The sequence below is a fragment of the Butyrivibrio sp. AC2005 genome (genome assembly GCF_000424145.1).
Classification (GTDB): Bacteria; Bacillota; Clostridia; order Lachnospirales; family Lachnospiraceae; genus Butyrivibrio.
On the sequence record NZ_AUJI01000030.1, the window covers coordinates 1 to 84523 of the forward strand.

The 84523-nt window shown below is 40.4% G+C and carries 93 protein-coding genes, 2 pseudogenes and 1 riboswitch; of the genes and pseudogenes, 13 read left to right on the forward strand and 82 right to left on the reverse strand.

Annotation, left to right across the window (positions count from 1 at the left end):
• Positions 1–763: 763 nt before the first annotated feature.
• The 20 genes from G602_RS0108760 to G602_RS29755 form a co-directional block, all read right to left on the reverse strand.
• Positions 764–1429: a hypothetical protein gene (locus tag G602_RS0108760; RefSeq protein WP_026658674.1), complete on the reverse strand. Its 666-nt coding sequence runs from the start codon at positions 1427–1429 to the stop codon at positions 764–766.
• A gap of 19 nt (positions 1430–1448) precedes the next feature.
• Positions 1449–1772 carry a WXG100 family type VII secretion target gene (locus G602_RS0108765; protein ID WP_026658675.1) on the reverse strand — a complete coding sequence of 108 codons (324 nt, stop codon included), beginning with the start codon at positions 1770–1772 and terminating at the stop codon, positions 1449–1451.
• 28 nt (positions 1773–1800) lie between these two features.
• Positions 1801–2109: a WXG100 family type VII secretion target gene (locus G602_RS0108770; protein ID WP_026658676.1), complete on the reverse strand. Its 309-nt coding sequence runs from the start codon at positions 2107–2109 to the stop codon at positions 1801–1803.
• A 15-nt stretch (positions 2110–2124) separates the two neighbouring features.
• Positions 2125–2415: a WXG100 family type VII secretion target gene (locus G602_RS0108775; protein WP_026658677.1), complete on the reverse strand. Its 291-nt coding sequence runs from the start codon at positions 2413–2415 to the stop codon at positions 2125–2127.
• Positions 2416–2437: 22 nt separating this feature from the next.
• A complete protein-coding gene (locus G602_RS0108780; RefSeq protein WP_026658678.1) occupies positions 2438–2761 on the reverse strand; it encodes a WXG100 family type VII secretion target in 324 nt (107 codons plus the stop codon).
• Between the two features lie 18 nt (positions 2762–2779).
• Complete coding sequence (locus G602_RS0108785; protein WP_026658679.1) at positions 2780–3082, reverse strand: WXG100 family type VII secretion target; 303 nt, start codon at positions 3080–3082, stop codon at positions 2780–2782.
• A 12-nt stretch (positions 3083–3094) separates the two neighbouring features.
• A complete protein-coding gene (locus G602_RS0108790; RefSeq protein ID WP_026658680.1) occupies positions 3095–3349 on the reverse strand; it encodes a ubiquitin-like domain-containing protein in 255 nt (84 codons plus the stop codon).
• A gap of 13 nt (positions 3350–3362) precedes the next feature.
• Positions 3363–7958 (reverse strand): type VII secretion protein EssC, encoded by a 4596-nt coding sequence (essC, locus tag G602_RS0108795; protein WP_026658682.1) that lies wholly within the window; start codon positions 7956–7958, stop codon positions 3363–3365.
• An 18-nt stretch (positions 7959–7976) separates the two neighbouring features.
• Positions 7977–9296 (reverse strand): hypothetical protein, encoded by a 1320-nt coding sequence (locus G602_RS0108800; RefSeq protein ID WP_026658683.1) that lies wholly within the window; start codon positions 9294–9296, stop codon positions 7977–7979.
• The gene (locus G602_RS0108805; RefSeq protein ID WP_026658684.1) at positions 9289–10707 is read right to left on the reverse strand and encodes a hypothetical protein; all 1419 of its coding nucleotides are present in this window, start codon (positions 10705–10707) and stop codon (positions 9289–9291) included. Before G602_RS0108805 ends, G602_RS0108800 begins: the two co-directional genes overlap by 8 nt.
• A gap of 17 nt (positions 10708–10724) precedes the next feature.
• The gene (locus G602_RS25890; RefSeq protein WP_044931624.1) at positions 10725–10976 is read right to left on the reverse strand and encodes a DUF2442 domain-containing protein; all 252 of its coding nucleotides are present in this window, start codon (positions 10974–10976) and stop codon (positions 10725–10727) included.
• Positions 10977–11132: 156 nt separating this feature from the next.
• Complete coding sequence (locus tag G602_RS0108815; RefSeq protein WP_026658685.1) at positions 11133–13631, reverse strand: helix-turn-helix transcriptional regulator; 2499 nt, start codon at positions 13629–13631, stop codon at positions 11133–11135.
• Between the two features lie 155 nt (positions 13632–13786).
• On the reverse strand, positions 13787–14554 hold the full coding sequence (locus G602_RS0108820; protein ID WP_026658686.1) for a ZIP family metal transporter: 768 nt from the start codon (positions 14552–14554) through the stop codon (positions 13787–13789).
• Positions 14555–14618: 64 nt separating this feature from the next.
• Positions 14619–15893 carry a hypothetical protein gene (locus G602_RS0108825; RefSeq protein WP_026658688.1) on the reverse strand — a complete coding sequence of 425 codons (1275 nt, stop codon included), beginning with the start codon at positions 15891–15893 and terminating at the stop codon, positions 14619–14621.
• A 26-nt stretch (positions 15894–15919) separates the two neighbouring features.
• Positions 15920–17299 (reverse strand): TrpB-like pyridoxal phosphate-dependent enzyme, encoded by a 1380-nt coding sequence (locus tag G602_RS0108830; RefSeq protein ID WP_026658689.1) that lies wholly within the window; start codon positions 17297–17299, stop codon positions 15920–15922.
• A gap of 297 nt (positions 17300–17596) precedes the next feature.
• Complete coding sequence (locus G602_RS0108840) at positions 17597–18214, reverse strand: hypothetical protein (RefSeq protein ID WP_026497807.1); 618 nt, start codon at positions 18212–18214, stop codon at positions 17597–17599.
• Positions 18215–18430: 216 nt separating this feature from the next.
• Positions 18431–18841, reverse strand: a complete 411-nt coding sequence (locus G602_RS0108845) for a peptide deformylase (RefSeq protein WP_026658690.1) — start codon at positions 18839–18841, stop codon at positions 18431–18433.
• Between the two features lie 94 nt (positions 18842–18935).
• Positions 18936–19244 carry a hypothetical protein gene (locus G602_RS0108850; protein WP_026658691.1) on the reverse strand — a complete coding sequence of 103 codons (309 nt, stop codon included), beginning with the start codon at positions 19242–19244 and terminating at the stop codon, positions 18936–18938.
• On the reverse strand, positions 19198–20208 hold the full coding sequence (locus tag G602_RS25895) for a DMT family transporter (RefSeq protein WP_242835546.1): 1011 nt from the start codon (positions 20206–20208) through the stop codon (positions 19198–19200). The genes G602_RS0108850 and G602_RS25895 overlap by 47 nt, the downstream gene beginning before the upstream one ends.
• Before the next feature lie 118 nt (positions 20209–20326).
• On the reverse strand, positions 20327–20482 hold the full coding sequence (locus G602_RS29755; RefSeq protein ID WP_081675927.1) for a DUF1963 domain-containing protein: 156 nt from the start codon (positions 20480–20482) through the stop codon (positions 20327–20329).
• Between the two features lie 247 nt (positions 20483–20729).
• Between G602_RS29755 and G602_RS0108865 the strand changes: the two genes are divergently transcribed.
• Entirely contained in the window at positions 20730–22037 is a 1308-nt protein-coding gene (locus tag G602_RS0108865) for an ATP-binding protein (RefSeq protein ID WP_026658692.1), read from the forward strand.
• Between the two features lie 273 nt (positions 22038–22310).
• Here the strand turns inward: G602_RS0108865 and G602_RS0108870 are convergent, their stop codons facing one another.
• From G602_RS0108870 to G602_RS0108920, 12 genes are all read right to left on the reverse strand, one after another.
• Positions 22311–22700 carry a glyoxalase/bleomycin resistance/dioxygenase family protein gene (locus G602_RS0108870; RefSeq protein WP_026658693.1) on the reverse strand — a complete coding sequence of 130 codons (390 nt, stop codon included), beginning with the start codon at positions 22698–22700 and terminating at the stop codon, positions 22311–22313.
• A gap of 346 nt (positions 22701–23046) precedes the next feature.
• On the reverse strand, positions 23047–23292 hold the full coding sequence (locus G602_RS32025) for an ADP-ribosylglycohydrolase family protein (RefSeq protein ID WP_155829761.1): 246 nt from the start codon (positions 23290–23292) through the stop codon (positions 23047–23049).
• 11 nt (positions 23293–23303) lie between these two features.
• Entirely contained in the window at positions 23304–24476 is a 1173-nt protein-coding gene (locus G602_RS0108875) for a glycoside hydrolase family 130 protein (RefSeq protein ID WP_026658695.1), read from the reverse strand.
• Positions 24466–25635, reverse strand: a complete 1170-nt coding sequence (locus G602_RS0108880) for an AGE family epimerase/isomerase (protein WP_026658696.1) — start codon at positions 25633–25635, stop codon at positions 24466–24468. The genes G602_RS0108875 and G602_RS0108880 overlap by 11 nt, the downstream gene beginning before the upstream one ends.
• Positions 25635–26501 (reverse strand): carbohydrate ABC transporter permease, encoded by an 867-nt coding sequence (locus G602_RS0108885; RefSeq protein ID WP_044931652.1) that lies wholly within the window; start codon positions 26499–26501, stop codon positions 25635–25637. The genes G602_RS0108880 and G602_RS0108885 overlap by 1 nt, the downstream gene beginning before the upstream one ends.
• Before the next feature lie 20 nt (positions 26502–26521).
• Complete coding sequence (locus tag G602_RS25900; protein ID WP_044931627.1) at positions 26522–27475, reverse strand: carbohydrate ABC transporter permease; 954 nt, start codon at positions 27473–27475, stop codon at positions 26522–26524.
• 95 nt (positions 27476–27570) lie between these two features.
• Positions 27571–29085: an ABC transporter substrate-binding protein gene (locus G602_RS0108895; RefSeq protein ID WP_026658698.1), complete on the reverse strand. Its 1515-nt coding sequence runs from the start codon at positions 29083–29085 to the stop codon at positions 27571–27573.
• 209 nt (positions 29086–29294) lie between these two features.
• On the reverse strand, positions 29295–31607 hold the full coding sequence (locus G602_RS28820) for a diguanylate cyclase domain-containing protein (protein ID WP_026658699.1): 2313 nt from the start codon (positions 31605–31607) through the stop codon (positions 29295–29297).
• 156 nt (positions 31608–31763) lie between these two features.
• Positions 31764–32807 carry a LacI family DNA-binding transcriptional regulator gene (locus G602_RS0108905; RefSeq protein WP_049945144.1) on the reverse strand — a complete coding sequence of 348 codons (1044 nt, stop codon included), beginning with the start codon at positions 32805–32807 and terminating at the stop codon, positions 31764–31766.
• The gene (locus G602_RS0108910) at positions 32804–33832 is read right to left on the reverse strand and encodes a LacI family DNA-binding transcriptional regulator (RefSeq protein WP_026658701.1); all 1029 of its coding nucleotides are present in this window, start codon (positions 33830–33832) and stop codon (positions 32804–32806) included. Before G602_RS0108910 ends, G602_RS0108905 begins: the two co-directional genes overlap by 4 nt.
• A 96-nt stretch (positions 33833–33928) precedes the next feature.
• The gene (locus tag G602_RS0108915) at positions 33929–35020 is read right to left on the reverse strand and encodes an SGNH/GDSL hydrolase family protein (protein ID WP_026658703.1); all 1092 of its coding nucleotides are present in this window, start codon (positions 35018–35020) and stop codon (positions 33929–33931) included.
• 55 nt (positions 35021–35075) lie between these two features.
• Positions 35076–36062, reverse strand: coding sequence for a glycosyl hydrolase (locus G602_RS0108920; RefSeq protein ID WP_026658704.1), 987 nt, complete (start codon positions 36060–36062; stop codon positions 35076–35078).
• Between the two features lie 350 nt (positions 36063–36412).
• On the opposite strand from G602_RS0108920, the pseudogene G602_RS25910 reads away from it, so the two are divergent.
• Positions 36413–36841, forward strand: a pseudogene (locus G602_RS25910) (nucleoside phosphorylase); the annotation flags it as partial.
• A 102-nt stretch (positions 36842–36943) separates the two neighbouring features.
• On the opposite strand, the gene G602_RS0108930 reads toward G602_RS25910, so the two are convergent.
• The 4 genes from G602_RS0108930 to G602_RS0108945 all read right to left on the reverse strand — a co-directional run bounded on the left by G602_RS0108930 (position 36944) and on the right by G602_RS0108945 (position 39296).
• Entirely contained in the window at positions 36944–37720 is a 777-nt protein-coding gene (locus G602_RS0108930) for a class I SAM-dependent methyltransferase (protein WP_044931630.1), read from the reverse strand.
• A gap of 27 nt (positions 37721–37747) precedes the next feature.
• Positions 37748–38116 carry a TIGR04076 family protein gene (locus G602_RS0108935; protein ID WP_026658706.1) on the reverse strand — a complete coding sequence of 123 codons (369 nt, stop codon included), beginning with the start codon at positions 38114–38116 and terminating at the stop codon, positions 37748–37750.
• Positions 38117–38790: 674 nt separating this feature from the next.
• Positions 38791–38982 carry a hypothetical protein gene (locus G602_RS0108940; protein ID WP_026658707.1) on the reverse strand — a complete coding sequence of 64 codons (192 nt, stop codon included), beginning with the start codon at positions 38980–38982 and terminating at the stop codon, positions 38791–38793.
• Complete coding sequence (locus G602_RS0108945; protein ID WP_026658708.1) at positions 38979–39296, reverse strand: hypothetical protein; 318 nt, start codon at positions 39294–39296, stop codon at positions 38979–38981. Before G602_RS0108945 ends, G602_RS0108940 begins: the two co-directional genes overlap by 4 nt.
• 212 nt (positions 39297–39508) lie before the next feature.
• Here G602_RS0108945 and G602_RS0108950 point away from each other — a divergent pair, with 212 nt between their 5' ends.
• Both G602_RS0108950 and G602_RS0108955 read left to right on the forward strand, forming a co-directional pair.
• The gene (locus G602_RS0108950; RefSeq protein ID WP_196808626.1) at positions 39509–39961 is read left to right on the forward strand and encodes a PaaI family thioesterase; all 453 of its coding nucleotides are present in this window, start codon (positions 39509–39511) and stop codon (positions 39959–39961) included.
• 738 nt (positions 39962–40699) lie between these two features.
• Positions 40700–41071, forward strand: a complete 372-nt coding sequence (locus G602_RS0108955) for a VOC family protein (RefSeq protein WP_026658711.1) — start codon at positions 40700–40702, stop codon at positions 41069–41071.
• Here the strand turns inward: G602_RS0108955 and G602_RS25915 are convergent.
• From G602_RS25915 to G602_RS0108970, 3 genes and pseudogenes are all read right to left on the reverse strand, one after another.
• A pseudogene (locus G602_RS25915) lies at positions 41061–41714 on the reverse strand (ABC transporter ATP-binding protein); the annotation flags it as partial. The gene G602_RS0108955 and the pseudogene G602_RS25915 sit on opposite strands and share 11 nt — an antisense overlap.
• A 202-nt stretch (positions 41715–41916) precedes the next feature.
• Entirely contained in the window at positions 41917–42510 is a 594-nt protein-coding gene (locus G602_RS0108965; RefSeq protein WP_026658712.1) for a TetR/AcrR family transcriptional regulator, read from the reverse strand.
• A gap of 73 nt (positions 42511–42583) precedes the next feature.
• Complete coding sequence (locus G602_RS0108970) at positions 42584–43084, reverse strand: DUF2798 domain-containing protein (RefSeq protein WP_026658713.1); 501 nt, start codon at positions 43082–43084, stop codon at positions 42584–42586.
• Between the two features lie 246 nt (positions 43085–43330).
• On the opposite strand from G602_RS0108970, the gene G602_RS0108975 reads away from it, so the two are divergent.
• A complete protein-coding gene (locus G602_RS0108975; protein ID WP_026658714.1) occupies positions 43331–43972 on the forward strand; it encodes a trimeric intracellular cation channel family protein in 642 nt (213 codons plus the stop codon).
• A gap of 189 nt (positions 43973–44161) precedes the next feature.
• Here G602_RS0108975 and G602_RS0108980 read toward each other — a convergent pair whose 3' ends face one another.
• The 10 genes from G602_RS0108980 to G602_RS0109025 all read right to left on the reverse strand — a co-directional run bounded on the left by G602_RS0108980 (position 44162) and on the right by G602_RS0109025 (position 50641).
• Positions 44162–45259 carry a radical SAM protein gene (locus G602_RS0108980; protein WP_026658715.1) on the reverse strand — a complete coding sequence of 366 codons (1098 nt, stop codon included), beginning with the start codon at positions 45257–45259 and terminating at the stop codon, positions 44162–44164.
• Positions 45260–45726: 467 nt separating this feature from the next.
• The gene (locus tag G602_RS25920; protein WP_081675932.1) at positions 45727–46398 is read right to left on the reverse strand and encodes a helix-turn-helix domain-containing protein; all 672 of its coding nucleotides are present in this window, start codon (positions 46396–46398) and stop codon (positions 45727–45729) included.
• A 148-nt stretch (positions 46399–46546) separates the two neighbouring features.
• Positions 46547–47215, reverse strand: a complete 669-nt coding sequence (locus tag G602_RS0108990) for a nitroreductase family protein (protein WP_026658716.1) — start codon at positions 47213–47215, stop codon at positions 46547–46549.
• An 11-nt stretch (positions 47216–47226) separates the two neighbouring features.
• Positions 47227–47760, reverse strand: a complete 534-nt coding sequence (locus G602_RS0108995) for a flavin reductase (RefSeq protein ID WP_026658718.1) — start codon at positions 47758–47760, stop codon at positions 47227–47229.
• 196 nt (positions 47761–47956) lie between these two features.
• Positions 47957–48199, reverse strand: coding sequence for a DapH/DapD/GlmU-related protein (locus tag G602_RS31405; RefSeq protein ID WP_044931633.1), 243 nt, complete (start codon positions 48197–48199; stop codon positions 47957–47959).
• A 20-nt stretch (positions 48200–48219) separates the two neighbouring features.
• A complete protein-coding gene (locus G602_RS0109005; RefSeq protein ID WP_026658719.1) occupies positions 48220–48591 on the reverse strand; it encodes an LptM family lipoprotein in 372 nt (123 codons plus the stop codon).
• 39 nt (positions 48592–48630) lie between these two features.
• Positions 48631–49473 (reverse strand): aldo/keto reductase, encoded by an 843-nt coding sequence (locus tag G602_RS0109010; RefSeq protein ID WP_026658720.1) that lies wholly within the window; start codon positions 49471–49473, stop codon positions 48631–48633.
• Between the two features lie 18 nt (positions 49474–49491).
• Positions 49492–49860, reverse strand: coding sequence for a nuclear transport factor 2 family protein (locus G602_RS0109015; protein WP_026525303.1), 369 nt, complete (start codon positions 49858–49860; stop codon positions 49492–49494).
• Positions 49857–50069: a hypothetical protein gene (locus tag G602_RS29760; RefSeq protein ID WP_242835548.1), complete on the reverse strand. Its 213-nt coding sequence runs from the start codon at positions 50067–50069 to the stop codon at positions 49857–49859. Before G602_RS29760 ends, G602_RS0109015 begins: the two co-directional genes overlap by 4 nt.
• A gap of 50 nt (positions 50070–50119) precedes the next feature.
• The gene (locus G602_RS0109025; protein WP_026658722.1) at positions 50120–50641 is read right to left on the reverse strand and encodes a flavodoxin; all 522 of its coding nucleotides are present in this window, start codon (positions 50639–50641) and stop codon (positions 50120–50122) included.
• Positions 50642–50878: 237 nt separating this feature from the next.
• Here G602_RS0109025 and G602_RS0109030 point away from each other — a divergent pair, with 237 nt between their 5' ends.
• Entirely contained in the window at positions 50879–51766 is an 888-nt protein-coding gene (locus G602_RS0109030) for a LysR family transcriptional regulator (RefSeq protein WP_026658724.1), read from the forward strand.
• On the opposite strand, the gene G602_RS0109035 is transcribed toward G602_RS0109030, so the two are convergent.
• Genes G602_RS0109035 through G602_RS0109050 form a run of 4 tightly spaced genes read right to left on the reverse strand, consistent with a single transcriptional unit; the run spans position 51763 to position 59219 of the window.
• Entirely contained in the window at positions 51763–54135 is a 2373-nt protein-coding gene (locus tag G602_RS0109035; protein ID WP_026658725.1) for a glycoside hydrolase family 2 TIM barrel-domain containing protein, read from the reverse strand. The genes G602_RS0109030 and G602_RS0109035 overlap by 4 nt on opposite strands.
• Positions 54136–54146: 11 nt before the next feature.
• Positions 54147–55478 carry an MFS transporter gene (locus G602_RS25930; RefSeq protein WP_044931636.1) on the reverse strand — a complete coding sequence of 444 codons (1332 nt, stop codon included), beginning with the start codon at positions 55476–55478 and terminating at the stop codon, positions 54147–54149.
• Positions 55479–55516: 38 nt separating this feature from the next.
• The gene (locus G602_RS28825) at positions 55517–56617 is read right to left on the reverse strand and encodes a hypothetical protein (protein ID WP_049945146.1); all 1101 of its coding nucleotides are present in this window, start codon (positions 56615–56617) and stop codon (positions 55517–55519) included.
• Entirely contained in the window at positions 56610–59219 is a 2610-nt protein-coding gene (locus G602_RS0109050; RefSeq protein ID WP_026658726.1) for a glycoside hydrolase family 3 protein, read from the reverse strand. Before G602_RS0109050 ends, G602_RS28825 begins: the two co-directional genes overlap by 8 nt.
• 154 nt (positions 59220–59373) lie before the next feature.
• Between G602_RS0109050 and G602_RS25940 the strand changes: the two genes are divergently transcribed.
• Positions 59374–60471: an AraC family transcriptional regulator gene (locus G602_RS25940; protein ID WP_049945147.1), complete on the forward strand. Its 1098-nt coding sequence runs from the start codon at positions 59374–59376 to the stop codon at positions 60469–60471.
• A gap of 6 nt (positions 60472–60477) precedes the next feature.
• Here G602_RS25940 and G602_RS0109060 read toward each other — a convergent pair whose 3' ends face one another.
• The 12 genes from G602_RS0109060 to G602_RS0109115 form a co-directional block, all read right to left on the reverse strand.
• Positions 60478–60843 carry a Na+/H+ antiporter NhaC family protein gene (locus G602_RS0109060; RefSeq protein WP_242835550.1) on the reverse strand — a complete coding sequence of 122 codons (366 nt, stop codon included), beginning with the start codon at positions 60841–60843 and terminating at the stop codon, positions 60478–60480.
• Positions 60844–60979: 136 nt separating this feature from the next.
• A complete protein-coding gene (locus G602_RS0109065) occupies positions 60980–61501 on the reverse strand; it encodes a DUF4256 domain-containing protein (protein WP_024865548.1) in 522 nt (173 codons plus the stop codon).
• A 51-nt stretch (positions 61502–61552) separates the two neighbouring features.
• On the reverse strand, positions 61553–62335 hold the full coding sequence (locus tag G602_RS0109070) for a PhzF family phenazine biosynthesis protein (RefSeq protein ID WP_026658729.1): 783 nt from the start codon (positions 62333–62335) through the stop codon (positions 61553–61555).
• 32 nt (positions 62336–62367) lie between these two features.
• Positions 62368–62781 carry an EamA family transporter gene (locus tag G602_RS0109075; RefSeq protein WP_026658730.1) on the reverse strand — a complete coding sequence of 138 codons (414 nt, stop codon included), beginning with the start codon at positions 62779–62781 and terminating at the stop codon, positions 62368–62370.
• Positions 62782–62862: 81 nt separating this feature from the next.
• Positions 62863–63339: a pyridoxamine 5'-phosphate oxidase family protein gene (locus G602_RS0109080; RefSeq protein WP_026658732.1), complete on the reverse strand. Its 477-nt coding sequence runs from the start codon at positions 63337–63339 to the stop codon at positions 62863–62865.
• 8 nt (positions 63340–63347) lie between these two features.
• A complete protein-coding gene (locus tag G602_RS0109085) occupies positions 63348–63668 on the reverse strand; it encodes a DMT family transporter (protein WP_026658733.1) in 321 nt (106 codons plus the stop codon).
• A gap of 710 nt (positions 63669–64378) precedes the next feature.
• On the reverse strand, positions 64379–64774 hold the full coding sequence (locus tag G602_RS0109090; RefSeq protein ID WP_026658734.1) for a GNAT family N-acetyltransferase: 396 nt from the start codon (positions 64772–64774) through the stop codon (positions 64379–64381).
• 77 nt (positions 64775–64851) lie between these two features.
• Positions 64852–65283, reverse strand: a complete 432-nt coding sequence (locus G602_RS0109095) for a helix-turn-helix domain-containing protein (RefSeq protein ID WP_026658735.1) — start codon at positions 65281–65283, stop codon at positions 64852–64854.
• Positions 65280–66356 (reverse strand): acyltransferase family protein, encoded by a 1077-nt coding sequence (locus G602_RS0109100; RefSeq protein WP_026658737.1) that lies wholly within the window; start codon positions 66354–66356, stop codon positions 65280–65282. Before G602_RS0109100 ends, G602_RS0109095 begins: the two co-directional genes overlap by 4 nt.
• A gap of 102 nt (positions 66357–66458) precedes the next feature.
• The gene (locus G602_RS0109105; protein WP_026658738.1) at positions 66459–66866 is read right to left on the reverse strand and encodes a C-GCAxxG-C-C family protein; all 408 of its coding nucleotides are present in this window, start codon (positions 66864–66866) and stop codon (positions 66459–66461) included.
• 5 nt (positions 66867–66871) lie between these two features.
• The gene (locus tag G602_RS0109110; protein WP_026658739.1) at positions 66872–67462 is read right to left on the reverse strand and encodes a membrane protein; all 591 of its coding nucleotides are present in this window, start codon (positions 67460–67462) and stop codon (positions 66872–66874) included.
• 1 nt (position 67463) lies between these two features.
• Positions 67464–67649, reverse strand: coding sequence for a 4Fe-4S binding protein (locus G602_RS0109115; protein ID WP_026658740.1), 186 nt, complete (start codon positions 67647–67649; stop codon positions 67464–67466).
• Between the two features lie 134 nt (positions 67650–67783).
• Here G602_RS0109115 and G602_RS0109120 point away from each other — a divergent pair, with 134 nt between their 5' ends.
• The gene (locus tag G602_RS0109120; protein ID WP_026658741.1) at positions 67784–68128 is read left to right on the forward strand and encodes a winged helix-turn-helix transcriptional regulator; all 345 of its coding nucleotides are present in this window, start codon (positions 67784–67786) and stop codon (positions 68126–68128) included.
• A 72-nt stretch (positions 68129–68200) separates the two neighbouring features.
• Here G602_RS0109120 and G602_RS0109125 read toward each other — a convergent pair whose 3' ends face one another.
• From G602_RS0109125 to G602_RS0109150, 6 genes are all read right to left on the reverse strand, one after another.
• A complete protein-coding gene (locus tag G602_RS0109125; RefSeq protein ID WP_330369109.1) occupies positions 68201–68641 on the reverse strand; it encodes a GNAT family N-acetyltransferase in 441 nt (146 codons plus the stop codon).
• Positions 68642–68770: 129 nt separating this feature from the next.
• A complete protein-coding gene (locus tag G602_RS0109130; RefSeq protein ID WP_026658744.1) occupies positions 68771–69283 on the reverse strand; it encodes a nitroreductase family protein in 513 nt (170 codons plus the stop codon).
• Between the two features lie 27 nt (positions 69284–69310).
• Complete coding sequence (locus G602_RS0109135) at positions 69311–69850, reverse strand: glutathione peroxidase (RefSeq protein WP_026658745.1); 540 nt, start codon at positions 69848–69850, stop codon at positions 69311–69313.
• 177 nt (positions 69851–70027) lie between these two features.
• The gene (locus G602_RS25945; protein WP_196808628.1) at positions 70028–70534 is read right to left on the reverse strand and encodes a flavodoxin domain-containing protein; all 507 of its coding nucleotides are present in this window, start codon (positions 70532–70534) and stop codon (positions 70028–70030) included.
• Positions 70518–71099: a GNAT family N-acetyltransferase gene (locus G602_RS0109145; RefSeq protein WP_026658746.1), complete on the reverse strand. Its 582-nt coding sequence runs from the start codon at positions 71097–71099 to the stop codon at positions 70518–70520. The genes G602_RS25945 and G602_RS0109145 overlap by 17 nt, the downstream gene beginning before the upstream one ends.
• Before the next feature lie 720 nt (positions 71100–71819).
• Positions 71820–72278 (reverse strand): GNAT family N-acetyltransferase, encoded by a 459-nt coding sequence (locus tag G602_RS0109150; protein ID WP_026658747.1) that lies wholly within the window; start codon positions 72276–72278, stop codon positions 71820–71822.
• A gap of 160 nt (positions 72279–72438) precedes the next feature.
• Between G602_RS0109150 and G602_RS0109155 the strand changes: the two genes are divergently transcribed.
• Positions 72439–72705: a hypothetical protein gene (locus G602_RS0109155; protein WP_026658748.1), complete on the forward strand. Its 267-nt coding sequence runs from the start codon at positions 72439–72441 to the stop codon at positions 72703–72705.
• Positions 72706–72727: 22 nt separating this feature from the next.
• On the opposite strand, the gene G602_RS25950 is transcribed toward G602_RS0109155, so the two are convergent.
• The 7 genes from G602_RS25950 to G602_RS30280 all read right to left on the reverse strand — a co-directional run bounded on the left by G602_RS25950 (position 72728) and on the right by G602_RS30280 (position 79503).
• Positions 72728–74293 carry a S10 family peptidase gene (locus G602_RS25950; RefSeq protein WP_196808630.1) on the reverse strand — a complete coding sequence of 522 codons (1566 nt, stop codon included), beginning with the start codon at positions 74291–74293 and terminating at the stop codon, positions 72728–72730.
• Between the two features lie 25 nt (positions 74294–74318).
• Entirely contained in the window at positions 74319–75200 is an 882-nt protein-coding gene (locus G602_RS0109165; protein ID WP_026658749.1) for a mechanosensitive ion channel family protein, read from the reverse strand.
• A gap of 182 nt (positions 75201–75382) precedes the next feature.
• On the reverse strand, positions 75383–76159 hold the full coding sequence (locus tag G602_RS0109170; protein ID WP_026658751.1) for a formate/nitrite transporter family protein: 777 nt from the start codon (positions 76157–76159) through the stop codon (positions 75383–75385).
• 258 nt (positions 76160–76417) lie between these two features.
• The gene (locus G602_RS0109175) at positions 76418–78460 is read right to left on the reverse strand and encodes a beta-galactosidase (RefSeq protein WP_044931647.1); all 2043 of its coding nucleotides are present in this window, start codon (positions 78458–78460) and stop codon (positions 76418–76420) included.
• 33 nt (positions 78461–78493) lie between these two features.
• Positions 78494–78844 carry a LacI family DNA-binding transcriptional regulator gene (locus G602_RS0109180; RefSeq protein WP_026658753.1) on the reverse strand — a complete coding sequence of 117 codons (351 nt, stop codon included), beginning with the start codon at positions 78842–78844 and terminating at the stop codon, positions 78494–78496.
• A 328-nt stretch (positions 78845–79172) separates the two neighbouring features.
• Positions 79173–79340 carry a hypothetical protein gene (locus tag G602_RS30275; RefSeq protein ID WP_155829757.1) on the reverse strand — a complete coding sequence of 56 codons (168 nt, stop codon included), beginning with the start codon at positions 79338–79340 and terminating at the stop codon, positions 79173–79175.
• A gap of 16 nt (positions 79341–79356) precedes the next feature.
• Entirely contained in the window at positions 79357–79503 is a 147-nt protein-coding gene (locus G602_RS30280) for a hypothetical protein (protein ID WP_155829759.1), read from the reverse strand.
• Positions 79504–79687: 184 nt separating this feature from the next.
• Here G602_RS30280 and G602_RS0109195 point away from each other — a divergent pair, with 184 nt between their 5' ends.
• Together G602_RS0109195 and G602_RS0109200 are read left to right on the forward strand one after the other, a co-directional pair.
• Positions 79688–79984 (forward strand): type II toxin-antitoxin system RelB/DinJ family antitoxin, encoded by a 297-nt coding sequence (locus tag G602_RS0109195; protein WP_026658754.1) that lies wholly within the window; start codon positions 79688–79690, stop codon positions 79982–79984.
• Positions 79974–80288: a type II toxin-antitoxin system RelE/ParE family toxin gene (locus G602_RS0109200; RefSeq protein ID WP_026658755.1), complete on the forward strand. Its 315-nt coding sequence runs from the start codon at positions 79974–79976 to the stop codon at positions 80286–80288. Before G602_RS0109195 ends, G602_RS0109200 begins: the two co-directional genes overlap by 11 nt.
• A 64-nt stretch (positions 80289–80352) precedes the next feature.
• Here the strand turns inward: G602_RS0109200 and msrA are convergent, their stop codons facing one another.
• Both msrA and G602_RS0109210 read right to left on the reverse strand, forming a co-directional pair.
• Entirely contained in the window at positions 80353–80847 is a 495-nt protein-coding gene (gene msrA / locus G602_RS0109205; protein ID WP_026658756.1) for a peptide-methionine (S)-S-oxide reductase MsrA, read from the reverse strand.
• 6 nt (positions 80848–80853) lie between these two features.
• Complete coding sequence (locus G602_RS0109210) at positions 80854–81423, reverse strand: hypothetical protein (protein WP_026658758.1); 570 nt, start codon at positions 81421–81423, stop codon at positions 80854–80856.
• A gap of 710 nt (positions 81424–82133) precedes the next feature.
• A riboswitch (molybdenum cofactor riboswitch) is annotated at positions 82134–82272 on the forward strand.
• Here G602_RS0109210 and G602_RS0109215 point away from each other — a divergent pair.
• Complete coding sequence (locus tag G602_RS0109215) at positions 82263–82838, forward strand: hypothetical protein (RefSeq protein WP_026658759.1); 576 nt, start codon at positions 82263–82265, stop codon at positions 82836–82838. Its footprint overlaps the riboswitch before it by 10 nt.
• A complete protein-coding gene (locus tag G602_RS0109220) occupies positions 82835–83305 on the forward strand; it encodes a hypothetical protein (RefSeq protein WP_026658760.1) in 471 nt (156 codons plus the stop codon). Before G602_RS0109215 ends, G602_RS0109220 begins: the two co-directional genes overlap by 4 nt.
• 69 nt (positions 83306–83374) lie before the next feature.
• On the opposite strand, the gene G602_RS0109225 is transcribed toward G602_RS0109220, so the two are convergent.
• Both G602_RS0109225 and G602_RS0109230 read right to left on the reverse strand, forming a co-directional pair.
• Positions 83375–83623: a hypothetical protein gene (locus G602_RS0109225; RefSeq protein WP_026658761.1), complete on the reverse strand. Its 249-nt coding sequence runs from the start codon at positions 83621–83623 to the stop codon at positions 83375–83377.
• A gap of 31 nt (positions 83624–83654) precedes the next feature.
• The coding region (locus G602_RS0109230; protein ID WP_026658762.1) for a YeiH family protein at positions 83655–84523 on the reverse strand (869 nt) is incomplete at its 5' end.

Genomic DNA, 84523 nt, shown 5'->3' on the forward strand with positions numbered 1-84523 from the left:
GATTTTGTACATTTGGTAAATTTGCACAAATATAATATCCTCCTCTTCCCGATAAAACATATCATTATCAAAAAAAGGAGGTATTTGATAACCACGACAGTAGTCAGTTTGAAATGTCAAGCTAGAGTAATGGGGGAATGTTTGACTGCACCTGGTCACCCAATAATGTTTCTTTTGGAAATGGTCAGATGAAGCGTGTGGTTACATACAGGAAAATCATAGTCACTTATAAGATAATTAGTATCCATAATCTGCACTCCTTCACATATACATCACCTTAGCTTCTAAGATAATTATAGATGTTTTCATGTGCAAAATTATGTACATAGATAATGCTTATACATCATATTACTGTTCTGTGAAAGTAAATGGACGTATTGTCCTCAGTAACGACGCATTCTGCCTCATTCTGGTCTTTTCATGATATAGGCAGTTCATTTTAAGGAGTGTTTTCTGCCTCTATTTCACTTTTATTTAATATCGGCAGTTGATTTTACCTCTGTTATTCTGCCTATATCAGCAATATTTGGAATGTAGGCAGAGTACTTGCCATTAAAATAACTGCCTATATCTGCATTTATCGGGATATAGGCAGAACTTCGACCACAAATTGAACTGCTACAATTAATAGCATCCAAGATTGTAGCAGAAAAAACACCGGTCACAGCTATTTGCTTTAGCGAAATTTAAAAATATACTGTCAGCTCGCCCGCCACTTCGTAGCGTTCTCATTGTATAGTACCTGCTATTTTACTGCCACCAATTATTTTTCCAATCTCTTCTTCTTTTTCTCATTTATTGCATTCGCAGCAATGCCACCGGCTGCTACCGCAGCACCTGCAGCTGCTATTGTGCCAACAGTACCGGGATCAAGATTAAGTGAATCCAATCCGGAAATACCTCCAAGTCCATCCGGAGCTACTGACCCGATATCCGGAATTCCCTGACCTGAATCTGCAAAGCTATTGGTTATGGATTGGTTTATAACTGATTGGTTTACAACTGTAGAACTGACATTTACAGTCGCCTGCCCGCCACTGTTTACAACAACTGAACTTGCTGCTGCGGCTGAACCACCACCGGCAGCTGCTACAGCACCTGCAGAAGCGACAACAACAGGCCTTTTATAGAAATCTCTGTTATGAGCTTTTGCTCTGTCGACCTTTTGAACAGTTTTCTTCTCAACATTGGAATAGCTCTGAACAACCTCTGAAATCACCTGTCCGGAAAGATTAAGAACCGTTCGTTCTTCCTCAAGCTGTCTTATAAATTTTTGTAAGTCATTTCGAACATTTACCAGGAGCTCATCTCCGCCCAATTTACCAATTATCTGATTTAACTGGTTTATATAGTTATCCATATCCTTTGCTATTTTCTTAAGCTGCTCACCCTGCTCAGAGACAACCTTATATGAAATCTTATAAGCCATATAATCACCCCCTTAGATTTTAGCCAAATACATTTGTCGGTAACTTGGGAATATCCTTCGAATTTTCAATATCCTTAGTTACTTTTTCATATCCGTCTGCTGAATCGTAGAGAGAATTTACCATTTTACCCATGACATTAAGGGCATCATTACACTCATCCATCAGTTGCTGAAAGCTTGTCTGATATGTATTTGCTGCTTCGCCTGTCCAGATATTCTTAAGGGAATCTATCTGCTCTTTTGCAGAATAGCAGGATTCTTTCAGTTCTGTTTGGACCCTGTCAACAGACTCAGCCAATGTTCTTAGCTTTTTCGCATCGACCTCTATATTTATATCTGACATCATTTTCCTCCTTTATAATTCTTTGGCATCAGCCTCTTCTGGAAAGCTTGTCAACGATATCCATAGCCTTTGTATCAGCCTGGTCATAGGTGTTACAGTTTTCGGTAAGTGCATCACTGGCACCTCTGATTGCATTTGCCATATTCTGAAAGGCATTATAGTTTTTCTCATACTTTTTCAGATAGGTCGTTGCAGCTTCTCCCGACCATACCTGTTTGATAGCGGACATTGTTTCATCAAGCTTTTTTAGCTGTTTTGACATTGACGAATAGATATTATCAAGCTCTGTTGCGGCAGATTTCATTTTTTGAATATTTACAGTATTTTTAGTAGCCATAGATTACCTCTTTTCTTATGATATTCCTGCTGCAGATTGTTTTGCTCTTTCCTCTGCCTGCTTAATCTTCCTGGCTGTCTTCTTTAAATAATCCGATACGCCTTTTAAATATTTTGCCTTGGCGTCCATATCGGATTCCACTTCATCAAGAAATTTGATAAAGGCTTTTCCGGAATCCCCTGTCCAGGCTGCGTTAAGATTATCCTTTACACCACCAAGCGCCGGTTTGGTTTTCCTTGTAAGATCAGATGCCAGCTGCTCAAGGTTTTGGGCCTGCTGTATCGTCTGCTGATAATTGAATTTCATGTCAATACCCCCTGTTTCATAATTACATAAAAGTATTATCAAATTTTAGAGATTTACTGGTATTTTCGACCTTCGTCTCAGCTTTATCATAAACACCTGCAAGCTCCTTAAGACCTGAAACATAGCCATTGAGGACTGTGATTATTTCAGCAGAGCTTTCCTTAAGCTGTGCTGCAGTATTCTTGATATCGTCTGAGCCATCTCCCTGCCAGTTACTTCTTGAACTCTTTATTTCCTGTTGAAACTGTTCAAATACATTTTCAAGATTTTTTATAAGAGGGGTAAGCGATTCTGCGGTTGAAAGCAAAAGCGCAATATCCATCTTTGTATCACTTCCGGCTGCCATAATTTCGCCTCCTGATTTTTAAATTTTTAATTTTCCGATCAACCCTTGTACTTCACTTTCTGAAGCCTCATAATCGTTTGCCATTTCATTCATGATATCGCCAACTTCTAAATACTGGTCCAGCATCTCATTCAGAGCTTCCTGATCTGCCTGCCAATTCTGTAAAAATCTGGTAGCGACATCCGATTGCCAGCCCTTGCTAAGATTTCCCAAAGCATCATTTATCTTTCCGACATTGGAAGAAAGATCACCGGCAAGATTACTTATTCTGTTTGCTGTCTGCCTGAGTCGTTGAGCATCAACATTTGTCATATCTGCCATAGCATTCTCCTCCTAGATAAGCATAATTGTCTGCCCGCTTTTTACACCGATACTTCCGAGAGTTTCATTGTCCTGTAATAGTCCCTGCATATCTATACTGCAGAAAAGTACTTTGTCGGGATCAGGAAATATATTCAGATTCTCAACATCAGTTATCTGCTTTATCATCTCTTTTTTTACAGTACCAACAGACATTACAGAGTCCACTGAAAACTCATAGGTCTTTGCAATACTTGGTACTTTTGTTTCAAGAAAAATTCTGCTCATAGCCTGCCTCCTTTTATACAAGTGGTGTTATCATTCTCACAGGGGTTCCGTCCTCCAGGAGTGCATATCCAAAGCCTGCAGGAAGCTGTCTTACTGCATCTGCGGAGGTCATCTCAAAATGAAGAACTTTCTGCTGATCAAACATACCACCAAGATTTACACCACTTTCCATAGATGTAAACTGTCTTGATACCTGATATCTTGCATAGTCTGAAACATCATCATTATTTATTGCTGCAATAAAGTAGATCTTATGATCTTTTCCTTTTTCAAGAGCAGTCTCGAAGAATCCGTTCATGCCATATTCTTCCGAATAGACTGTTTCTATAAAGGAAGCATAATCATTTATGAGGAAAAGGATTCTCTGCTGACCCTTCATTGCATCCACAACAGACTTACCGGAATTTTTAGCTTCGTTAACGATTTTGTTTCTCTCGCCAAACTTAGGAACTATTTCATCCTGCATCAGCTTGAAAAGGCCAGCATCATCGGTTACGTATTTTGAAATTCCGTTTTGTGCTGCAAAATCCTTGAGCTCTTCATTTTTTCCATCAAAGATTATTACATCGCTTCCTTTTGCCTTAGCTTCCAGGGCAATCGCCTTAATAAGATTTGTCTTACCGGTTTCTCCAAGGCCAATAAGGCTTATACAGTATTCTTTATCCATATCAAAGGAAATTATGTTTTCTCCATCAATGGATTTTCCAACAGCAAGCTTGTTTTCAGGAAGTGTCTCTGTCTCCTTCATGAGTTCATTAATCGTGAGAGAATCAAGAGTCTGTCCCGGCTTTTTAGCGCCTTCGGAACCACCTGATAATTCAATTGAAGAAAGACTCTTTTTTATGCTCTGTGCCTGAGAAAGACCTTCCGTTTCCTCTACAGGAAGTGCTACCTGGAATTCAACACATCCCGGAGCCTTGATAAGTCCGCGGCCGGGTGTCTTTCCTTCCGGAACAATTTCAGTGTGATCTCCGACTACTGCTTCATATTCGAAGCGGTCAGGCATCTGAAGTCCGATACCGGTATTGAAGTTCTGGCGGAGTCTGCTTCTAAGATCGCTGGAGCCATTAGCTGTTATAATAGTGTAAATTCCATAGCTTGAGCCTTCTCTTGTAAGAACAGAAAGATCATCCTCAAATCTGTCATAGCTCTCATAGAAAGCAACAAAATTATCAATAACAAGAAGCAGTGCCGGGCAGTCAGATGCATGCTGAACATATTCCTTGTAGGAGCCGATTCCCATTCCGGCAAATTTCTTCTTTCTTTCAGTAAGCTCTGTCATGAAGAACTCAAAGGTATCGTTAAGCTTTTCATCCTCTCCATCGAAGCAAACACTACCAATGTGAGGCATAGCTGAAAAGATAGCCATTGTACGTGATGAAAAATCCAGTATGTAGATATTTACATCCGAGGCACTGTAATTTGTTACCGCACCATAGATTATGGTCTGCAAAAGTGTGGTTTTTCCTGATCCTGATGCACCGCAGATAAGAAGATTGCCGTCTGAAAGGAAATCAACGTAAGCTGTGTACTGGCTTTGAATCTCAGGATTATCGACAATACCGATAGGAATCCTTAAGCTAAAGCCTTCTGCTTTTTCAGTCTGCAGTTCACTAAGATATATTCTTTTCTTCAAAGCAGGCAGCCATATCTGTCTTACAGCGGCGATATTGTGTTCCTCTGCTATTTTTGCAGTGTACCTTACGATAGCATCAAGCTGCGTGAGCTTCTTAATATTGTCTGATTTCTTATTCTTATCCTTCTTTTTCGGAACGCCATTTTTACCAATGAGATTTATGAGTTCAACCTTCGCATTTTTCTCATCTGTAAACGGAATATCAGGTTCATACTCTGCGCCTGACCAGCCTGACTGGAATTCTTCAAAGATTTCATCGCTTCCTACCTGGAAGAAGCCACGACCTGTTCCTGTGATATATGCAGCATCCGGTCTCTTTAGCATCTCATTTGAATCAGTCTTATCGGCAACACGGAGGCAAAGACGGAATCTTGTATTCGACCAGATTTCATCGTCTACAACGCCTGAAGGTTTCTGGGTTGCAAGAATAAGATTTACACCAAGTGAACGTCCTACGCGGGCTGCGGATACAAGAGAACGAACAAATTCAGGCTGTTCTTTTTTCAACTCAGCAAATTCATCTGCAATTATAAGAAGATGAGGCATTGGCTCGGTTGCTATACCGGAACGATAAAGCTCTATATAAGCATCAATATGTTTTACCTTAAAGTCATTGAAAAGTTGCTGCCTGTGCTTTATTTCAGCGTTTATTGAAAGCAGTGCCCTGTTTGTCGCATTTCCTCCAAGATTTGTGATAACACCTGAGACATGCGGCAGTCCCTCAAAGCTCTGTGCCATTCCGCCACCCTTATAATCGATAAGGATAAATGCCACCTCATCGGGATGATAGTTTACTGCCAGAGACAAAATATAGCTCTGCAGAGTCTCTGATTTACCGGAACCTGTAGTACCTGCAACAAGACCATGAGGTCCATGATATTTTTCATGAATATCAAGGTACAGCGGCTGGTTGCCGGATTTGTAACCAATCATTGCTCTCATGCTTTCATAGGTTCTGTTTTCAAGCCATCTATGATAGATATCGAGAGATTCAATGTTGGAGGTCTTATACATATCAAGGAAGGTAAGTATATCAGGTATAGCTGTGGAAACTCCGGTCTCTCTCAAATGTATGCCTGACAGCTTTCTTGCAAAGGCTTCTGCCTTGAGCGGAGGAAGACTATCAAAGGTTACATTGTATCTTCCGGGGAATGCATTCACTGTGGAAATAAAGCTGCAGTCCTTCTCGCTTGCGGTTACGATTGTGGTACAACCACTTGGAAGCTTATCCGGTGCATCTGCCAGCATAATAACGGAAATACCCATATCTTCTGTTGGATTAAGCAGATATTTACATATAGGCTCCTCCGCTATCAGAGAGTAATCAGCGATGACAAAAACATAATGCGGAAGGACCTTCTTATGATCATCAGTCCTTTCAGCGCCTTTTCCGGTCTTGTCAATTCTGTCACGGATAATACCTGACATGAAGTACATTACATCACCGATACTGTTCTTATCACAGCACATAAGACGAAGCTTGCCGTCGGGAGACCAGATATGCGGAAGGAATTTCATGTAGTTCCAGTTATCCCGTTCTTTTGACGGAAATACCATACACATTCTTACATCTGTATAAGGATGAGCACTGGCAAGCTGCACTGTCATTGTTCTTGCAATAGCAATTGCACTTGCCCTGTCGGGTGAAACAACTCCGACAAACCTGTTTTTATAAAGTGAAAGTGAAACAGGAACTCCCTTAAGCTCAGACATGGTTAGCTTGATTTCCTCTGTCTTTTTATTTAGAGGATCATGTTCCATCATAGCCTGCTCTTTTGCTGTATCGATTTTATTAAATGAAGGAATATCACCTGTTCCAAGACGGATATCAAGGAAATCGTCGTGTACCGAGCTCTTCTCCCACAGCCTTGGTGTCTCGCCTATTCCTATGTCAGCTGCTTCATTTACTGAAGGGTATGTTCTGTTTAAAACAGCCACATTGTATTCCATTTTATTTTTGATGACACCCATCATTTCAACAGTGTAATTTTCGAAGTTTTTAACCCTTCTCATTTCAGCTTCACGGAATACTTTATCCTGATGCTTGTTGTTTACGATAGCCCATATAGCGCCAATGCAGGCAGCACCAAAGCCCATAACAACGCCTGCTCCTGACATTCCTTCGCCCATAGCCAGGGTTGCACCAAGCGCCATAGGGATTACCATTGTAAAGGATGGTCCAATGGTAAGCAGCAGCGGAGGCTTTTCCTGCTTCTGTTTGGGGGGACATTTTTCAAGTGTAATTGTCTCTGTATCCAATATTTCAAGCTTTCTGGGAGTGCGGAGGAAATACTTTTCTTCCTCTTCTTCAAACTCTTCAGCATCCCCACCGGTAGAAGTAATATTTATTTCTTTTATGCCGTTTACTTTACAGGAATTTTTAGGGTTATTGATTGCTATAGTATTACCAAGGAAAATAATTTTCAGACCGATGATATATATTACATCACCGAAAATAAGCTTTTTCTCACCATTTAGCATTCGCCCGTTTATAAAGGTTCCGTTCATGCTCTCCAGATCTTTTATAATCGCACCTTCCTGTGAAAAGGCGATTTCAGCATGCTTTGGTGAAACGAATTTGTTGTTATAGCTGATGGTGTTGGAATCATCCTTACCTATTGTGATTTTCATCTGGGTATCAGGACGTAAAAAGTACTTTTTAAACTGTGTGTTACCATCAGTTATTTCTTCTGCAGTAAATGAAAAAATCTGACCGTCCTTAAATTCACAGTTAACAAACATACCATCGGAGATGGTAATTTTATCTATTTTAGTTTCATTTTGGGTAATCGTATATTTACCGTCAGATGTAAAGGTCCAGATTCCGTCCCATACCTCTACAGGAAGAATTACATCATCATCCCTGCCGCTTATATAGGGTTTGATTTCAAGAGGTACCTTTCTATTGTCTACATCCGGTAGATATAATTCACAAAAACCGTTTTCAAATACGGCTGTTAACAGATAACTCATATTGCTCCTCCTATATATTTACATATCTTCCAGGCTATTTGATACATTTGTGAAGAGTTCAGTGTAGATGGCTTTATCTTTTAAGGGAGCTACCACCTCAAAGGTCATCCAGTATACTTCCTTTGTCTGTTCATCAGTCCACATTGTGCCTAAATATTTTTCCAAATAAGGAATCCCACCACAGTTGACTTTATAGTCTGCCCAATATGAACTTTTACTAAATGATGGATCACCTAAAGCTTCTCTGTTTGAGAATATTCCACATTTTGAGACATAGGCTCCATCCAGCAACTGCTGATAACATGATATAAGCTGCTCATCTGTGAGACTTTGGAAATCCAGATTCATAGGTGACATTCCGATAATTATTGATGCACCGTTAAGGTCAGACCAGATTTCATAACTGCCCACCGTTTCATGAGAAAACCTGCCGCCCGGCAATTTAATCAGCATATGTTTGTCATCATAAGATACATATTCAGTGCAGGTTGCCGATTCAAGGGGAGTTCCGCCGGGAATTACCAGTGCCTCATCACTGTTAGTATCAAAAAATGAATCTCTGAGTGTAAGGCTGTCTGTAGGATCTTCGCCTTTTTTTGAACAGATCAGAAGTATTTTCTTGGAATCTCCTTTGCTGTTTAGCTGTTGCCAGCACTGTGCACCACCTGAATAGCCATCACATTTAAAAGTGCATTTATAGAAGAATTTGCCGGGTTCTGTTGCATCAAGATCTGCCGATTCCTCATCCAGAATCTGAGCATTGGTAAACTCAGCCTGCAAAATTCTCTTGGCTTCCCTTGACAATGAATCAATTCTCTCGGAAGGAGCAATTCTATTAACGGATGCACTGGTAACAAGCTCATCAGCACTGAAGGCTTCATCAAATATTATGATTTTCGTTTTAACCATATCATCCGCTTTGGTCGCAAAATCCAATTGAATCCCGGATTCATAATCATTCTCGGAAACACTTCCATAAAGCTTATCCGGGAATTTGAATGTATAAATATAATTATCTTTTGACGATGCATATTGAGAATTAAAGTCAAGCTGAGCATAGTCAATAGATGTCATAGCGGTATAAATAAACAAAAGTATTATTGGAATCAGTACAACAGCAGCTATAACTACGGCAATAATCTTTGCAGTTTTTGCCCGCTGACTTTTAACCTTTGCCTTCTGCTCCTGAACTTCACGTTCCATTCTTGCAACTTCAGCCGCTTCTGCATCTCGTTTTGCCTGTTCCCTGGCAGCTATTTTTTCTTCTTCCTTCTTTTTTTGCGTAGATACAAATAACGCTGCAGTTTCTTCTGTTTCATTTAAATTAACATCACTCATAGCTCATTCCCCCATTATGATCATACATATGCGCAAGAGCATTTTCGAAAATTGTGTCGTATACCTCTGCATCCTTGTATGGTGAATACATTCTAAAGCTCAGTACAATATATCGATCATTGATAACTGATATATCATAATAATCTGATTCACGCATTTCCACTCCATCAACATTAACCTTCGCTTTTTTATATGTATCCATTACGCCAAGCACGGCATTTTTTTCCTCTTCTATTTCTCTTTTGGAAGTGGGTACCACCGTTTGCTCAATAAATGAATTGTAGGTGGCATAAAGCTTTTGCATATCGATATTACTGGGATCAAGGGAATCCGAAGAACCAAAATCCACAGCAGTTATAACAAGTAGTGCGCCGTTATTATCTGTGTAATAGACCTGGCCACCGCTCTCTACACCGCCATAGTTATCGTACTTAAGATACTGTGTAAATAAGCCCTTGGGTAAAGCCAATGTGATTTTAGCCTTGTCGTAAAAGCTGACGTCCTCCACATCGGTACTTGTCGGAGTATTACTGCCCGGAGTTTTAAGAGCATTTTCAGTATTGTTTTCTTCAAAGAGATCCCGCATTTTCAGATTTGCTTCTACGTCATCACTGTTTGAAGTACTCTTTGCAATAAGTTTGTAAATACTATCACCGCTTTTTACATACCAGCCTGCAAGTGCTGAATTATGCTCATCCTTATCCGCACTGCATAGATATTCATACATAACGCTATTATCAGAACTTATGGTGCTTTGACTCTCCCGCGATATTATTCCACCACCGGTTACAGCTTTTACACTTTCTTTAAGCTCATTATTTCTGGTAGTTGCTTCCCATTCCCATAAAAAGTTTGACTCGGAAAAAGGATACTTAAGTATCTTTTCACATATTACTTCAACCGATATGTCCGGATTCTCTTCCTGTTCAAAGAAAACATGCTTGGAGTTTCCTCCATCCTCTACATGTACTTTTTTAAACTTATCAGAAGGATAGGAAAGCTTAAGATCATAGCCATCTGATGACAAGTCGTACTCGGCATTAAATGTAAGATTATCCTCAATAACTACTGCTTCTTTTTGAACAGTTTCTTCCTTGGGACCGGTTATTTTTATAACAATGAATACCAAAATAGCAATACCGGCCAGTGCACCAATGATAATCGGCAGTTTGATTCCTGCCTTGTCTCCTCGTTCAACCTTTTTATTTAAGGCTGTGCCTACCTTTTCAGCCTTTTGTTTCCTCGAAGCAACTTCCTCTTCCTGTTTTTTTATTTCTTCTTCCCTTGCTGCTTTTTTGGCCAGTTCCTCAGCTTCTGCCCTTTTTGCTGCCTCCTCAGCCTGCTTTTTCTTTTGCGCTGAAACAAATAACACAGAAGTATCTTCGGTGTTGTTTAAGTTTTCATCTCCCATTACTCTTTCTCCTTCTTCTATTCATCTGACCCATCGCCCTGTTCGGCCATATTCAGGATTTCATCATGACTGATCTCCACATCGCCAAAACGGACAAAGATACCGTTTGTTACTGCGCTGTTCCATACACCTTCATCGGAGAGCTTTTTAAACCTGACCTTATCCAGATAAGGCTTCATGTCCAATAGCATTTTTGAGCCAGTGATAAAATCCACCTTCAGCACGTAATCAGCCAATGGTTCAACATCTAAAATGTACTTTCTCTTCACATATACTCCCTCCTCTACAATTTTCGCCTCATTACTGCGTTTTTTTATTTCATGAAAATACAAAAATTTTGAAATAAAAAAACATAACCACCTTACAAATTGTAAGATGGTTATAAAAAATTAAACATTAACCTAAAGTTAGGTTTTTTATTTATTCTATTTTTTTTCAATCATTTCAAAGAGTTTTTGTCTCTTTATACGTCTGTCACCCTCGATTTCCAGCTTTGAATAAATCTGGTTTACATATTGCTTTACACTTCCTTCCGATATAAAAAGTTTTTCTGCTATTTCTCTTCCGCTCATTCGCTCGTGCATCAGAGTTGCAATTTCATATTCACGCTTTGTAAGAACAGAAAGAGAATCGGGAAGAACTGTTTCTCTTTTTTGCTTGTTTATGCGTTTCTCAAACAGATCACCCAAGGTATAAATTACATCAATAAAAGCAGAGTTACTTTCAGTTACGCATTCCTTCATTATGTCTTTTATGTATTGGTAATTTTCGGCAAAAGGAAGTGCAAGCTTATCAGGCAGTGCATCTTCCAGAGCTTTCTTCAGAGCCAAAACTCCTTCACTTCTCTTTCCCATTTTTTCATAGGCTGCAGCTGTCTGGATGTTTAAGTGCATACCTACCAGAGCATAGTGCATACCATGACACATTTCGATGAGTTCGGTATTTTTAGCTATTACCTTTGGATAATCTCCCTGCAGCAGGTAAACCTGATTTTCAATCATCTCATTCATCGGTTTCCCCGGAGCCAGAAGATTTATGGTAGCGAGCAAATGACGTCTGAAAATGTCCGGAATCTTATCTTCTTTTCCTACGAGTGCATAGTAATACGACTGGTTTGCAATTAATATATTGATCTGTGCGATGTTACGCTGGCTTAAAAGCTCATTATATCGCTCCTCAAAGGTGCATCTTGGCTTCACATCTGTAAAAAGAGAAAGTCTTCGCATAGTAAAATCAGCGCACAGAACCATGTTTTCCTGATTAGCGGATTCAGCCATATTATAGGCCTGTTCAAGAAGAAGCTGTGTGTCAACAAAATCTCCCTGCATCATGCAGGCTTCGGCTCTCATTATTTTTTCAGCACCCTTGCCATGGCCATCTGTTATTTTGTAATAATGTGGCATGCACTCATCCATTTCAGTAAGGTATTTTGCAAGCTCCCCGGGCTCTCTGTAATACATCATAAATACTGAAGGTGATCCAAAGGTCCATCCACCCTTGTTGCTAAGGCTGATTGCTTCGTGCGTCATTTTCTCACTTGCACTTCTATGCAAGCTGCTCATGGCACTTATGTCGTTATACATAAGAAAACTTGTTATAAGATCACATTCACCAAGGAGATTTCCTTTTTCCGATTCATCCATTTCCGGCTGATTCGAAATGGCAGAAAGAAGCAGTCCCTTAATTTCCAACATTTTGGGAATCCTATGCCAGTTAAACATGCATCTCATAAGAACGAGAAGTGAAAATGGATGTCTGCTCAATATATCAGCAGAACATTTATCCAATAGAGAAATTACTTCATCCGGATTTTGTGTTGCAAGTAGTATGCCTGCATCTGCTTTGACCACATCGAGGAGAGAATCATAATTTTCGCTTTGTCTGTATGCCGCTAAAGCATGTATATACTGTTCATGATCTTTATACCAATCGCCATATCTGTTTATGTAAGAAAGCTGTTTTCCCTTAGGAAGTTCTTTAAAAGTTCTTTCCGCACATTCCTTCATCATGTGGTGAAAACGAAAATGAATGCCATCAGGAAGTCTGGTCACGAAAGCATTTTGTTCAGTCATGGCTTTTATCATCGACTCTGCTATGTCATATCCGGTAATGTAAGAAGCCATTTCTACAGTAAATTCATCAGCCAGACCCATTACTGCCAGGAATTCACGCTGATCCTCCTTAAGCGGATCAATCATGGCTGAACGGAACATAGTATAAATATCGGAATCGTTATCTGCCAGTATCCCCTGCTCGGAAAAAGTTCGAAGATTAAGGTAAATTGCCGAAAACCATCCTTCACTTGAATATAAAAGCTGGTCTATTTGTGAAGCTGTCAGTTCTGTTCCACATTTATGCGCGTATACTGAAAGCTCAGTGTGATTAAGCCTGAGATTACCTATGCCTATCTGATGAACCTTATTCCCAAGCCTGAGTATTTCTCCGGCAGGAAGAAATCGGTCCCGACTGGCAATTATCATATGAACATTATCAGGTAATCGTCCAACCAAAAGGCATATAAATTCCGTTACTCTCCGATCTGTCATCAAATGAAAGTCATCAAGAAATATATAAGTGGGAATAACACCACCTAATTCATGACAAACAGCATCTACAAGAAGACTTCCGCTGGCAGGATCATTTGGATAAGGATATTCCTTAAGAAAATTAAAACCTGCATAATCGAAGGCATCCTGAATGCTTTTCCAAAAAATCGCAAGATTGTCAGAATAGACGCTTATGCGTATAGTATTTATTTTTTCCTTATGGGATTTTTCTGTGAGAAACCAGTTTACTGCTGTGGTTTTTCCATATCCCATTGGAGCAACTACAGTAGTTAAGGTACAATACGCAATTTGTCTAAGACATTCCTGAAGGCGTTCAGAAATATAGATAGTATTTAAATTCCCCCGGCGTTTTGGCATATTATAATCCCCTCAAATAACCATTTCCCCATTTGAAACAATCTAAGTGAAATATATATAGATATTATCAAATATCCACATATATTTCACTTAGATTTTTAATTTTTTATGCAATTTCTATAAGGTTTCATGCACCTCCTTCCTACTGAAGAGCTTCACCCTAATCCTACATCCAGAGCCATCATGAGTATGAATCCCAGAGCAAAAGAGATTGTTCCGATATTCGAATGCTCACCCTCGGACATCTCCGGGATAAGTTCCTCTACAACGACATACATCATGGCTCCTGCTGCAAAGCTCAAAAGATATGGCATTAGCGGGATAAACAATCCTGATGCAGCAATGACCAGTAATGCACCTATAGGTTCAACAATTCCGGACAGAACGCCATAAAGAAAAGTCTTTCCCTTGGGAACTCCCTCTCCCAAAAGTGGCATGGAAACTATTGCTCCTTCAGGGAAGTTCTGTATAGCAATACCGATTGCCAGAGCAAGTGCTCCTGTAAAAGAGATTGTGCTGTTTCCATAAAGCCATCCTGCGCAAACTATTCCTACCGCCATTCCTTCAGGCAGATTATGGAGAGTAACCGCCAAAACAAGCTTAGTTGTTCTCTTTAACCCACTCCTTGGACCTTCCTCGTTTTTATCCAGATGCATGTGTGGCGTTACCATATCCAGTACCAAAAGGAAAAGCATTCCTATACTGAATCCGACAGATACAGGAAGAAATCCAAGTTTTCCCATTTCCGCAGTCTGATCCAGTGCTGGAAGCAATAAACTAAAAAAAGATGCGGACACCATAACTCCCGATGCAAAGCCCGTAAGGGCACGTTGCATATTCTGGCTCATCTCTTTTTTAAACAAAAATACACTGGCAGCTCCCAGCGCCGTCCCCAGGAACGGAATAATGATTATGTTCCACATAGCCGCTTACTCCTTTAGTCCAACAGCCTCTTCTTAGGTAAATTAAATTCTCCGGTAGTCAATTTTATGGAAGCCTGTGTCTCGAAAGCTTCTTTGGAAAAGGGCCTTCCATGGTAAACGGAATCCCCAGCTCTTTAAGTACATCCTGAAAAGCATTGATGTATTTTTCGGTATTCAGCATTTGCATAAAGCAGACAAATATCTTATCGCCTACGGATGTTACCTCCAGCATCAGATGTCCTTCCACGATTGCAACAAAGGATTCAATGTAATCCGCCACTTCTCCCCAGTCCATCTGGCCCGTATAATTCACATAATATGTTCCATGCTTGGCATCTTTTCCTGTTGACGGATCATTTTCCTTCATGTATTTTCTCTTGGCTTCAATCCCATGGATATCGTCAAGCTTTTCAAAAAGTTCAAGCTTTCCCCTAACCTCATTACTACTTACGGAAGGATCAGTCTGCAAAATAATCTGCCCTCTGGTCATGGTTCCAAGTTTTTCCATATCCATCTTAAGCTGATCTCTTGTGTAATCAATATGGATGTGGCTTAGGATATCACAATGCGCATTTTTAATACCGATATTGGCAGAAAGGTTATGAGCCATTTCTCCGCCAATAACGGTCACCTTCTCCGGAAGCAGCCTATCCAGTGCCTTAGCAACAGCAACCAGGAAAAACGCTGCTACACTGGAGTCATTTCCTCTTGCATAATTCATAATATCCTTTTGGGAAAATGTAAGCACGCGATAATTATCATTCCGAAGAAATGGAACAAGTAGTGCTCTCATGTAATCAAAAACCATAACATAAGGATTTTTACTCTTATACTCATATATGGGTTCATCCTTTGGAAGTGTATCCAAAGAAGGTTCATCCATCTCACCTTCAAGCAGTGGATCGTCAGGTTTCCTAATGTTCGGAGCATTAGGCTCAATACCATATTTATCCGCAACATACTGCCATAGCGTAGTCATTATCCATGGTTGTAATCCGCGACCTCCACACATGGTATGAGAAATATTAAAATAGATGTCCTTTCCATCACATTCTAAAAAAAGCAAATGCCCATTTACCTCTTTACTGCCAAGATACGGCGTTTTGTCTCCCATGGGAAGAACAACAACCTCTTTATCATTAGGCACACGTACATAAGCATCGCTTTCATCAATTTCTATTTTTACGGCAAAATAAGGGTATCTTTTGATAGCTTTATTGACAGCCACTCTTAGAACATCAATATCTACCCTTTCCTTCATTCTTGCCTTTGCCCGCACTACAAAAGCAAAATTTTTCTCATCTTTATATAAAGGATATGTGTCAACGCTGTATTTCATCCTCTTCCCCTCATATGAAACAAATACTAGTCATTAACTTTAGGTAATCTTGCAAAGCTTTCTTCAAGTTCAGCATCTGTCGGTATGTAATCGGTCATATCGCCATCGTTAAACTTCTGATAAGCAACCATGTCAAAATAGCCGGTTCCTGTAAGTCCAAAGAGAATTGTCTTCTCCTCACCTGTCTCCTTACACTTAAGGGCTTCATCGATTGCTGCCTTTATTGCATGTGAGCTCTCAGGTGCAGGAAGTATACCCTCAACTCTTGCAAATCTTTGAGCCGCTTCGAATACTGCTGTCTGCTCAGCTGTAATAGCCTCCATGTAACCATCGTGATAAAGCTGTGAAAGGATCGGGCTCATGCCGTGATATCTGAGTCCGCCTGCATGGTTAGCTGAAGGAATAAAGTTGCTGCCAAGTGTGTACATTTTGGCAAGCGGACATACCATACCTGTGTCACAGAAATCATATGCAAACTTACCTCTTGTAAAGCTGGGGCAGCTTGCGGGCTCGACTGCAACAATCCTGTAATCCTTTTCACCACGCAGCTTCTCACCCATGAAAGGAGAAATAAGTCCACCGAGGTTTGATCCGCCTCCTGCGCAGCCGATAATTATATCAGGAGTAATTCCGTATTTATCAAGGGCTGCCTTCGCTTCAAGGCCGATTACGGTCTGATGAAGGAGAACCTGATTAAGCACGCTTCCAAGAACATATCTGTATCCTTCTGTCTTGGTCGCCACCTCAACTGCCTCTGAAATTGCGCATCCAAGTGAACCTGTTGTTCCGGGATGTTCTGCATTGATCTTTTTTCCAATCTCTGTATCCATAGAAGGTGAAGGAGTCACGCTTGCACCATATGTACGCATAACCTCGCGTCTGAAAGGCTTCTGCTCATATGAAACCTTAACCATATAAACCTTGCAGTCAATTCCAAGATAAGCGGTTGCCATTGACAGAGCTGTTCCCCACTGTCCTGCTCCGGTTTCTGTTGTGACACCCTTAAGTCCCTGTTGCTTAGCATAATAAGCCTGAACTATTGCGGAATTAAGCTTGTGGCTTCCGCTTGTGTTGTTACCCTCAAACTTATAATAGATTTTGGCGGGTGTTCCAAGCGCCTTCTCAAGGCAGTAAGCTCTTACAAGAGGTGAAGGTCTGTACATCTTGTAGAAGTCCTGAATCTCCTGAGGTATGTCAATATAAGGAGTGGTATCATCAAGTTCCTGCTTAATAAGTTCATCGCAGAAAACCGGTCTTAAATCTTCAAATCCCATGGGTTTAAGTGTCTCAGGATTAAGAAGCGGAGCCGGCTTATTCTTCATGTCAGCACGCACGTTATACCACTGCTTCGGAATCTCATCTTCGCTCAAATAAATTTTGTACGGGATTGTTTTTTCTACACTCATTGTTCTCATCCTTTCGCGATTTACTTTATTAAAGTATTGAAGTTTTTCGCTCGAAAGTCAACAGTAAATCATTTAAGATTCATAATAGACTGAATTCTACTGTTTGATAATTCATAATCTCCAATCTTTTGCAATTCATTAGCTTGTATCAGTTCCTCTGGAACCGATACATTTACATTCATCTTCTTCTCCATCGTACTCCATAAAACATCTACAAGTATAAAGGAAATTTATATATTTTTTGATGTATCTTGACCGTGTATTCAATAACATTGTAATTTCAAAAACTCGAATCTGTCAGTCATTATATTCTACTTCAAAATCTTTAAAGAAAGCCTCTGTTCCGATTTCAGAAAAGAATCCTATAGATCCGTGTGCATCTTTACCGTGTTTCATAAAATGAACCACAAGTACAGGATCTTTTTCTTCATTCAAATAAAACTGAGCTTTTTCATCATGAATAATGGCTGTCAGCTGTACCCACTCATTTAATCCATTATGAATCGGTGCTTCATAATTAGTGATTCCAAATTCTCTAAAATAAGCAAAAGTATATCCCGGATAAGAAAAGTACTGGCATCCATGTGCCTTACGCACAGGATCATTTGTCGTCCCATTAGTTGGCCTTATATAAAAAGATTCGAACTCGCTATTATCCTGATTTACCCTAAAAACGATTCCTATGAATCCTCTGGCGAAATCCGGAGCGTCGGGAAGAAGCCTGCTCAACATTTTTACCCTGATGATACCATTATGGAAATCTATATTTCTCAGTTTGACAAAGGTATTCTCATCGAACTGCATGATTTTTTCCTTTTTTATGACCCTGAAAACCTTCTCTCCATCTAGCTTTTCCTGAGTAACTGTTGTGTGTACCGGTATGAATTCTTCCAAATCTTCATATCTTGTCATCATTGATGTGTTGTCCTTTCATCTATTTCGAGTAAATGTCTATTAATATATAGTTCCAGATCCTGACGAGCAAACTTTACCCTGGATTTAGAAAAATCAAGTCGCTCCTCTATAGGCATAGCAGGTGTATCCCATTTATAGCAGGTTTCATACGGATTACGCCTTGCGCATTCATTTAGATATTTCTCACTTATTATGGATTCTCGCGACACCCTTTACTTAAATCAGCTCGCCACTAAAGTGCTGAATCTCGTGCTGAATTATCTGAGCAGTAAAATCCGTATATTTCCCGTGTTTCTTTTCAAAATTCTGATCAAGGTAATCTACTTCTATTTCCTTATATCGTGTGCAGGGTCTTACTCCCTCTAAGGAAAGACAGCTTTCCTCGGTCTCATATTTTCCGGTCTTTTTTGTAATGACCGGATTGATCATGGGCACTGAAAAAGGTCCCATAGCCACAACTATGATCTGTTTTCTCACACCAATCATATTGGCAGCCATTCCAACGCACCTGTCCCTGTTTGCATTTAATGTATCAATAAGATCCTGTACAACCTGCCTATCATCTTCAGTTGCAGGCTCTGATTTTAGCTGTAGAAACATCGGATCTCTTACTATCTGCTTAACCATTGTCTATATCTCCTCTAAAAAATAGTATTTATCTGTATACAGCATCCTTTTATAATCTTAATCTATCTGTGTTTTTCAAAATGCCATCAAACACTTACATAAAATACCAGTATGTATGCCACCCTGACATCTGGATAATCGCATCATGCGGAACCTGCACAAGAATCGGAAAATCACTCTTTGCCTCCGGGACCATTGCAGCAAATCTGAAAACTCCCACAACATTAAGGAAAGTACCTGCTACAAACAATATCCATCCCCAAATTCCCATTTCATCCGGCATCGCGCAAAACAACACACATCCAATCATGACTAATGCGATGCATATAACTAACTCTAATAGTGAAAATGTGGGTTTATTTTTTGAATACTTCTCTTCCAGTTTTTTTAAGTCTATTTCCATAATGAGCGCCTCCTTTTTTAGTTGCAGATGTATTCACAATGATTATTCCGGAAACCACCAGCAAGAGTGCTATCAGTCCGGTAAAAGAAAATGCTTCCTTGTTTTCTCCCAAAAACAGCGCTGAAAGAAGAACTCCCATGACAGGATTCATGAATCCAAGAATTGAAATTCTGCTGACAGGATTATGCTTTAGAAGTATTCCCCACAAGGTGTAAGCGCCGGCAGATATAAAGCCCATATACATAAGATTAAAAAGGCATGCACAACTTCCGAATATCAGGTGTCCACCCATGAAAAATCCGATGATAAAAAGAATCGCTCCACCGAGCATGAACTGATATCCGCTTAATGTCACAGGATTCTCTTTTCGTGAAAAAATCTTTATGCAGCAGGAAGAAAGTGCATAGAAAATAGCCGCAAAAAGCATGGCGCCTTCTCCGGATAACGAAATGCTTTCAGCACTGCTAAAAGCGTTTATTCCGCCAAGAATCAGGAAAATTCCGGCAAAGCCTGTAATACAGCCAATGAATTTTCGAATGGTATATTTTTCAAAATGGAAAATATATGCAGCTATAAGTATTGCGAAAAAATTACCTGCTGCATTTATGATGGATCCACGAACGCCGGTTATGTGCGCCAGCGCCATGAAAAAGAAAAAGTACTGCCCTACGGTCTGTAACATTGAAAGTACAAATATATAGTGCAGCGAAGCCTTCTCCGGTTTAAGGAACCGTCTTGCCAAAAGTGACCCGAGTCCAATAGTCATGATTCCGGCTAGGAAAAAGCGTGCGCCTGCCAGCATGATTCTTGATGCTGTATCATACGGACTGATTTCAAAAAGTTCATATGCAATTTTGATAGCAGGAGTGGCGCTTCCCCATAACACGCAGCAAAACAACGCTGTGATAAATGTTATGGGAAACCAGGTCCAGACAGAAGATCTGCTCGGTCTGTCTTTCATCATGATCTTTATTTATCCTTTTACTGTCTTAATTTTTATTCCTTTGCTCAAGAAAAATCAAATTTGTGGTGCGTGGTAGTTTTGAAGAGCATATCCAAAATGCTCAAGAAAGCCCAGTTCATCAGAAACAATCCCAGGTATAGAGTACATTATCGAAGTTAAGGTTTTTCAGATCATCCTCTTCTATAAAAAAGTGACCTACTCCTGAGTCTCCCCACATGATCTCGTATCCATCGCCATAACAGGAATCCATTCCGAGTTTTTGCATTGTGATCATATAATATAGTTCCCTTCGTATATTATGAAATGTGGTACATACTTAGTTAATTATACAAAATTCCATGCTATCTGAGAACAGACAGACTTTTAGACAAAAAGGCGGCAGATATTACCTGTAAAATATTGTTCGACTCAGATATTCATGGTAGAATTTTCTTAAATGTTGATATGTATAACATTTTTATATTCTAAAATGTTGATTTGAATGCATTTTAAACATTCCAAAATGTTGATGAGGTGTCGTAATGCTAAAAAGAAAAGTTACTGAGCAGCTGAAAAACTGGATTTCCGCCAAAGATAAGAAATGCCTTATCGTCAAAGGCGCTCGCCAGACTGGAAAAACATATATAATTGAGCAATTCGCCCGTGATAACTACGAAGAAACCGTTGAAATCAACTTTAAAGAGACTCCTTCAGCCGCTGAGATTTTCTCAGGTGATCTGACTGTTGATAACATGGTCATGGCATTAAGATTCAGATTTCCGGAAAAGAAAATTGTTCCTGATAAAACGCTTATCTTTTTAGACGAGATCCAGGAATGTCCGGAAGCCATAACTTCACTTAAGTTCTGGGCTACAGATAACAGATATGACGTAATAGCTTCAGGCTCTCTTCTGGGTATAGATTACAAAAGATCATCATCCTACCCCGTAGGGTATGTTGATTACATCACAATGCATGGACTTGATTTCGAAGAATACCTCTGGGGACTTGGCATTTCTGATGACATGATAAGATCACTTCAATCCTTTTTTTCCGAGAAGAAGGCTGTTCCGGAAGGCATCCACAATCAGATGATGTCATATTACAGACAGTATATCGCCACCGGTGGTATGCCTGAAGCTGTTCAAAAATATATAGATACCAAAGATTACAGAGAAGTAGATAAGGTACAGCGGAGCCTCCTGCAGGGTTATTTGTATGATATAGCTCATTACGCAACTGCTGAAGAAAAGGTAAAGGCAGAAAAATGCTATCTTTCCCTTTCAAAGCAGCTCCTTGATAAGGAAAACCATAAATTTCAGTATAAAGAGATTGAACATGGCGCAAGGGCTCAGAAGTATTACTCAAGCATAGACTGGCTCCTAAGAGCTGATATCATCCAGCTCTGCCGGCTTGTTTCTGATATGCGCTATGATCTTGATGATTATGCAAGAGATGACTTTTTCCGGGCGTATACCACTGATCTATCGCTGCTTATAGCCATGAAGGATTTCTCATTAAAGCAGCATATCGTTGAAAACACGCTTTCCGGAAACACAAAAGGTGGATTGTTTGAGTGCGCCATTGCAGATGCTCTGATCAAAAAAGATTACTCTCTTTTCTTCTATAAAAATGAAACAACTAAAAAGGAAATAGATTTTCTGATTCAAAAAGATGGCAAGGTCATTCCAATAGAAGTAAAGAGCGGTAATACGCGTGCTACATCGCTTAATTCTGTGATAAAAAATAAATCCGATATAGATTTGGGATATAAGTTCATAGATGGCAACATAGGCGTAGGAGACGCAGGAATAATCACCCTTCCGTTATACATGGCTCTATTCATTTAAAAACATATCCATATAAATTTTGTTGCTGAATAAGCTTTACTATAAATCTTATATAACACTTAAAGGGGGTTTGTTATTAATACAAAACTCCCTTAAAACTTTTTATACTTTCCAGCTTAAATAATTTAAGCTAAATGACATTTTTTGTAAAAAGACAAAAAGAAGAAAGCCCTGAAACATGGGCTTTCCACAAATTTCTTATTTTACACTTTTAGGTTAATCTGATAAGAGATAGTTATCATATATGTGCCTTCGCATATCTTTTTCAGCAAATCATCCCTTAAGATGCTGCATAAGCATTATTCCAAAACCTGAGGGAGATTCCATACGAGCACCTTTTATATAGGGTGAAACAATCAGGTTTCCCTCGCCCATACAATTACGGAAGCCCCTCTCCTCAAATAATTTATATGCTTCATCAAAATCATCAACGTTTATCCTAAGAATCGTAACATCCCGCGGAAATCCATTAGCCTTGACGATATCTAAGGCAAATCCATCTTCATTCTTCAACCTGATGACAGCCTCAACAGTATCGTCCACACTCTCGCTGGCAAGGCCATCTCTTTCATGTCTTTGCTGGAATCCCAAGTCCTCGAATAGATGAAGCACAGACTCCACATCAGAAGTATGTATTGCCGGATTAAAACCTGTGATTTTCATTTTTATATCCCTCCTATCTCCCCGATAGCTTTACAACTCACCTCTATAAGTATTACTCGTATAAAAAGTATAGCATGAAAAAAATAATCTCCCTATTAAGTATTGTCCAATTTCATTAACTTTTCATAAAACCAGATAAAATTAATCTTCCTATCATGCTTAATTGTCCTATTTGATAATGTTTATATCGTTACAGGACAATTATAATACAATTTTTCTTATTATAATTGTCCTGTTTGCGTATTTTTTCATCTTAAGAGGACATCTATAGAAATTTTTGTAAAACAAAACTTGAGGTGATGTTTAATGCAAAAAAAACAATTAAAAACAGCAGATCATCACATTTTTATCGGTGATACTTAAATTCAAATTCATCAGCTATTCTTTTTATATCTTCCGGAAGTTTACTCAATAAGATGCTTTTTTGCTCCGTGTTCTGAATATATCCGTAGTATGCCTCTGCTATGCTGCCAGTAATGCAGGCAAGGGTATCAGTATCGCCACCTAAAAAAATAGCCTTGGATATGGCATCCTCCAGATATAAATAAGAGCCGGATAGAACTATTTTTCCATCCGGCTCTACATTAACAATAAAATGATATTTTACTCATTCCTTAACACTTCAAGGTTTTTCTTTATAAGCTCACATCTTTGCTGAACGCACAGAACGCTTCTGCCGGGATCTTCCGGTGTTCCGAAGATATAATCACTAAGTAGCTCTATGCTGGTCTTTGCAACATAGACCCTGGTATCACTTCCTGCGTAATATAGCAGGATGTCTCCGGTATCCTCCACAATTGCTCCATTTGAAAAAACAACATTGGACACGTCCCCTACCCGCTCCCAGCCAAGGGGGCCAAGAAGAAGTCCTCCGGGCTCAGCGATTACTTTCTCAGGATTATTAAGGTCTGTAGCATATGCATAGAGGACATATCTCAGACCTGCTGCAGTATTTCTTACACCATGGGCAACATGAAGCCAGCCCTTATTGGTCTTTATCGGCACGATACATTCACCATTTTTGGCTTCTGTAATCTGATGATATTTCCTTCTGCTAAGAATTTTCTCTTCATCTATTACTGCATTTGTGATGTCATCACAAAGTCCAAAGCCTATTCCACCACCGCTTCCTGTATCTATGAAGCTGTCCATCGGTCGTGTATAGAAAGCGTACTTCCCATCAACAAACTCAGGATGAAGGACAACGTTTCTCTGCTGAGGGGAGCGTTTTGTAACAAGATTGGGAAGTCTCTCCCATTTCTTAAGATCCTTAGTCCTTACGATACCTGCCGCAGCTACAGCAGCTGACAGATCGTTTGTGGAATCATCATGGCTCTCAGAGCAGAACACTCCATAAATCCAGCCATCCTCATGCTGAGTAAGTCTCATATCATAGACATTTGTCTCCTCCTTGCAGGTATCATCAAGAAGAATCGGATAGTCCCAGAATCTGAAATTGTCTATTCCGTTGTCACTCTCTGCTACTCCAAAGAATGACTTTCTGTCATTGCCTTCAATTCTGGCTACAAGATAATACTTCCCATTAAGCTTTATTGCTCCGGAATTAAGAACTGCATTTATTCCAAGACGTTCCTGGAAATTCGGATTTGTTTTTATATCAAGGTCATATCTCCAGGTAAGCGGAATATGCTCTCTTGTAAGAACCGGATAGGTATATCTTGTGTATACGCCGTTATAAAAATCAGATGGCTCGTTTTTTCTGGAAAGAAGCCTTTCCTGTCTGTCTTTTTCAATATAATATCTCTCATGCAACATTTCTTGTTATTACCTCCAAACACATTCTTCCGTTATGGTACGGACATTTCCAGGGTTCAACTATAGGCTCTTTTGCAGGAACACCTTCTGCATCCACATACCAGTACCATTCTGAGCCCTCTCTTTTATCAATAATGACTTCTTTTATATAATCCCATAATGCCTTTGCAGCATTCAGGTATTCTTTCTTCTCAGGATGTCTTTCATATGCATCCAGAAAACCGTTTATGGCTTCTGCCTGAACCCACCATACCCTGTCTTCTTTCACAATACCGTTTTCGGCTTCAACAGGTATGGATCTGCCATCAAATGCAACTTTATATACTTCGCTTACCAAATCATCTGTAATTTTGCCAATTTTCTCTGAAAGCTCAGTATCGCACAGAATATCTGTAGTTCTGTTAATAAGCCATGCAGCTTCAATATCATGACCGTATGAATACAGATCAACCAGCGAATTGTACTCCTTGTCAAAAAAGCATTCCTGCCTGTGGAGCTGCGGATTGTATATCTTTTTGCTCACTATATCCAATACTTCATATAAGGATTTTCTGACCCTGTTGTCACCGGATACTCTGTAAAGCTCCGTATATCCTTCCATAACATGCAAAAGCGTGTTCATGCTCCTTGTCGCTTCCGTTCCATTCTCAGAAAGCTTCTCATTTGAAACAGGCTTAAACTCTCTGTCGAAAGCCTCCAGATATCCGTCCTCATCCCTCATCTTTTTCTCAATCAGCTCATAAAGTGACAAAGCAAGCTTAAGCGCATCCTCATCACCGGAAGCATCATAATATGACGAAAGACCATAAATCGTAAAAGCCTGATTGTATGTATGCTTGGTAGTATCAAGGGGTGCTCCGTCATATGTAACTGACCAGAAACTGCCACCATCTTTTTTATCCAGGCAATACTTCAGAAGAAATTCATATGCATGTTTCGCTTCATCAAGAAGGCTCGCATCTCCAAGCACCTTATATGCACTTGAAAAGAACCACAGGATTCTGCTGTTAAGGATACAACTCTTTTCATACTTTCTGTCCACATTAAGGTCAAAATCCATATAGCCGTAATATCCGCCATATTCATCGTCCCTAAAGCCCTTCCAGAAAGGAATTATACCGTTTACAAGCTCCTGCCTTATTTCATTTACCATAGTCATTACCCCTTTACCGCTCCGGCTGCAACACCGTTATATATCTGCTTCTGACATAGAAGGAAAATTATCAGCGCCGGAAGCAGTGACATAATTACTCCTGCACAGATAAGATGATACTGATTACCCATAGGTCCGGTGAAGGTATAAAGTGATGTGGCTACTGTACAAAGTCTTCTCTTATCCTGCAGATACAGGCTTGCACAGTAATACTCGTTATACACACCCACACCTTTTAATATCATGTTTGTCACTATTGCCGGTTTTAACAGAGGCAACAATATCCTTGAATAGATCTGAAAATAATTAGCACCATCGAGAAATGCACTCTCATCAAGGGATACCGGAAGATTTTCAAAAAACTGTATATATATGTAAATGGACATAACGTCCGTTCCCATCATCATTATAATATAACCATACAAAGTATTGATCAGTCCCAGATTTCCCATGATCTCATAGACAGAAACCTGCATTGCAATCCCCGGAAGGAGTGCTGCAAATGTAAACATGTTTCTGATGAGACTGTTTCCAAGGAATTTAAATCTGTTAAGTACATATGCCAGCTGCGATCCGATAAGAGTTGAGCCGACAAGTACAAATACAAGGATTATAAATGAATTGAGAAATGCCCTGCCCATATTGGCCTGTGTGAAAGCTTTTACATAATTTGAAAAATTGAAAAAGTTTTCCGGCAGAGTCATAACATTTGTTCTCTGATATTCTTCTTCTGTTTTCAGCGATGTTATTACGCAGGAAATAATTGGAAGCACTGCCATTAACGCGCAGAATATAACGGAAACATATTTTACACATATCCATACAACTCCACTTGCACTGATCTTTTTGCTCCTAACAATTTCCTTTTCCATTGTAACTGAGGCCACTGACATTATTTCCCTCCTATCTGCTGTTTTGATTTTGCTGCAATTTTGCGCTGTTTCTTAAGTGTGCGCTCATCCGCATCGGTACCTGCATTCCTGAAAAGGAATCTGAATATGCCCTCCTGCAGGAACTTCGCAATGAAAATAATAACTAGCAGGAACACTGCCATAGCACTGGCAAGGCCAACCTTCTGACTTGTATGTGCGATGTCATTCATAACAACAAAGAACGTGCCTGTACCATTAGCTCCGCTTGTTATTACATAAGGGGGCTCAAATGCTGACAGTGAACCAGTGATTGAGAGGATCACGTTAAGGGTTACTATAGTCTTAATGCTTGGCAGAATAATGTGCCAAAAGGTCTGCCACTTATTGGCTCCATCTATAGAAGCAGCTTCATAAAGTGTACTGTCAACAGACATCATTGCGCCAAGGAACAACACCATGGTCGATCCAAGATATCTCCATACCGAAGAATACACCAGTGACCAATTGTTTATGGACTGATCCTTAAGCCAATACGGCAGATTATCAAGGTTAAATCCTATCGTCTGTAGAACTGTATCAAGAACAAATCCCCTTGTATAAAAGAATTTAAAGATAAAACCGATTGCTATACCATTTATCAGATAAGGGAAGAAAATAAATCCTTTCCAAAAATTCTCTGCCTTTACCTTAAAGCAAAATATTGTTGCAAGATAGAGCGCTGCAAATACCTGAACAACAGAACCAACCATATAATACAATGACAGCAAAAGCGTCCTCAGAATGTCCTCGCGTTTAAAAATCTGTATATAATTCCTAAGACCGACAAATTTCCTTGGCCCAATATATTTCATATTATAAAAGCTGAACTGAACCATTTTTCCAAAAGGATAATATGTGAACAAGATCAGTAGCCCAACCGGAATGATCAGGAAAGCCAGGATAACCTGCACCTGTTTCCATTTTCTTTTATTCATATGGGTAACTCCCTTTCCTTTCTACAAGGCAGGAGCGGAATTATCTAATTCCGCCCCTACACAACTACTTCATAATATAGTGTTATGAAAACCTATTAGTACTTGATCTCAACTCCGCTAAGCTCCTGAGCTTCTGTCCATGCCTGATTCCAGCTGTCCATAATCTCATCAAAGGTCATGTCACCATTTGAAGCGTGCTCTATGATTGACTGTACCTTTTTATCCCCACCGTTATTGACATTGAGCTCTGAATCAGAATTCAGTGTATCCTTAAGATCTTCTTCTCCGGGAAGTGCTGTTTCATCAGAAACATACTCAACTCCATCGAATGCTGCATAAAGATCAGGATAATTGTTGTCTTCTGCATTGATTGGGATGCCTCCTTCGTTATAGGAGAATCCTGACTCATTTGTCATCCACTTAACAAATACGAGTGCTGCCAAACGATTGTCGTCACTTGCATCCTTGTTGATTCCGAAAGCATAATCAGGTCCTGCAGAAGCATACTGCTTGCCGTTTACTTTAATAGGAAAGCTCATATATCCAATATCCTCAGGCTTATCACCTGCAGCCTGCATCTGTGAATATGCCCATGAACCAAGAACCATGGTTCCGATCTCACCTCTGTTGATCATACCCTTGCAGCCTTCCCAGTCTGTTGTAGAATAGTCATCCTCAATTAACCCTTCTGCTACTGCATCATAAAGTACTTTATATACGTTGTATGCATGTGTTCCATCGCCAGGATCAGAGAAAGGATTAGCTGTGTGTGGAAGTTTCTGATTCATGTAGGTTGCATCACCTGTTGCAGTTCCTGCAATATAAGCATCCCAGGCACCCATTGTCCATCCTGCAGCATAGTTTGTATAAAGCGGGATGGCATCTGTCTTCTCTTTAATCAGCTTAAGATCTTCAATAAACTCTTCAGGTGTTGTGGGTAATGTATCGATACCTGCCTGCTCAAATACAGCCTTGTTATAGAGAACACCCTGTGCATTACCGGTTGAGGGGATTCCATAAACGATGTCATCGTACTGCTTATCTTTAGCAAAACGGATTACGCTTTCCATATTCTCAACTGTTCCATAGGGCATGAAATAATTTGCATACTCAGAAGCGTCAATTCCCGGAATCATCATAACATCACCCCAGTCACCTCCCTGGAGCCTTAAAAGAGAATCCTCTGCATAATCTGTGATTCCTTCAACATCTACTGTGATATTCGGATATACTTCATTGAATGCTGCAATATATGATGCCCAGTTAGTTCCCGGATAATCATCTGCCAGCATATCTGTTCTGTGTGTAAGAAGCTTAATTGTTGTTGTTATGTCCTTACCGGTCTCACCAAGAACTACTGAAGTGTAGTTGTTGTCAGCCACATCTACATCTGATGAAGAATTGTCAGCTGCATCCTCCGTAGCAGTCCCATTTTCAGCCTCCTCTGATGAAGCCTCTTCACTACTGTTCTGTGTGTCTGCTGAATCTGCAGCAGCATCAACAGAATCCGCCTTAGGCGTTTCTTCTGTCTTTGCAGCCTGGCCACATGCAGCAAGTGACATGGCAATTGATGATGCTGTCATTAACGCAACAAATTTCTTGAGTCTCATTTTTGTATCCTCCCTTTACTTAATTTAAGTTTCCTATTTGCCTTAGGCTTAAATTTTAAGTTAATTCTTATTATATTTATTAATTTGCATTTTTCAACCATAATTTTAAGAAAAAGCAAATAAAATGAGCCATTTCGTAAATAATTAACGAAATGGCTCATTAACTTTTGTTGGTATTATCCAACTATTAACTATATATTTTACTTAATTTAATCAAACTGTTTAATTACATTTTTGTCTTTACTACGTTTAGCTTCATAAAGCATTCTGTCAGCATATGACAAAGCTTCCTCCAATTTTTGGTCAACCTCTCTGTCAGCTCTCATGATGCCTATCGACACCGAAATGTTATACGGCTTATCACTGGTCTTATTGAAAGTATCAAGCAGCCCATCAACCTTATGACGAAGGATTTCATAAGAACCGGTTACGCTTTCCGTGGTGACAAATGCATATTCATCTCCTCCGATTCTTCCAATAACAGCATCCTTACCCAATATTGTTCCAAAGACTTCTGCAATTTTCTTCAGTGAAAAATCTCCTTCTTCATGCCCAAACCTGTCATTCACTATTTTGAGGTTATTCATATCAGCAAAGCCAACCATACTTATTTCGCCTCTTTTAGCCGCTTCATGAAGATAATTTTCTCCCTCCTCAACGAACCCTCTTCTGTTGTACAGTCCCGTAAGATGATCAGTCCTTGACAGATTATCAAGTTCTATATTCATCTGCTTCATAAGGGTAAGGCTTTCCTCCAGCTCCTGCCTTATCCTCTCATTTTCCTTAAGCATCATAAGTATATGTGTGGACGCTCCGAGCTGTGAAGCAATACACTCTGCCTCACCAAAAATCTTATCCGTAAGATCAAACATTACAAAACCATACAGTTCCTCTGCAAAAAACAAAGGTAAAAGCGCCATCGCTCTCTGTCTGTCCCCAAACTCTTCTATATCAAAAAGCCTGTCAAGCAAAACCGGCTGCTCTGTTTTAGGCAATATCTTTACCTGACCATCCTTAAGAACCGCCTTTCTGTTATATGTAGGTGCAGGGCGGTACTTCTCATTTTTAAGATGATAGCATGGGCGATCCAGTACATAAATACAGGCATTCTTTACGTCCAGCCAGTCAAAATCGTCCAGGAAAACACGATAGCTTTGATCTGTTCCATGTTTAAAGTTCATCGTCTTTCTTATAAAGTTCTTTATGGAAATGTCCCTGTCTTTCTGTTCCTTTATCAGCTCACCCAAAAGACTGTTCTCAATTTTCACAAGGGAATGGGTAGTCTGAAGCGCAGAATCAAACAGCTTAGCCTTATAAATCTCATTATTATGAATAGCAGCAGACGCAGCCCTGTAAGCATGTCCGATGTACCTTACTATCATATCCACATCAACATACGCCATTGCCTGTGTATGAAAAAGCACATCAAAACCATCTGCTATTTCTGCCACATCCTCTTTTGCACTTTCAGATTCACTATCTAAGGCTTTAGCCTTTAACATTATCCCCTTAAATATTTCATATACCTTTTGCGCATCATCCTTGTCACACTCATTAAGAAATCTGTAAAAGGAGGAATTAAAATAGTCCCTTATCTCTATTTCCGTAACATCCGCATCCTGAGCAGCTGTTTTTTCTATCTTCCCAAAGGATTCCCTGATGATAAGCCTTGCGGGAATGGTAACACTTTCTGTTTTTTCGCCCCGGATCTTCTTTAATAGCGTTGTAAGTGCTACATCCCCAAGATTAAACGGATCAGCGGCAACCGTTGATAAGGGTGGATCCATCTTGGCACTGTTAACAACGTTGTCATATCCCATGACGAATACATCTTTTCCTACCGTCTTTCCATGCTTTGCAAGCACCTCATAAGCCATTATTGCCATCTCGTCATTTACACAGAACAGCCCATCCATATCAGGATTGTCCAGCATTAAGCGCTCTATCGCATCAGCTGTTTTTTCAGTGCATGCAAGATCACCAACCTGTTTACTGCTTTCAGAATACTTAAGTCCTGCTTCCTCTAACGTGTCATAAAAAGCATTTTCCCTTTCCATGGCATCTGTATTTCCTGATGGCCCTGCCACAATGCACAAATGTCTGCACCCGCAGTCATTTATCAGCTTAAGCACACCTTCTCTTACAGCATTCCTGTTGTCATAACATATACAACAGCGGCTGCTGTCTTTCGTAGCCGCAATAACGCAGGGAATATCATCAAATCCTCTTAGGAATTCATCTGTTTTTTCTGCAGTGGTAAAGCATCCAATGCTTCCTGCTGCTATGATAAGTCCATCTATATTATTTGCATTGGGGTAGGCAAAAAGCGTATTATACTGGTACTCATAGGCAATTTCATCATTATCTTCACTGAGCCTGTCTATGTATTTCCCCGGAAAAACAAATACATTAACATCTTTTCTGGCTGCAGTATGCATAACTCCAAGACATAGCTGAATAGAATAATCATCAGCTATACCTCCTACAAGGATTCCAATTTTCAATCTGTTTTCACCTGACATTTTAATCCCTCTGCATGCTCTATCACCATAAGGCAAACAAAGAGCCAATAGTAATGTATTTTTCCATAAGTTAAAACACGGCTGACATAAGGAATTAGTTTAATCCTAATATGTCAACCGCCATAAAACAATGTATATTTTATTAAATAATCATAACTAATTAGGCGCAGACCGCGGTTTTCCTACTGACTCCCCGGGGATAAGGCTCCCCCTGATCATTGCAGATTCAAAGGGCGTTTTCGGATTATGAAGTCTCATGGTCATAAGCTCAATCGCCTTACCTGCCATCACATCTATATCCATCTTGTAACTGGCAAGAGACAGCCCCTGCTTCATGTCGGGAGCATAATTATCAAAGCCTATAACGGAAACATCCTCAGGGACTCTGTACCCATTCCCGGTTAAACGCTCTATCAGCAAAAGCGCAGAAACATCACAATTACAAAAAAAGGCCGTTGGCATCTGTTTCTTATCAGGAAGCTTAAAGGTGCCCTCTGCTCCTATGTTGCCATCCGCGTCCCTGTCCCCAACCACTATGGGATTTTTACCAAAGTCTACAGAAAAACCGGAAGCAGAAAGCTGCTTGCACATTCCAATATACCTTTCATCGATACTTGGCGTAACATTCATGGTTCCTACAAAACCAATATTTTTGTGCCCCATCCCAAGAAGATACCCGGCTATCTCATATCCCCCAAGGATGTTATCAGCTATGACCGCATCTCCTGCTATCTCCTCGTAAACAGAATCCAGTGACACAAGTGGCACATCAACAATCTCCTTTAGCATCCTAAGATACCCCACATCAAAGGCTCCAAGGATAATTATACCGTCTACGTTGTCCTGCCTCACAAGATTAGGGACATTCTTTTCAGTCTCCGCTGTCTTACTGATAACCTCCAAAAGAGTAAATATCTTCTTTTCATTCGAAATAAGCGATAATTTCTGGTATATACGCCAATAGAATGACTGGCTGTGATCAAGGTATCTCTCGGCAACAATAACTCCTATGACTTTGATTTTACGGGCAACGTCATTCTTATCCTTTCTTACATAACCCATTTCATCTGCAAGACTTTCAATCTTCTCCCGCAGCTCATTACTAACACCTTTTTTACCTGAAAGGGCTTTTGACACAGTCACGCTGCTAACGCCAAGCTTCTCTGCGATATCAGACAAGGTAATATTATTCTGCATCATTTTTCCCTCATATCTCTTACTGATGACCTTTTCACAACATATGAGTCTATCTCATATATTGTTCCTGCAAGAGTTGGATCAAGTGTCTCATTTATTACCTGCTCTATGGCAAGCTTTGCCATCTTTGCCAGATCAACATTGTAGGTAGTAAGTATATTTTCCAGCTCATTGCCACTTAAGTAATTATCGTAGCCCACAAGCGAAATATCTTCCGGCACATTCATTCCTCGTTCAAGAAGCGCCTTATAAAGCGTCCCTGCTGCATAGTCACTGCTGCACACAAATGCTGTAGGAAGCTCCTTCGGGAGGTCTATACTTGGAGTTTCATTGTCGCCGCTTCTGTCTGACAAAATCCACTCCCTGTTTACTTTTAGCCCATTTTCCCTCATACACTTTTTATAGCCATAGTATCTGTCAATAATATTTCGTGAATAATCAAGCGCACCTACAAAGCCAATATCTTTATGTCCGGCAAGAACAAGCTCCCTGGTCGCCCTGTACATCCCATAATAGTTTCCTGACAGAATAGAAGTATAATTGCCCATTTCTATCTGCTGGTCCATAATTACCACAGGTACTTTTATTGACAAAAGCAACCTTTCGAGATATTTCTCACGAACGGGTCCTATAATAATCACCCCATCCACATCCATTTTGGGCGGGAGCTTTGCATTATCACTATAATCCTGAATAATTGCAAGCGAAGTAAAGCACTCTCCCTCGGACGCAGCATAAGCAACCTTCTGGTACATTTCCCAGTAAAAAGATGCCCCAACGAGCATATATCTTTCAGAGACAATAACTCCAATGGTTTTTCCCCTGGTTATACTTTTTTCTTCATTAACCGCGGTATTATTCTGATATTTGTCAGTATCAAGCCCCAGGCTTACAGCACATTCCTTTATTTTTTTTCGCATTTCCTGGCTTACACCAGGTCTTCCTGCAAGGGAATTTGATACTGTTACAACAGATACCCCTAAAGTATCAGCAATATCCTTTAACTTTACTTTTTGTTTTGGTCTCATCTATCAACCTCCAAATATCATTATGGCTTAAATTAATTATGCAATCAATGATTTAGCGGTTAAAAAATAATAAACTAAAGCAATATCAAAAAACGTTCACGCAGTTATTATAGAAACAAGGTAAAAGCTACTATTATCCTCCTTTGTGGCGCTTATAATTTCTATATCCAGCGAATGGTCTGCCTTTATACTACTGTCTAGTACAGTCTGGAGATAAAGGCAGTCTCCCCAGTCTTCATCAAAGTTTGCATCCAGCCTGGCAGAATCATTCCTGTCCCCATCAATGATCGCGATAGCTACAGGAGCTGGCCTGTTTACTGTCTTTCTATACTGGATTGCAATAGATCTGACATCAATAAAGTCAAAATGAATTCTGTCACCAGCCACTTCACCTATCCATCCATTTTTAAAAAGGTCGAGATGTCCTGTCTTTTCAGAAGTATCAGCCCTGAATCCGGATAATACAGGCCTGCTGTTTTCTATAGTAAACCGCGTTGGAAATTCAAATCTGTTTTGCGTTACAGGAAGCTTTTCAATATCATCTGCAGTATCAAAAGCATCTGCCTCCTGTGTTGCCTTTATATCAGATATGGTTTTTATTATTTCCCCTGCTACAAGCCCATGTCCAAAGTCATTAGGATGTAACCCATCCGGTGTTATGTCATTTCTGTTATATTCTCCCTCGCATATTCTCCTGTAAACGGTATCCCTGATACTTACATTAGGTATATCGTAATATTTTCCAACACTGTCATGTATATCCTGAGCTGTCTTGCCATCATCATAAAAAACATTGTTAAGTAGAAGCATTGCCGGTTTGTTATCTGCATACCATATTTTCCGTATCAGTCCCTCATAGGTCTCTTGAAAAAATGCTTCCGGCTCGTCATTAACAGAAAAATCCACTATGACAAAATCAGGTCTGTACATAAGCAAATCCCTGTGTACTCTTGAAACTCCAAAGTGTGATGATGTACCACCTATTCCGGCATTCACATAGTGGAACTTCGCATTCGGAAATTCATTTTTAAACCATTCAAAGACCCTGTAAGCATAACAAAACTCCGGAGTTGAAGCGAGTGCGCCCTGAGTAATGGATCCTCCAAAAAAGCCCAATACCAGTTCCTCACCAGCCTCTGCTCGCTTTACAAAGTCCCTTAATCTTTTTATTCCTGTAATATAATCCATTTTTCTTTTCCCTTTAGTCTTACAAATTGCGCTTCAAAATCCTTTTTTCTCTGAATCAAAATCCCTGCTTTGCCTCATAAAGCCCCGGCAGATTCTCCTTTGTTACTACATTGGGGCTGTTGTAAACCTTTTTCAGATATTCAAACGTGTTATATTCCTCAGTTTTACAAAAATCCAGTGACCAGGTCATAAAGCTTGCCCATCCGATTTTTTCATCATGAACATTCTCAGGATCCGGCAGAACCCCCACCTCTCCAAGAATAACCGGCTTCTTTGTGTCTGTTATCCCCGTCAAGACCTTATACTGCTCTGCATAAGAGGTATGAACATGCTTATCTGTGTACAGGTCAACAGATATCACATCTACAATGTCATCACCGGGATAAAAATCCTTTACATGTGAGTTCCATACCCATATAAGATTGTTCAAGTGGTGAAGCCCTACAAATCTTTCATACATAATTCTGTATAGCTTCTTTACAGGTTCTGCGCCTTTGGCTCCCCACCAGAACCAGGTTCCATCACTCTCATGAAATGGTCTCCATAGAATAGGAATCTCCTTCTCACAAAATGGTCTTAATATACCTGCCATAACATCCAGATCCGAGATCATTGCTGCATATTCAGGAGTTCCTTCTGTTGCTGCCTTCTCCGGATCATAAGGAGTATTTTCAGTATAAAAAGCCTTGGATCTGCCATATAACGGAGAAAACCAGTGCCATGTAAAAGTAATGAGCCCCTGCTCGGCAGCCCATTCCCATGCTTTTTTTAATGTTCCATTATTTCCAACTATCTCATCCATACACTCCCTATCTGTATCCAGATAATTGATATTCGGCGAATATGACAGAAGCTCAAAGCCAAGAAGCGCCGGTTTCTTTCCTGTCTTTTCTTCTATCAGATGCAGTTCCTCCTGCTCCATTGTCTGTGTATGCTGCCCTGTGATAATCTTGTCATATGTAATGTCAGAGAGATACTTAAGTACATTCCTCGCGCCCTGCTGCATACAAGGATTACTTGGTTCATAAATCTTGTCACTCATATTTGCTCCTTTATCCTTTAAAGATCTTATTATTTTTTTCGCCCTGCATTTCAGGACGATTCTATGACTTCTTGATCGTAAAGATGAAAAAGCGTTCAAGAAGTCATCCCTCACTTAATTAATTTAACTTAATATAGTTTTACTAATTGCTTATTTTAACTTAATATTGCATATCTCTTTCTCTTTTGCAATACTGTTTTTTTGTTTTCATAATGAATTTCGCATATAGAAATATACTTCCCTTATCGCTATACAATTAATATATAGTTACGCAAAAGTACTTTCTCTAATAGATGAATATAGCATGCAACTGCAAATATGATGATGATAACTGTAAGGAGGGTTGGCATATGGTAGACTACACAGAAGAAAAAGGATACCAATATCACATCCATACTAACAAAGACAATGTTGGCGGATATGTCATCGTTACCGGCGATCCGGGTAGATGCGAATCTATAGCCCAGTATCTGGATGATCCCGAATTGATAGCATCCAACAGGGAATATACCACATATACAGGTAAGCTATGCGGTGAGAAAATAAGTGTGACTTCAACAGGAATCGGCGGCCCTTCTTCTGCGATAGCATTTGAAGAACTATATAAATGCGGTGCTCATACACTGATACGAGTAGGGACATGTGGAGGCATCCAGTTAGATGTCAAAGGTGGAGATCTTATCATCGCAACAGGCGCCATCAGAATGGAAGGAACCACTAAAGAGTATGTGCCTGTAGAGTTTCCCGCTGTTGCAAATTATGAAGTGGTAGGGGCTGTGCATTTACTTAGTGCGACAGCCCCTTAGAAGTTTTGGATTTATTTTATTCTTTATTTCGTTTTATTTATTTTTCATTTAAGAAATATGCATACAATCTTATCATTAGCAAGCTACAAAAAGACCCGGATCCTTAGGTAACCTCAGCACTCCATCAACCATGTGTGCTAATAGTGTTTCTCTTACTTCATTTCTTGAAAGTGTGCAGGAATTCTCAAATGTGATTCCTGAATATATATAATCCATCAGGTCATCAATATTTGTCACTTCAAGGGAATCATTGTAACGCTTAATCCCGACATTGGAAAAGAATGGTTCTAACTTTTCTCCTCCATTTTCAAGGGAGAAGTTATTATCATAGGATATATCCTGTTTGAGAATGGTTACAACAGTTTCCAGTATGCCATTTTTCCCTGCTGTTCCGGCATAGAAACATCCGCCAGGTTTAAGTACTCTTCGAACCTCAGATATTGCCCTGCTTATATCCGGTACATGATAGAGCATGCAATTGGCAATAACCATATCAAATGTATTGTCTTCATACGGAATATCCTGGATATCAATAACCTTGTAATCAACATTTGCAAGCTCTCCAAGATTCTTCCTGGCTTCTTTAAGCATGCCTTCGCTCATGTCGGATAATACCAGCTTTGACAATCTGCTTATAACATCCGTATGATTTACCCACATAACTGCACTTCCGGCTCCAAGTTCCAAAACTCTCATTCCGTCTTCAAACTTCATTACTGTAAAATACCAATTGTGCAGCCCCATCTTATTTGTTGAATACTTGTCATGAATTGAGATTCTTGTGTTAAGTCCTGCCGAATTCTTGTACTGATCTTTAACAAATTTTGTGTCGTCAATAAGTATATTCCCCATGTAGCTCCTCCAATTTTATAGCATTTCTTAGCCTTGTGTTTCATCCGGATAATCCCAGAAGCCGCCTGTATGGAAATTTTCATTTCCCAAAGGTTGTGCAGTCAGTTTGAAAATCACACATCCATCAGGGCACACAACTGTTTTGGAGTATTTCCCATCGCCTCCCACTTTGGTAAGATCTCCGCCGCTTCTGACAGCTTCCATCAGGGGATACAGCATCATCATTGTCTTTGAACAGATTCCGTACCCATCCTGATTAACCGGACATCCATAGGTGCATTTGTAAACATCCCCGATTTCTTCACCATTACGGCAATATCTTTCTGTATGATCTCCATGCAAAAAGCCTGTTACTTCTACCGTAAATTCATATTCTTCGTCATACCACTTTTTCATAGTTTATCACCTTCTTTTAATCTGTCTGATAACTTAATCACATTCTTTAATTATACAGAAAAAAGGTGCAGTTACCTATAATAAACAATCAAAAAGTAACCTTTCTTCTTAATATTTTTTAAGCTTGTTAGCGATTATGCTTTATATCTTCGCATAATCATCTCCGCACCTCAGTCAATATTTGAAGTTTACTTTGTAGTGACGTAATCGATATTTAGAGTATAGACCAATAAATCTGATAAAGACCTTATAGACTTACACTATTTTGCTTGCGGATATTATATTTCCTGCATGAGTTAAGTCTACCCGAAAACAATTATAAATTTAGACGTAAGCAAAATTTAGGTGGTAGACAAACACTTGAATTTTGCCACCTATTGACGTAAATGTTTGGAGATTGAAAACACCTTATTCTAATCATTTTACGTCTATTTACATTGATATTATTTCATTGATCTACTGCTCTAATTTCACAGTAGACCAATATCTGTTTTGTCGCCTACATTGACTGAATTCCAATGGCTTGCGGGATTATAACTACTCAATGAATTACGTCTATTCGCGAACAAATCAGCATATAAGCATAACCACCATTTTCAGGTTAAATAATTTTTCTCTCAAAAACTTTTCCTGACGTAAAAACCTCTTCCAATAAGTATACCTTTTGGCAGTTATTATTTTTCAACCCCAAGATGTTTTTTAAGTCTTGGAGCCATAAAATTAAAGAGAAGTATAACTGCAAAAAAGATAATAAAATCAAATAGTTTTTCTTTAATATTAATTGTATGTTCAAAAAATATGGAAAGCGCTGCATCAAACATTAAAAATGCTACGGACTGTCCAAAACTTTTGAGTATGAGATTCATGTTTTTGTTCCTCCAATATTTTTTACCATCTCCCACAATTCATGCTGAATTCTGGACAAAGGCTCATTTAAGGCGCTTCTTTCTTCGAAATCTTCTCTGTAGATAAAAAATTCAGACAAACCGGCTCTTCCGGGATAAAGGCGTTTATAGCAAGTGACAATGCAATCTTCTTTGTCCTCGTCAGAATAGTCAGCTTCGAGCACATCAATCGCATCCAGTAGTGTTTGATACTGGTACGCAATGGACTGATCTCCATATTTCTTTAAGTGTACAGCTAATTCTTTGAATAGTTTTAAAACGTAATCTATATCCATTATTTTCCTCTTCATTTCCTTTAAAGCATATCGCTGTCTATTATAATCTTTTTGAATCTTTTACAAAAGTCAGATTCCTTTCTTTCTCAGAAAAACGTTTTTCTACAAAATCTTGAAAGGAAGATTTATTTAGTATAGATTAAAGACAATTGAAAACAGTCCACGTAGGGGATATCAGCCTGATGTGTGGAAGAAATAGGAGTAAAAAAGAAATGCGAAAAGCACGTACAGAAAAGGAAAATGCGATCAGAGAGAAAATGCTTTCTGAGTTGTATGCAAATGAATATAACAAATTCATAGGATTTGAGGTATTGGAGCTTAGTCCTACCTACAGCAAGTCAAGGATAAAGTGTGATTCCAGACTACATAACATGTATGGCAGTATTCATGGAGGTGCATTGCTTTCTTTTGTAGATGCCATGGCTGGTGCTACAGGAAGTATGAGTGGATACTATGTGACTACCGTTTCTGCCAATTTGAATTTTCTGTTGCCTGCTGTAAATACCGAATATATTTACTGTGAGTGCATGAAGCTTAAGACAGGTAAGCATATTCTGGTATTTGATATAAGGGTAACTGACGATGAAGGAAATCTTTTGGACAGTGGAGAGTTTTCTTTTTTTGCAAGTAAAGTTCCGGTGCTTGGAGATAATCTGAAGTTTTAAAAGGAAATTCTTAGCTTGTTCGCGACTATATTTTATATCTTCGTATAAATAATCCTCGCGCCTTAGTCAATACTTGATGTTTACTGCATTGTGACGTAACCGTTATTTAGGTGATAGACCAAGAAATCTGATAAAGACCTTATAGATTGACACTGTTTCGCTTGTGGGAATTATATTTCCTGCATGAGTTAAGTCTACCCGCGAACAATTTTTAATATAGACTTAATCAATATTTGGACGGTACATCTGCATTTGAATTTTGCTACCTATTGACGTAAATATTTGGGGATAGAAAATTCTTTATTCTGAGCAATTTACGTCTATTCACACTGATATTATCTCATTGGTCTACTGCTCTAATTTCACAGTAGACCAATATTTGTTTTGTCGCTTCCATTGACTGAATTCTCCCAGCTTGAGAGAACATACTTCCTCAACAAATTACGTCTATTCGCGAACAAATCCGCATATATGCATAACCACTATTTTCAGGTTAAACCAATTTTTTCTCAAACACTTTTTCTGACGTAATCCCCCTCCAAAAGGTATGGCTTCTTCCATGCATTTCCGCTTTTACTTGCAACTTATAATTTTTCATATTCGATTTTCTTAAATTTTCATATCTTTCTAAAACGCTTATTAAATCTGCCCATCTTCGATGTAATTATAATTTCTAATGAATTATAATTTGTCTTGGTAACTTTTTTACTTTCTGAGCATTAGAATGGAGAAAATCGCATGAAAATTACAACCTTTAATACATCGATAATTACCAAGGAAGCTGAACCTGTCATCAAGCTTTTCGAGGAGCTTGGATTTGAGCAGACTCACAATAAAGCAGAAGATACGGATGTTGAGTTTTCCGCCCACAGAATGAAAGATAAAAACGGATTTCATATCGACATAGTTGAAGTTCCTGTGATTCCTCAGACCTATACAGCCATCAGAATAAATGTGGACAATTATGAAGAAGCTTATGAATTCTTCATGTCCAGGGGATTCAGAGAGGCAAAAGGATTTGCTCCAAGCACTACTACATCCAGCAAATACGCATACCTTGTTTCTCCATCCGGATTCATAATTGATGTTTGTGAGCATGTGAAAAAGTAAGTAAACCGGGACTGCCCAGTGCAAAGAGCTTTCCACCCACGATAAACGCTACCCTGCCGCATAGTTCAGTAGCATCCTGCATATTATGAGTTGTCAAAAGAATGGTTTTACCCCTTCTCTTTTCCTCAAGAATCAGGTCCTTCATCATACGGCTGTTTGTTGGATCAAGACCGCTTGTGGGCTCATCCAGGAAAAGAAGCTGCGGATCATGTACAAGAGCTTTGACAAAGTTCAGCCTGCTCTTCATACCCTTTGAAAAATCCGAGACTCTCTTATCCCCATCATTCTCAAGCCCCACCGCCAAAAGCAGGTCGTCAATGCTGCGCCCCTTTATGCCATATAAAGACGAGAAAAATTCAAGGTTCTCCCTGGCAGAAAGCTTTTCGTACATGGTTGAAAACTCAAAGTCAACACCTATGGTTCGGTAAAAATCGGAGCCGCATCTTTTGCACTCGACGCCTCCAACCTTAGCCACCCCTTTATAATTAGGAAGCATTCCCAAAAGTATCTTTTGAAGCGTACTTTTTCCCGCACCGGAAGGCCCAAGAAATCCGAAGATTTCTCCCTCCATCACCTCAAAATTCATGTCCACTATAAATGGCTTTTGGGTATAGCTAAACGTAAGATCCTTAACTTCTATCATTATTTTCCTCCTTAATGCAGGCATTTATGAAATAAAGCATTTCGTCTGTTATATCTATTTGACTACATATGAATATATAGTCAAATAAAGTCCTAATCAAAGTCCGGCTCAAAACCGGACTCTAATATTCATATTAAAAATGCACCTGAGCTGCCATCCGAGCAAGCTTTATTTCAACATTTTTCTCGCATCATCTTCTGCCTTACTTCATCATCTGCTTCACAATTCCGTAAATCAGGAGCCTTAGCGCTTCATCATAGTTCTCTTCCCCAATCTCAGCCTTGTGAAGCGTTGCAAAGTACACTGCATGAAAAGCCGCACTGACAACCTTAACGTTCAGATTCTTTTTTATAGGAAACATGGACAGCATCTGTTCTATAGTATCAGTGTCATCCTGAAAATGTGCTTCCACTACTTCCCGAGGGAGCTTCCGCACCAGAAGCTCAACTTCATCAGTATCAAGAAGCTTTAGGATTGGCATCTCATCTGTCTTTTTAAAAAACTCAAAGATCAGATCCGTCAAAGTATCCGCCGACAAATCCCTTACAGCCACCTTCGAAAGAGCATCAGCCAGTTCGTTATTGATGGCCTCATGCTGATCCTGGATAACCTCAAAAAGAAGCAGCTCTTTTGACTTATAAAAAAGATAAAAGGTACCCTTGGGAATTCCAACACGTTTTACCAGTTCATCAACCGTTGTGCGCCTGACACCGTACTGGGCAAGGCACTTTGCAGCCTCTTCCTTAAGCCTCTGAATTATATATTCTCTTTCCTGATCCGAATATGACTTTGGCAAATCTCTTTACATCCTTTTTGACTAATTATGAATTTATAGTCAGTATAATTCTTCCTCATCAAATTGTCAAACATCATGCAACTTCTTTAGCTGTGTTTATTGTCTTTTTGGAAAAAGTCCTTACAAAAAATCCAAACACATTTCGGACAAGTGGTCCTGCGAAGAATATCTGCCAGCAAAGAGCCATCGGAAAATTCATAGCAGTTGTCTGCAGCCATACTGCGACGAATTCAGCCCCGGCATCCTTGAAAAGAATTGTAGCAACGAGGCTCATAAGAGGGCACATAAGGCACACGCTCATTGCTGATATACCAAGAATCATCATGATCATTGGATCCTTGCCGGGAGTAACGAATCTGAATGCAAGCTTCTGAGCAAGTTTTCCTACAAATAGAAGCTCGATTAATACTGCAATCGGCCACATAATGAGCATTTCTTTGAATGCAGCAATAAATATGAAATTCTGCATACCGCCTACGTTAAGTGAAATATTGTAGCAGATCATTGCATAGACCATGACAAATGCCATGAAAATAGTGAAAATTACATCCTGAAACTTGTTCTGTGGTAACATACCCGGGGTTCTCCTTTCATTGACCAGGGGAAGACCTAGGGCGTGTTGTTCGTTTTGCACCATATAGTGCTCACGTTTCCAATATTACCAACTCTACATCTTCTTATTTTAATTCTTGCGACAAGGTCAGATTATATCAGAAAAAAATCTTTCGTGTAATACCCATTTTTAATTCTATGTTGTAATTTCAAGTGATATAATGCTTTTTGGTGTGCTCACCAATCAAAAGGACAGGGGACAAAGTTCATGTCGATATCACTTTTAGCAATTTTTGACTTTATAGGCACAGTTGCCTTTGCAATATCCGGTGCCATCACCGGAATCCATAAGAAAATGGACATATTTGGAGTAAACATTCTCGCTATAATCACTGCCTGCGGTGGAGGTCTTACCAGAGACATTGTGATGGGAAACTTCCCACCACAGATGTTCATTGATCCATTTTATGTTGTAGTCGCAGCAATCATAGCAAATATCGTATTCTTTTTAATGTATTATCGTAAAGGAGTGCCGGTTAAATTCTCAGGCATATATGACAAAGGCCTGTTTATATCGGACACGCTTGGACTCGCCGCATTCATGGTAGACGGGGTAATGATAGGAGCCAATTTTGGCTATGAAGATGACCTGTTCCTTCTGGTATTCCTCGGATTTATCACAGGTGTCGGCGGCGGAGTGTTACGCGATGTCCTGTCAAACCAGATGCCTGCCATCTTTGTAAAGCATGTTTACGCTCTTCCCGTTATAGTTGGCGGAATCGTCATGGTCATAATGCATGATCTGATGCACACCTGGAGTGCTGCCATGGTAATCAGCTTCGCTCTTGTTATTCTGCTCAGATTTATGGCGAGACATTTCCTTTGGAATCTTCCTAAAGTAGAGCTCTGAATTGTATTTCCTCCGCTCATTTGTCTTCTTTCCCAAATGGTTCCGCCAATCCATACAGTGCCCAGACCAAGTTCATGAGCTCTCATAAGTAGTTTCTCAAAACTATATCCATATGCCTCATCTGCATGCACTTCTTCTGGTCTTTGCTAAATCTAAAAAACATTTCATTCTCTATTACCTCGAATGTCCTTAAACTGCATTTTTCAGTAGTGCCTCTACTTCCTGCCTCTTTTCATACAACACGCATCCGCCTTCATGATCATCCAAGAGCACGCCTTCCTTTTGGAGCGCCTTGAACAGCCTCGAATTAATGGCATCTCTGAGAGAAGTCTTTTTTACATTTATATCCGAATATGGTGAAAACGGGCATGGTTCCGCTCCTCCATGTGAGTTGATGTGAAAAAATCCGCGTCCTGCAGCAATACATCCACCTGAGTTTTTCTCATCTCCGGGGAAAGAAACAAAAACCATTTCAGGATGCTCAGTCCTAAGCCTTGCGATCTCTTTTTTCAGATATTCCCTTTCTTCCTCTCCGGGTGCCAGATACTCTGCATCCTCAGTTACCGGTACAAACTCAACGAATATCACTGCCTTACATCCTTTATCAGACAGCATACTTATGAAGTCTTCAGAAGAAACATCCTTTAGATTCTGCGTCGTTACCGTAACTGAAGCACCGTAGATGAGTCCTCTCCTGTTTAGTTCATCCATATTTGAGACGAGTTTATCATATACACCCTCGCCCCTTCTTGAATCAGTGGCTTCTTTCCCACCCTCAATACTCATGATGGGCACAAGATTTCTGTTCTTATCAAACAAATCAAAGTACTTGTCAGCCATATATGTTCCGTTAGTAAATATCGGGAATAGGATATTCTGCTTTTTACCCGCAGCTTCTATTACACCTTTTCTAAGGAGCGGTTCTCCACCAGCAAGAAGTATGAAGCTTACTCCCAGATCGTCCGCCTCATCGAAAATCTTAAGCCATTCGTCATCAGTCAGCTGCTCTACCGGCTCTGTGTCCTCTGTTGCGTTATTGCATCTTGAATAGCATCCACTGCAGTGAAGATTACAGCTGCTTGTAATGCTGGCAATAAGGAAAGGCGGAATATGTTCGCCTTCTGCTTCCAGCTCAGCTCTTTTCTTTGATGCGCTTTTTGACGCCAATGCAAATTTCGCCATGTACGCGCTTTCTCTTGGATTTCTTAAGGTAGCCCTTATGGCATCAGAAACCACTCTCTCAACTCCATGTGTCATGTATTCCTGTATATCAAACTCTTTTTCCATAAACCTTTTACCTTTCATCAAATTACTGCAAGGGTATGCTCAATGAAAAGATTATAACACATTTTGTATTTTATGCAATATAATTGGTCTCAATATCTTATTTTATATTTCGGCTCTTGTTATTTCAATAAGTCAAAAATCAAGCTGAAGAACTATCTCTTCATCATTCTTTTACAACAAGAATTCTAACGCAATTTTATGTAATGCTTTTTGCAGCAGGCTATTTTAAACCACCATCTCCTGCTGCTATTTCATTTTGTCGCATTTGAAGCAGTCGCTTTTTATATCTAGTGTCTACCGCTATCTCTGTTCGTCTAATATGCAGCAGACGTTTTACCCCATATTACTCTGCCGCATATTATCTCTTTCTTATTTGCGTTAGAAAATATATTCTAAAATCAACTGCTGCAATCACCTATTTTCATATTTGTAGAAGACATTACAACCAAATTCCAACTGCCTCCTTCCTATCCAAACAGCATATCCGCTGCTTTTTCCAGATCTCTGCGTTCCTGTGAATCATCATATCCGCTTTCCCTGTCATCGATGCCCTTTACCGGATCAATAGAGAACAGACCATCCCGGTTGCAGTAAAAGAAGATTCTTCTGACTCCCCTGATTTTAAATCTTGCTTCAGCGTTCCCTTCCGGGTAGAGCTTCACCATCTGCATATCATCGGATGACGACGCCGCCACAAACGAAATGTAATGCTCCTTCGTCATGCTGTGATCAATCCGCACATAATACTCATCCTCCACACGCTCGATAAAAGCCATGTGCTGTTCATCTGAAGGTTCTGCCTCTAAAGGTATAAGCTGGATGCCGTGACAATGGATCGCTGCTTCGCCCATGCTGTGTATCACATTCCCGCAGACCGGGCAGACATAAAACTTTGACCGCAGCATATTTGCGGATACATTCGCATTATGAATAGTATTGCCTGATATCAGCTCCGTCACTGAAATGCTGAACGCCTCCGCAATAGGCTCCAAAAGAGTAATGTCCGGAAAGCCTTTGGCAGTTTCCCATTTTGACACACTTTTATCACTCACTCCCAGCTTTTCCGCCAGCTCGCTCTGTGTCATTTTGTTCTTTTCCCGCAGTTCCTTAATAACTGCGCCTGTAACATATTGGTTCATATTCGTTCTCACCTCCATGCACAGATTGTATATCAACACGAAAAAATAGGGTACCTACGGAAAGTAGAGTCGGACGGATTATCTAATTATTCTCATCAGCAATATTTCCGCCTTCAAGGATTGCTTCTGCTCATATTTCTTCTATTTTCTATATAGCCTTACATCTATGACCACATGCCGCCTCAAAGTTATATCTGACTATTCCAAGATCAAGCTTGGCAAATGGTCCGAATCCGGCTTTTATCACTGCCTCTTCACCATCAATATCAATAAAGAATTTCTGCTGGTTTATAGCCGTAGGAGCAAGAAGCGCTGCTTCCATACCCTCTCTAAACCATGCGGGCATGTCTTTTTCAGTAACACCGCAAAGTTTTGAAAGATCTTTTGTCTTATGGTTAGTGCCTTTATTTAAGCCATATCCTATAGCGATGACACATACTATCTTTTCATTGGCATCCACATCAGCCTTACACTTACTCTTGCCATAAGTTCCGGCAACCCAGCAGGTATTAAGTCCCAGCATCTGAGCTTCCAAAACTATCTTTTCACCATAATAGCCGCCAAGTTCCTCTAGATTATCCAGTTTCTTAGATCCCACAATCGCGATATAGTTGTTAACACCTGAAAACTTACCATAATGACTAAGCAGCGTATCAAAACATTCCGGATCATCAGTTATTAACTGGATATGGAGTCCACTCTCCTCGTTACATTCATTAATGCATTTTTCAAGAGAAGTCCTCACATCCCCAATAATATGATCCGATGAATACTGCCTTACACTGTGCCTTTCTTTTATCGCCTCTTTTATATCCATCAAATATCTCCTTACTTAATGATATATGCGTCAACTATTTCTCCAACATACATAGTATGGAAATCCCTGTTTGCCATAGGGTATGTGCCGGGAACATCCTGAGGATAGGTCTTTTCTTTGATATCTACAGGAATCTTTGAAAGATCCTGGTCCTGGGAATAGAGCACCTTGCACTCGATAGTAAGTGGATACTGCTTTACGCCCGGAGTCTTTATTATCTCAGACTCCTCCAGTTCAAGACCTGCTTCTTTTACCCTATCAATATTAAAGCCGGTCTCCCAACCGCAGATTTTATTAATCGTAGGATCCGGATTCTCCAAAGGAATACTTATGCTAAACTCTCCTGCTTTATCAAGCTGTCCTTTTGTAAACCTTCCTTGTCTGACATATACATGAAAAGTAGGTCTGCCCCATAAAGTGCCAATATGTCCCCATCCAATTACCATTGAATTGAACTTATCCGCACTGGTATTAAGCAGAATTCCCTTAGGAAGCGCTTTTGTAATCAGATTTGCATAGTCAGTAACATTAATCTTTTCCTTCATTTCATCACTCCTGTCTACATCTTTGACTCTATTATATTGTGTACAATCCTTAAAATATAATAAACCGCTCATAATCAAAAATCAATACTCGAAAAGAAAGAATAACCAACCAAACATAGCACTCATTATCTTCCAATAGAACCGGCAAAAGCATCGTCATTAAAATGTCTATGATCATCCGTACTTTATTCATAGGTTATTTCTTATCAATCATCTTTACCACTCTGGCAGGGTTTCCTACTGCAACCGCATTATCCGGGATATCTTTAGTCACAATACTGCCTGTTCCTACAATCGCATTCTCACCAATAGTGACTCCTGGCAAGATGTTCACCCTTGCCCCAATCCATGCATTCTTTTTGATATGGGCTTCTCTCTGATAATCCTCATCACGGATATCTATTGCCTCTCCGCTGTGCAGTCTTTCAAACACGTTCACGAAGTATCCTCCTCTCCATTTTAGTATCCCAATCCTGATACCCAGGTTTCTACAGCTTCTCTTACACTTTCCTGATCATTCTGGGCATCGTTTCCTCTTACGGCAAGCCCATCAAGTACTGTGCTGTCCGGGCAAGCTGATGAAAGTATGTTGCTACCTGATGACTCTGTTTCTTCTCCAATATCTGTAGATTCTGAATCTGCGGATCCTTCATCCTGCTTTGTGAGTTCCTCAGTTTGTACAGAATCCGCACCGGTGACATCATTTTCAACAGATGGTTCCTGAGTAGCATATGCCTCTGCGGTCACATTTGTTTCATTTTCACTATTTCCACAACCTGCAAGTGATAAGATCATCACACAAGCCAAAATCGCTCCGATCAATTTCTTCATAACCAATACCTCATAATACTCGGCTGTTTACGTCAAAATTCATTCCTTTTCAAACTCCGGTTTCCAGCCTGCGAACTGAATAAGCTGCTCTTCCGTTCTGTGATAATATCTTTCATCCTTATCAAGCTTTGCTACCTCTGCCATCTCTTCCTCTGTCAGCTTAAAGTCGAGGATATCAAGATTATCCTTGATATGATCAACATTCTTGCTTCCCGGGATCACTACAAATCCCATCTGCGTATGCCAGCGGAGGATCACCTGTGCCGAAGACTTGCCGTACTTCTTTCCAAGTTCTGCAAATACCGGCTCCTCGATCAGCGACTTATCCCCGTGTCCAAGCGGATACCAGCTCATAAGCTTGATACCATATTTATCAAGGGTCTTGCGAAGTTCTTTCTGTGTGAAATAAGGATGAGCCTCTACCTGAATAAACTGAGGCACGATCTCCCACTTCGTCTGAAGCTCTTCAATATATTTCCCTTCAAAGTTGGAAATACCGATGCTCTTTGCTTTGCCTTCCTTATACGCTTTTTCAAGCTGCCTATACCCTACAAGCCAGTTTCCTGCAGGCTGATGGATATAAAGAAGATCCACGTAGTCAACGCCAAGTCTCTCAAGTGTCTCATCTACCGCATTATCATTTTCATACTCACTGGGCCAAAGCTTCGTGGAGAGGAAAATCTCTTCTCTCTTTACACCGCTGGCTTTCATACCTCTCCCTACCGCACGCTCATTCACATATGCGTTAGCTGTATCTATGAGGCGATATCCCATCTTAAGCGCTTCTCTTACACTGTTCTCTGCATCTGCAGGTGAGAGCATAAAAGTTCCTATACCGACTACCGGACATTCCAGTTTGTTATTAAGTGTTACATATTCCATTGCATGATCCTCCATTCATTAATAGGTTGACGCTTTTGAACTCGTCAGTTTCCAGGCACCATTTTCTTTTCTCAGGGTAAAATCCCCCTGTAATCTCCAGCTTCCTTTTCCGCCGCCGTATACTGCAGCTACGACTCTACTTTTGCCGACCATCACAGCGATATCACCGGTGATGTTTACATCAATTGAATCATGCTCTGCGGAATAATAATTGAAAGTACCATCCAGAAGTCCTTTTATAAAAACTTCCCGGGACTGCTTTACACCTGTCATATGCATCAGGTAGTAATCATCTGTCTGAAGACTGTTAAGTCCGTCAGCATCCTTATCGATCATATACTGCCAGTAGCGGATGTATAATTCTTTGATCTGTTCCTCGTCGGTCATTCCTTCTGCTCCTTCGGATCAAGGTATTTTATGACTTTAGCAGGCACGCCACCGACTACGGCATAATCCGGCATACAGGCATTAGCCTTGGCGCAGAGAGTTCTGGCTCTCATCATCTCATCTACAGCTTCCTTAAAATATGGCTCTCTTACATCAGTCGGGCCGCCTTTTTCCATAAGGTCATATACATATCCTGCTTCGTAAGCCATCGTCTTTTCCTCCATAATAATGAACCTCTGACTCCGTCACCATGGTTCATTTACATGATCCCGTTTGCTTTAAACCATTTCTCCACCGCGCCTTTCGACTCTGCAGCCTGACTTCCGGTAATTGCAAGACCACTCTTCACGTCAGCGCCCTTGGCATATTTCTTTACGTCACTTTCGCTGGATCCCATTCCGCTTCCCTCGTTGGTGCAGAGAGGCAGGATCGTCTTTCCCGTAAAGTCGTATTTCTCAAGGAAGGTGGCAACCGCCATCGGGATCGTCCCCCAGTAGTTCGGGTAGCCAAGAACGATGGTGTCATACTCATCGATACTGTCTAAGTATCCGGTAAGCTCGGGTCTTGCATTATTCTGCTTGTCCTTCTTCGCTTCATCGATGCAGGTCATGTAAACCGGTGAATAAGGGTCCTTCATCTCGATCTTAAATGTATCCGCATCGATCAGCTCCTTCATGATCCCTGCTACGATCTCGGTGTTCCCGACCTTTACGTATCTCATTGCTCCGCCAAAATAGTTCTCATCCGCTCTTGAAAAGAATGCTATCAGTGTTTTAGCCATCGTGTTATCCTCCGTTATTCGACCTAAGGGGTACCGCTTGCGGTGACACGACATGAGGAGGGACCCATTCATGGGGGGAGTCCTGATGTCACTGATGCCTTAGGTCAGTGTTTAGTTTTCATGAACTGTGTTTATTTGCTTCGTTGATAAAATTATTGCATGAAGTTCTTGAAATATCCAATTCAAATATTCTATAATTGATTTAATTTTTAAATAGCTGATTCCGGGGGATTTTCGATGACCACCAAACAGATCGATTACTGTATTGAACTGGCACGGACTCTTAACTTCAGCCGCGCCGCAGAGAACGCATTTGTAAGCCAGCCCACCTTTTCCTATCAGGTAAAACTGCTGGAAGATGAGGTTGGATTTAAGATATTTGAAAGAAACGGCAAAGGCGCCGCACTCACTCCTGCCGGTCAGCAGTTCGTAACGTACCTTTACGGTATACGTGAGGATATGAAGAGAGCAATAGAACAGGGGCAGAATTTCAGTGCCAGGTATACTGACAACATAACGGTTTCCATGATGGTCAGACAGGCCATATATTTCCTGCCTGAGGCGATCCGCATATTTGAAAAGGAGCAACCCGGTGTCCAGGTTACTCCTCTGTTTCAGTACGATAACGGTGTAGAAAGTTTTTTAAAGGATGAGTCCGACGTCCTCTTTGCGCTTATCGAACAGACTAAACATATCCCGGGGATCAACGTACACAAGCTCTTTGATTCCGGGATTTACCTTATTGCTGATAAAAACGATCCGCTGGCAAAAAAGAACCTCATCACAGATGAAGATATCTACGGACGAACCCTCATGGTAGGCGGCGGTTCTCCGAACGCTTTACGTAGTGTCCAGCAAAAGCTCATCTCATCCGGGAAGATCAAATACTTTAACAGTCCCGATCACGACTCTACGCTTGTAAACGTCGCATCCGGCAAAGGCATCTGCCTTGCTCCCGGATTCTTAAACGACCATAGCGGACAGTTTGCATGGATCCCTTATGACTGCAAGGAATGCTTTCACTGCGTTCTCTGCACTCACAAGACGGATAGCCGAGAGAGCCTTGCTGAATTTATACTAACACTTCAGAAGCTGTACAAAGATGCAGTGGCCTTCCCACTTTAACTTCCAATAGAACTTGTCACCTCAACAGGAATCTCTTTATTGATTGTATCACTGCCATCAGTAGCTGTGATAGTCAATTTTTCACTATTACCGACACGGATTACAGCCAGTGCTCTGCCATAATATGTCTTGTAAGATCCAGACAGGAAATTTTCCTCAGTACATGGATTGGCACTTCCAAAGCCCAGAAGCTCACCGCCTACAACGGATACGGATAAGCACCTGTCGTCATTGCACTCCACGATACCGTTTTGATCCTCAATATTTATGTCTATGTAGGCAATCTCTCCGGGACGATATTGTGTCTTCTCCGGCTTTATCACTACTGCTGCTGTGCCTGCGGATTTCATGCTGCTTCTGGATAATTCTTTTCCTGCTGCATCATAGGCTACAGCTTCGATTACACCGGGCACATACCTGGTCTTAAAAAGAGTCTGGTACCCTTTTATCTTTTTTCGTCCTGCTGATTTGCCGTTGATAAAGAGTTCAACGCTGTCAGCTTTTGCAAAAACATCGATCTGAGCTTTGTTACCTTCACACCCTTTCCATGACCAACTCTCAAGTGCGTTTGTCCCTCTCCACACAGAGCGTGTTACCCTCACACCCGGATGATTCACCGGCCTTACGCCTATCACAGGTTTGTTTGTGATATCCCACACAACCCTCGCAAGTCCAAGAGAAGCATCGGGGTTACCGAGAATATCAATGACCCCTGACCCGGCTAAAAGCCATGGATACGGCCTGTTAAAGGGCATTCCTCCAGTGTAGCTAAAGGCACCAATTCCGGCTTCTCCCAGATAATCCCATGCTGTCCACATAAAATCGCCTATTAGATAAGGATATTTTTTTACCATATCCCAGTTCTTTCCTATCTCATAAGGAAATGTCTCACTGCCTACAATGACGCGGTCGGGATGCTTATCGCCTTCCATTGGATATCTGCCGTTTGCATAGTTGTAACCTGCTATATCCAGCGCATCCATGATGGGAGAAGTTATCCTGTCGACTTTATCCGAATTACCTGCCTTATTCATTCCGGGTCCGATGAAAGCAGCCATGGTATTAAATAGAAGGCTGGCGTTTTTGGGCTCCCCTTCGTCTCTGTCCTGTGCCTGCTGCTCCTTATCAACATTGTCATACTGGCCATTTCCCTTGGCATAATTTCCCATGATCATCATGTTCATTCCGCCTGTAACAGCTCTGGTATCATCGATGGACTTTACGAAAGATATCATCTTCTTTCCCATTTCCACGCCTTCGCTTTTACCCGGCTCTGATACTTCATTGCCGATGGAGTACATAATGACACTGGGATGGTTATAATCCCTTTCTACCATTGCCTTTACGTCATCTTTCCAGCAATCTCTGAAATCACAGCCATAGTCGAAACGGGTCTTTCTGACATACCACATGTCAAAGGATTCATCAATTACATACATTCCGTAGTAGTCGCAGGCAGAAAGCATGTCGGTGGAAGCCGGATTGTGGGAAGAGCGGATTGCATTAAATCCCTGCTCTTTCAGAATTCTCACTCTTCTCCATTCGCTCTCTGCAAAGCCGGCTGCGCCGAGTATTCCATTGTCATGATGAACGCACCCTCCTCTTAAGAGCGTCTCTTTTCCATTTATAAAAAGACCTTTATTACTCCAGGCAATCTTTCTGATGCCAAACTTTTCATTGGCTTCATCCACAACCTGGTCTCCATGCTTAAGCATCACATGAGTTTCGTAAAGATTTGGTGAATCTTCTGACCAGAGAAGTGCATCCTTAAGCTCAATCTCTGCATCTTTCCCTGAAGAAGTTGCTATCACCTTACCATCCTTAAGAATCTCAATATCGATATCTTCGCCATCAGCGGCAGTTACGACTCTTATCCTTGCAGGATTTATACCAATAGTCGAGACTTTAACTCCCTGAAAATGAATGTGCTCTTTGTTTCCCGCAAGAAGATATACAGGTCTGTAGATTCCGCCTCCCGAATACCACCTCGAATTAGGGAGCTTTGAATTATCCACCCGTACCCTGATCACATTTTTCTCTCCATATTTAAGACTCTCATCAAGGGAAAAAAGAAACTGTGTATATCCATAGCGGTGCTCACCGAGCTCAGTTCCATTAAGAATAACACTACAATTTCTGTAGACACCTTCGAATAGGATCTCCACATGTTTGCTGCTCCACTCAGCAGGAACATCAAAAACCTTCTCATATTCATAGATGTTTCCTACAAAGTATCCTTGTCCCCCGCCGCCTGCAGAATCCGGGCGCCTTCCATCCAATAGCTGTGCGTCATGCGGGAGGGTAAGATTTTCAATCTCTTTTTTATCAGTCTTAAAATGCCAGTTATCAGTAAAACTAATCTTTTTCATGCAAGTTCCTCTCAGCCTAAATTCTGCTCCTTTTCAAGGTCCGGAAGCATATCATCAACCTTATAGAAAACCATAAGGGCCGCAACGATTGCGAATGAAATGGCAGGAATAATACCTATAAGAAATTTAATCATAAAGATTGCCGAATCAGGCTGAACGCTTAGCGTTCCATCATAGTGTCCAAGCTGCAGGAGCCAGCCTACCATTCCGAGTCCCAATGCTCCGCCGACTTTGCCCAGGAATCCCTTTATGGCACCGATGGTTCCATCCATTCTTTTACCACTGATGTGCGCATTGTATGTTCCGCAATCAAGCATCATGAGGTCTGTAAGATATGTGATTGGAAGCGCGGCAATACCTCCAAGGATTCCGCCTATCAATATAAGCGTATAATTGTGTCCGAAGAAAAACCAGATAAGTCCTGCCATGATATATGCGATACAGCCAATCTGCACCAGTCTTCCCTTTGACATCTTCTTCATCAGCGCAGGGAATATAACAAGAAGAGGAAGTGTAAGTACTGCAAGTCCGCTGAAAGCGCTCATCTTCTTTACATCACCGAGAACCCATGTGAAATAATATGTGTTGATTCCCATTCCTGAAACAAGCATATAGCAGAAGTACATAAAGCCAACAATCCATACATAAGGATTTCTCTTAAGAACCTGCAGAACATCCGAAAACTTTACTTCTTCATGATCAGAAGCATCCTTTACCTCGACTGTCTCTTTTACGAAGAAGAATCTCATAATACCGATAAAGGCCATAGGGAGTGAAATAAGCAGCATAAGTTTACTCCATCCCTGTGGAGAGGTTGCTATATTGGCCATAAGGATCGGGAACAGCATATTGATAAAGATCGATGCTCCCATGATAACAATACCGCCGAAGCTTGCGAGTTTAACTCTCTGTTCGTTTGTTCCAAAAGCTCTTATCATATATGGATTCTGAGCTGCGGAAAGAAGTGTTGTACATACACTGTTGATCACAATTCTGCAGACAAGTATCCAGATGGCCTTCACGGCAAGTGAGGAAGATGCAGGTGTGGAGAACATCAGAAATGTTACGAGCCACTCTGCTACGATCGCCCATTCGTAAGGGCGCCCTTTTCCACATCTTGTGTTTGTTTTATCTACAATATATCCGGCAAAAAGATCTGTGATCGCATCTACGATACTGCTGGCAGCAAGGAGTGTTCCCACTAGTGCCGGCGGCATACCAAGTGCATCCGTAGCATAAATACTGACAAAGCTTACAATAATAAAGTTGATGGCGGCAGAAGCTCCCCTGCTCTGCCATGCCCAGAATTTTCCAATACCTATTTTGTCTTTTTTGTTTTCCATATTACACCTCTCTTATTTGTCTTACTAAAACATGTTCTTTATCTTGAAAGAATCCGAGCCGGGTTATCAATGGTGATCTTAGGTATCACGTTCTCATAACCCAGCTGTTTAAGTACCGGAATCGCAAATTCCATAAATCTGCTGCAGCCGTATCCTCCATAGGTCCTGCCCATTATTCTGCTGGAAAAGTCATGACCAATGGTAATCTTGTCTTCGTATCCAAGATCAACCAGATTTATAAGTGCCTTCAGCCTCTCGAAATCATCTGTAGCAAAGAAACTACTGTTTTGTATGGGCATTCCCCAGGTATCAAGGCCGATAGTAACTCCCATTGAAAGCAGCTCTTTCTGTGTATCAAGGCTTATGTTTCTGCCTGTAGTCGGATTTTTGAGATATTCCTCAACCGGAATGTGAGCCACAAGTCTGTTGTCCATATGGCAGATATGCACTTTGTCAGGCTCTGCTCCAGCATCTATCGCAGCCTGTGCTGCAAATACGACATCCTCAGTTCGTATCATAGGATCTGTATGGATGTGGACCGACAGCCCTGTTTCCCCTGACAGCCTTCCACAAGCCCGTATTGGAAGAATTTCTTCTTCCGAAAGCTTACCATCCTGCTCATAGGTTGCTATAGCAGCTTTTAAAATTCCCGGGCGTACAGTGGTTCCATCTATTCCTTCTTCAACTTCCTTTTTAAAGGTTTCATAGTAGAATTCCTCATCCTTAACTATGAGCTGTGGCGGCCTTGAAGTTTTGGTATAAACACCTGTTGCACATACAATGTTTATACCTGTCTTCTCTGAAAGTTCTTTTATCCTGTCTATATCTCCCCTGACACCTATGGGGGAACAGTCAACAATGGACTTTCCTCCGCAGGCAGTGAAGAAAGAGAACTCCTTGATCAGGTAATCAAGATCATTCATTTGCGCGCACTCTTCATTGAGAAGATAAACGCCGCTTTTTAAAAACGGGTAGTTTTCAGGTTTAAATTCAAGGAGTTGTTCAGGGACACCCTGAAACATATTTCTCATGTACTTTCCTGCTATCCTTAGGTCATACAGGGTATGTTCATGCAGTGATGTAAATCCCAGTTCGTCTGCATTTATCTCTCCGCAGACTGTAGTTATTTTCTTACTCATTGCTGGTCTCCTTATCTGTAATCATTGACTGCTCTCTGTACAATACAAGCTCTATTACACGTTTTGCCGAGGTTTGAAGATAGGCCCTGTTTAGCTTCCCGAACTTCACATCGCTTAATATTGCATCCACATCTTCCTGGGATCCCGGCATTATGAGATCATTTCCTGCTTTTATGCAAAGAGCGGGATCTGAAAAACCATATTTGCTGTCCATCGCGGGATTCATGTCTCCTCCGCCTGTCGTACCCCAGTCTGTCATTACAACGCCCTTAAACTTCCACTCATCTCTGAGCACAGAAGTCAAAAGCTCATAGGAATTGGCAGTATGGAGGCCATTCAAAAGATTGTATGAAGTCATGAGTGACAAGGGCTGCGCATCTTCTACGGCTATCTCAAATCCTCTTAAATAGATTTCCCTGATGGTCCTCTCAGTAGCATGGGAATTATTGTGTGACCTGTTATCCTCCAGATTATTCAGGGCAAAATGCTTGATACATGCACCGCACCCCTTGTGCTTTTGAACTCCTGTGATGGTGGCAGATGCGCATTTACCTGACAAAAAAGGATCTTCTGAGTAATATTCAAAATTTCTTCCACATAGGGGATTTCTTTGAATATTCATTCCCGGAGCGAGCCACAACGTTACTCCAAACTCTTCCATTTCTTCGCCTACAATGTCGCCGGCATGGCTGATAAGTTCCATGTCCCAGGTCTGAGCAAGAGCGGTTGCTATCGGTATTGCTGTGCAGTACTGATAATAATCGATTGCGCCATCAGGTCTTGCAGGTACCGGCATACCAAGGAGCTGCTCAATTCCTCCCATGGCCGATTCCCCAAGTCCCGGGATTACATTTCCCTCACTGTCGGCAACGAATGTCTTGGAAAGTCTAAGCCCCGCAGGTCCGTCTGCAAGAACCAGGTTGGTGATACCTCTTGTATTTATAAGTTCTGAAGTAGTATCACCTGCTGCACCGGGACAGGCTGTAGAAGCGGCGCCGATAACTGATGTACTGCCAAATCCGCCTCTTGCTGTGCCGACACACAAGAGCGCCAGCTCCTCATTACTCAGCTGCGACACAATATCATCAACCGCTGCGCTTTTCGATAAAACATCCTGCAATGTAACAGTATTTTTTTGGTTTGTAGTCAGCAGCATGGGTTCATCAGAGTAGCTGACTGTCTGAGTATTGATAGCCTCCGGATCTACCTTGATCCTTAGAGCTTTCTCGTATTCTTTTGTCTCATCCGAATACGTGTAGAAATTAGCTCTGTCTGCCTTAGCCTCATCAATTTCACAATCGGGTAAAAGACATTTCTTAAGCTTTTTGGTAACTACATCACTTTCAAGAACCAATACAGCTTCTATCCGGCTGCTTCGCGAGTGCTTACCAACTCTTACTGTGTATTCGCCCTTTTCAAGGATCCATGATGATGTTTTCTCATCATAGGAAGCTAGGTCAGTCAAAGCTATTCTGATGGTGACTGTAGTGCTTTCACCGGGCTTAATATCACCGGTTTTGGCGAACCCTGCAAGGACCTGATAAGGTTTTTGCACCTTACCGGCAGGCTGTGAAACATAAACCTGGACAGTCTCTTTTCCTGTATATCTGTCACCGATATTTGTAACGGTGACCTTTAGCTTCAAGCTGCAGCCATCAGCAGTAACTGAATCAGTGTTTATCTTAAAATCACTATAGGAAAGACCATATCCGAAGGGATAAGCCGGTGTTACTCCGAAGCTGTCAAACCATCTGTAGCCAACAAATATTCCTTCGCTGTAGTACTCATCAGCAACATCGCCGTTCCTATGGCCAAAGGTATCTGCACACGGATAATCCAAATACTTCTGAGCCCATGTTGCTGCAAGTCTCCCGCTTGGATTAACCTTACCTGTCAGAATGTCTGTAAGTGCCGCTCCGCTTATGTTTCCGAGCTGGCTCATAAGTAAAACCGCGCCGACTTTGTCGTTATTTCTGAAAAATTCAGTGTCAATAACTCCACCTACGTTGAGCACAACGACCACTTTTTCAAACTTTTTGCAAAGAATCTCTAAATTGGACTTTTCACCCTCGCTTAATTCATAGTCGCCGCCTATTACCCGTCTGTCTGATCCCTCACCCGAAGTACGTGCAATAATGTAAAGCGCTAAGCTCTTATCCAGTCCTTTCAAATCATCCTCAATTATGGTGGGAACATCCGGATCCCTGTATGGGTTTTCAAGCGCGTATAATACTCCAGCCTGTCCTTTTCTTGTGAGCTCTGCTACAAAGCACTGCATGTATGAATTCATATGTTCACTGCAAAGTGCATCGTATCGGTTCAGCCAGGGATCAGTTCCGATGAGGAATCCTCCGTCCTTTAATCCCTGCTCCACATTACAGACAGATCTTGAATTTACATCTCCGGATCCTGTTCCGCCCTTAACGGTATGCCTTACTCCACTTCCAAATACTGCTATAGGATATTTAGGAACGGTAAGTGGAAGTACTCCGTCGTTTTTCAAAAGAACCATGCCCTGAGTCGCAATACCTCTGGAACGGGCCATATTTCTCTTTTCCCTCTGACTTTCTTCTTTCACTTTTGAGGCATATATCTTTGCCATAAGCTTCTCCCTTCATTTATTCAATTAACCGTAGTTGCACAATTTCCCTTTATCTTCTATACTCATGATAAACATTCGTAACTGTTATATAAATGTCAATTATGACGTATATCGAGCTTATTTATAACATATACGCATATAATTGGAGGTTTCTATGTTCAACTGTGCAACCATATCTGTTTCAGAAAGAGACATTGCGAAAGCCAACAGCTTCATATATCCTGATATGAATCTTTCCAAGGGAGTCGTGCCTGACCAGTATCAGCTTAGAGAACCATACAGGCTGATCTTTACCACACAAAATATTGACGGTGAGGATGGATTCTTTTCAAACTGCTTTGTATCACCCAGGGGAACACTCTACTCATCTCTGGCTGTCGAAGAGTTTGCCGCTTACAAAAAAGCACTCAGGCTTCATAGCCATAATTTTTACGAGCTTATGTTTGTTTTAGATGGACAGATATTTGTAAATGTGGAAAACGAAAGACATTTGTACAAGAAAGGGAGCTGCTGCATATTAAATACGAACATCATGCATTCGGAAGAATACGACTCCAATTATTCCATTGTGTTTCTTCAGATTTCACCTGCATTGATGCAGTCCCTGTACAGTGATATGGAACTTAATTATTTTGACATAGAAAAAAAGCCTGTCGAATCTGACATGTACGAGTTTCTACAAGAAAACCTGTCAGTTGGCAGTGTCTCAAAAGACTATGTGGATTTTATTCCTGAAAAAAATGTTGATCTGCTGGAACGAACTGTTCATGGCTATTTTGACCAGATTACATCAAGGACCTTAAGCCCATGTCTTGGCTCCTCGGTCAAGATCAAAGGTCTGATACTTGATCTTTTTTATTATCTGTTGGAACCGGAAAACTTCAGCACAACTCCGCTACAGATTGGAACTGATGCAGAGTCTGCACTGTTTAATGCTATTTTTTTGGCCATGAAGCGGTCCGATGGCAGAATCAGCCGAAGCCAACTGGCTGAGAAAATGAGCTATTCCGGCTCTTATCTGAACGAGATATGCAAGAAATACTCTGGGCTATCGCTTTTCGAGTATGGAATGACCTTCACCATGAAAAAGGCAGCGGATATGCTTGCTACTACTGATCTTAACGTTGACGAAATTGGTACTCTGCTTGGTTTTTCCAATCATACACACTTTTATAAATTGTTCAAAGAAAGATATGATGTAACCCCTGCGAAATACAGGAGGGCTAAGAAACTGGCGTCCTCTTTCGGCTAACTCAAGCTAAAACCCCCTCCTTTTTCGTTCAAATAGTTTATCTCCCAATCTGCTGAGCACCATAATGGCACCCACCAACAACACTGATTCAATGATGATTGCTATCCATGGCGCTCCCATAAATCCTGTTATCACGTATCCGATGGCACATATGCTCGCAACCAGTGTCGCATAGGGAAGCTGTGTCTCCACGTGTCTGATATGCTTACAAGCCGCTCCGGTGGATGCAAGTATAGTTGTATCGGATATCGGTGAGCAATGGTCTCCGTATACGGCTCCGGCAAGTGTTGCTCCAAGTTCATCAGTTTTCTTGGTATTTATAAGATGCCCGCCGTGAACGGTAATTGTAACAGACCACATATTTTGAATCAAAAACTTCCCCCCATAACGCTAATTTTATAAAGTTATGGGGGAAGTCGATTTTGAATTCATGTAATTTTATGCAGCTCACGCTCGGTTTGTGAAATTGCTAACGGTCGTTTTAAACTGAAATATAACTATTTTGAATTTATATAAGCGTATAACCTCTGAACCCGCGCACGGAATAGTACGAATCCGCCCCGTTATGGAATGTGAAAACCCTTCCGTAACGTCGTTCGCAGAACAATGCACCACCCTTGTCGCGAATATCATCCGGCGTAGTGATCCAACTTGACGTTTTCAAATCAAATTCCCCGAGACTTTGCAGTCGGCGATAGAGTTCCTCCGTCATGATCAAAACGCCGATTTCTTTTGCTTTCCATTCGGCGCTGCCTGACGGCGGGTTTTTAGCACGCCCCTGTAATGCCTTTTCGTCATAGCACAGGCTTCTGCGCCCAGAAGGGGACTCCTTTGCGCAGTCGCAGAAAATTAGCTTTCCCGTCTTTTCGTCATAGCCGATGGTATCCGGTTCTCCGCCGCTCTCCTCCATCCTTCTCAAAACATCCATGGAGTCCTGATGCTCAAGCAAACGTTTCTCCACGTCAAGCCAACTCAGTTCCATATGAAGATTCTTATTATCCTGAAACCTCGCTTTTAATATTTCTAACATAGTTTCCCCCTCCTATCCGCGATTTGTCTTAGTCTATTATCCTACTGGAAGTTAAAAATCAACGAGAATATCTGAGATAGCAACCAAGGTAGCCTCTCCACTAATTTTTAGTCTCCCATGATCAAGCAGTTCACAATATAGATGCCCGCCTCTCTTCGATGCCTGGTACGCATGAATCTCTGATTTTCCTAATTCTTTTGACCAGTAATCAGCTATCTGGCAATGCGCAGAACCGCACACGGGATCTTCCGGAACTAAGAGTTTGGGAAAGAAACTCCTCGATACGCAGTCTGTATCTTTTCCTTTTGCCGTAACATTCTGTCCACGCCCGGGCAGCCCGGCAAGTTTACTCTGATCCGGCTTCATGTTCCGGATCTGCTCCTCAGATTCAAAAATACATACAAGATCGGGTCCCAGTACGGCCTTAACGGGTCTTTCTCCAAAGGCTCTTTCCATTTCATCTGTCACCGGTATCTCCTGCTGTTCATATGTAGGAAAATCCATCTCATAAAGCCTGTCTTTTCTAACAATCGTCAGCTTTCCGCTGAGAGTATTAAATTCTATTACATCCTTATCCTGCTCAAAGTAATTGAATATCACAAAGGAAGATGCCAGAGTAGCATGACCGCATAGTTCAACTTCGGATCCGGGAGTAAACCATCTGAGGTGATAGCCCTGTTCCTCCTTAACAATAAACGCTGTCTCACTCAGATTATTCTCCATAGCCAGCTTCATCATGAAGTCTTCTTTCGGCCATTTATCCATTACACAAACAGCCGCCGGATTTCCGGAAAACGGCTTGTCTGTATAAGCATCAACAATATATTGCTTCATTACTTGCCTCCTTGTTCGATAATGCCTGAATATTATATTACCATCAGCAGCGTCCCCGCTCCGATCAGGACGCATCCCATAATTGACTTTGCAGTAAACTGCTCATGCAGGAACACAAATGCCAGAACCAGAGTGATCACCACGCTGAGTTTGTCTATAGGTACTACTTTAGAAGCTTCTCCCAACTGTAATGCTTTGTAATAACATAACCACGAAGCACCCGTAGCCAGACCTGAGAGAATAAGAAATATCCAGCTTCTTTTGCCGATCGTCGATAACCCGCTCTGTGCATGAGTTATGAATACCATAATCCAGGCCATTCCAACCACTACCACGGTTCGGATGGCCGTAGCCAGATTAGAATCCACTCCTTCGATTCCTATCTTAGCCAATATTGAGGTTAATGCGGCAAATACTGCCGATAACAGTGCAAATATGATCCACATATATCTAAAACCTCCCCATCTATATTTCATTCCTACAATTAAAGTTTCAAAATAATAAATTCCGGTATAACGCGTTTCCACTTATGACTCATTAACCAACTTTCCAGTCATATGTTCAGGTACAAACTCCAGGCATTGAACACGCGGTAATGCGTTCTTTAGCTCTTTTTCCAGATATTCTTCATCATCGGTAAATTTTCTGACCAAAGCTGTGCATATTTCTCGAGCCTTTTCTTCATCTTCTACAAGGGCAATCCTGCCAAAAGTAATAACGCTCTTTATATTAAGAGCCCAGTCACCTTCCTTACGAAATCCTTCATCATAAACACAGTAACTGGCCTTACCACAAGCTTTTATGGAGTCAATCTTATGGCCCTCTTTGGCGCCGTGAAAATAGATTTTTCCATCATCTTCGCAGTACCAGTGATCTATAGGAAGTCCGTATGGGTACCCATCATCACCTATCAATGAAAGTACGCCCCTCTTAGTATTCTTCAGTATTTCTATACACTCTGAATCAGAAATCTGCTGATTAAATCTTCTCATCTTTCTAAACATGGTAAACCTCACTCTTTCGCTAAAATCTTAAGTCCAGCAATTCCAACTACAATCAGAATAACACATATTATCTGCGCAACTGTCAACTTTTCATGAAAAAGAAATATTCCCAGCATAGTAGTTCCAACAATTCCCATTCCGGTCCACATAGCATAAGCTGTTCCAAGCGGCAGTTGTTTCAGCGCTATCGAAAGAAAAACTGCACTGGCTATATATCCTACGCCGGTAATGATAGATGGTATCAGCAATGTGAAACCGTTCGACATCTTCATGGTTACAGCCCACGTAATCTCAAGAACACCTGCAATAAACAAATAAATCCACTTCATAGAAACCTCCGTAGGTCTGAAATTAAAATTTCACACTCTCGCGGCATTCGTCAAATGTCCATGCAAGCATGTTCATTTTCCTCATTGCTCGCGGAAATAAAATACGCCATTTCCTTACCTGCTAAGACCTAACGGTAAAGAAATGACGTCAATCCCACTACTCGGTAGCAATGGGCGTCTGTTTATTTTGTTTCATCAACTATACTTGGTAACAAGCTATTTTGTCAATAATTCTGAAATAAAATCGCTACATAAACTTGAAGTTGTCTTTCTATTAGATGCCCGTTAGCGTATCTACTTCTATCGTCGGACATCCATGAACTCCCTCATATCTGTAAATGCAATAACCATTAAGCTTCTTTTCCGACAGAAAATGCTAACGCATTTTTATGTAGTGCTTTTTGCAGCAGGCTATTTTAACCACCATCTTCTGCTGCTATTTCATTTTGACGCATTTGAAGCAGTCGCTTTTTATATCAACGGCCTACCGCTATTTCTGTTCCACTAATATGCAGCAGACGTTTTAACCCATATCACTCTGCCGCATATTATCTCTTTCTTATTTGCGATAGAAAAAATATTCTAAAATCAACTGCTGCAATCATCTATTTTCATATTTGTAGAAGACATTACATCCAAATTTTAACTGCCATTATTCACATTTTCTTCTCTTTCAGCAGTAATTTCTCTCGAAATAATAAGTTTCTTTACTAAAGCCAGCCTTTATTTGAAGTTGAATGAGCCCAAACCGGTTTTTTCCCAATTTCAATAATATGTTTACACATTCTGTCGGCCAATACAGCAGCAAGCCCTTTTCTTCTGTAATCTTCATGTGTCTCGACACCAATGTCTATTTCGTCGGAACTTACCGCAGCGGAAAAGGCAACCGCACAAACTCTTTCCCGATCCAGTGCTACATAACCGAATCCATCTTTTAGAAATTGTTCTGATGTTTCCCAGGAAAATGATGGAGTAATCCGCCCCTCAATTCTATGAATGTTATCTGAATCGATTTGTTCTATTTGAAAACCGTCTATTAAAATAGATGTTTCTTCCTTTTGCGATAAATAGGCGTATTCCGCTCTGGACTCCATCTGTTTTATCATAAATTCTTAACCATTCTTTCATACTGCGTCATATACATATTCTCCTTGTCATTTATATAAACAATAATTTGTTATCGTCAATCCATACTTCCTTTTACACTGTTGATAAGTCCCAGGAGACCTTTTTCTTTTATAAGGGCAATGCCCTGGAATTCATCTCCGAGAACTATCAGATTGTCGCCTGTTTTTATATCGAAGATCTTTCTTGCTTTGGCAGGAATGACGATCTGACCCTTATCTCCTACTTTGACCATTCCAAAGATATGTTTTCCTTTTGGTGGTATGCTATATCCCAGGTTGTCCGAATCAGTCTTTTCATACGAGATAAGATCGTCCATTGTTACACCGAAGAGGTCTGCCAGCTGCTTACACCTCTCTATATCAGGAAGCGACTCTCCGGTCTCATATTTTGAAAGCGTCTGCCTGGATACGCCTATTTTCTCGGCGATGTCTTCCTGCGACAGATTGTTAAGCTTTCTTAATTCAATAAGGTTATCAGCAAAACTCATTCTTTCTTCTCCTTTTTAATTCCCAGAACACACCACCTTATGAAAGGTATGCGGCTCATGATCTCATACAGAAGGTAGGAGCCTGCAAATGCTGCTGTTGCAACCAAAAGGTATACTATGATAGGTGCAAGAGACGGACATAATGAATGCAGATACCATCCGCTGACCGCGATCATCAGATAATGGAATACGTAGAGGCCCCATGATTTTTTACACATCCACTTTGAGAAAGAATTCTCAAAATTGCCCCATCTTTTCATGAAGGAAAGTATACCGAGTGTTCCAAACCATGCGTATACATTGCACATGATTGTATCCAGAACCTCGTGATCCGGATAAGGCTGACCTTTATATAAAATCACAAAGGCTACGCAGGATGCGAGGGTAAGGATGCTTAATAACAGCCAGTTTTTGCCAAGCCGATCCATCACTTCGTCATGGGACAGTACAAAGTAGCCGATCAAAAAGCCCAGTCCGTAGATACCGAATCTGTATACCACTATTATCGGTGTGTTAAGTATCTGCGCCGCTCCGTATACGGGTATGACAAGAAGTATAGCTATCAGAAGGTTGGCCTTGTCGCAGATATTATAGAATCTGTCCTTTTCGATCTTTCTGATCAGTACCAATATCAGGCTGAAGATCCAGAGCATCTGTATGTACCACAGAGGGCCTGAGCCGCTGACTGCCATTATGAGGAAAATGATTGGCCCCGGTACGTTGTTCATGGAATTAAAAGCACCGGACATCAGCATGTTGTAGTAGCCAAGAACCCAACCGAAAACCAGAAGGCCGATTGTTGATGGCACAAGATATTTTCTCGTCCTTACTCTGATGAATTCCTTCTCTGTTCGTTTAACCAGTTCATAGCGGGCTGACATGCCGGATACCACAAACAAAAGTAACATAAACCATGGATAAACTATGTACTGATATATATCCTGAGGCTGATGTTCACTGAAGGGGCCGATGATTCCGTATTGTGTTACTCCGTTGAATATGTAAATCACATGATAGATTACAACCAGCACCACTGTTATCCAGCGAATATTATCCAAGTATATCTTTCTCATATTATTACCACCTTTGCTAAATATTTTAACATTTTTCTTAATCATAAAAAAGTAAGCTCCGCCTGTCTACCAAGCGAAGCTTACATGTAGTGCTGTCTTTTGTTAAATTTGGTTGCGAGCGCATAGTTTTATAATCTCACCATAAATCATAACAGCATTTCTCACGCAGTCCTCGCAAGGGCATAGTGGTCTGCCATCAGTCACCATCTTAAGATCTTTACATTTTATGGCACCACATCTCCTTGCAAATTCTTCCTGAATCTGTCTTGTAATACCAAGAGTTCCTTTTCCTTCTGTTTTAAGTCCTGCTACCATTCCGGCACCAATGAGCGCACCACATGTGGCTTCAAGATTGCCCATTCCGGCACAAAACCCTGCTGAGATCTGTTTAAGCTGGTCCTCCGTAAGCTCTGTCTGATCGGATAATGCTGCCGTCACAGCCTGGGCACAGTTATACATCCCTGAATTCTTTAATTCCACAGCCTTCTCTGCTCTCTCAATTAATGTCATGATTATTATTTCCCTTTCCCTGCTTTGATTCTGCAGATTCCCTGCGTCATAGTCCCCATGGGGCAGAATGAACACCAGGTTCTCTCTTTATACAATACCATTACAATAAGCCCTATCAGAGTAGATGTCAGCATAAGACTATAAAAACCAAATCCAAACTGCGCAACCCAATCCGGAAAAACACTACCGTTATAGGCCCATTTCCATGGAACCCTGAATGACCAAAAGAGCTTTATCGCTTTTCTAAGTGAATTCGTACCCGAAAACACAAGATACGTTTGGAACAACATAGTTCCAAACATAGTCATAAAGAATGCCAGGAATCCATATCTGAACCATTTGGATGATATCCACCTTGGTGCAGGCTTGCTGCGAGAACACTTACAGTTTCTCCCCAGCACCCAGAAAAGCTGCCCTCTCCCACAGAACTTATTACAGAACATTTTGTTACCGCCTGCAATTGCAAATATTAGTGGGACTATAAAGTCAATCATGCCAAGCCATGCAAACAGAATATTAAAGAAACCAAGTGCAAAATATACTATTGTCCATATCCAAAGGTAGTCATACCAGTGTTTTTTCTTATTGAATGCCATTTTACTTCTCCTCTACCTTAATTGATCCTGCAGGGCATGCTCTTTCGCAAATTCCACATCCAACACATTTTTGGACATCCACTACTGCATAGCAGCCTTTGTAGATATCTATTGCCTCTCTTGGACATTGCGATACACAGACTCCGCAAGCAACACATCTTTTTATATCATTAGCTGCCTTTTTCATAAATAATGCTCCTACTTTTCTTTCAAAATTTGTGAATAACTACTTGTTTTTCTCAGCTGATGCTTTTATTATATGTGGTATATAATTTATATCAAGTACGCAGAATTTATTTATCTGGTAAGGAAAAGTATACTATGAGAAAACAAGAAATAAAAGAACCATTATGTGAAGATATCGCAGGAAAAGACTGTGGATTAAAAAGAGTTATTGATACCATTGGCGGCAAATGGAAGATCATGATCCTGTGCGTTATCGATAAGAACGAGGTTGTCAGATATGGAGAACTAAACCGCTCAATTGATGGTATTACCAACACAATGCTGGCCCATTCCCTAAAAGAGCTTGAAGCAGATGGCCTCGTTGAAAGAAAACAGTATGATGAGATACCTGTCAGGGTTGAGTACAATCTTACGGAAAAAACAAAAAGCCTCATCCCCATTCTTCTTGAACTGAAAAAATGGGGTGAGGACAATCTGTGAACTTAGCCTATCGCGCCATCAAGTCTCTTTTTCCTCTTTGGTCCCGACAATATAGGTTATTCCATAAGCGTTTTATCTCTCCAACATCACGATATATTCAGGCGTTCCTTCTTCTGATTGTCTTTTCCCGTTGAGCTTGAAACCATGTGTCTCATAGAAATGAATGGCGTCTACATTCTTCTCCAGAGTCCACAAGAATCTGCTTCCATGTTTTTCTTTTGCAAACTCTACTAATTTGGCTCCGATACCCTGTTTCCAAAAGAAGTAATCTACATATAATTCAGCGATCTCTTTACCTTCCAGATGAATCATTCCCTTAACTATGCCATCATCATATACCCAGACTTTATCAAGCAGTTCCGGAGCATTGAATTCATCGGCCACCTTGACTACTTGCAACTCATTAAAAGAGTAATCGTCATTATGAAATATTGATCTGTACTTTATTCTTTTCGTAAACACCAGGATTTCAGCAATCCTGGATATATCTTTTGGTTCTGCTTTTCTTATCACGTTTATTAATCCGCCTTAAATCCCAATCATTTTCCTAATACCATTAGGGATTACTTCGAATCCAAATAATGCTCCTTTTAAATACACATTCTATTCATATTAATACATAACATGTGATTCATCTGTTTCTTACATGTATGTCACTGTATCTGACAGCTCTTTTCTGCTGTTGTGATTATCAAGTGGTCCAGCTCCTTCTGCAGCATAGCCAAGATCAAGAAGCATAAGAATTTCTTCATTCTCTGGAAGGCCAAGGTCTTTGGCAAGTTCATCGGGATCAAAGAAATTCAGCCAGCAACTGTCCACACCTTCATTTGCTGCCGCAAGCATAAGATGTGTTGCTACAATAGAAGCATCCTCAATACCGGAGTCTCTTTTTCCACCGGGATATGTGAATACATTGTTCTTATCAAAAGCTACAACAAGTACTGTAGGAGCGCCATAGCGACAAGGAGTCGCCTTATCAATCTTGGCCAGATTCTCTTCTGACTCAACAACATATACATGCTGCTCCTGAAGGTTCTTGGCTGTAGGTGCCAGGCGTCCTGCCTCAAGGATCTCATTAAGCCTTGCTCTGTCTACTTTTTTCTCGCTGTACTTTTTGCATGAATAACGATTTTTTACTACATCTTTGAATTCCATTATTAATTCCCCTTTCTACTGCAATTCTTAAAGGAGCGCTTTGATACAAGCCTCAACATCTGCTACATCCGCAGTAGGCTCAAAACGTGCAACCACATTGCCTTCCCTGTCTATAACAAACTTAGTAAAATTCCACTTGATGTCAGGTTTCTTGTCCCACTCAGGATCTGCTTCTGCAAACATCTTCTCAAGCACTTCTCTGTACTCATGATCCTGGAAACCTTCAAAGCCCTTCTGAGACTTCAGATATGTATAAAGAGGAAGCTCATTCTCCCCATTCACATCAGCCTTTTTCATCTGAGGAAATGTTGTATTGTAATGAAGAGTACAGAACTCATGGATTTCATCATCACTTCCCGGGGCCTGTCCTCCGAACTGATTGCATGGAATATCCAGGACCTCAAGCCCCTTATCATGATAATTCTCATAGAGGTCTTCTATAGGCTTGTACTGAGGTGTAAACCCACAGCCTGTAGCAGTATTCACAACAAGGATAACCTTTCCCTTGTAGCCAGCAAGATCAAGCTCTTCTCCGGTTCCTGTAGTTACTTTGTAATCGTATATCATTTCTTTAGTCCTCCTTACTCATAATATTCATTTATATATTTAGCTATATTTAATTGCATACAATTTTATTATAATAACATCCCTCTAAAAATCAAGACCCTAACTTCATAAAAGTTAAAGGCCTGCACTTGACACTCGCACAAGGACTTCCTCATCCCACAATCGGAGAACCCAGCTTTATTTCTTCTTCTCGTCCGTCAATGCAAAAGCCACATTGTCTTTCTCTCCCAAATAAGCCACTATTGGTTCTATATATTTGACATCAGAAATGTCGTAGGATGAAGCCATCTTTTCAGCCATTGCCTTTTCTTTCTCAGTAGCATCTTTTTTATTTCTGAGAGCTGATACAAACATCTTCATTGCAAGCCTGGATGGAGTCTTCATCTTTTCATAGTTAAAACCACCCTGGCAGTAGAATACTTTGATATACTTCTTCTGCTCTTCTGTAATGGCATTCTGAAGGAAAATATCTACATCCGGATTGTCATTAGGACTACCACCTACGCAGAACATAGACAGACGCTTGTCTTTCCAGTTGACAGCTTTTTCGAGGAACCACTTACCTTTAACCAGGTTACCTGCCATAGCCCAACCGCCGTAGCAGATCGCGTCAAAATCCTGGAAGTAATCAGTACTCTTTTTTTGAGCATCCTTTAGATCAAGCAACTCACCATCTTTTTCCATCTCTATTAAAAAAATATCCCAAGTTGATTCTAACTTCTCGTCTACCTATATCATCATTTGTATAACAACATGTATCAAATCCTATAAGTTCAAATCCTTCATGCAGGTAAAAACCTATAGCATTGGTATTACATGATTGTGTCTCAAGCATGATTGCTCTTCTATTCTGCTTCTGGGCGACCTCTTTGGCCTTATCCATTAACTGTTTACCAATCCCCTTACCTCTGAGATTTTCTGACACCCAAAGCTCAGTAACCATAAGTCTATTTGACCATTCTTCGGGACAGACTTCTATGCATGCCAAAAGCTCATCTCTATCATCTACAATTCCGAAAGCTTCTGCGTTTTCCCAATGATCCTGATATAAAGAATCTGGGAAGTCATATTCTTCAGGAGTATGAACAATTTCTTCCGAAGCCTTCCTTTTAACAAGCTCAATCTTGCAACCATCACTATCAAGCTGCTTTATTTCAAAGTCGTAATAGCTGTCACTCCTTGTTACCAACGGAACTACAGCGCCTTTCCACTGTGCTTTTGGTAAATCTATAATTTCAATTTTATTCATAATTGCTTCTTTTTCAACGAGAATTCTGCCGCAATTTTATGTAGTGATTTTTGCAGTAGGTTATTTTAGCCAGCATTTTCTGCTGCTATTTTATTTTGGCGCTTTTGAAGCAGTCGCTTTTTACATCTAATGTCTGCCGCTATTTCTATTCCTCTAATTTGTAGCATACATTTTTAGCCTATATCCCACTGCTGCATATTATCGCTTTCTGATTTGTGTTAGAAAATATATTCAAAATCAACTGCTGCAATCAGCTATTTTCATATTTGTAGAAGAATTTGCATCCTTTGTTGATAAACATATTATATGATAAAAATCCAGAATTTCTAAACTAAAAGCCATCCGAACATCATCATCACCGGATGGCTCTTTTTGATTTGATAATGCTTCTTGCTTTAAATTCACACCATCATCTGATAAATCTTTGTGCAGTCATTTTCATCAAGGGTAACCAATCCTGAGATCCTTCCTATATTATTCGTTAAGGTAAGACCAGGAAGTCAGGACACAGGAATCCCTGGAAGCACTCCGGGCAGGACTTGCCCACCTTCAGAAAAAAATCCGCTTTTACACTCTGGTCAGCGAAGCCGTAAAGAATGGGCCACCCATGCCTGACTGGAACGATGTTGTATGACAAAAAGGTCAATTTCCGTGATAAGCTATAAAATAATAAAGATCACCATCACGCAACACATAGGATGGTGATCTTTATCATGTATATCATTTCAAAGACATCACATATATCTGGCAAGGATTTGCCTCATCCCAAAGGAGAGGGAATACTTCTAACTCTTTGAAGCCACAGCTTATATAAAAGAGATTAGTCCTGTCATAATCCTCATACATTCCCATCTTTACTGTCTTAACCTGCATGAACTCATATCCCTGTGATCTGGCAGTTTCTTTTGCTCTTTCCACAAGCTGCCTGCCAAGACCGCTCCTGTGATGCTCCATCAAAACTCCCATAACAGCCAGTTCGACAGTGGCCTTTCCTGTTTCTTTTAAGCAGAGAAATCCTACATATTCCTCTTCTTCCTTTGCCGCAAAAAATGTCCAATCAGCACTTCCGGAAATGTATTCCTCTCTGCTCTCTTCTACCCCAAACCAGTCAGTAAGAGCCTCAAGTACTTTTCTTGCGATAGCCTGTTTTTCATTTGGATCCTTAATCTCTATGATCATTCTTCTACGTCCTTTCATTATGTTATTTATTTTTTGTCAACACAATTTCCCATGCATATTTCTTATATGTATTATTCATGCTATAATGATTTTTTTCAAACATAAAATCGTATTTCAAAGAGGGGGAACTAATTATTAAAGGAAAGATTGGGGAAAAAATATGGAAGAAAAATATCCTATCAACGATCCGGTAACAGGCAAACCTTTTAATGGGCAGACAACCTACCAAAACCAGGGTACTATGTCTACGTCGAGCAATGGAAATGACAAAGGGGGACGAGATCTGTGCATAGCAGCCCTTGCATGTTGGATTATCGGTAATCTGTTGTTGTTTACAGAAGTTGCAATTGTAGCCGGCTTTCTACTTATACCAGGTTTTATAATCGCTATTATTGCGATGAAAAAAGATCACCATCCAGCTACTTAGGGTGGTGATCTTCTGCTTTATTTCATTCTTCCGCTCCATACCACTCTTTTGCATCTTTTCTGAATTGCTCAAGAGACGGCTGATGCATATAGATCATGTGTCCTGAAGGGTAAAACGTATAGGAGATATTTTTCCGTGTCTCCTTCTGAAGGGGCACATGATTGAAAATCCATTCCGCGCTGGTAAATGGAGTTGCCAGATCGTAGTATCCGCCCAACACCCAGACCTTCAGGTATTTGTTTTCGGACATAATCTTACCCACTGTTTGTTTCAGATCGATTGTGCCATTATCAATACCAAAAGTCCAATCCATACCTACTTGTACGCTAGATGTGTAATATGTACGGTCTGTATGGTATCCTAATTCCTCGGAAATATACTGGTTGACAGCTGCTCCAAAGGACGCACCAAGAACTGAATTTGAAGGATCCTCAAAATCACTGGCGTCTTTTCCCGACAAAGGTGCTATATAGCGGCTGTCTAATCTACCTACCATCTGCCCTTTATCAGCGAGCAGATTCATACAGAAATCCGGAAGGAACACCCGGAGGTCGCTCTTTAAAACATAGTCTTTATCAAGACCCGTCAATTCGGAATATTTCTTGGCTATATTCTCCTTTTCATTATCAGTCATCCGTGCCCCTTTAAAAAGCGCAGTCTGATAGTCTTCCTCAGCAAATTTCTTCGCTTCTTTAAGGAACTCCTCCAGATCCATGTCCTGATACTTTTTATCAAGCAATTTGTGATAATATCCTGTTGAAGCATAAGAAGGGAAAAGCAGCACATATGAAATATCAGACTGGGTTACCTCGTTGAGAATCGAAAAATCATTTACATTGGATAAAAGCAGCAGTCCATTGAGTCCCATGTCAAAGTTTGACGACAAATAATCAGCAAGTCCAACAGCACGCATAGTACCATAAGATTCACCTGCCAGATATTTAGGGGACTGCCAACGGCTGTTTCTACTAATATACAGACGGATAAACTCTCCTACCGAGGCGATATCCTTTCTATAGTCTGAGAAAAACGCTTCATCAACACCATCTGCCACATGAGAATATCCGGTTCCTACAGGATCTATGAAAACCAGATCTGTAATATCAAGAATGGAATTCTCATTATCAACGATTTTTGAAGGAAACTGTGTTGGCTGCCCTTCTTCATCCAGTTCAACATGACGGGGCCCAAGAAAACCAAGATGCACCCACTCGGACGAGGATCCGGGACCACCGTTAAATGCAAAAGTTACCGGCCTTTCAGAAGTATCCTTTACACCCTCCATAGTATAAGCAGTGTAGAAAATAGAGCATGCATTACCATCTATCGTCACCGGCATCATACCTGCAGTTACGCTGTAATCAACCTTCTTGCCTTCAATAGTAACCTGATGCCTGGTTGTGACAGAATCAGGGTCTGCCTGCTCCATATTTTCAGTTGTAGTCTTTTCAGTTGTAGTCTTTTCAGCTGTAGTCTCTTCTGACTCCGGCTCTTCATTCATACCAACGCACATGGTAAGCATGCTCACCATAAGCACTAATCCGAAAAATCTCTTTACAATAGTTCTTGTTGGAAACATTTTTTTCATGACCATACCTCGCTTCTTTTTAAACCTACTTCATGTGCACATCCAACTGATTAAACGGAATCTCAATGCCATTTTCCTTAAGTGCATTAAATACCGCTGTATTTATCTCATCCTTTAATACTTCACTTCTTATATTCGCAGGGAATTTTACGGTAGCACCCATGATAAGCGCGCTATCCTGCACGTCAAGAAAATATACCATCCTGCTGTTTGGCGTCTTTTCGTCATATTTGTCTTCGTTAAGTGTAAGCGGACAGTCACAGATGGTTTTTCTGATTACATCCTTCGCCTTCTGTACATCTGCATCATAGCTGATGGGATACTTGAAAACAGCCGCCCTTGGCACATCAGGCGCATAGCTGTAATTGACGACCTTCATTGTATCTATTTTACTGTTCGGAATAACAGCCCTGGTGGAATCAAGAAGGCAGACAACTATATGTCTCAATGTCATGGACTCAACTATTCCAGTTGTTCCATCTTCGAGCTCAATTCTGGAGCCAATATCGAAGGGCTTATAGAGACTTATCTGTAGTCCGGCAAACATATTCTTGATGGCTTCCTGAGCGGCAAAACCAACAACAGCAGCAACTACAGCAGTACTACCCAGTAACGAGCTTGCTATCTGATCGCCTCCTAAAGGAAGTACCACTAAAAGTACAATAAGTGCAAAGGTAACGGCTTTCTCTATGAACTGGATAGTAAGACTTTTACCCTTCTTTTTCTCAATCCTGGAAAAAATACTGTTCTTCAGCTTGAGCAGTAAAAAAATCACCAAAACATACACTGTAAGAATAACCACAGCTGAAACTAATACTGCCCCGATAATTTCAATTATCACATCAGGTGTTGCGTCCTTAAACAATGATTCTAAAGCTTTTGAGAACGGTCCATTTAATGAATTCATATTATTCCCCCGGACATATGTTTTGCATTTTTTCAAGGAATACCAACTCAATTTTACTATATTACGTTTGAATATATCATAAAAAAAGGATAAAAATCATTTTATGGATTCTTAAGATTTAAGACGAAATTTAGCTAAAAAAATAGCTGACTCTATAAAACAAGAATCAGCTACCTGCCATATTATTTATAAATCAGATAGTACGTGGTTCCTACACAGAGCACGCCACCAATAATATTACCCAGGGTAACGGGAATCAGGTTGGTAACTAAAAAACCAAATAGCGACAGCCCGTCAGCAGCAATGCCATAAACCGATGTAGCGATCATACCTGCAGGAATAAAGTACATGTTTGCAACGCAGTGTTCGAATCCGCCTATAATAAAGAGCATTATGGGAAGCCACAGAGCAAATACTTTTCCTGCAAGTTCATCCGCTGCAAAGGAGCACCAAACAGCCATGCACACAAGGATGTTGCAGAGAATCCCCTTTAACAATCCGTCAGAAAAGGAAATGTTCGACTTAGCAATAGCTGTGGATACAACAGCCTGGGCAAGTTTCCCATCCGCAAAAGCATAAGTATGAGAATAGTTAGCAAGTAACGCTATAATAAGGCCTCCCACCATATTCCCCATATAGACGATGATCAGATTCTTAACCATGCCTTTTACTGTGGCTTTTCCGGAAAGCACAGATATGATGATAAGGCAGTTTCCTGTAAAGAGCTCAGCACCTCCAACCAGGACCATAAAAAGTCCTATTGGAAACACAACGCTACTAATAAGCCTTGCCAGAGACGGATCAGGAGCACAAGCAGATGCTATCTGACTTCCCAAACCTCCCATCGCTATAAATGCTCCCGCCAGAATTGCCAGAAGAAAAGTCTTCCTAAAGTTCATTTGAGTCTTGGAAGTTCCAATGTTTTCATATGTGGATGCTATTTCAGCAGGTGATTTCATACTTATACCTCTTTCATGTATATTACTCTCCTACTATTATATGACATTCCATATTGTTTATACATATTTAAACAGGCTTAGTTAAATTCAATATTTTGATTTTTTTATTGGTGCAGTACTAATACTTTTACTACAACCGCACTCTCTTTTGTTGTTGGTTTGTTATTGTATTTTATTCCACGCTGTCCAACAAATGTCTCAGGGGATACGGAACAACAAATGGAGCTGCTCACCTAGCGAGCAGCCCCTAATAATCCTTCACTGTTTTAGAATTAGTGTCTCATATGAAGATAATGTGATTTTTCCGCTACATGAAGCAGAAGTATACATGTTAAACATATCTTTTTTCAGAGTTATTTCCTGTGCCTCACCGCTATAATTGAGTACGAAAATGTACCTGTTATTCTCCTTTTCACGAATAGCTATCTCGCACTCTTCCGGAATATCCATTATCTCGGATAAGGGATTTATTACGCCAAGCTTCTTAAAGAAAACTTCTGCTGAATGCCTGTTAAAAGCACCTCCAAAGTAAATTACCCTTCCCTTTCCGTATTTGTTTTCTACAAGAGCAGGAACACCTTTGTTATAGCGATTTGCATAAGTTGCCAAAACTTCAGCACCGCTCGAAGGAGATAATTCATCCGTGAAAACAGCTGCTTCAATCTCGTCGTCGTCCCATGATACTAGCGCCTTTTCACCTGGAGTTACAAGAGAAAATTCAGTAACCTCTACCCCACTGATATCAGATAAGAGACCGGGCATATTCTTCTGTGAACAGATGCCTGTTTCATCTTTCATTCCTGCTCTGCATCCAAGGATCAATGTTCCGCCATTTTCCACATACTCTTTCAGAAGGCTGGCCTCTTTCTCAGTAACTATTACTGCGTGAGGATAAATGAGCACTTTATATTTTGCAAGTTCTTCTACCCTCGTCTCATCCTGAAGATATACGTAATCTATCGGTGTATGGGTAAACTGCGATGCTTCATATATGCCTGTTTTGCTTGTAGTTTCAATCATTTTATGCCAGGCATCGAGTTCAGAGTCAAACTTGTTACTGTAAGTTTCAACTACGCCGACCTCTGCTTTATACTCAGATCCGGAAACCTCTTTAATAGCAGCAAATTTATCATGGATTTCAGTAATCTCTTTTAATCTTCGATTATCCCGTCCGCTATAATCAAGTATTCCATGCCAATATATTTCCGTTCCAAAAGTGCATGTTCTCCACCTGAAATAGCAAACAAAGTCTGCTCCATGTGCTATACTTTGCATAGTCCAAAGTGTTATCTGTCCCGGCTTAGGAGTAGGTGCTGCCATCGCGGTATTCCATCCATTTGCCCCGGACTGCTGTTCCATGATACCAAAATTCCCTTTAAGAGATCTTACTTCATCAAGCAGAAGTCCCCAAAACCTGTCTCTTAATCCGCTCGTTTCAATAAAGTGAGAATCCACGCCATATGCCATATTGGGATATGAATCATAGGTCATAAAATCTAAGCTTTCCCTGACCATACGATGATTATCAAGATTTCCGAATAAACCGTTGGTTGTGACAAAATCTCCGGGTTTTATATATTTTCTTATGATATCACTCTGCAATTTTGCCCATCTGCAGGCACTGTCCGAAACAAATCGCTTGTAATCAAGTACTTCATGAGGATTTGTACTGTTGCTCAGGGTGGTTCTTGGAACGTACACTTCACTAAATGAGGTATACGTCTGATTCCAGAACGCCGTCCCCCATGCCTTGTTCAGGTTCTTTATGGTACCATATTTTTCTTTAAGAAACTCCCTAAAGGCAATTGTGTCGCTCTCTGAGTAAAATTCATCCTTTTCACAGTTTATTTCATTATCAATCTGCCAGCCTATTATGCTTTCATGTGGAGCATAATGAGATGCTATCCTTTCTACTATATTCCTTGTAAATCTCTGGTAAATAGGAGAATTGTAATTGTAGTGTCTTCTGGCACCATGTCGGTATAATACTCCGTCCTGTCTGGCATTTAGTACTTCAGGATACTTGTCGGTTAACCATGCAGGAGGCGTCGCTGTGGGAGTACAGAATATCACCTTCATATCCTTTTCTTTACATAGTTCCAGGAATTCATCAAAAAAGGTGTACGTATATTCTCCTTCCTGAGGCTCGAAAAGATTCCAGGAAAATTCCGCTATCCTTATGAATTCTATTCCGGCTTTTTTCATTCTATCCAGGTCTTCAGCCCAGAGGGACTTATCCCAATGTTCAGGGTAATAATCTACCCCCATAACTATTCTGTCTTTATTAAGTAGAAAGCTCATAATTGCTCCTTTGTTATTATTTTAAATTCAGTTTTATGCTTTTATTCCTTCAATTAGTGCATCCTTAATGTTATCAAATTCAAGATTCGCATTAAGAAGTGTCATATATCCTCGCTGTTTAGCAGCATTTACCATTCCATAATAAAGTCCGATATTAAAAGAATTATTCAGATCTTTGCAGAAGAATAAAATCTGTTTTGTTCTCTTTTGTTCAAGTGTCATAGTAACCGGATTTCTTGTATATCCCAGTTCTTCTGCAATCTGTAGTATTCTTTTCTTTTTGTCTACGTCCACATATCCACTATTGTTAAGTGCACGGGACACAACAGAAACTGTGGTTCCCGAAAGCCTTGCAATATCTTTTCTTGTTATTTTTTCAGCCAACTTAATTCCTCCGGAGCAAATGTGTTTGCATTATGCACGAATATATCATTCATAAACGCCTTAATGTTGTACACATCTGATATACTTATTATCAAATTATTTGTCATATTCGACAATATCAAAATATATGGTCACGCGTCCACATGTAATTTTTGTACATCACAAGAAACCATTTTAGTAACACTCATCTTTCACCCGAATTAATCACAATTATTTTGAGAAACGCGTAAAATGCATAATAAACAGCAAACAAAAATGTGGTCGTGCGACCACATTTTTTAGCAATAAATCTTCACTTTTTATTGAATAACACATTCCGGAAGTATTTTTATTCCAGCCAAAAGCCCGGCCAGAAACATGGTTTATACTCTTCTGACTCCGGCCATTCCTTTAAAAAGAACCTTCTATATTCTTCGTTGGTATCAAACCTTATGATGCCTTCAATCTTTATCTCTGAAAACCAGCCATCAAAATACTTTGAATTTGGCCCACCCATACCACAGGGTTCATGCTCATCTGTTGCATGGCACCACCATGTAAAACCTCTTATAAAGCATGAAGTCTTTCTTTTTTAGCTTCTTTTCACGATCCAAATCCTTGATTAAAAGCGGAAGAGCCTTTTTCAGTTCTTTCAAAAGTTGTTGATCTTGTCTTGTCATTCTTTCAGCTCCTTGAGATATTGATCGTAAATTTCAGCAACTGATAAGCATATCCCTATTTCATGATATATATGTGGTAGAAAAAGTACAACCGTAAACATATTACAAATGCAATTTCATTACTAATGTGTTACTATATCAATATAAATAACTGCTTTTGTAATAAATTCCAAAGGAGGTTTTTATGGCAAGTACTATACAGGTTCGTGTAGACGATGATTTGAAACATGATTCCGATAGATTATTCAAAAACCTTGGTACCGATACAACAACTGCTATAAGAATGTTTCTCAAGAAAGCTGTTGCAAGTAATGGCTTCCCTTTTGATGTAACTCTTGGTGATGCATATAATCCAATAAAACCATTAACTGAAGATGAATTTATGAGCAAACTTCAAAGATCCCGTGAGCATGCTGCGCAGGGTAAATACCGTGACGCAGATGATGTAATTTCTGATATGAGGGGAAAATATGGCTTATAAAGTTGTGATGACCGAAGATGCAGAAAAGGATTTTGATAACTTTCTTTATTATCTCGTATATATAAAGAGAAATCCCCAAGCAGCTTCACATTTGATAGATTGTGTAGAAGAAACCAAGTTCAGATTGGCTGAAGTTGCAGGAAGTCTCAAACTATGCGAAAACGAGAAATTGAAGTCATTCGGATATCATCGCATAAATTTTAAGGAAATGGATTATTTTTTTCTGTATCGAGTAGAAGGTGATATGGCTATCATTGACAATATGTTTCACTACCTGCAGGATTATGAAAACAAAATGAAGTAGTATGGCAATTAAAATAGTAAACGCGACACTTTTCCTCTTAGGGACAAAGGTCGCGTCTATTTTTCTATTTTTTCTTTGATAGTTCAAACATCACTGCCGGAATATGACAATATCCTGTCGGATTTTTCACAAGATATTTTTGATGATATTCTTCTGCTGTGTAAAAATTCTTAAGTGCCATCACTTCTATCGCACTCTTTTGCCCAAGCCCTTTCTCGAGCTCTGACATCTTATTATCTATGATGGGACGCTGATTATCATCAGTATAGTATATTCCAGTCCTGTACTGAATTCCTTCGTCTCCACCCTGCCTGTTTACAGAGACAGGATCAACTATCTTAAAATAATAATCTATAAGTTCTTCAAGGCCTATCTTTTCAGGATCAAACACCACCTTTACCGTCTCTGCGTGACCGGAGTCATTGCAGACGTCCTCATAAGTAGGATTCTCCGTCGGACCGTTGGCATATCCGACTTCCGTATTTATCACTCCATCAAACTGATCAAAAAATCTCTGTGCTCCCCAGAAGCACCCTCCGGCAAAATATATTGTTTCCATTTATCGCTACCTCATTATTCTTAAATTTAGAAGAACCATCACCACCATGCAGAGCACAAGCGGTATACAGCCGTCTATGTAACCCTTTACATATGGAAGCTCATAGTAAAAGACGTAACATATAAGACTTATTATAGCTGCCAGTAAGATGACCGCAACATATATAAAAGCCTCTTTTACAGAAAAACGTCCAAGGGCATACAAGTAATTGCACAGCGCTGCTTCAAGTACACCCCATCCGACTATGATGAATAACTCCGATGTTACCTGCCTGTGAAACAGCGTTCTTGTAATTAGCAGAAGTACAGCATACATCACCATTCCCGCGATAAGTATCACTACTCCTGGAATTCCACTCCGGACAATTTCTTCATCATTTGTCATTCCGGTGGCTGTAAAAAACAGCCCCGTAAGTCCTGTTAAAAAAGCTCCTATAAGACAAATCGTTCCTATAAAATTTCCCTTCGGTGCCGGAGGCTTAAAAGTGATAAGCCACCATGCAAGGTAAAATACGCTGCATATTACCATTAGCCAATTTCCTGTGAGTATCTTAGTCATCCTTAGCACCTTTTTCATGGTAAATCTCTGTAAAACTCAGCTACAAGGCAGTAAAAAGCACTTACCAATTATCCATAGCACCCGTCTTCTTTATGACTTCTCATCATTGTCTTTCTTGACCTTTTGAGTTTATGTAATGAACATTAAGTATGTTATCTAGAAAAAACAAGATGTATTGTTGATTGGAGTTTATATATACACCTGTTTCTATTTGTTGTAAAGTCCTCTAAAGCACATAAATTCTCAATTTGCTGTATATTATAAATACCTTTTTTATTTTTAATAAACCGGAGAATGGAGACGCTTATTTTTCTGGGAATTCTAAATATTTTAAATTTATAGTTCTGAGTTATATCATACTGTCTTAATGAATTTCCTCATCGAACACCCTTATTGAACTATGGTCTGTATTTGCCCTGTAGTTAGTTCCATTATAAAAATAAAAAGATATGATATAGCACATTAATAGACGAAGCCAGACAATGCCATGGATTTTCCATAGCACCGCCTGGCCTCTTTATTATTTGAAGTCTGCGTAATTCCTCTTCCTGTATGATTATTTTAGCCTTTTCAAAAAGTTTATTTCTATCAGCAAATGTGACAAAAACAACTGTTACTGAAAGATATATCCAAACAGAACTCCGAATTGAAGTAATTAAATTAACAAGTTAGTACGTTATGCCGGAAGCTATCGCCCAAAGAATTTCGGATATGCTATACTATAATATGATCATAAAATCTCCGAGCTTTTTAGCCTAAAAAGTTGCTTACTTCATGGCTTTTAAGACGCGGGCCAGAGTGTTCGCCGGGGTGCCAATGGAAACAGAAGCGCCTTCCTTATTGAAAAGGAGTACATAATGAAAAAAACAGATCTCAGAAGCCTTATTTTTATGGCTTTATGCTGCGATCTTGGTTTGTTTACCAAAAAACTGATATCCCCCGCAGCAAATTTCATAACTGAATTTCTTCATATCCCGGGTGGTATTGCCACCAGCTTCTCCCTAATGTTTTTAGTAATAGCGGCTGCACTTATGCCATTTCCTTTCTGTGCTACAATCATGGGCATTGTCCAAAGCCTTCTAGCATTGTGTTTTGGAATGACCGGCAGCATGGGCGCTCTTGCACCTATCGGCTACATTCTTCCGGGATTCATGATTGATATGGTTTTCTTTTTTTCAGAGAAAATTTATGGACGACGCAATAATGGAATACTGATTTCGTCTATAATCGCCTCTATTACGGCTTGTCTTACCGCAAACTTCATTGTATTCAGATTAAGTGGAATAGTTCTTTTGGTATATGCGCTAGTTGCTGCCACAAGCGGTTCCATCTGCGGGCTTTTGGGAGAAAAACTTGTAGAAAGACTCCATCCGGTCATCGGTTCAGATAAAGCCACCGCAAAAATACCATATAAAAACAAGGAGACAACATGAAGAAAAAAAGTATTGTTATCGTCATCATTCTGCTGGTAATTACCTGCATTGCATCTTTTTTCTATTTGAGGTCAAGAAATGATGCCCCAAAAGGGAATCTGGCTATTATCAATGGTGATAAAACAGTTCTCATTGACGCCTTTAGCGGGAGCCTGGTTTCAGTAAAGGGCGTTACCATAAATGCCAAGGGGCAGGAAAAGGATGTAGATGAGACCGGAATATCACTAAAGGATGCCATTTCAAAATCAGGACTTGATAACACTGGTTTCACAAGAGCCCGGGTTGTATCATCTGATGAATTTGCCGCCGAAATCTCTTTTGACGAAATAAACGAAGATGGAAAAGCCTACCTTGCAAAACAGCAGGAAGACGACGGAAGCACCAGCGCAAGACTGTACGTGTTCGGTGACAGTGACTCAAAGCGCCAGGTGAAGAATGTAGTGAGGATTGAGCTCTTAAATGAGTAAGAGTCATCTGCTTCAGAGCCCACATAATTCAATTCATCTTCGTTGTATAGCTCCATCTATTCAGCTGCCTCAGGAAATCTTTTCCCTTATATGCTGCATCTTTTTGACAGTATCAGGATTATTGCTCTTAAATCCGAGCAGTCTGTATAAATATCCCTGTCTTTTGACCTGTCTGATACTCTCAGGGAATACAAGGCCATATACAAAAGAAATGTGTCCAAGGATATAATCGATTCCTGTTTTTGAATGAGATCTGTCTATACTTCCCTGGGCAAGCAGTGTGTGATCAACCATTTTTAAAATTTCTTCCAGTTTCATTTAAATATCCTCCATTCGTATTTTGAATCGTTTACCATATCCCCATTACATGTTGCATCACAAGGCTTACAACTGTTATTCCGCCCCAGCAACAGCCACCAAGCAGTATCGGCTTTCCACCGGATTTAATGAGCTTGATCACGTTGCTGTTCAGGCCTATAGCAGCCATGGCCATTATGATAAAGAACTTGCTAAGTTCTTTAAGAGGTTTAAAAATATCCGAAGGTACTCCCATTCCCAAGCAAAGTGTTGTGATAATTGAAGCAAGAACAAAGAACACTATGAACATCGGGAATGCTCTCCTGAAGCTAAAACCGTTGGTGGTGCTTCCATCCTTTTTTGCTTCCTTTGCTCTCAGATAAGCAAGAACCAGTGTAATCGGAATGATTGCTAATGTCCTTGTAAGCTTCACTGTAACTGCCTTGTCCAAAGTCTGACTACCCAGGTTCCACATGCTGTCCCAGGTTGATGCAGCTGCAGTGACGGAAGAAGTATCATTAACTGCAGTTCCCGCAAAAATACCGAAAGCCTCTCCTGTTGTGATATCAAAACCTATAAGCTTTCCCAGCGAAGGAAAAAGAAGTGCTGCCAACACGTTAAAGAAAAATATCACAGAAATTGCCTGTGCCACTTCATCATCATCCGCATCAATGACAGGAGCCGTAGCTGCTATTGCTGAGCCGCCGCATATTGATGAGCCAACTCCGATAAGAGTAGCTGTGTTTCCTTTGATATTCATAACCTTATGAAGAATCCATGATAGGATAAGCGATGTTGAAATCGTGCAGATAATTATAGGAAGTGACTGTTTTCCGGTCTGAAGAACGACCGAAAGATTCATACCAAATCCAAGGAGGACAACAGCCGCCTGCAGAATTATCTTTGATGTAAACTTTATTC

What these genes read in the sequence shown, in the direction of transcription:
- G602_RS0108760 (WP_026658674.1), bottom strand. Translation starts at nt 1,429, where the DNA reads ATGGCTTATAAGATTTCATATAAGGTTGTCTCTGAGCAGGGTGAGCAG.
- G602_RS0108765 (WP_026658675.1), bottom strand. Translation starts at nt 1,772, where the DNA reads ATGTCAGATATAAATATAGAGGTCGATGCGAAAAAGCTAAGAACATTG.
- G602_RS0108770 (WP_026658676.1), bottom strand. Translation starts at nt 2,109, where the DNA reads ATGGCTACTAAAAATACTGTAAATATTCAAAAAATGAAATCTGCCGCA.
- G602_RS0108775 (WP_026658677.1), bottom strand. Translation starts at nt 2,415, where the DNA reads ATGAAATTCAATTATCAGCAGACGATACAGCAGGCCCAAAACCTTGAG.
- G602_RS0108780 (WP_026658678.1), bottom strand. Translation starts at nt 2,761, where the DNA reads ATGGCAGCCGGAAGTGATACAAAGATGGATATTGCGCTTTTGCTTTCA.
- G602_RS0108785 (WP_026658679.1), bottom strand. Translation starts at nt 3,082, where the DNA reads ATGGCAGATATGACAAATGTTGATGCTCAACGACTCAGGCAGACAGCA.
- G602_RS0108790 (WP_026658680.1), bottom strand. Translation starts at nt 3,349, where the DNA reads ATGAGCAGAATTTTTCTTGAAACAAAAGTACCAAGTATTGCAAAGACC.
- essC (WP_026658682.1), bottom strand. Translation starts at nt 7,958, where the DNA reads ATGAGTTATCTGTTAACAGCCGTATTTGAAAACGGTTTTTGTGAATTA.
- G602_RS0108800 (WP_026658683.1), bottom strand. Translation starts at nt 9,296, where the DNA reads ATGAGTGATGTTAATTTAAATGAAACAGAAGAAACTGCAGCGTTATTT.
- G602_RS0108805 (WP_026658684.1), bottom strand. Translation starts at nt 10,707, where the DNA reads ATGGGAGATGAAAACTTAAACAACACCGAAGATACTTCTGTGTTATTT.
- G602_RS0108815 (WP_026658685.1), bottom strand. Translation starts at nt 13,631, where the DNA reads ATGCCAAAACGCCGGGGGAATTTAAATACTATCTATATTTCTGAACGC.
- G602_RS0108820 (WP_026658686.1), bottom strand. Translation starts at nt 14,554, where the DNA reads ATGTGGAACATAATCATTATTCCGTTCCTGGGGACGGCGCTGGGAGCT.
- G602_RS0108825 (WP_026658688.1), bottom strand. Translation starts at nt 15,893, where the DNA reads ATGAAATACAGCGTTGACACATATCCTTTATATAAAGATGAGAAAAAT.
- G602_RS0108830 (WP_026658689.1), bottom strand. Translation starts at nt 17,299, where the DNA reads ATGAGTGTAGAAAAAACAATCCCGTACAAAATTTATTTGAGCGAAGAT.
- G602_RS0108840 (WP_026497807.1), bottom strand. Translation starts at nt 18,214, where the DNA reads ATGATGACAAGATATGAAGATTTGGAAGAATTCATACCGGTACACACA.
- G602_RS0108845 (WP_026658690.1), bottom strand. Translation starts at nt 18,841, where the DNA reads ATGGTTAAGCAGATAGTAAGAGATCCGATGTTTCTACAGCTAAAATCA.
- G602_RS0108850 (WP_026658691.1), bottom strand. Translation starts at nt 19,244, where the DNA reads ATGGAAATAGACTTAAAAAAACTGGAAGAGAAGTATTCAAAAAATAAA.
- G602_RS25895 (WP_242835546.1), bottom strand. Translation starts at nt 20,208, where the DNA reads ATGATGAAAGACAGACCGAGCAGATCTTCTGTCTGGACCTGGTTTCCC.
- G602_RS29755 (WP_081675927.1), bottom strand. Translation starts at nt 20,482, where the DNA reads ATGATCACAATGCAAAAACTCGGAATGGATTCCTGTTATGGCGATGGA.
- G602_RS0108865 (WP_026658692.1), top strand. Translation starts at nt 20,730, where the DNA reads ATGCTAAAAAGAAAAGTTACTGAGCAGCTGAAAAACTGGATTTCCGCC.
- G602_RS0108870 (WP_026658693.1), bottom strand. Translation starts at nt 22,700, where the DNA reads ATGAAAATCACAGGTTTTAATCCGGCAATACATACTTCTGATGTGGAG.
- G602_RS0108875 (WP_026658695.1), bottom strand. Translation starts at nt 24,476, where the DNA reads ATGTTGCATGAGAGATATTATATTGAAAAAGACAGACAGGAAAGGCTT.
- G602_RS0108880 (WP_026658696.1), bottom strand. Translation starts at nt 25,635, where the DNA reads ATGACTATGGTAAATGAAATAAGGCAGGAGCTTGTAAACGGTATAATT.
- G602_RS0108885 (WP_044931652.1), bottom strand. Translation starts at nt 26,501, where the DNA reads ATGGAAAAGGAAATTGTTAGGAGCAAAAAGATCAGTGCAAGTGGAGTT.
- G602_RS25900 (WP_044931627.1), bottom strand. Translation starts at nt 27,475, where the DNA reads ATGAATAAAAGAAAATGGAAACAGGTGCAGGTTATCCTGGCTTTCCTG.
- G602_RS0108895 (WP_026658698.1), bottom strand. Translation starts at nt 29,085, where the DNA reads ATGAGACTCAAGAAATTTGTTGCGTTAATGACAGCATCATCAATTGCC.
- G602_RS28820 (WP_026658699.1), bottom strand. Translation starts at nt 31,607, where the DNA reads ATGTCAGGTGAAAACAGATTGAAAATTGGAATCCTTGTAGGAGGTATA.
- G602_RS0108905 (WP_049945144.1), bottom strand. Translation starts at nt 32,807, where the DNA reads ATGATGCAGAATAATATTACCTTGTCTGATATCGCAGAGAAGCTTGGC.
- G602_RS0108910 (WP_026658701.1), bottom strand. Translation starts at nt 33,832, where the DNA reads ATGAGACCAAAACAAAAAGTAAAGTTAAAGGATATTGCTGATACTTTA.
- G602_RS0108915 (WP_026658703.1), bottom strand. Translation starts at nt 35,020, where the DNA reads ATGGATTATATTACAGGAATAAAAAGATTAAGGGACTTTGTAAAGCGA.
- G602_RS0108920 (WP_026658704.1), bottom strand. Translation starts at nt 36,062, where the DNA reads ATGAGTGACAAGATTTATGAACCAAGTAATCCTTGTATGCAGCAGGGC.
- G602_RS0108930 (WP_044931630.1), bottom strand. Translation starts at nt 37,720, where the DNA reads ATGGGGAATATACTTATTGACGACACAAAATTTGTTAAAGATCAGTAC.
- G602_RS0108935 (WP_026658706.1), bottom strand. Translation starts at nt 38,116, where the DNA reads ATGAAAAAGTGGTATGACGAAGAATATGAATTTACGGTAGAAGTAACA.
- G602_RS0108940 (WP_026658707.1), bottom strand. Translation starts at nt 38,982, where the DNA reads ATGAATCTCATACTCAAAAGTTTTGGACAGTCCGTAGCATTTTTAATG.
- G602_RS0108945 (WP_026658708.1), bottom strand. Translation starts at nt 39,296, where the DNA reads ATGGATATAGATTACGTTTTAAAACTATTCAAAGAATTAGCTGTACAC.
- G602_RS0108950 (WP_196808626.1), top strand. Translation starts at nt 39,509, where the DNA reads ATGCGAAAAGCACGTACAGAAAAGGAAAATGCGATCAGAGAGAAAATG.
- G602_RS0108955 (WP_026658711.1), top strand. Translation starts at nt 40,700, where the DNA reads ATGAAAATTACAACCTTTAATACATCGATAATTACCAAGGAAGCTGAA.
- G602_RS0108970 (WP_026658713.1), bottom strand. Translation starts at nt 43,084, where the DNA reads ATGTTACCACAGAACAAGTTTCAGGATGTAATTTTCACTATTTTCATG.
- G602_RS0108975 (WP_026658714.1), top strand. Translation starts at nt 43,331, where the DNA reads ATGTCGATATCACTTTTAGCAATTTTTGACTTTATAGGCACAGTTGCC.
- G602_RS0108980 (WP_026658715.1), bottom strand. Translation starts at nt 45,259, where the DNA reads ATGGAAAAAGAGTTTGATATACAGGAATACATGACACATGGAGTTGAG.
- G602_RS25920 (WP_081675932.1), bottom strand. Translation starts at nt 46,398, where the DNA reads ATGAACCAATATGTTACAGGCGCAGTTATTAAGGAACTGCGGGAAAAG.
- G602_RS0108990 (WP_026658716.1), bottom strand. Translation starts at nt 47,215, where the DNA reads ATGGATATAAAAGAGGCGATAAAAGAAAGGCACAGTGTAAGGCAGTAT.
- G602_RS0108995 (WP_026658718.1), bottom strand. Translation starts at nt 47,760, where the DNA reads ATGAAGGAAAAGATTAATGTTACTGACTATGCAAATCTGATTACAAAA.
- G602_RS0109005 (WP_026658719.1), bottom strand. Translation starts at nt 48,591, where the DNA reads ATGAAGAAATTGATCGGAGCGATTTTGGCTTGTGTGATGATCTTATCA.
- G602_RS0109010 (WP_026658720.1), bottom strand. Translation starts at nt 49,473, where the DNA reads ATGGAATATGTAACACTTAATAACAAACTGGAATGTCCGGTAGTCGGT.
- G602_RS0109015 (WP_026525303.1), bottom strand. Translation starts at nt 49,860, where the DNA reads ATGACCGACGAGGAACAGATCAAAGAATTATACATCCGCTACTGGCAG.
- G602_RS29760 (WP_242835548.1), bottom strand. Translation starts at nt 50,069, where the DNA reads ATGGCTTACGAAGCAGGATATGTATATGACCTTATGGAAAAAGGCGGC.
- G602_RS0109025 (WP_026658722.1), bottom strand. Translation starts at nt 50,641, where the DNA reads ATGGCTAAAACACTGATAGCATTCTTTTCAAGAGCGGATGAGAACTAT.
- G602_RS0109030 (WP_026658724.1), top strand. Translation starts at nt 50,879, where the DNA reads ATGACCACCAAACAGATCGATTACTGTATTGAACTGGCACGGACTCTT.
- G602_RS0109035 (WP_026658725.1), bottom strand. Translation starts at nt 54,135, where the DNA reads ATGAAAAAGATTAGTTTTACTGATAACTGGCATTTTAAGACTGATAAA.
- G602_RS25930 (WP_044931636.1), bottom strand. Translation starts at nt 55,478, where the DNA reads ATGGAAAACAAAAAAGACAAAATAGGTATTGGAAAATTCTGGGCATGG.
- G602_RS28825 (WP_049945146.1), bottom strand. Translation starts at nt 56,617, where the DNA reads ATGAGTAAGAAAATAACTACAGTCTGCGGAGAGATAAATGCAGACGAA.
- G602_RS0109050 (WP_026658726.1), bottom strand. Translation starts at nt 59,219, where the DNA reads ATGGCAAAGATATATGCCTCAAAAGTGAAAGAAGAAAGTCAGAGGGAA.
- G602_RS25940 (WP_049945147.1), top strand. Translation starts at nt 59,374, where the DNA reads ATGTTCAACTGTGCAACCATATCTGTTTCAGAAAGAGACATTGCGAAA.
- G602_RS0109065 (WP_024865548.1), bottom strand. Translation starts at nt 61,501, where the DNA reads ATGTTAGAAATATTAAAAGCGAGGTTTCAGGATAATAAGAATCTTCAT.
- G602_RS0109070 (WP_026658729.1), bottom strand. Translation starts at nt 62,335, where the DNA reads ATGAAGCAATATATTGTTGATGCTTATACAGACAAGCCGTTTTCCGGA.
- G602_RS0109075 (WP_026658730.1), bottom strand. Translation starts at nt 62,781, where the DNA reads ATGTGGATCATATTTGCACTGTTATCGGCAGTATTTGCCGCATTAACC.
- G602_RS0109080 (WP_026658732.1), bottom strand. Translation starts at nt 63,339, where the DNA reads ATGTTTAGAAAGATGAGAAGATTTAATCAGCAGATTTCTGATTCAGAG.
- G602_RS0109085 (WP_026658733.1), bottom strand. Translation starts at nt 63,668, where the DNA reads ATGAAGTGGATTTATTTGTTTATTGCAGGTGTTCTTGAGATTACGTGG.
- G602_RS0109090 (WP_026658734.1), bottom strand. Translation starts at nt 64,774, where the DNA reads ATGATAAAACAGATGGAGTCCAGAGCGGAATACGCCTATTTATCGCAA.
- G602_RS0109095 (WP_026658735.1), bottom strand. Translation starts at nt 65,283, where the DNA reads ATGAGTTTTGCTGATAACCTTATTGAATTAAGAAAGCTTAACAATCTG.
- G602_RS0109100 (WP_026658737.1), bottom strand. Translation starts at nt 66,356, where the DNA reads ATGAGAAAGATATACTTGGATAATATTCGCTGGATAACAGTGGTGCTG.
- G602_RS0109105 (WP_026658738.1), bottom strand. Translation starts at nt 66,866, where the DNA reads ATGACATTAATTGAGAGAGCAGAGAAGGCTGTGGAATTAAAGAATTCA.
- G602_RS0109110 (WP_026658739.1), bottom strand. Translation starts at nt 67,462, where the DNA reads ATGGCATTCAATAAGAAAAAACACTGGTATGACTACCTTTGGATATGG.
- G602_RS0109115 (WP_026658740.1), bottom strand. Translation starts at nt 67,649, where the DNA reads ATGAAAAAGGCAGCTAATGATATAAAAAGATGTGTTGCTTGCGGAGTC.
- G602_RS0109120 (WP_026658741.1), top strand. Translation starts at nt 67,784, where the DNA reads ATGAGAAAACAAGAAATAAAAGAACCATTATGTGAAGATATCGCAGGA.
- G602_RS0109130 (WP_026658744.1), bottom strand. Translation starts at nt 69,283, where the DNA reads ATGGAATTCAAAGATGTAGTAAAAAATCGTTATTCATGCAAAAAGTAC.
- G602_RS0109135 (WP_026658745.1), bottom strand. Translation starts at nt 69,850, where the DNA reads ATGATATACGATTACAAAGTAACTACAGGAACCGGAGAAGAGCTTGAT.
- G602_RS25945 (WP_196808628.1), bottom strand. Translation starts at nt 70,534, where the DNA reads ATGGAAAAAGATGGTGAGTTGCTTGATCTAAAGGATGCTCAAAAAAAG.
- G602_RS0109145 (WP_026658746.1), bottom strand. Translation starts at nt 71,099, where the DNA reads ATGAATAAAATTGAAATTATAGATTTACCAAAAGCACAGTGGAAAGGC.
- G602_RS0109150 (WP_026658747.1), bottom strand. Translation starts at nt 72,278, where the DNA reads ATGATCATAGAGATTAAGGATCCAAATGAAAAACAGGCTATCGCAAGA.
- G602_RS0109155 (WP_026658748.1), top strand. Translation starts at nt 72,439, where the DNA reads ATGGAAGAAAAATATCCTATCAACGATCCGGTAACAGGCAAACCTTTT.
- G602_RS25950 (WP_196808630.1), bottom strand. Translation starts at nt 74,293, where the DNA reads ATGAAAAAAATGTTTCCAACAAGAACTATTGTAAAGAGATTTTTCGGA.
- G602_RS0109165 (WP_026658749.1), bottom strand. Translation starts at nt 75,200, where the DNA reads ATGAATTCATTAAATGGACCGTTCTCAAAAGCTTTAGAATCATTGTTT.
- G602_RS0109170 (WP_026658751.1), bottom strand. Translation starts at nt 76,159, where the DNA reads ATGAAATCACCTGCTGAAATAGCATCCACATATGAAAACATTGGAACT.
- G602_RS0109175 (WP_044931647.1), bottom strand. Translation starts at nt 78,460, where the DNA reads ATGAGCTTTCTACTTAATAAAGACAGAATAGTTATGGGGGTAGATTAT.
- G602_RS30275 (WP_155829757.1), bottom strand. Translation starts at nt 79,340, where the DNA reads ATGGGTGGGCCAAATTCAAAGTATTTTGATGGCTGGTTTTCAGAGATA.
- G602_RS30280 (WP_155829759.1), bottom strand. Translation starts at nt 79,503, where the DNA reads ATGACAAGACAAGATCAACAACTTTTGAAAGAACTGAAAAAGGCTCTT.
- G602_RS0109195 (WP_026658754.1), top strand. Translation starts at nt 79,688, where the DNA reads ATGGCAAGTACTATACAGGTTCGTGTAGACGATGATTTGAAACATGAT.
- G602_RS0109200 (WP_026658755.1), top strand. Translation starts at nt 79,974, where the DNA reads ATGGCTTATAAAGTTGTGATGACCGAAGATGCAGAAAAGGATTTTGAT.
- msrA (WP_026658756.1), bottom strand. Translation starts at nt 80,847, where the DNA reads ATGGAAACAATATATTTTGCCGGAGGGTGCTTCTGGGGAGCACAGAGA.
- G602_RS0109210 (WP_026658758.1), bottom strand. Translation starts at nt 81,423, where the DNA reads ATGAAAAAGGTGCTAAGGATGACTAAGATACTCACAGGAAATTGGCTA.
- G602_RS0109215 (WP_026658759.1), top strand. Translation starts at nt 82,263, where the DNA reads ATGAAAAAAACAGATCTCAGAAGCCTTATTTTTATGGCTTTATGCTGC.
- G602_RS0109220 (WP_026658760.1), top strand. Translation starts at nt 82,835, where the DNA reads ATGAAGAAAAAAAGTATTGTTATCGTCATCATTCTGCTGGTAATTACC.
- G602_RS0109225 (WP_026658761.1), bottom strand. Translation starts at nt 83,623, where the DNA reads ATGAAACTGGAAGAAATTTTAAAAATGGTTGATCACACACTGCTTGCC.